The sequence below is a fragment of the Thalassospira sp. CH_XMU1420-2 genome, from assembly GCF_037029325.1.
GTDB lineage: Bacteria > Pseudomonadota > Alphaproteobacteria > Rhodospirillales > Thalassospiraceae > Thalassospira > Thalassospira povalilytica.
Genome location: NZ_JAYMEG010000003.1, coordinates 402313 through 517655, shown reverse-complemented (window position 1 = coordinate 517655; position 115343 = coordinate 402313). Strand labels below are relative to the sequence as shown.

The following is a 115343-nucleotide window of genomic DNA, read 5'->3' as shown; positions in this document are numbered from 1 at the left end:
CGCGTCGCCTGACGCAACCGCTTAAACAGATGGAAACCCATTTCAACGCGATTGAAGCCAACGACACCAGCTATGTCATCAACATGCCAAAGGTGACGGACTTCAAACCGGCGATTCAACAGCTTCGTGGCCTTCATGCAAGGCTCTGCTATGCGAAACTCGAACGTGAAGAAAACGAAGCAAAGGCGAATTCCCAACGTGTTGGCGCCCTGCGCGGGTTGGCGGAAACGGTCGAACAGGAACTTCAGAAAGTCGTTCAGTCTATCATTGACCAGACGCATCGCCTGAATTCGGCAGCCGGTGAGATGGCCGGATCCTCCGAACGCGTTTCCGAAAACTCGGAAAGTGTGGCCGCAGCCGCACACGAGGCTCTGGCCAACGCCGAAACCGTGTCGGGCGCATCCGAGGAACTGGCCGCATCGATCCGCGAAATCACCCGTCAGATCGAAGAAGCCACGACACTGACCGCCGAAGCCAACCAGGCCGGTGAAAGTGCTGAACACACGGTTAATTCGCTTCAGGACAGTGTCAGCAAGATTGGCGAGGTCGCCGAACTTATCAGCGATATCGCAGCCCAGACCAACCTGCTGGCTTTGAACGCGACGATCGAAGCCGCACGTGCCGGTGACGCAGGCAAAGGCTTTGCCGTGGTTGCACAGGAAGTCAAAAACCTTGCAAACCAGACATCCAAATCGACCGAGGAAATCTCGCGCCAGCTTGGTGAAATCCAGAATGTCACCAGCTCTGTCGTCTCGACAGTTCAGCAAATGACAGCAAGCATCCGCCGCGTGGACGAAGTTGCATCCAACGTTGCCGTCAATGTCCGCCAGCAGGATGACGCAACCCAGGAAATTGCCCGAAACGTCGTTCAGACTGCCGAGGCCTCAAACGAGGTGACCGAAAAAATCGGTCATGTCGCATCCGAGGCACAAGACAACCTCGAACGTGCAGCACAGATGAACAAAATCGCCGAGGAAGTCGACGAAAGCATCGCCGAACTCCGCGCCAGCCTTGTTCGAATCGTTCGTACAGCCACCCCGGAAGTCAACCGTCGCAAAGATCCGCGATATGATGTCCAGTTGGCTGTCACGGTCAAAATCGGCGGCAAATCGGTCCGCGGACAGACCATCGACCTTTCGGTCGGCGGGGTGAAAGTATCGCTCGCAGAACCGATCCCGGAAGGTGCAAGCGGTGAAATCATGATCGAAGGTCCGAATGCGACCTTGCCGTTCAAGGTCGAACACGTCCTTGATACGATTGCCAACCTTGATTTTGCTCCCAGCAAGATCCGCGAAGAAAAAATCGCCCCGTGGATTGAACGCAAATTTGGCAAGAAGACCGCCGAATAACGTGCCCTTTCAAGGTATGTCGCCTACGAATATCGAACCGCCCGGGATCATTTCTCGGGCGGTTCGTCTACTTTCAGGCGGATAATCAAGCCGCTGTTTAAAAAATGTAAAATTGGGTGCTTGACGGGTCGTATTCTATGAGGCTATACACCGCTCCAGCCAACGCGAAGGCGCGATGGCGGAGTGGTTACGCAGAGGACTGCAAATCCTTGCACGCCGGTTCGATTCCGGCTCGCGCCTCCACTGATCCGGCATAGCTCAGTTGGTAGAGCAAATGACTGTTAATCATTGGGTCGCAGGTTCGAGTCCTGCTGCCGGAGCCATAAACCCCTGGAACTCTGTTCCGGGGGTTTTTGCTTTGTACCCTTCCCGATCTTCCTGCACCGTGGCACCTGCCAATTGCGACCGTCGGTCACCCAGCGCCTTTTGACTATCCATGGATGATGGATGCGGTTTCCTGTTCCGTATTGATGTGAAATTCCACATATTCAGCCACCGCCTTTTGTGACCGCGCACCAACCTTTTTGCGATTAACTTCGCATGGTGGTTAACCCACAGTCGCACAACGGCATTCCAATGCCAAAAAGACGAAATTTTGGTCTTTTTTTCGTAAAAAAGGTCTTGCGGCGTTCGGGCCGTTTGATTATACACCCTCCACGCGCTTCGGACGGAGCGCAACGCCTGATCCGGCATAGCTCAGTTGGTAGAGCAAATGACTGTTAATCATTGGGTCGCAGGTTCGAGTCCTGCTGCCGGAGCCAATTAAAAAGGGACCGAACATTATGTTCGGTCCCTTTTGTTTTTGATACGTCGCAGATTGAGGCACCGCATCATGAAAACCGTCAAAATTGAATTGCGCGAAGTAAAGCTGGCCACTCTTTCCGGCGAAACACGCGGCTGGCTGATCACCGGTGAAAATGAAGTCATTCACGGCATGGTGCACCCGATTGACGGCGATCTTTTCACCATTTCATCGACCACGGACCCCCGCATTCAGGCATTTGGCTGGTGCCCGATGTTCGATAGCCTGGCCCATGTCCAGAATGATCTGGAAATTGCGCTGGCAATGACATCGGCTGGCGAAGTCGAACAATGGATCGAAGATTCCGAACGCTATGACGATGACGATCACCACGGTCATCTTCATTAATATCAGGCCCCGTCCGGCGCCGATTTGCCGTAATTGAACCGATGCTGGAAAAGCGCGCCACGCTTGCCATAAAAACTTCGTGGCCTCAGTGCTTTATTGATGCACAGCAAATCAATATAATCAGTGCTGACTTAACATCGCGCAACTTCATGCGTGGCTATTGACTGCCCTGCCCGCACGGCAATGTGCGGACCGATGACGCTGCCACCATACAAGCCCACATCAAAACGCGGGAATCCGGCGATGAGCACAATTAATCTGGATCATCTGTTCAAACCCAAATCGGTCGCCGTGATTGGTGCATCCAACCGCCCCCATTCGGTTGGCCATGTTCTGATGCGAAACCTGCTTGCAGGGGGATTTGACGGGCCGATCATGCCGGTCAATCCGCGCAGCCAGTCGATCGGTGGCGTACTTGCCTATCCTGACGTCAACAGCCTTCCGGTTGTGCCCGAACTGGCCGTGATCTGTGTTCCACCCAAGGCGGTTGTTCCGGTCATGGAATGCCTTGCGGAAAAAGGCTGCCTGGCGGCCATTGTTCTGACCGCGGGCCTTGGCGCCGAACAGTACGATGACAAACGCACAGTCAAACAGGCGATGCTCGATATCGCCGCCCAACGCAAGATGCGCCTTCTTGGACCGAACTGTCTTGGATTGATGGTACCGGGCATCGGATTGAATGCCAGTTTCAGCCACCAGAATATCGGCAGTGGCAAAATTGCCTTTGTCTCGCAATCCGGCGCGTTATGTACGGCGGTTCTCGACTGGGCCGCGGCACGCGGAATCGGGTTCTCGCACTTTATATCGCTTGGCGAATGTGATGATGTCGATTTCGGGGATGTGATCGACTATCTCGGGTCTGATCCCAACACCCGCGCGATCATGCTTTATATCGAATCCATCCATGAACGCCGTAGCTTTATTTCGGCTGCCCGCGCAGCATCGCGTAACAAGCCGATCCTGTGCATCAAGTCCGGCCGCTTTGCCGAGGGTGCGGCTGCTGCGGCATCGCATACCGGTGCGCTGGCCGGCGCCGATGATGTATTTGATGCCGCTATCAAACGGGCTGGCGTGCTGCGCGTTTATACCGTTAGCGAAATGTTTTCGGCGGCGGAAACCCTGTCGCGCATGCGTCCGTTCCGTGGTGACAAGCTTGGCATCGTCACCAATGGCGGCGGTATCGGCGTTCTTGCCGTTGATGCCCTGATCGAACGACAGGGACATCTGGCCCAGCTTGACGACAGCACAATCGCCGAACTCGACAAGGTCCTGCCCCCGACATGGTCACGCGCCAACCCGGTGGACATTATCGGTGATGCCCCCGGTGAACGTTATGCCAAGGCCATCGAAGCAGTTCTGACCGACAGCAATATCGACAGCTTGCTTGTCATGCACGCACCAACCGCCATTACCGATCCGGTCGAAGTCGCGCGCGGCGTGATTGACAAGATCAAGGACAGCAAAAAGAACATCCTGACCAACTGGGTCGGCGAAGCCACCGTCGCAGAAGCCCGGAACATGTTCTATGCAGCGGGCATTCCAACCTATCGCACGCCGGAAAATGCGGTCGCTGCATTTCAGCATATGGTCAATTATCGCAAATTGCAGGACCTGCTGATGGAAACACCGCCATCCGTTCCGCGCGATTACACGCCCCAAACCGACAAGGCACGCAGCATCATTCATAGCGCCATTCACGCCGGGCGTGACATGCTGACCGAACCGGAAGCAAAAGCCGTTCTGGAATGCTATGGGATCAATACGGTCAAAACGATTGCGGCAAGTGACGTCGAAGAAGCCGTTCGTACCGCCGACGATATCGGCTATCCGATCGCTCTTAAGATTCTGTCTGATGATATCAGCCACAAGTCAGACGTTGGCGGCGTTGTCCTTAATCTTGACAGCAGTGACGAGGTTCGTGCCGCTGCGACCAAGATGCAGCGCACCATCGCCCAAAAGTTCCCAAAGGCGCGCCTACGCGGCTTTACCATTCAGGAAATGGTCACCCGTGCCGGGGCACGCGAACTGATTGTCGGCATGACCACCGATCCGATTTTCGGTCCGGTCATCCTGTTTGGTCATGGCGGTGTCGAGGTCGAAGTGGTCCGTGACCGCGCCATGGCCCTGCCCCCGCTGAACATGAAGCTCGCCCGCGAACTGGTCGAAGGCACCCGCATCTACAAGCTTCTAAAAGGTTATCGGGACGTCCCGCCGGTCAATCTGGAAGACCTTTACATGACGCTGGTGCGGCTGTCGCAATTGGTGGTGCATCTTGGCGAAGTGGTTGAGCTTGATATGAACCCGCTTCTTGCCGATCAGCACGGTGTCATTGCCCTTGATGCCCGCATCAAGGTAACCCCGAAAGTCGTAAGCGATGACAAACGCCTTGCCATTCATCCTTATCCAAGGCACCTGAAACAGGAACTGGTGATGGATGATGGCACGACCTATCTTCTGCGCCCGATCAAACCTGAAGACGAGCCAGCCCATTACGAGTTCATGTCGCGCCTGACCCCGGAAGATATCCATTTCCGGTTCTTTGGCTCTGTGCGTGAACTTCCCCATTCCGAAATGGCCCGTCAGACCCAGCTTGATTACGACCGGGACATGGCCTTCCTTGCCGTGGTGCCCGATGGACCTGAACAGGGGCAAATACATGGCATCGTTCAGGTCGTGATCGACCCGAATAATGAACATGCCGAATATGCCATTATGGTCCGCTCCGATATCAAGGGGCGCGGACTGGGTCGGGTTCTGATGGAACAAATGATCGCCTATTGCCGACGCAAAGGAACCGAAACCTTTATCGGCCAGGTTCTGCCAAGCAACCGGCGCATGCTGACACTTTGTGAAAAGCTTGGATTTAGCCGCAAATACATCCCTGATGAGGATGTATTTGAAGTCACCCTGCCGCTTCAGCGTGATGCGGAATGATGATCTGACCACAAACAAAAAAGCCCGGCATCTATAGCCGGGCTTTTTTTTTCATCTGTCACCGGATTTGTCAGGCGCCCTCGGCAACCAGTTTGGCCTTGATGTCTGCGACCGCCTTTTCCGGATCAATACCCTTTTCACGCAGGCTTTCGACAGCCTCGCCTTCGATTTTACGAAGCTCTGCAAGCGTGGTCTGAACATCTTCAAGTTGCTGTTCGAGTTCGGCAATCCTGCGCCGCCCGACAAGCATCAAATGTGCAAGTTGCTCGGTCCGGGTGCGATCCGCATCATAGAGATCAATATATTCCTTGATATCTTCCAACGAGAATCCAAGACGTTTGCCGCGAAGGACAAGCATCAGCCGCGCCCGGTCACGATAATTATAGACACGCGTCGCCCCGGCCCGTTGCGGTGCGAGCAGGTTCTTGGTTTCGTAAAACCTGATGGCGCGTGGCGTAATGTCGAACTCTTCGGCCAGTTCAGTAATGCTGTAAAGCTTGTCGTTCATGGTTTTTCTTGTTTGTTGACTGCAATATGCCAACATCGCAACATTCCGACATTCCAGTCAACATATTTACGCATACGTAAACTCGAAACATGCCATTCCAATGATAACGATGACGTCGTGCGTTATCCCGGGATCGGCAAGGATCGAACATATTCAAGATCCACCGGCACATATTCCGGCCCGAATATCACACGCCCGTTTGTAATCGCTCCGGGCCAATACGCGCGCGGACTATGCCACGTAGTCCCATCCGGCAACGGGATTTCCAACCCGCAGGAATACGGAACCCGATGACACTCGGCCAAATCGAATTGCCCCGCCAAGCTGTTTTCAAATAACGGGCCTTCGGCTGGTCTTGGATCATGAAGCACCCCGTCATAGGGATCGAATACTGCTGGATAGGTCGGATGGTTGGCCAGATCACCTTCGAACCGAACCGGCAATGGTGGACTTGCCGACAATTGAAGATCTTCCTGCTTACCCAGAAAGGACTGATCAAGCGGCATCATCTGATCGGGCAAGGCGGTTGGGTCCGCATGGTCAATCGCGTTGCGCGCATTGATCAAGCCACGTGTGGTGCCCTTTTTGATGTATTTCTGTCGCAGGAAGAAACTGTTGTGCAGACAGGCCGAAACATAGTCGGGCTGCGGTACGCTTCCACCTTTGCCCAGCTTGAAAACTGCACCGCCGTTATATTCGTCCCCCTCGGGTCCCGGGCGGCTGTCAAACCAGCAAATATTGCCAAAGTAATACCAGAAACCACCCCTGACCCCGTCCTGGGAAAACAGCTTGTGGCAATTAAAGAACCGGTTTCGGCCAATCCACCACCCGACGGCGATCGCTTCGGGCTCCACGGGATTATCACGTATATAGCTAAACCGGTTATCGAGAATGCGAACATCGCGATTAAACGTGCCGACAGGCGCACCAACATTGTCCGCCGACACATCCATCCTGATGCCGTTATAACAGTCGCGAATGTCGTTATTTGAAATCTCGACATCGCCTGCAATATCATCCGATCCGAAAAATGCACCGTTAAGATACCGATACGGCACCTTGATCAAATTGCCGTCTTCATCTTTGCCGTCATGGATTTCGTCCCAGCGAATGGTGCGCCAGATCGCAACATCCTGAACCCATCGACAGGCCCGGATACGGATACGTTCGGTGCGCGGACCATTGGCATAAAACGCATAGGTCCCATCGGAAATATCAAGTCCGGTAAATGAAAGGTCACAGCTGTTTTCAATATAAACGGCTGATGGCCACGCACGCCGGATCACAATTTCTTCGATGCGGATATGATCAACATTGATCAGTTGGAAGACTGCAAACCGCGACGCGCCCGGATTGGTCGCCGAAACGGTCGCATCCGGGCCCCTGTTGCCATCCAGTACCACACCACTATCGCCACGAATAACAATCGGCTGGTCAGCTGTACCACTACGCGGCAAACGCAATGGCTGACTTATATTGTATGTCCCGGCAATCAACCGGATAAGGTGTCCGGGCTGGCTTTGACTGATGGCGACCTCAAGCGTTTTGGTTTCTCGCTGCTTTGCATCAATCCAGTGCGTCCCGCCATCGTGCGATACGTAGATAACTTCCATGCGTTTGCCCCTGTTTTTTTGTTGTGTCGCTCAACGATACATCAAAAGCGTATTTGTCCAAGTATCTGTTTTGGATCGATGAATTGACGGGGAACCGGGCTGTTCGTGACGCTGGTTCGGCGCCGCGATCTGCGATGCAGGCCTGATGGCGGCAAATAAAACGTCATACGTTTTTGCAATTTCGTATGAAATATTCTAAATCAGTGCATCGCCATGCGTCAGATTGACGACGATATTGATTTTTCCAACAAAGGACTTTGCAATGTCCCTCGCCTCCCGATTGCTTTCAAAGGCATCATTGTCACTGCTTCTCACATCAATCGTCGCATCATCTGCATCGGCACATTTCCAAAAGATGGTTCCGTCAACCAATGTGGTCGATCAGGATACCGGCCGCACAGTAAAGTTTGATCTGACATTTACCCATCCGATGACCAATGGTCCGGCAATGGAAATGGCACCACCAGTTCAGTTTGGCATGCAATACAACGACCAAAAGATCGATTTGCGCCAAAGTCTTGAAGCCAAAACAGTGGATGGAAAATCGGCTTTCAACGCCGAAGTCACCTTGAAGGCACCGGGTGGATATGCCTTCTATCTTGAACCGGTGCCGTATTTTGAACCGGCCGAAGGCAAGTTCATCATCCAGTACACCAAAACCATCATTGACGCCTATGATTCCGGTGAAGACTGGGACCAAATGGTCGGGTTCCCGGTGGAAATAGAACCCCTTACCCGCCCGTACGGCATCTGGACCGGCAATATCTTTTCCGGAATGGTCCGCCACAATGGCGATCCTGTCCCCTTTGCCGAAGTTGAAGTTGAATATGCCAATGACGGCAGCATCACCCTTCCCAACCCGACTTTTGCCACACAGGTCATCAAGGCTGATGCCAATGGCATCTTCCATTATGCAATGCCCAAGGAAGGTTGGTGGGTGTTTGCAGCCTTGATCGAAGACGGCACAATGACCGCACCTGACAGCGGCATCCAGATCCCGGTCGAACGCGGCGGCGTTCTGTGGGTCAAAACCGATCAGATGAACTGAACCCAACAGGCAAGTGGTCCGGTCCACTTACCCGTTCGTAAGTTCTGCTATTGAAATTGCATTCATCCTTAATCGATTGGCCTGCCCCCATGACAAGTCGTTCGCGCAGCTTTGGTTTTTTCATTTTGCTTTTCTGTGCTTTTGGCGTTTCTGCCGCACAGGCCCACAACCTTAATGTCTTTGCTATAAGCACCGGCGACACGATTGAAGGATATGTCTATTTCACTGGCGGAACGCGCGCCCGTGCTGCTGAAATTGAACTTCATGCCGATGATGGCGCGGTTGTGGCGGCGGCCCGCACTGACCAAAACGGTGCCTTTGCTATCCGCGTCAGCCACCGGACGCCCTACGTGGTTCAGGCCAATACCGGCGATGGTCATATCGCCGCATTCACCCTGACCGAAGACGAGTTTTCCGAAAACCTTCCACCCGCGAAAAATGCATCGGACATTACGGCACGCTTTGTGAACGACAACACCCCCGATGCCGCGGTCGCCCCGACCATGACCACGCCTTCATCTTCGGCAACCGCCCCCATCGGGCTAAAGGCCCTGACGCGCGACGAATTGACCAGCTTGATCAATCATGCCGTCGCACGACAGATCGGCCCGCTTCGCGAGGAAGTAAACGCCTATCGCAATGATGTTCGTATGTCCGATATCATGGGCGGCATCGGTGTGATTATTGGTATTTTCGGAATCTTGGCGTGGGTCCGCGCCCGTAAACAGACATCTGTCTAGCAACCGCAATCAGACCATTTCACCGCTTTCCACCGGCCAACGGGTATGGTGGCTGTCAATCACGAAACGATGTTTGTGGCTGACCGGCGGATGATAATGGCGGTGCCGGTGTATTGACCGGTCTTCTTCTGCGTGCTGATGACCGTCATCATGATGCTTTGCACGGTTCGATGACATCCTCGATGACGTCGCGGCTGCTTCGGCGAGATGGACATGTCCATGGTGTTCATCGGCATGATCGTGGGGATGTTCATGCCAGAAACCGGGATGGCTGTGCTGAAGTTCAAGCTGGTCTTGTTTGGGCCAAAGAACGCGCGCCATCACAGCACCGCAAAATGCAAGCCCGCCCGACACCCAGAACGCCACAGAAATATCGGCCAGACTGCCAATCCATCCGATTACCCCATATGCAATCAACCATCCACCGTGGGACAGTGCAAAATTGGCGGCAAAAAATGCGGAACGATCCCCCGCACCGGCTGACCGTTGCACCAACCGACCACCGGGCGTCTGCGCAAATGTGGTTCCGGCCCCGGCAAACACCCAAAGCAATGCAAAGGCGGCAACATCGCGAATGCCCGCCCCCATGATCACGGCACCTGCCACCATTGCCAGGGATGCGGCAACAATTCCGGCCATCATCAATCGACGCTCCCCCACTGTATCAATGATCTTGGGCATGACGAATGCCGCAATCATTGATCCACCACCGGCACAGGCAAGAAACACCGTGGTCAGGATTTCAGACCCACCAAGGATCGACCGCGTCAAAACAACCGTATTGACGATGATCATCGCCCCGACACAGGAAACTGCAAAATGAACGGCCAGAAGTCCGCGTAGCCTTGGTGTTTTAAGATATGCCACCACCCCAAACCGCGTATTGGCGTAAATGCCGCCTTCGCGATCCGTTGCGGCGGCGCGCGGCACTGTTGTTGTCACAATCAGAGTGGCCGAAAGTGCAAATGTCAGGCTATTGACGATAAACAGGCTGTCAAACGACCAGACGAACAACAAGGCGGCTGCAAGTGCCGGACTGATCAGGTTTTCCAGATCATAGGCCAACCGGGCATAGGAAAGGCCCTTGGTATAGGATTTCTCGTCTTCGAGAATTTCCGGGATAATGGCCTGAAAGACCGGTGTGAATGCGGCGGACGCGGCATTGACCACAAAGACCAGAACAAAAATCTGCCAGATCTGATCGACAAAGGGCAAACACAGAACAATTGCCGCACGCAAAATATCAAGCCCGACAAGCCATGTTCGCCGTGGCAACAAATGCGCCATCCCACCGGCAATCGGGGCGATCACCAGATACGCGACCATCTTCAAAACCAGAACGGATCCCAATACCCGTCCCGCATCCGCCCCGGCCAGATCGAACGCCAGAAGTGACAGGGCCACCGTGGTTAATCCGGTCCCGATCAGGGACGTGATCTGGGCAGCAAAAAGATGTCGAAAGGCCGAAATGGAAAATGGCGACATGTTGGGGCATCCGGGCTGTGTGTCGCCTTACACCCTATCTTAAACCGTCAAAGGGTTTCAAACGAATGATCATCGGCCTTGGCATTTTGCCGGGCACGATCGGATGCGGTACATTTTTTGGGTGCAAGTTCCTTGGCCTGCGACATTTTCCCGGCGCGCAACTCCAACGTCCGGGTGGCCAGTTTCCGGCGAAAATGCGGGTCATGCGACACCAGAATCATGGCTTGCGGCAGTTCCAGCAATATCTCCTCAAGCCGGTGAAGGTTTTCTTCGTCCAGCGCGTTCGTCGGCTCATCAAGCAAAAGAACATCAGGCTTCATGGCTAGAACCGCCGCCACAGAAACCAGCCGCTTTTCCCCGCCTGAAAGCTCGTGGGTGATGCGTTCGCGCAAATGTCTGAGATGAAGTTGATCAAGAACCTCGTCAACAATCGCCAGTGCATCTTCGCGGCTGGCCCCAAGATTAAGCGGGCCAAAGGCGATATCTTCGACCACTGTCGGACAAAACAGCTGATCATCGGGGTCCTGGACAATAAACCCGACCCGACAACGCAGATCATGGAAATCCTTATCCGTTACACGCGGCGTTCCAAACGCCCTGATTTCGCCGCCAAACGGTTTGATAAGACCGACCAGAATGCGCAACAGCGTGCTTTTGCCAGCCCCATTCGGACCGGTAATGAACAATCGTTCATTGGCCTCAAGCGACAGACTGACCCGGTCCAAAACATTTTGCCCGGCGCGGTATCCGTATGAAATATCGTTTAGTTCAATAAGCGACGACATAAAAACGATCCAGAATAACAAGCGCGGAAACCAGCATCAGAACCCCAGCCCCGAAAAAGGCATCACGTTGCCGGAACACAAGATGATCAATCATCGGGAAATGGCCACTAAATCCGCGGCATTTCATGGCCTCAAGAACCCGTTCGGCACGTTCAAGAGACCTGACAAGCAACATCCCGAAAAGATACCCCAGCGACCGATAGGTATGGATGCTGTTGCGCGCCTTGAAGCCACGCAATTTCATGGCCATGCGCAATCGATGATATTCATCGTGAAGAACCGAAATATAGCGCACCGTAAACATCATCAGATGCACCAGGGCTGCTGGGCAACGTAGCCGGTATAATGTATGCCCAAGTCCCACCGGCGTTAACCCGGCAAGCAGGCTAAGCATCATCAAAACAACCGCATTGGCGCGAATGCCGATCAGGACCGCATGTTGCAATCCTTCCTTGCTGGCCTCGGCACCCAGGACGGTAAACATGGCGGTTCCCGGTGTTGTGAATGGCAACATCACCAGCATCACGATGATGAACCCGTCCATCGCTGCCATACGTTTCAGGGTCAGACGCAAAGGCAAATCAGTCATGAACATTGTCGCCACTGCCACAAAAAAGGCAGCAAGCGCGAATTCGATCTGATGCAGGGAAACGACCATCACCGAAAACAGACCGGCCGCCACCACCCGAACACGCGGATCAAACGATCCGACAAAGGAAGACGGTCGTTGCCCGCCTCCCTGAACGCTTAATGGTTGGTCATGCCCGAAAAGATGGCTCATGATTTGGTTGCTTTGGCTCTCAAACGTCTTGCTGCCAGATAATAGGCAATCCCGAAGAACCCGAATATATAACCTATACCGCCCAGAATCGATTGAAGATCGTTCTTTTCCTTATAGGCGGTAATTTCCCGACGCAATGGGCGCAATTCATCGCGAACGATCGCGGCAATAACTTCTTCCTGTTCGCGGGTAATTGCAGTTTTGGTTGCATTATCCGCGACAACTGCCCCATCCACAGTGATGTTAGCGCTATCATCCGAAGAAACTGCGGCAATGCTGCCTGCCCCTGCAATTCCCGTCAGGTCGGTAATATCAAAACTGGCTTCTGCAACATGCCCTGCCCCCAGATCGGCCCGAAAGACAAGGTCAACTTTCCGGCTTGGCGTATAGACAAAGAAACCGTCAGAATCCGTTCTGATTTCATCGATCTTGTTTCCCTGCTGGTCAAAAACTTCAACCAGCGTGTCCGCAGCCATATCGCCATTGGAAAACCCGATTTCTCCTTCGACAGCTGTGCCGCTTGGAAAAACCGATGCAATCACCTTATGGGCCTGGGCGGCCTGCATTCCGAACAGAAGGCCTGCCAGAAACACCCCCGTTGCAAGCTTAGCCATTGTTGGCCTCGTTCACCTGTTCGGCCAGGATCGCGGGGTTTTGTGCGTCATATCGGCTGATCTGGGCATCGGCCATCAGCAAGGCCGGTTTGACCTTCACGATCAGATAAACCGCTGCTGCAGACACCAGACCTTCGACCGCCATGATTGGAATATGGGCAAAGAAAACAAGCTTGGCCGCCGGTACAAACCCTTCCCCGCTCAGGCCAAGGGAAATGGCCACGAACAAGGTGGTCAGCGCAATTGAAAGCGCACCGGCACATCCCCCCCAGATTGCCGCAAAGGTTGGATTGCTTCGCGACACCAATCCGCGAAACAGGAAACCGGCAATCACCGCCGGAAACGCAATATTGACGGTATTGACCCCCAATACAGTCAAACCGCCAAATCCGAAAAAGATGGCCTGCAACAAAAGCCCGACAAAAAGTGCCGGGAATGCGGTCCAGCCAAGCACAAGCCCGGCCAGACCACTCATGATCAAATGCACGCTCGACGGACCGACCGGCACGTGGATCAGGGAGGCGACGAAGAACGTCGCCGATAACACCCCCGTCGCCGGAATTTTATCGATTGGCAGTTTGCGCAATCCAAGGCCAAGCCCCGCGACTACAAGCACGCCACCGCCAATCAGCACCTCTGGGGCCAGTGCCCCGTCAACAATATGCATCTACTTTGTCCCCAAGCCTATTGCACATCATAGGCGCGAACCCACAGGACTGCATCCTGTGAAAGCTCTTTTCCCTGAAATTCTTTGTCCGGCCCACTACCAAGGGCCGCAAACCCCCAAAATCCGGCCTTGGGGATCCCGAACGTGAAATACCCGTTGGCATCGGTAATCGCGACAATTGCCCCACCAGGCATCGGTCCTGCTGTCGGTTCCTTGGGCGCGTTACGGTCCATATCGGGTTCGGCTGCCATATATTCGATTTCAACTTCGACCCCGGATACCGGTTCACCGTTGCTCAGCACCCGACCGGTAAAGGTCGAACCTGCGACAATGTTGGTCGGCCGGTTTAACGGCAGAATTTCGGTCACAAGTCCCTGTGCCTCCATCCAGTCGGTCGGGATTTCGTTGCGGTTCACATAGGACTTGGTGATCTGCTGAATGAAGATATCTTCGCTTTCTTCGTAATAGGGTTCGGGCACCACCACCATCACGTAATCGCCACTGCGCTTAAGGGTCAAAGTACCGTCATACGCCTTGGCTGCATTCTCCTTCCCTGTGAAGGTCACCTCAGAAAGCGTTGAAGATAAATCAATTTTATCACCGCGATGGATTGCGTAAAACGCCACCGGCTTTTTCATATCCATGACATGTCCGTTTTCGAACGGATGCCAGAATATCAGTTTCACCGGCAGTTCGCCGGGGGCGGTCACATTGACTTCCGGTGTATAGGCCAATTGAAAATGGGCATGCGCACTTTGTGACGCAAACGCGAAACAGGCACTTGCAATCGCAAGCTTGCCAAGAGTTTTAAACATGTAATCGTCTCTTTTCACGAACGATGCGCGTCAGAAAAGTTTCCCGACGCACAGAGTTAGGATCAAGAACGATAGGATGGCTGGAAGCAAGATACCGGTTTCACGACGAGACCGCCTTTTCCCTGCAACCTGACGCTCACCCCGGCGTCCAACAGTTCAGTACCGGACAAGCCGTGTCCGGCAGTCAAAGGCAGGTCTCCTGGCTCATGGTTTCAAAAGCATTACGCCTTCCCGGTTTATCACCAGTGGCATAGGTAATGCTCGGACCACTTACAGTTGCGGGGGCAGCCGTGGCATTGTCGTAACGCACCACGTTCCCTTTTAAGCCGATCCAATGGATCAACACCCAAGACGCGTTCATATTCCATGGGCGGCAAACACCTGTCAACTCTTTGCCCGCATCCGAACGGATTATCTTTTCGCGCCATTGCTTGACCTTCGCCCTTCCCCCGGCAAAGATCAGCAAACACATCGCACAATATTGCGATTGGCCTTACATGGGATGGGGTGGAAATGATGGCTGCTGAAACAGTCCTGGACTTCTGGTTCAAGGAACTTGAACAAAAGCAATGGTTTATCAAGGATACTGCACTTGACACCCACATTGCCGAACGATTTTCCGACATTCATGCCGCGGCCCTTGCCGGTGAACTTTTCACCTGGCGCAACACCGCATCGGGGCGCCTTGCCGAAATCATCGTTCTGGATCAGTTTTCGCGGAACATGTATCGCGACACGCCGCAATCATTTGCTGCCGATCCGATCGCGCTTGTTCTCGCACAGGAAGCCGTATCCTTGGGCAAGGACAAGGAACTTGGATCACCAGAACAGCGGGCGTTTCTGTATATGCCCTATATGCATTCAGAATCCGAATTGATCCATGAAATTGCCATGACCCTGTTTGATCAGCCCGGGCTTGAACACAATTACGGCTTTGAAATCAAACACAAGACAATCATCGACCGGTTCGGGCGTTATCCGCATCGCAATGACATTCTTGGCCGGACATCCACACCAGAAGAAATCGCGTTTCTCAAAGAACCCGGCTCATCATTCTAGAACGAAAAGCGGGACGGCAATCCGTCCCGCTTTCATAAAATCATTCAATGCGAAAACGCGATATCAACCGATATCGCGATCGCGATTATCCCACCATCCCTGCACCAGGGATTCGGCTTCGTCCATATAATCGGCTTTGCCCGCAAGGAATGCCGCCATCGCTGCACTGCCCTTGATCCTGGCTTCGGCGGGGGCATCCTCGACCTCGCCCCGCCAAACGGCAAGGAAGTGTTTGAGGGTCACCGGGCTTTGATCGTCGATTTCTTTTTCGGTTTTTGGCAAAAGTGCCGGCCACCGGACGTCGCAAAGCTCGCCGTTATCAAGCATCCGAAGATCAACATGTTTGAATGGTGTGCGTTCTGCTTCGCCGCCCCCGCCCTTGATCACGCCAATTCGCGGCAGCTCAAGAAGCTTTCCGGTTTCGCGATGCACATCCAGAAATGCCGGATGAAACACCCCCAGGAACGCGGCCCGTGCCTGTAACGGGTTTAGCAACCGCAACAGGGTATTCACCGGGCTGCGCAGCCCCAAAAGCGACCGCAACCCGATCAGCTCCTGCAATTTCGGATGCATATGGCGCAGCGGCAAATAAGCAAACCCCTTTGCGGCAATATCCGAACGGGCTTCTTCGGCTGACATCGCGATCGGCAGCTTAAGCGCCTTGATCGCGGCCTCGGCTCCAAGACCATTGACCAGATGCGAGTTATAGCCGTGCATCAGAACCGGAACACCGTTCTGCGATATCAAATGTGCCGACAATACAAACCACGGCAGACCACGGGTTCGACCAGCCGCATATGACGGCCAGTCAAGCATCGGGCGGCCCACCGGGTTGGTGTCCTGTCCATCATCCGCATCAAGCCTTGCGGCTTTGCGCACGGCTTCGATCATGCCTGCGAGTTCTTCCGGCGTTTCCGCCCGATAGCGCAGCATAAGCAAAAACGCGCCAAGCTGGATCGGCTCGACCTCATCGCGCAGGATCATTGAAAAGGCATCAAATGCCTCTTCGCGCGTCAGGCTGCGTGAACGGCCCGGCCCCCGAAAGAACGTTCTCAAATACCCGGAAAACGGATGAGATTCGGGTAAATGATTTTCTTCCTCGAGCTGTTCAAGATGCTCGTCGGTCATACGTACTCACCGAAAAAGTTGTCGTTACTGGTCATGGACGCGGGTAAAGACCCACTCCGTCTCGTTTGACAGGTCATCCTGGTAGCAATAACCGTCAACATTGAATTTCTTAAGGTCTTGCGGGTTTTCCAGTCGATTGTCGATCATGTAACGCGCCATCATGCCACGCGCACGCTTCGCTGAGAAGCCGACAACCTTGGCAGCCCCGCCTTTGACTTCCTTGAAGACCGGTGTGATGACCGGTCCATCAAGCAGCTTGGTCTTGACCGACTTGAAATATTCGTTGGATGCCAGATTGATCAGGCTGCGGTCCTTGTGGCCTTCGGTAAGCTTGTTGATCTCCTTGGCGATCTTGTCACCCCAGAACGCATAAAGGTCCTTGCCACGCGGATTTTCAAGCCGTGTGCCCATTTCAAGGCGATAAGGCTGCATCAGATCACGCGGCTTCAACAGACCATAAAGCCCCGACAGCATCCGAAAATGGTCTTCGGCCCAGTCGATATCGGCATCCTTCATGGTGTCGGCATCAAGACCAACATAGGTATCACCACGAAAGGCAAAGATCGCTGGTTTCGCGTTGCTGCGATCAAAAGGCCGTGAAAAATGCTGGAAGCGCTGATAATTCAGATCCGCAAGGTTTTCACTGATCCCCATCAGCTTCATCAAATCGCCACGGCTTTTTTTCCGTGCAACTTCAATCAATTCTTCCGTGTCATCGAGAAACGCCGGTTGGGAAACGGCCATTTCCGGCACGTCCGTTTCGAAATCCAGCTTCTTGGCCGGGGACACAACAGCAAGCATCAATCTGCCTCTTCTCTTTCATCTCGGTTCAATTTGTCGTAACAAGCCACAAGGCATGGACAATGTCTAGGGCCCAAGCCCATGTACAGGTGTATACGACTGTGCATGGATTTGGACCCTTGGCTTTATCCATAAACTTCTAATCTTGCAGAAAATCCGTCTGGCGCAAGCCTTGGCGGAAGAAAGGACCAGTTATGAGTGAACAAGTTCGCGCGTCGCACATTCTTCTGATGTATGCCGGTTCGGCACGTTCGACCGCCACCCGCACCAAAGAAGAAGCATTGAACGAAATCAATGCCCTTAAAGACCAGATCGCAAACGGTTCCGATTTTGCAGAACTGGCAAAAGCTAATTCCGATTGCCCGTCCGGCCAGCAGGGCGGCGATCTTGGCTTCTTTGGCCGTGGCATGATGGTTCCGGAATTCGATGCAGCTGCATTCAGCATGGATGTCGGTGCGACCTCTGACGTGGTTGAAACCGATTTCGGTTACCACCTGCTTCAGCGCACCGCCTGATCCCGCGCTGCGATCAGAACAAAGGCTGGCACATTGTTGCCAGCCTTTTTCTTTTGGTGAATCGGTATTGTGGCAAACCTTTACCGGGACTGACGATCCGTCGCTCTAATAATCAACGACGGGTGCATCAAGTTCGTATTGGCCTTTATGGTCTTCGATTTCGAGAACCCAGACATCGCGGTCAAAGTCGATCTGCTTGCGCCAATAGGTATCACAGGCAAATTCGGTTTCACGCCCGCCATCTGGACCGCCTGCAACCAGCATCCAGCCAAGATCGCCGTCCAGTGTCGTAACCCGGGAATAGACGAAACATCCGGCATCGAACCGATTCAGCTTCAGGAGAACCGCCCCCGCATCCTCATTGCCCTTATGGAGCACCATGGCCGTAATCAGGTTTGACTGGCAAATGGCAATCTGGCCACGAACCCAAAGTCCTGCTTTCAAACGTGGCTGCATCTATTTTCCATCCCGGCTGGCGACAACATTTTCAGGCATCTGCAACATCAGGTTCGGGTCCGGGCAAATGCTTGTCCAGATATCCCATTCCGATGGTTTTGCCGCCCCGAAATAGTCCCCTTCCCGCCCCAGCATGTCAAAAATGATCTGAAAATGCAGATGCGGAATCCAGTCACCATTGATCGGAAAATCGCCAAACCGGCAGAACAGCTCGCCGGCGCGGATTTCCTTGCCTTTATAAAGTCCTTCAAGGGACGGTCTGCTCAGATGACCATACAGGGTGTAAAAGCGCACACCATCCGCCGGTTCATGTTGCAAAATGATGGTCGGCCCGTAATCAAGATGCAAATTGTTGTCTGCAAAGCTGTGCACGACGCCATCAAGCGGGGCAAAGACCGGCGTATAGGCGGCCGCAAACAGATCAATTCCCAGATGCTGGCTTCGGGCTTCACCGTCGTTTTTGAACTGTTCGGATTGATAACAGACACGGTCTTCGCGATATCGACCGATCCCGACCGGCGCGTCTGCCGCGGCCAGTTGTTGCCACATGATTTCTGTCTGACGTGCCGGGTCGCTCGTGCCGCCGATCACCACATCACCGTTTGCTGAAAAATCATAAACGATCTTCGGGCAACGTTTCAGATCGCATTCCACAACAGAATGAAACTGGTCGCCATGACCGGAAATCCAGTCGCGCAACAATGCGGCATCTTCAAAGGGTTCTAGCCCGCGCGCATGACGGTCGTGATAGGTCTGCAATCGCTTGGTCGCATTGATCGGCATGGTGGCAGGCACAATGATGGCTCCATAAAAGAAAAAGGCAGGGTTGGTTCCCCGCCTTTTGCCTACATGATTATCTGCCTGATCGGCAAGTACCAGCTTACCAGTTGGTCACTTCATACTCGCACGACACATCATCATCGTCGGTATCGGTCAGCGCAACCGTCAGGCGACGCATTTGCGGATTGAACCGTTTGATGAAGTTCAACAGAAGAAGTGCTTCTTCGGAAAGCTCGCCGGCGTCTTCGTCATCTTCATCAAGTTCACAAAGCTCAACCAGTTCCAGGAACAAGGCACCCAGTGCACGTTTGACGTCTTCGCCGCCTTTAAGGCCGCCGGTCAACTCGCCCAGCGGTGACAGATCGATATCAAGCTTGCGCAGGTTCTCGCTCATCTGGTCGATGGCGTCTTCGTCCAGAACCATTTCAGCCGCAATCATATGCGTGCCGACTTCATTGATATTCATAAAGCCGACAAATTCGAACAGATCGTCTTTGGTACGACCTTCTTCCAGCAATTTTTCGGTGTGGGCTTCGAATTCTTCGAAGTCGATATCTTCGCCAAGATCGTTTTCAAGATCGCTCATGTCGGTCTCCAATGAAAATTTGCGCTGCTGATACTCTGGATTGATGGAAAACTCAACCCGCGCTGGCGACAAGATGATCAGCTATGCAGGATCCACATTTCGACGATATAGGGCCATGGAAAGAGGATTGCGAAGAATAACGCAATGTCAGTAGGATATAAAACAATTCCAAACCCGCCTGAACCTTCGGCATAACACGCATGGACCATTCAATGCCCGCATTCAACGTCATCGATATCGTCGCAATTTGCTGGGCTCTTTCATGGTGGATCGGTTACACGATCTTTGCCGATTCCGGTCCGCGTCGACGCAATTCCATATCTGCCCATATGGCGCGCAATCGCCATCGCTGGATGGAACAGATGCTCAAACGCAATATCCGGATGGTTGACACATCGATCGCCGGCAACCTGATTACCGGTATCAGTTTCTTTTCATCAACCACCATTCTGGTGCTGATCGGTCTTGTCGCGTTACTTGGCTATACTGACAAGGCCATCGAAACGGTCGCTGCCCTGCCCTTTGCCGCGATTACCACGCCTGGCGTCTGGGAATGCAAGGTGGTGTTGCTGATCGTGATTTTCATCTATGCCTTTTTCAAGTTCACCTGGGCATTCCGACTGTCGAACTATTGTTCGATCCTGATCGGTGCCGCCCCGGACCCAAGCGAACCGGATGCTGCGCGTGCAGCCGCGCGTGCATCACGCATGAGCATGATGTCTGCCCACAACTTCAACCGTGGCATCCGCGCATACTTTTTCGCCCTGTCGGCCCTGGCGTGGTTTTATCATCCGGTTGCTTTCATCATTTGTGCGACCTGGGTGACGCTGGTTCTTTACAATCGCGAATTCCGCTCGCATGCGCTGGAAATTCTGACCGGACATCATTGAGACCCGCCAAAATCGCCGCACAAAACCCGTGACGAAAAAGGGCCGCAATCGCGGCCCTTTTGTCATTGATCGGTGCATCACGCCGTCTGGGTTTTGCGCCGGATGGCATATCCGGCAACAATCACCAATACCAGTCCAACGGGTACTGCTGCACTGTATAGCAGCGTCACCCAGCCAGATCCTGCATAGATCGATCCGGCTGACAGGGAAGCCACAGCAACCGTGCCAAACACTGCGAATTCATTGATTGCCTGAACCCGCGCCTGCTCGGAGGGGCGATAATTTTCGGTCAGGAAGGTCGTTGCCCCGACAAACATGAAGTTCCAGGCAATCCCCAACAGAACCAGCGACACCCAGAAATTCCCCATCAGGTCCTGACCCGACAAACCGACCGCCAGACAGGCAAAGTTCAGAAGTGCGCCCACCTGAATGATTTTCAACGCCCCGAACCGCTTGATCAGATTGCCTGTAAAGAATCCCGGCGCGTACATCCCGACCACGTGCCATTGAATGATGAATGCCGCATCCCCGAACGCATAATCACAATCAAGGATCGCCAGTGGCGTTGCTGTCATCACAAAGCTCATGACGGCATAGCCAAGCGCGCCTGCAAAAATCGCCACCATTACGGCGGGCTGCCCCAAAACGGTTTTCAGCGGCCGGGCCGGTTCATCATGAACACGGCCGCGCATATCGGGGAGACGAAGCTGTCCGATCGCAATCACCAACAGGATTTGCAAACCAATCAGCGCAACGAACGTTCCGAGAAAAGGTAAAGTTTCAAACCAGTTACGCGCGAAACTTGCCAAATTCGGTCCGATAAATGCCGATGCAAGCCCACCCAGCATGGTATAGGAAATGGCGCGCGCACGGAATTCTGCCGGTGCTGATTCGGCGGCGGCGAACCGGTATTGCATGGCGATCGCATTGCCTGCCCCGATACAGGCACAGGCCACACATAGCAGCCAGAAATTGCCGTAATAAACGGCCCCCATGCCGGAAACCGCGCCCATCATTGCAATCCCGGCCCCCATCCAGAAGCCGAACCGGCGTCCGAATTTCGCCATCACCATGGCCGATGGTGCTGTCATCGCCATCATGGCGATCATCATGAAGGCCACCGGCAAGGTCGAAAGTGACTTGTCTGTCGCCAGCGAATACCCGATCACCGCGGCAACAGTGAAGATCAGCGACATCGCACTGGCAGAAAGTGCGACGCATAAACTAAGGAACATGATGTTCCGGCGGACTTCCGGGTTGGACATGTGGGGCTCCCGATTTTGGCGATGGTGGCGCCATTATTTTCTAAATTGCGACAAGGCACCCAGATCACTGCAATGAAGTCCGGAATATCGGCCATTGTCATGTGGTTGAGCCTTGCCCTTAAGGTCTCAACTGTTATATTGGCTCTTCACGCAACGGGATAGTATCAATGCACGGCATGGCCGAGAAAAACTTGATCACCAACACAATCTCCGGACACCATCATGGTGACACGGTGATTTGTGCTGTCCCGAAAGTCGCTTTTTTCAAAGAGCGAACTTGACCTCATCCTGAAATTCCTTTTCTTGTGCCTTTACCCCGCGTAAACATGCGGGTCGTATATGTGCATTACTGAATTATGCCCGCAGATAAAGCAGAGTTGAGCCAACCATGATTGCCCTGACCCTTCCCGATGGCGCCGTACGCGAATTTGACGGCCCTGTATCGGGTTTTGATGTCGCAAAAAGCATCAGTTCTTCGCTGGCAAAGAAATCCTTTGCCATCATCGTTAACGGTGAAGTACGCGACCTTTCGCGCGAGATTGACACTGACGCGACTATCGAAATCGTGACCAAGGGCCATGACGAAGTTCTGCCGCTGATCCGTCACGACTGCGCCCATGTGATGGCCGAAGCTGTCCAGGAACTTTATCCTGACACGCAGGTCACCATCGGCCCGTCCATCGAAAACGGTTTCTATTACGACTTTGCACGCGCGACCCCGTTCACGCCCGACGATCTGGTCAAGATCGAAAAGCAGATGCACAAGATCATCGAACGGAACGAACCGATTGTTCGCGAAGTCTGGGATCGTAACGAGGCGATCAAGTTCTTCCTTGATAAGGGTGAAAAGTACAAAGCCGAGATCATCCGTGATCTTCCGGAAACCGAGACGATCACCTGCTATCGCCAGGGTGACTTCATTGATCTGTGCCGTGGTCCGCACGCACCGTCGACCGGCAAAATCGGCAAAGCCTTCAAACTGATGAAGGTTGCCGGTGCCTATTGGCGCGGCAACTCGGATAACGAGATGCTTCAGCGCATCTATGGCACTTGCTGGGAAAGCAAGGAAGACCTTGATGCGTATCTGCACATGCTTGAAGAAGCCGAAAAGCGTGATCACCGTCGCCTTGGCCGCGAAATGGACCTGTTCCACATGCAGGAAGAGGCCCAAGGGTCAGTCTTCTGGCATGACAAGGGGCTGAAGCTTTATCGCAAGGTCGAAAACTATATCCGTGATCGTCTTGACGATGCAGGATATCAGGAAGTGCGCACGCCGCAGCTTGTCGACCGTGTGCTTTGGGAAAAATCCGGCCACTGGGAAAAGTTCCGCGAGAACATGTTCACCACCACCCCGGATGAAGATGATCCCGAAAAAGTTCTGGCCCTTAAGCCGATGAACTGCCCGTGCCATGTTCAGATTTTCCGTCTGGGCAGCAAGTCTTATCGTGACTTGCCGCTGCGTATGGCAGAATTCGGTTGCTGTCACCGGAACGAGCCGTCCGGCGGCCTGCATGGCATCATGCGTGTACGCCAGTTCATTCAGGATGACGCGCATATCTTCTGTACCGAAGATCAGATTGTCTCGGAAACCAAGATTTTCTGTGACCTTCTGAAGTCCGTTTACAAGGATTTCGGCTTCACCGACATTCTTGTCAAATTCTCGGACCGTCCGGAAGTTCGTGCCGGTTCCGATGAAATCTGGGACAAGGCAGAAGCCGCCCTTCGCGAAGCGGCCGAAGAAGCCGGTCTTGCGCTTGAAATCAACCCGGGCGAAGGCGCGTTCTATGGGCCGAAGCTTGAATTTGTTCTGCGTGATGCCATCGGTCGTGACTGGCAGTGCGGCACGCTTCAGGCCGACTTTGTTCTGCCGGAACGTCTTGATGCGTCCTATATGGGTGAAGACGGCGAAAAGCATCGCCCGGTCATGCTGCACCGTGCAATCCTTGGATCCCTTGAACGCTTCATCGGCATTCTGATCGAAAACTATGCCGGTCGCCTGCCGCTGTGGCTGTCACCGGTTCATGCAGTGATCTGTTCGATCACCAACGAAGCCGACGATTACGCCCACGAGGTCAAAGCCGCACTTGAAGCCAAGGGCCTGAATGTTGAACTTGATCTTCGTAACGAGAAGATCAACTACAAGGTCCGCGAACACAGTCACGCCAAGGTTCCGATGATCCTGGCGCTTGGCAAACGCGAAGCAGAAGAAAAAACTGCTTCTGTGCGCCGCATCGGCTTCAAACACCAGAAGACCTTTGGCATTGAAGAACTTGCCAACGCGATGGCAACTGAAATCCGTGATCGCGTGATCGAGGCAGAGTTCTAGGAACGGTTTCTGCCCGAACGACCAAATAAAAAGCCCGCAGGCATATGCTTGCGGGCTTTTTTGGTTCCGATGGTGATGACGTGCGCTTTATTGTGGTGGCAATTTCGGGTCGTTCTTGGGCAGCTGGGTGTTTTCCCGGGTGCCGGACAAACTGATTTTGCCGAACTGTCCACTGTTTGCACCGCCATGATGAGCTCGTGCCTGCCCGTATGCGGCGGCCGGATGGCGCGCATTGCCAAATACGTCGCCAATGAAACGCCAGATTTTTGGCACCAGCCAGATCAACAGCAATACAAAAACCGCCAGCAACACAAAGAACACAACCGGATGGAACACCACGGTGTAAAGGGCGCCGAACACGGCAATATCTTCGGTCACAGACGCCACACTGTTGGTCACCGGTTCAGGTGATGTATTGATCGCCGCACGGCTTCCGGCCTTTGTGAAATGGCTTCCGGCTGCGATGGTTCCACCAACAAGAAGGCTGACAACGGTTTGGGCTTCATCCCCCAGTCCAAGATCAAGTCCGCTTACGGCACCGGCGGCCAGCAAGGCACCGGCCGGAATACGGATAAAGGTGTGCAGGGCGTCCCAAAGACTGTCAACAACAGGAATTTTGTCGGCAACGAATTCGATCAGATACAGGAAGATCGCAATTGCCAGCACCCACCAGCTGGCCAAAATCTGTAAATCGGGTGGAAGATCGATAAAGCCGAAATTATCCATCATCCCCAGAACAACCACTGTCCCGTACAGATTGACGCCGCTGGCCCAAGCACCGCCCATGCTTAGAGCAAGTGTTTCAACAATTCCCAATGACACGCCCTTTCATTGACATATTCTTCACCAACAAGTGATTACGACAACCCGGTGATTGTGATAAATCACAAGTTGACGCGTCCCAACGCACCTGTTGATGCCATATGTTGATCAATGAAAGGTATGACGATGAACCGCAAGGGTAAAACACCTAAAATCATCTCGTCATGTGCGATGTTTGTGTTTTTGACCGGGGCGACAACCACAAGCGCCCTTGCCATGGGAAGCTCAAACACCTGGACGTCTGACGGCACCGATTTGTCTGCCGTTTCCGAACTGGTCGATACCGGCATGTATGATATGGCCGTCGACAAGATCGAAACCATGCTCAAAGACGATCCGGATAATGCCGATCTGTATAATTACCTTGCCTATAGCCAGCGCAATCTGGGCGACTATGACAGCGCCGGGCAAAATTATGAACGCGCGCTTATGATCAACCCGGAACATGTAGGTGCGCTGGAATATCAGGGCGAGCTATTCCTTAAAACCGGCAAACCGGAACTCGCACAGGAAAACCTGGCGCGACTTGAACAGATTTGCGGAACAGATTGCCCAGAATACAAGGAACTGGCAGGCAAAATCGCCAACTGATCGGATTTCTGCGCCGCCATTTCAACCATCATTCGGAAAAATAGCCCGCCCTATTCGTTAGGATATCTTTTTATTTACGCCTGAAGAGGTCATATGTCGCCGCAAGGCTGACGTTTGAAGAGTGATTAAAGATATGTCTGACGCAATTATGCGCAAAAGCTACACCGTCGTTTGCGTCCGTGCGACCGGGCAGCAGATGGATTTGCAGACGGTTTCCGATTATGGGGCGGCGCTTAATTCGGCAAAAGAAGCTCTGACAAACAAGAACAATACCGAAGTACGGATTGTCGAAAGCAAATACGACCAGGCCAGCCGCAAGGACAAAAAACAGGTTATCAAAATCCTGACTGCGGAAAGTGCATCTGGCAGTTCCGGGGGATCGGGCGCGCGTGCGCGCAAGGCCAATCCCGGCATATCGCGCGAAACAGCAAACCAGGCTTCCAAAAGCGTAATCAACATCGTTATCGCGATTACCGTGCTTGTCCTTTTGATCGGCATCATGGTCCCGCTGATTTCCCGATAGAACCACGGCAGGCAGATCAGCCCAATCTTACAGATGGGGCGCCATATCCTTCTGATTTTTCTGGATGCTTGACAGCACCGGGGCGGCTTGTAACAGTTGCTCCGGGTCTTCCTGCTGGCTATAACTTACGTTGATAATATGATCATCAGGTGAAGCGTGAAAATCAGAGCTGCGACAAGAAAAAAGAACGCCCCGCTTAAAAAGGGCTGGTTTGCCGCCGCAGCACTATTGCCGCTTCTTGGTGCCTGCAGCACCGATGATTTTTCCGGGCTGTGGTTTGGAACTTCATCAAGCGATGTCTCAGCAATACAGCCATCATCGGTTGACAGCCCTGCGACAGACAATTCGCAAACCGGCAATGACTTGAGCCGGGCAGCATGCGGATTGTTTTTCGGCAAGACCACGCCCGCCGAAGTATCGCATATCGCTGCTACCGAGATTTCGCTTACGCGCACCCCGCAAGAAAACCTGATGCAGGCCATTGCCTATGACATCAATGGAAATTACGAAAATGCGCGTAAATTGTATGTCTGGCTGACAGCATCCCCGCCTGAAAACAAAATCAATCTTGATTGTGGTCAGGGCATCAAGCTGACCGGCAATGTCAACGCCCTCGCCCAGCGTCGATTGGTTGCACTTGATGAGATTGCCCCGCAATTTGCCCGTTCAAGCGAAATTGAATCGGTCGTGGCGGCAGCAACCGTCGCACCGGGCCCTGATCTTCCCGATCCGCCCAAGGTGGAGCGTGATCGTCGTTTCTATGAAACCGGTGGCGTTGTAACCGCCGAACCCGAAGACAGCACCAAGCCGATCGAACGCATGGACATGCCGGTCAGTGAAAACACGGCCCAGCTCACCCGGGTTGAACGCCGCGTATCACAACCGCAAACCACATCAACGCCATCGGCCGCCATGACAAGTCCGGGCACCGTGGCGGCACCGGCAACAGCGGCTTCGCAGCCAACGATTATACCGGTCATCCCCGCGCAACCGGCACCTGCTAAGGAACAGATGCCTGCGGCAAGCCCAAAAACAGTCAAAACCCCGGTGACCGAGGCCCCGACAATTGCCGGAACCGCGGCCGATGTCGACCATCAGGGTGCAGTTGTTGCCACCAATTCCCGGCCGGTTGAGCAAGGGGAACTCGAAATCATTGATCGCGAACCATCAAGCACGATGATCGAGCTGCCGATGGCATCGCAATCCACGCCGGCGTCGGCGCCCGCGCCGCGCAGCACACCAAGTGTTGCGGAAAAAACCGCACCTGCTCCCGCTTCGACATCTGCACCGGCGGCCTCGTCTGAAACCCGGTCAGCCCCCTATTATGCTGTTCAGTTGGCAGCATACCGGTCGCGCGGTCGTGCCGAAGATGCTTGGCCGAAATTTCAGGATTCATCTCGGGGAATGCTGACAAACGCCGATCATGAGGTCGTCAGTATCGCAATTGAGGGCAAGGGTTTGCTTTTCCGTCTTCTGACCGGAACATATCCGCGTCAGTCAGAGGCCGCCCAAGCCTGTAACCAGCTTAAATCAGTCGGCGTTGATTGCCTGATCCGCCGTGTGGAACGCTGATATCCCGCGCCCGCTTTGACGCCATGGTTGAGATAGTCGCCCGCTTTGCAATCACCGGCGCAACCTTGCCTAACGCTTTTTATTGAGTCGCACCAGCACATCTGGCCGCGTCTTGTGGCCGTGACGGCGCAAAAAGCCCGGCAAGCGCGCCAGCAGATATTCGATTTTTGCATTATGTCGATAATACCGCCATCGCAGATGCTGGATCAGGCGGCGGGTTCGTTTTGAACCGGCCGCCAGCAATGGCAGACCCAGGGCAATGAACACCATGCCGAAAAATGGCGGCGGCAATGGCAAAAACACCAATCCGATCAACAAACAAAGCCCCCCGATCAGGATCAAAACCATTGATTTCAAATTCGACAGTCTTCGCACGACGAAACCTTGTTTCCCGACAACCGCTTTGTTGCGCGCATTATCTATGGCCTGTAGTGCCCCACCAAAAGAATGTTCAAAGACATTTGATCAACAGGGGAATTGCTATTGTCGTGCACTGGGTTAAATTGCAGTCAGAAATTCCAAACTCATCAGGTGAAAGACATGCTTTCCGCCCTTAAAACAGACAAGGCACAAATGCCATCCGCAGATACCGCATTGCCCGGTCGCGACGATGCCATTGCCGTCGCAGAACGTAACGTTGTGACCGGAAACCCGATGGTGGGTCCCTTCCCCGACAATCTCGAAGTTGCTGTCTTTGGCATGGGATGTTTTTGGGGGGCCGAGCGCCTGTTCTGGAAAGCGGACGGCGTCTGGACCACCACTGTTGGCTATGCCGGCGGCTATACCCGCAATCCGACATACCGCGAAGTTTGCAGCGGCATGACCGGCCATGCCGAAGTTGTGATGGTTGTTTTCGACCCGGCTGTGATTTCCTATCAGAAACTGCTGAAGCTGTTTTGGGAAAATCATGACCCGACCCAGGGCATGCGTCAGGGCAATGACATCGGCACACAGTATCGTTCAGTGATCTACACGACCAACCCCGATCAAAAAGCAGCGGCAATTGCATCGCGCGATGCATATCACGCGGCCCTTGATACCGCTGGTCAGGGCGGGATCACCACCGAAATTTCCGATGCGCCGACCTTCTATTACGCCGAAGATTTCCATCAGCAGTATCTGCACAAAAATCCCGATGGATATTGCGGACTGGGCGGCACCGGGGTTTCCTGCCCCGGTATGTAAAAGCCGAATTTGACCTGTCTTCAAAAACGGACCGCATCGCGTCGTCTATCGACAAACCAGATGCTTGTCATATTTCATGACCGGTATATTCTTTGGCTTGATTGGTAGGCAAAGGATATACAAAGAGATATGCCGGGTCCGTTTTTGAAAGACCGATACTTTATCGGCCTGCATATATCCTGGTGGCTACTGGGACTTTGGTTATGCGGCGGCATTGAATATGCCCTTGCCCTGACCGATAGTGACGCGACATTTCCCCCGCTTTCGACATCACTTGTCTTTTTCCTGTCCGTCGCCGGATTGCTTGCGATCGTGCATTTCATGGTGCGCCGAAACGCCAAATCACGACAGCGGTTCTTTGCCCGCCTGCCCGGGCTGGTGTTCCGCATTGATGAATTCGGCAAGATCGAATTTGCATCGGACCAGGGTCTTGACTGGGCCGGTGCATCAATTACGGACAGCCTACGCAACCAGATTTTTGATCATGAAGCCCTGATGAACCTTCGCCAGGCGGCAATCGAGGCCAAAGGCGAAATTCAAACAACCGAAATGTCTGTAAAAACCAATCACGGTGAACAACGCTGGGTGCGTATTCAAATGCGTGCCTTACCGCCAATCACCCCGGATTGTCAGATCGATTGCATCATCTGGGACATCACCGAACTGGTCGAAGAACGCAACCGCCGCCAGGAAAGCGAAGAACGGCTCAAGATCCTTGAAACCCTGAGCAACGAAGCAATCTTTCTGCATGACGGCGGGAAATGCATCGATACCAATAATGCCGCCGAACGCATGTTCGGTTATGATCGGTCCGAACTTCTGTTGCTGAGTGCAGCGGACATTATCTCAAGCGAAACCTTGCCGCTTGTCATGGCCAATATCCGCTCGGGATATGACAAGCCATACGAGGCGATTGCTGTTTGCAAGGATGGCAGCAAGTTTCCCTGTGAAATCAATGGCAGAAACGTCTTTGTCCAAGGCCAGACTTTGCGGCTGACCAGCTTTACCAATATCTCGGACCGCAAATTCACAGAGGAACAAATTCGTTTCCAGGCCAATCATGATGCGCTGACATCCCTTCCGAACCGCTATTTGTTCATGGACCGGCTGAACTTTGCGATCAAACTGTCAAAGCGACGGCGCGAATGCTTTGCCCTGATGTTCATCGATATTGACGAATTCAAGTCGCTGAATGATACCGGCGGTCATTCCACAGGCGACAAGGCACTTGATGAAATTGCCAAGCGACTGACCGGCACATTGCGCAATGTCGATACCGTTGCTCGCATCGGCGGTGATGAATTCACCATTATTCTGCCCGGCACCGAGACGCCCGAAGACGCCGAACTTGTTGCGCGCAAACTGCAAACCGCCCTATCGGGCAGCGCCATTGAATTTGGTGATGACCTGTCGCCCTATACGGTGACAGCATCCATTGGCATCGCGCTTTATCCCGATCACGGCGAGACCGTCGATGAATTGATTGCCGCGGCGGATGATGCAATGTATGCCGCGAAAAAAAGCGGAAGGAACACCTTCCGCTTTGCGACAAACAATCGTTCACGTACCGAATAGTTGAATATTCGGCGGGGTGTGCCGGTTTATACCGGTTTCCCGCCATATTCACGGCTGAGATCAGCACAAACACGCCGAACCTTAAGACCAAGTTGTTCGATGTGATCGTTTGGAATACGTGCAGCCGGCCCTGACAGGGAAAGCGCTGCGATCGGACTTCCGGTTTCATCGCGAACCACCCCTGCGACACATCGCAGGCCAACGGCATGTTCCTCGTCATCAAGGGCATAACCGCGCTGGCGGGCACGTTCCAGATCCTTTTCAAGTGCACCGGTCGAAACCAGTGTCCGTTCCGTGATTTTTGGCAATCCATGCTTGGCAACGACGGATTTCAGTTCGGATTCCGGCAGGAACGCCAACAGCGCCTTGCCAACACCGGAACAATGCATCAATGCGCGGCGTCCCGGCGTGACCAGTGCGCGCATCATTTTGCGGCATTCGACCTGTGACAGGAAAATGACCTCCCCACCGTCGGCCACGGCCAGATTAACTGTTTCACCGCTATCTTCCATCAATGCCCGCATATAGGGACGGGCAATCTGGCTCAGATTGCGGTTTTTCGTGAATGCATTCCCCACACTGAAGGCCTGAACACCGACAAACCACAATGTCCGTTCGCCATCAAACGACACATAGCGTTCGTGTTGCATGGTCGTCAGCAACCTGTGGGCGGTTGATGGAGGCAACTTCACCTGTTGCGCAATTTCGGTCAGCGTCATGCCATCATCGCTTTCTGCAAGCGCATTAAGGATGCTTAACGCCCTGACCAGTGATTGAACCTGCTGCATGCAGATACGTCTCCCTGAACTGGTCCGTTTAACGGACCGCTATTTCACCATTGCCAGTGATATTATGGGATCATTCTAATGGGCGCACGGACTTTTGCTTCATCCAAACGAAAGTGGAATATGCAACGAGGTAAACCGTTGCTGCTGCAAACGAAACCAGCGTCCCGACATTCAGCCCAAGCACAGGATAGCTCAGCGATACGGCCAGGATATATGTCCAAAGTGCCCCCATGCCGCGCGGGAAATTCCGCACCAGCGTATGAACAGGTGCCGCCCCGTAACTGAAATGCAAAATGATCATTGTCGGATAAAGCGCAACCGGAAAACCCGAAAGCAACCCTGACCACCGTGGGCCAATCCACGCTGCAAGACCACTGATAATCAGCACGATCACCGACGCCAGTCCGGCCCGGAACAGGATAACGCGTTTGGTGACCCGCACCCGGTTGAGAATTTTGACATTCTCGATTTTCCGAAACAGGACGAGAGCGGCAAAAATCGCAAACAGCAAAATGATCGCAGCCTGCGTCAGGGTCATTGATGTCAATTGGAACAACCACGACACCGCAAGATACACAGCAAACGCCGCAAGCGAACTTAGCACAATCTGCGGGATCACGGGCAAACGCACCAAGCGACATGATGCGTGAAAATAGCCATACAGAAATGCCAGCGTGGCAATCAGCCCCGGCATCGCATAAACGGCACTTTCACTGGCGAAGGCAATGCCCTGCTCTACTGCGATGAAATAAAGCAAAATTGCTGTCCCCAACGGATAACCCGACAGGATACCTGCGGCACGCGGCCCTGCGCGTTCTGCCAGAAAGGACAGACCAAGAACCATTCCAACCGAGACACTCAGTTTGGCCAGTATCAGTTCCACGTTCGGGCACCTCGCGCACAAAAGTCACTTAATGACAATTTATCAACAAATTGACTGTATCGCTATATGGTTTGCCGAACGCGGGCAAGCATGAACCACTTTGCAATGGTCCGCCCATTAAAAATGCGGACATCGCAATCGATGCCCGCAAAATTTCAGTTCAGACATCGGTGATTGGTACATCACGCCGAAAACAGAACGACCGCATCCCAAAGCAGCTTGATCCCGGTCAGGAACAGCAATGCGTAGCAAACCCTGTAAAACAGGACGACATTCACCTTGTCATGCGCCCACAGCCCCACCCAGGTGCCGAACAATGCAACAGGTATCAGCACGGCTGACGTTCCAAGGTTTGCACTGCTGAACTGGCCCAGGAACCAGTACGGTACGAGTTTGACGTAATTGACGACGATGAAAAACATCACCGTGGTGCCGACAAAAATCGACTTGTCCATCCGCTGCGGCAGCAAAAAGACCGAAACCGGCGGCCCGCCCGCGTGGGCGACAAAGCTTGTGAACCCCGCAAGGCTCCCCAGGACCGATCCTTTTCCCCAGGTTGCTTCTTTTGGTGTGTCGCCTGCTTTCTTTCCACGCAGCCAGTGATCAAGGGTAAAGACAATGGCAATCAGTGCGATGATCAGTTTGACAGCCGCCACACTCAGATAGCTGAAGGTCAAGACACCAACCAGTATCCCGACAAGTGCTGCGGGCACCAGAATAAGCATGTTGCGCCGGTCCCACCGATTGCGATAGGCCCAGACATTGGCAACATCCATCAAACACAGGATCGGCAACATGATTGCTGCTGCGGCTTGTGGCGATACGGCCAATGCCATCAATGGCACGGCAACCACCCCCAACCCGCCACCAAATCCGCTTTTTGAGACCCCGGCAATCAGAACAGCCGGCACTGCGACCGCATAAAAGAACGGATCTGTGATGAAATCCATGGAATTTCCCTAAGACAGGTTAGGTCAGTGATGAAAAGAAATCCAAGGGCCGTTAAGCAGCCCCTTTGGCGCGATCTTCAACGTTCGGTAAGACGCGGCATCAATTCGACGAAATTGCAGGGGCGATGACGAATATCGAGTTGATAGGTCAGGATTTCATCCCACGCATCCTTGCAAGCACCGGTCGAGCCCGGCAGCGCGAACATATAGGTGCCCTTGCACACCCCGGCTGTTGCCCGGGATTGCACGGTTGATGTCCCGATCTTCTGGAACGAAATCCAGCGGAACAGTTCCCCAAAACCCGGGATTTCCTTTTCGTAAAGGGCACGATGGGCTTCGACCGTAACGTCACGCCCGGTGACACCCGTGCCACCCGTCGTGATGATCACATCAATTTCCGGGTTCTCGCACCAGTTTGCCAATTGGTCGCGCAATGCGCCCTGATCATCTGGCAAGATTTTCCGATCAAACACGCGATGACCGTTTTCTTCGATGCGACTGACAAGAACATCACCCGATGTGTCATTCGCGGCCGTTCGCGTATCACTGACCGTTAAAACGGCAATGTTGATCGATACGAACGGCTTGCTTTCATCTATCCCGGCCAAACTGACCTCCCGACTTTTTTTGTGGCCAGATCAAACTAGTACGCCGCATTTGATGTGCAAGCCTTTTCACAATAACCGTCATTTTGATTACGTGCGCCGAATCATGATCGACCAAAATCACATTGATTTTTGTCATTTAATTAGCAAACCGCGCAAATAATCACCAATCCCGACAAAGATTTTTTACTTCTAATGATTTCCACGAAAATCAATATTTATCAAACCATTATCAACATCTCCCAATCTTATACTGTAGGATTTTTGACATAATTGGTATTACCAATATTGGACATCGCCGTTACTCTGCTTGCCGCCCGACATTTTTCACCGTAGAAAAACGGTATGAAGATACCAAATTAGCGCCCCATTTGGACGCTATCAAACAATCACAAACAGGCAGGAAACAGAGGCCCCATCATGAGCGACGTGCTTTGGAAACCGACGACGGAACGCGTTGAAAACGCAAATGTCACCAGCTTTCGCCGCTGGGTTAACGATAAACACGGTCTGAATCTCCAAAGCTTCACGGCGCTTTATGACTGGTCTGTGGACCAGGCTGAAAAGTTCTGGCCTGCCCTGATTGAATATACTGATCTTAAAGCTGAAACCTGGGGTGAGCGCGTCCTGATTGACGGCAACAAAATGCCCGGCGCACAGTTTTTCCCCGATGCACGCCTGAATTTTGCGGAAAACCTTCTGGTTCGCGATGACAATACCGATGCCCTGGTTTTCTGGGGCGAGGACAAGGTAAAAACACGTTTGTCATGGGCGGACCTCAATATCGCCGTATCGCGCTTTTCACAGGCCCTTCGCGCCGAAGGTGTCGGCAAAGGCGATCGCGTCTGCGGCTATATGCCCAATATGGGCGAAACCGTAATCGCGCTGCTTGCAACGGCCGCCATCGGGGCAACCTGGTCTTCCGCCTCCCCCGACTTTGGCGTTCAGGGCGTTGTTGATCGCTTCGGCCAGATCGAACCGACTGTGATGATCACGGTCGATGGATACCATTATAATGGCAAACAGCATGACATCCGCGAAAAGGTCCGCGATGTTGTTGACCGGATCGACAGCCTGAAAAAGGTCGTCATCGTCAAATATGCCTTTGATGGCACTGACAGCACCGGCATTCGCAACGCGGTTACGTATGATGATTTCATCGCTCCGTTCGAAGGCGCAAAGATCACCTTTGAACAGGTTGAATTCAATCATCCGCTTTATGTCATGTTCTCGTCGGGAACAACGGGCAAACCGAAATGCATTGTCCATGGCACCGGCGGGACCTTGTTGAAACAGGTCTCCGAACATGTCCTGCATTGTGACGTGGCACCGGGCGATCGGGTATTCTATTTCACCACCTGCGGCTGGATGATGTGGAACTGGCTGATGGCCGGTCTGGCTGCCGGGGCAACGCTGCTGCTGTATGATGGATCGCCCTTCTATCCCAGCGGCAACATCCTGTTTGACTATGCCGATGCAGAAGGCATGACCCTGTTCGGGACATCTGCCAAATATATTGATGCCTTGGCCAAGGCGGAACTCAAACCGAGTGCGACCCACGATCTGTCAACCGTACGTGCGATGACATCGACAGGCTCGCCGCTGGCACCTGAAAGCTTTGATTACGTTTACCGCGACATCAAGGAAGACATTCATCTGGCGTCAATTTCGGGGGGCACCGACATCCTTGGCTGTTTCGTGCTGGCATCACCGGTTCTGCCAGTCAAACGCGGCGTCATCCAGACCCGTGCCCTTGGGGTTGCTGTGGACGTCTTTAACGATGACGGCAAAGCCGTTCGCAACGAGAAAGGCGAACTGGTCTGCACCAAACCCTTCCCGTCCATGCCGGTCGGCTTCTGGAACGATCCGGACGGATCACGCTATCACGCCGCTTATTTTGACCGGTTCGAGAATATCTGGTGCCACGGCGATTATGTCGAACTCGACGACGAAGGCGGCATGGTTATCTATGGCCGCTCGGACGCGACGCTAAATCCGGGCGGTGTGCGTATCGGTACAGCGGAAATCTATCGCCAGGTCGAAAAGCTTCCTGAGATTCAGGAATCGATTGTCATCGGTCAGGACTGGGATAATGACGTAAGGGTCATTCTGTTTGTTGTGCTGCGCGATAATTACGAATTGGATGCAGCTCTGATCGACAAGATCAAAAAGCAGATCCGCAACAACTGTACCCCGCGCCATGTTCCGGCAAAGGTGATTGCCGTTGCCGATATTCCGCGCACCAAATCGGGCAAGATCACCGAACTTGCGGTGCGTGATGTGGTTCACGGGCGCCCGGTCAAAAATCAGGAAGCTCTAGCAAATCCCACAGCGCTCGAGCTGTTCTCCAATCTTGGTGAACTCAAGAAATAATCGCGCAACACCTCCTGATCATCCGGTCAGGAGGTGTTTTTCTTTTGCGGCGTCACGCGGCCCCGGCGGAAAGAAGCCGGAGTCATTCCCGTCCGATTCCGCACCGCGAAGTGCATCATTTTTACACAGGGTGAAATATTGACCTTTTTTTGAACAGTTGTTCATTCTGCGCGAAAAAAGTTCGTGCAATCTGCAAAAGCATCCCCTTGCACTGTCAATTCATCCGTTAAATTACTGATATAACAGATAATTCTCAATTCGCCATTTATAGAAGTTCAAACATTCATACCGCGACCAACAGCCAAAAACCGGCGATTTTCCGACCAAATCGGCTTTGGCCCGACCAGTATAAAATTTTTCGCACTTGACACATAGCGGCCTAAAATTTCTTAATTTGGCAATCCAATCTATTTGGATAGATGGATATGCTACATCGCGTATCCAGGGTGGTACAAAAGCTAAAAACAATGCTTTGCTAATAAGGGAGCTCATCTATGAAAATCAAAACGATCCTTGCCGCAGGCGCAATGACCGTTGCAGCCGTTGCCGCGCAGAATGCACAGGCTGGTGCCGTGCTTGACGGCATTAAGGCCAAAGGTTTCGTTCAGTGTGGCGTGAACACCGGTCTTCCGGGTTTCTCCGCTGCCAATGCCGAAGGTAAGTGGGAAGGCATTGACGTTGATGTTTGCCGTGCAATTGCAGCAGCAGTTCTCGGTGACGCAAACAGCGTTCAGTACACCCCGCTGACCGCCGCACAGCGTTTCACCGCTCTGCAGTCTGGTGAAATCGACATTCTGTCGCGTAACACCACGGCAACCACCACTCGTGACGCGAAACTGGGTCTGACCTTTGTCGGCATCAACTACTATGACGGTCAGGGCTTCCTGATCCCGAAAGCTCTTGGCGTTAAAAGCGCGACCGAGCTTGACGGCGCAACCGTCTGCGTTGAGCCGGGCACCACGACCGAGCTGAACCTGGCTGATTACTTCCGCGCGAAAGGCATGAGCTTCGAGCCGGTCGTTATCGAAAACATCAACGAAGCAACCGCAGCCTTCTTCTCGGGCCGTTGCGACGTTTACACCACGGATGCTTCGGGTCTTGCTTCGATCCGCACCACCATGGCGGAAAACCCGGATGATTACATGATCCTTCCGGAAATCATCTCCAAAGAGCCGCTTGGCCCGGTTGTCGCCCAGGGTGACGAACAGTGGTCGGACGTAGCTCGTTGGGCGCTGACCGCAATGGTCGAAGCAGAAGAACTTGGCGTCACCATGGAAAATGTTGACGACATGAAAGCAAACAGCACCAACCCGGGCATCCAGCGTCTGCTGGGCGTATCGCCGGGCATGGGCGAAGCTCTTGGTCTTGACGAAGAGTGGGCTTACCGCATCATCAAGAACGTTGGTAACTACGGCGAAAGCTACGAGAAAAACGTTACCGCCAAGCTTGGCCTCGAGCGTGGTCTGAACGCTCTGTGGACCGATGGTGGCCTGCAGTACGCATGGCCGGTTCGCTAATACGATAGCAACCGTACGCTAAAACCTACGAAGCTCCGCCCCACTGCCTGAACGCATGGGCGGAGCTTTTCGTTAGGTGGCTACTGATTTTGGATACAATCTACACCTGAGGGTCATATGAGTAAGCCTCAAAATGCCCAGGGGGATGTTCGCTCCAAGAGCCTCGTCGATTACCTGAATGACGAGAACGTTCGCGCCGTGCTTTACCAGATCGTCGCGATCGGTCTTATCATTCTGGCTGGTTGGTACCTGGTGTCGAACACCCTGTACAACCTCGCTCAGCAGAACATCTCTACCGGCTACGGGTTCCTTGATCTTGAAGCATCCTTCGAGATCAGCGAGACCATGATTGATTACAGTGCCAAAAGCAATTACGCGACAGCACTGGTCGTCGGTCTTCTCAACACCGTAAAGGTCTCGGTGCTTGGCATCGTTCTTTGCACGATCATTGGGACGATTTTTGGCGTCGCACGCCTGTCGTCAAACTGGATCGTACGGAAACTGGCAACGGTTTACGTTGAAACCTTCCGTAACATCCCGGTCCTGCTTCAGCTGTTCTTCTGGTACGCGCTGATCCCCGGGGCGTTCCCCCACCCGCGTGATGCCCTGGAACCTCTTCCGGGTGTGCTTTTCACGTCGCGCGGCATGTATATGCCGGTTCCGGTGGCTGATACGGCCTATACCCTGATGGGAATTGCCGCGATCATCGCACTTGTTGCGATCTTCTTCATCAAACGCTGGGCGAAGAAACGTCAGGACGCAACCGGGCAACCATTCCCGATGTTCCTGACCGGTCTTGGCATTTTTGTCGGTCTTGTCTTGCTTGCCTATCTGGCAGGTGGTGCACCGACCGAAATGAGCATGCCGGAACTCAAAGGCTTCAACATTCGTGGCGGTTATAACATTTCGCCGGAATTCCTGGCGGTTCTGATCGGCCTGACTGTCTATACCTCGACCTATGTTGCCGAGGTTGTCCGTTCCGGTATCCAGGCTGTTCCGAGTGGCCAGTGGGAAGCGGCCGACAGCCTTGGCATCAAGCGTTCTGTCGCCCTTCGCAAAGTGATCCTGCCGCAATCCATGCGCGTTGCGATCCCGCCGCTCACCAACCAGTATCTGAACCTGACCAAAAACAGCTCGCTTGCGGTTGCGGTTGGTTATCCGGATCTGGTTTCTGTTTCCAACACGACCATGAACCAGACAGGTCAGGCGATCGAGGCCATCTCGATCTTCATGTCGATCTATCTTGGTTTGTCCTTGTTGACCTCGCTCTTTATGAACTGGTTCAACAAGAAAATGGCACTGGTGGAGAGGTAATATGTCCGATAACGCAAAATCACCTCCTCTTCCTACCGGCACCTTTGCCGAACGTGCCGTTTCCTGGTCGAAGAAGAACCTGTTTGACGGCTGGTTCAATTCAATCCTGACGATTGGCGCGATCGCCTTTCTGCTGTGGTTGATCCCGCCGATCATTGAATGGGGCATTGTCAACGCAACTCTGGAACCAACCATCGAGGGCTGCAAAGAAGTCAGCGGTGCCTGCTGGGGCTTTGTGAATGCCAACTTGCGGCTGATCCTGTTTGGCACCTACCCGTATGATGAACAGTGGCGCCCGCTGCTGGCCATGATCATTTTGATGGGCATCATCTGCGGCAGCCTTGGCGCGGTTAAGTATCCCGGCCTGCGCAAGGCGATCATCCCGATGTGGGTAATCGGTGTACCGATCATTGCCATTCTGATGTGGGGCGGTGTTCTGGGTCTTACCTATGTCCAGAACAGCTATTGGGGCGGCCTGCCGCTGACCCTGATCCTGTCATCGATCGGCGTGATCTTTGCCTTTCCGTTCGGTTTGCTTCTTGCACTGGGTCGCCAGTCGCACATGCCGGCCATCAAAACCATGTCCGTGGTCTATATCGAAGTCATTCGTGGTGTGCCGCTGATTACGGTTCTGTTCATGGCATCGGTCATGTTCCCGCTGTTCCTGCCCGATGGGGTTACCATCGACAAGTTGCTGCGTGCACAGATCGGTATCATCCTGTTTACCGCCGCCTACCTTGCCGAGGTATTCCGTGGTGGTTTGCAGGCCGTTCCGCGTGGCCAGTTTGAAGCAGGTGACAGCCTTGCACTGTCCTATTGGCAGTCCATGCGCCTGATCATCCTGCCGCAGGCACTGCGTCTGGTTATTCCGCCAACCGTGAACAGCTTTATTTCGATGTTCAAGGATACCACGCTGGTCGTGATTATCGGCCTGTTTGACTTCCTTGGCACCGTGAAGCTGGCACTGCGCAGTGACCCGGCCTGGACCAAGTATTACGTCGAAGGTTATGCCTTCGCCGCGGCAATTTTCTTCCTGATCTGTTTCTCGATGGCGAAATATTCCGCCTATCTTGAAAAAGAGCTTCGCAAAGGCGAACGCAGGTAAGGAGTGAGGAAAGAACAATGACTGTAGCAACTGAAACCACTACCGGCGCTGTGCCTTCTCCGAGCGAGGAAGATGTCATCGTCGTCAACAAGATGAACAAATGGTACGGCAATTTCCACGTTCTGCGGGATATTGACCTTACCGTTCGCAAGGGTGAGCGTATCGTTATCTGTGGCCCGTCGGGTTCGGGTAAATCGACACTGATCCGCACGATGAACCGTCTGGAAACCTATCAGACCGGCGAAATCACCGTGGATGGCATCCTTCTGGGTGACGATGTCAAAAACATCGAAGCCGTTCGTCGCGAAGTATGCATGGTGTTCCAGCACTTCAACCTGTTCCCGCACATGACTGTGCTTGAAAACCTGACACTGGCGCCGATCTGGGTTCGCAAGATGCCCAAGAAAGAAGCCAATGATCTGGCCATGCACTATCTTGAGCGTGTCCGCATCGCCGAGCAGGCCCACAAATATCCGGGTCAGCTTTCCGGTGGCCAGCAGCAGCGTGTGGCCATTGCCCGTTCGCTCTGCATGCAGCCGAAAATCATGCTGTTTGATGAGCCGACCTCGGCCCTTGACCCGGAAATGGTCAAGGAAGTTCTCGACGTTATGGTCGAACTTGCGAAAGAAGGCATGACCATGCTGTGCGTGACCCACGAAATGGGCTTTGCCAAAGAGGTCGCCGATCGCGTGATCTTTATGGATGCCGGCCAGATCATTGAAATGGCTGGTCCGCATGAATTCTTCGACAATCCGAAAAGCGAACGTACCAAGCTGTTCCTCAGCCAGATTCTTTCGCACTAAGCGGATTTTCAGACTTCACGACCTTATGCAAAACGGCCCCGATCGGGGCCGTTTTCATTTTTGTGAAATTGATGCTTGCCCCCTGCCCGCCAATTGCCGAAACTCTGCGCAAACTGGATCACAACCGGAATTTCAATGACCCAAGCTGCATCTTCTCATTCGGACAGCACGGCCTTCGTTGCCGTTGAAAAACTTACCAAACGCTTCGGGTCTGTGGTTGCCGTCAACAATGTCGATCTGACCCTTTCGCGGGGCGAAACACTGGCGATTATCGGGCCGTCCGCGGCCGGGAAAAGTGTTTTGATGAAATGCCTCGTGGGCATATATGGTGCCGATGAAGGTGCCATTTACCTTGATCAGGATGATGTCAGCGATACCAACGCCCCCGAGCGACCGAAATGGGCAGCAAAGATTGGCATGCTGTTTCAACAAAACGCCCTGTTTGACAGCCTGACGGTCTGGGAAAATATCTGTTTTCGTCAGATTGAACTGGGCACACTCAGCCGCAAGGCCGCCAAAGAACGGGCTGTCGAGTTGCTTGGACTTGTCGGGCTGGCCGAAGAAAGTGCGGAACTGACGCCAAGCGATCTGTCGGGTGGCATGCAAAAGCGCGTCGGAATTGCGCGCGCAATCTCAACCGATCCGGAACTTCTGTTGCTTGATAATCCGACTGCGGGGCTTGATCCGGTTTTGTCGAACCATATCGAACTGATGATTTCAAAGATCGCGACACAGCGCGGCACCACCGTCATTTCGATCACCAACGATATGCAAATCGCCCGCACCCGGTATCAAAACCTGATGATGATGCATGATGGCAAAGTCTATTGGTCCGGCAAGACGGACGATATTGACGATGCCCACAACGCCCATCTGACCCAAATGCTTGATGGTTCATCGCAAGGCCCGATCACCATGCGGACTGGCAAACGCGAAGACGGCATCTTCGCCTGATCCCGTCCCTGCCACACACCAATTCACGCACCGCTCAGACCGGACGTCAATTCAGGCTGTTGATCAGTTTGCGGTATAGACCGACACATCGGCTTCACGGATCACATCCGACCAGATTGGCCCGGGATGGCGATCGGTAAACAGGGCATCAATTTCGGACAGGTGCCCCAAACGCACCATGGCGCGCCGCCCGAATTTCGATGCATCGGTACACAGGAATGTCTGACGCGCATTGGAAATGATCGCGCGGGCAACCCGCACTTCCCGATAATCGAAATCCATCAAACTGCCGTCTTCATCCACACCGGAAATGCCGATAATCGCGTAATCGACCTTGAACTGGTTGATGAAGTCTATCGTTGCCTCACCGATCACGCCAAAGTCACGCTGGCGCACAACACCGCCGGCAATGATCACCTCAAACCCCTGATTGGCGGCGCAAATTTCCGCGACATGCAGATTGTTGGTGATGATTTTAAGGCTTTTGTGACCCGAAAGCGCATGGGCCACTTCCTCGTTGGTGGTGCCGATATTGATAAAGAGCGATGCACCTTCGGGAATATGTTCGGCAACCAGTTTCGCAATTTCGCGTTTACTGCCAAGATTGAGAACCTGACGGTCCTGATAGGCTGTATTCTCGGTCGTGGACACGCTTGCCGCGCCGCCGTGATAACGCGCAATCAGCCCCTCTTCGGCCATCTCGTTGATGTCTCGACGGATGGTTTGCGGGGTTACGGAAAAATGTTCAGCAAGGGAATCAATCGTCATAAAGCTGTTGGACGCCACAAGTTCGAGTATCTCACGACGCCGCCGATCCAGTTTTCCCATGCCGTTCTCTCCTGATATTTTCTGATTTTCATATTGGCGGGCAAATTTTCGTTACCGATCAAAATGCGGTGAATTTTCCTGTCTTGCAAGCGCAGTTGTGCAAATTCAGTCGCAATTTTTCAAGTCCAGGGCATTCGGTTACACAAATTGGCTAGGGAAACCGGCAAACCAGTCATTCGATTTTGCTGTTTCAGCCCGAATAAAATCGATGAGTGGTCGAATACGCGCCGCGTCAATTACGTCATTGTGACACACCAGAAAATAGTCACGATGGATTGGAATGCTGTGGGGCATCACCGCAACAAGGTCATCAAACATGTTGCCCATATAATATGGCAGGACACATAACCCGTAACCCGCACGACATGCCTTGGCCTGAGCAAACACGCTTGACGTCTGATAGGATGGCCGCAATCCGGGGACGATCTCACCCAAATAGTTCAGTTCGGGTGTAAAGATCATGTCTTCGATATAGCCAATAAAAGGATGCTTCGCCAAATCCGATCTTCGTTCGATTTTGCCGTGCTGTTTCAGGTAATCCTTGGATGCGTAGATATAGAGTATATAGCTGCAGATCTTTTCAAAATAGTATGCCCCCGCCTTTGGCGTATTAAGCGAAATCGAAATGTCCGCTTCGCGCCGGGACAGAGAAACAATTTGCTGAATATTGACCATTTCAATGGTCAGGTTCGGATGTTGCGACGCGAAGTGCGGAAGCCTGTCTGCTATGAAGAAACTCCCGAATCCTTCCGGAACACTTAGCCGGATTACCCCGCTTAGCGGTATTGTACCCTCGCCGACGACACCAAGCATCTTGTCGGCTTCAATCGACATCGCCCGGGCCGGCTCCATCAGCTTTTCCCCCATGAAAGTCAGGGTATAGCCCGTTCCGCTTCGTTGAAACAATTTGGCGCCGATGCCTTCTTCAAGGCGGTCAATGCGCCGGGCAACCGTTACGTGGCTGGTGCGCAACCGGCGTGCCGCCGCAGACAGCTTGCCCTCTTGTGCAACTGCGAGAAAATACTGCAAATCATCCCAGGAGAATTGACGCATCCACCGACCTGTTCATTTTTGTACAATCATTGTCCAAAATTATATATTTGAAGGTGTTTTGGTCAATGTTATCGTAATTCAAAGTTCTGAATAACCAAATCAAACTAACAAAAAATACCAATAATTCAGATACTTGACTGACACATTTCACTTGCGCCCACCCATAACAAAAATGTGCAGTCAAACAACGTCCTACAGTCCGTTGTCTCATTCTTGACGACGGATACTTCATTCCATCAGGGAGGAATCTAGATGAAGAAGTTCACGATTGCATCGGTTGCAATTATGGCAGCAGCCGCTGCACTGCCCGCCCATGCCGAGATTTCAGATGACGTCGTCAAAATCGGCATTCTCAATGATCAGTCGGGCGTCTATGCCGACTTCGGCGGTGTCTGGTCATTCGAAGCAGCCAAAATGGCCGTTGAAGATTTCGGCGGCACCGTTCAGGGAAAGCCGGTTGAAGTCATTACAGCTGACCATCAGAACAAGCCTGATGTCGCGGCCAACATTGCACGTCAATGGTATGATCAGGACCAAGTTGATGCCATCATGGAATTGACGACGTCTTCGGTCGCACTTGCCGTGCAAGGCATTTCAAAAGAAAAGAAAAAGATCGATATCGTTACCGGTGCTGCAACAACGGCACTGACAGGCGAACAATGTTCCCCATACGGTTTCCACTGGGCATATGACACGCACGCACTTGCTGTTGGCACCGGCGGCGCACTGGTCAATAACGGTGGAGACAGCTGGTTCTTTCTTACTGCCGATTACGCGTTTGGCTATTCACTCGAAGAACAGACCGGTAACTTTGTAAAGGAAAGCGGCGGTACCGTATCGGGTTCAGTCCGTCATCCTCTTGGAACGAACGACTATTCTTCCTTCCTGCTTCAGGCACAGGCATCCGGGGCAAAAGTTATTGGCCTTGCCAATGCCGGTCTTGATACCGCCAACGCGATCAAACAGGCATCGGAATTCGGTATTGTACAGAGCGGCCAGCGACTGGCTGCCTTGCTCTTTACGCTTGCAGAAGTCCATGGTCTGGGCGCCAAGGCATCCCAGGGGCTGACCCTGACCGAGGGTTTCTATTGGGATCGTAATGACGAAACCCGCGAATTTGGCAAACGCTTCTTTGACCGCACGGGTCGTATGCCAAACATGATTCAGGCTGGCACCTATTCGGCAGTTCTTCAGTATCTCAAGGCCATTGATAAAACCGGCACTGACGAAACCGAAGCTGTCGCCAAGGCCCTGCATGAAATGCCGGTCAATGACGTTTTTGCCAACAATGGCAAGGTCGGCGCCAACGGCCGCATGATTTACGACATGTATCTGATGGAAGTAAAATCGCCAGACCAAATGACGGGTGACTGGGACTACTACAACATCCTTGATACCGTTCCTGGCAACAAGGCCTTCATCGATCCGGCCGAAAGCGGTTGCAGCCTGGCATCGAAATAAGACCATGACGGCAACCGAATTTCACACGAAACCCGGTAGCCAGCAAAACGAGACAAAGTCACGAGTGGTTCTTTCCGCTCGTGACCTTCGTCGCGATTTTGGCGGCTTTACTGCGGTCAACAACGTCAATATCGACGTTCATCACGCCAAAGTGCATGCGCTGATTGGACCAAATGGCGCAGGCAAAACCACCGTATTCAATCTTCTGACAAAATTCCTGCAGCCTACCAGCGGCAAGATCACCCTGCTTGGTCAGGACATTACCAAGACCGCGCCTGCGCGCGTAGCGCGCATGGGATTGGTGCGATCTTTCCAGATTTCGGCAATTTTCCCTCATTTGACGGTACTGGAAAATATACGCGTCGCCCTTCAGCGCCCGGGTAATTTGTCGACACAGTTCTGGCTGCCTTTGTCCAAACTCGATGTTCTAAATGATCGGGCGATGGAACTTCTGACCTCGGTCGGTTTGCAAAATCAGTGCAACAGTCTTGCCGCGGACCTGTCCTATGGACGCAAGCGTGTGCTTGAAATCGCGACCACGCTGGCACTTGATCCGAAGGTTCTCCTTCTTGACGAACCAATGGCCGGTATGGGCGGCGAAGATGTCGGAATGGTCGCAGAACTCATAAGAGAAGTTGCAAAAACGCGGGCCGTCCTGATGGTCGAGCATAACCTGAATGTTGTGTCTGACCTGTGTGACCACATCACCGTCCTGCAACGCGGTGAAATTCTGGCAGAGGGCGACTACGCCACCGTAAGCAATGACGAGCAAGTCAAGATCGCCTACATGGGGACGGACCATGACTGATAAAACTCTTCTCTCCGTTCGGGATCTCAATGCCTGGTACGATGAAAGTCACATCCTGCATGGTGTAAATCTGGAAGTCCGTGAAGGCGAAACCGTCACGATACTTGGGCGCAACGGCATGGGTAAGACAACCACCTTGCGTTCAATCGTCGGCATTCTGCGCAAACGTACCGGCACCATCAGCTTTGACGGTACCGACCTTATGAACCGCCCGCTTCATCATACTGCACGGGTGGGTATTGGCTTTGTCCCGGAAGAACGGGGAATTTTCTCGACTCTCAGTGTTGAGGAAAATCTTATGCTGCCCCCTGTCGTTTCGAATACCGGAATGACGGTCGAGGAAATCTATCAGCTTTTCCCGAACCTTAAGGAAAGACGTAACAGTCAGGGAACCAAGCTTTCCGGTGGTGAACAACAGATGCTTGCCATGGCACGCATGCTGCGTACTGGCGTCAAGATGCTGTTGCTTGATGAACCGACCGAAGGTCTCGCACCGGTAATCGTTCAACGCATCGGAGAAGTGCTGCAAACCCTAAAAGCGCGTGGCATGACCATTTTGCTCGTTGAACAGAACTTCCGTTTTGCAAGCAAGATTGCCGACCGCTTCTACGTTATGGATCACGGGAAAGTGACAGACGGTTTTGATTTGGCGGAACTGCCCGCGAAAATGGAAACCCTGCACGAAGTTCTGGGAGTATGACGCCGTGATTATGATTTTTGGTATTCCAATTCAGGCGTTTCTCGGTCAGCTTCTGATCGGCCTGATCAATGGTTCGTTCTATGCCATGCTCAGTCTTGGGCTGGCGATTATTTTTGGCCTTTTGCGTGTCATCAATTTCGCGCATGGCGCACAATACATGATGGGCGCTTTCGCAGGTTTTCTTCTGCTGTCATGGGTCGGCGTCAATTACTGGTTTGCCCTTTTGCTGGCGCCGGTGATTGTTGGCTTGACCGGGATCGTCATTGAACGGTTTGCTTTGCGGCGTCTCTACAACCTGGATCATTTGTACGGCCTGCTGTTTACATTTGGCCTTGCGCTCGTGATAGAAGGCAGCTTCCGCTATTTCTATGGAACATCCGGCCAACCCTACGAGACACCCGAATTGCTGTCGGGCGGGGTAAATCTTGGCTTCATGTATTTGCCGATTTACCGCGGTTGGGTTGTTGTTGCTTCGCTGATCGTTTGTATCGGTACCTGGCTGCTAATTGAGAAGACAAAGCTTGGTTCCTATTTGCGTGCCGCAACCGAGAACCCGACGCTTGTGCAATCTTTCGGCATCAATGTCCCGTTCCTGCTGACGCTGACCTACGGGCTTGGCGCCGGGCTGGCGGCACTTGCAGGCATCATGGCGGCACCGATCTATCAGGTCAGCCCGCTGATGGGTTCAAACCTTATTATTGTGGTTTTTGCCATCGTTGTTGTCGGCGGCATGGGATCGATTATGGGGGCGATTGTTACGGGCTATATGCTCGGCATTCTGGAAGGCCTGACCAAAGTATTCTATCCGGAAGCCTCCAACATCGTGATCTTCGTGATCATGGCCATTGTACTGTTGATCCGGCCTGCGGGTCTGTTTGGTCGGGATGCTTGATATGACTGAAATTAGTATGACCTCCGAAACACGCAATCAGACTGCAAACCGCGTCCAGATTGCGCTTATCATCGCGCTGCTGATCGCGCTGATATTTGCGCCCTTCGTGTTGTATCCGGTTTTCCTGATGAAGGTGTTGTGCTTTGCACTGTTTGCCAGCGCCTTTAACCTTCTGCTGGGCTTTACGGGGCTTCTTTCCTTTGGCCATGCCGCCTTCTTTGGTGGTGCCGCCTATTTCTCCGCCCATGCTGTCAAGGAATGGGGATTTTCACCGGAAGCCGGAATTCTGCTTGGTGTGGCCGGTGCCGCTGTCATGGGTCTGGTGATTGGATTCTTCGCCATTCGCCGCCAAGGTATCTATTTCGCCATGATCACCCTGGCATTGTCGCAAATGTTCTTCTTCTTCTGCCTTCAGGCTGAATTCACCAAAGGTGAGGACGGGCTTCAAGGGGTTCCGCGCGGACATCTTCTTGGTTTCATCGATCTTAACGAGCCTTTGAACATGTATTTCTTTGTTCTTGGCGTCTTCGTTCTTGGTGTTTTTGCCGTCTGGCGGATCGTTCATTCCCCGTTTGGCATGATACTTCGGTCCATTCGGGAAAATGAAAATCGTGCAATTTCGCTTGGTTATTCGGTCAATCTTTACAAACTGGGTGCCTTTGTAATGTCTGCTGCACTTGCCGGTCTGGCTGGTGGTCTTAAGGCATTGGTTTTCCAGTTTGCCACCCTGACCGATGTTGCCTGGCAGATGTCGGGTGAAGTGATCCTTATGACATTGCTGGGTGGAATTGGTACCATATTTGGCCCGATTTTTGGCGCGGCCTTTGTGGTAACAGTCCAAAACTACCTCTCGACCACTGGCTTCCCGGTCACCGTTCTGACCGGCCTTATTTTCATCGTCTGCGTATTATTGTTCCGTCGCGGGATTGTCGGCGAATTTAATGCGTCAAACCTGGCTGTAAAGCTGGGCCTGAAATCCCCCAAATAGAGTATCAGGCGCATGGAGCAAAAATTCGACTACATCATTATCGGTGCGGGATCGGCCGGGTGCACATTGGCAAACCGTCTTTCGGAGATGGCTGATGCAAGCATCCTGTTGCTTGAAGCTGGCGGCAAGGATCGCAATCCCTGGATTCACATCCCGGTCGGTTACCTTTACTGCATTGGCAACCCGAACGTGGACTGGTGTTTCAACACCGTCCGCGAACCGGGGCTGAATGGCCGATCACTTGGCTATCCGCGCGGCAAGGTTCTGGGCGGCTGTTCATCGATCAATGGCATGATCTATATGCGTGGTCAGGCCAATGATTATGACCAGTGGCGCCAATCGGGTTGTTCAAATTGGGGCTGGGACGATGTACTGCCCTTTTTCAAGAAATCCGAAGATTATTACCGCGGTGCTGATGAATTGCACGGCGAAGGCGGCGAATGGCGGGTCGAACAGGCCCGCGTGCGCTGGGAAATCCTCGAAGCCTTTCAGGATGCCGCCGAACAGGCCGGCATTCCCAAGGTTGCCGACTTCAATCGTGGCACCAACGAAGGATCATCCTATTTCGATGTGAACCAGAAACGCGGTATTCGCTGGAACACATCAAAGGCGTTTTTGCGCCCTGCCCTTGATCGTAAAAATCTTGAAGTCCGCACCAACGCCCATGTCCGTCGGCTGATCATTGCTGATGGACGTGTCACCGGTGTTGAATATGAACGCGGCGGCAACATCGAAACGGTCTATTCCAATCGCGAAACCGTTCTGTCTGCCGGCTCTGTCGGATCCCCGCAAATTCTTGAACTTTCCGGGATCGGGCGTGGTGACATTCTTCAGCAACATGGCATTGAACAGGCTGTCGACAGCCCGCAGGTCGGTGAAAACCTTCAGGATCACCTGCAACTGCGCTGTGCATTCAAGGTAAGCGGCATTCGAACCCTGAATGAAAAGGCCAGCAACCTGTTTGGCAAGGCAAGCATCGCGCTGGAATATCTGTTCAACCAGTCCGGCCCGATGTCGATGGCACCAAGCCAGCTGGGCATTTTTACGAGGTCTGACGCCTCGTTTGAAACGCCCAATTTGCAATATCATGTGCAGCCGCTGTCGCTTGAGAAATTCGGCGAACCGGTTCACCCGTTCCCGGCCTTTACTGCCAGTGTCTGCAATCTTCGCCCGCAAAGCCGGGGCAGCATCCATATCACCAGCCCGGATCACACCGAGCAACCTGCCATAGCGCCAAATTACCTGTCCGCGGATGCCGATAAAAAGGTTGCCGCAGATTCCATCCGCCTGACGCGCAAAATTGCAAGCCAGCCGGCACTGGCACCCTATGCCCCCGAAGAATTCAAACCCGGCCCCGCCTATGATAGCGAAGAAGACCTGATACGTGCCGCCGGTGATATCGGCACGACCATTTTCCATCCGGTGGGGACATGTCGGATGGGGGCGGATCCGGCATCGGTTGTTGATCCGGAATTGCGACTGCGCGGTCTTGACGGTTTGCGCATTGCCGATGCGTCCATCATGCCGACCATTGTGTCAGGCAACACAAATTCGCCAACCATCATGATCGCCGAAAAGGCCGCCGCCATGATCAGGGCATCTGCAACACAATAAAAAAAAGCCGGGGCAGTCCCGGCTTTCCTTTTTCACAGATCATGCGCTGATGTTTTAGCCCTTAAGGCTGGCCACAATGCGTTCGCGCACCGCGGGTTCCGACCCGGTCGGGGCAACGTCACCATCGCCAATCACGATGGCTTCACGCAGCAATGCGGTCGCCTCGTCCAGTTGCGCCTGATCACGGGTATGCGCGACACACAGGGGGGTTTCTGCTGAAACCGGCTGGCCGACCTTGATGAAATCGGTAAAGCCGACGGCGAAATCAATCTTCTGATCGGCACGTGTCCGCCCGCCCTTAAGTGCGACAAGTGCCAGGCCAACCTTGCGGGCATCCATCGACAGGACACGACCGGTCTTGGCCGCGTTGATGGCATTGGTCATCGGGGCTGCTTCAAGATAGTTGGCATGTTTTTCGACAAAGTCGTTCGGACCGCCCAGGCTGGCAACCATTTTGCCAAAGACCTCGGCCGCCTTGCCGCTTTCAAGCGCGTCTGTCGCCTGACGCAGACCTTCGGACACATCGGTGGCAACACCACTGACCGCCAGCATTTCGGCTGCCAGCGCCATGGTCACATCATAGACACGCTGTTCCTGATGCTTGCCGGTCAGGAAATCGATCGCCTCAACCATTTCAAGCGCATTGCCGACCGTATCGCCCAACACCTGTTCCATATCAGTCAACAGGGCGACTGTCGGAACGCCATTGCGGGTGGCGACTTCGGTGATGCTTTGTGCCAGTTCACGCGCGCGATCATATTCATTCATGAACGCACCCGACCCGAATTTCACATCCATCACCAGGGAATCAAGCCCGGCGGCCAGTTTCTTTGACAGGATGGATGCCGTAATCAGCGGAATGCTTTCGACCGTCGCCGTTACGTCGCGGATGCCATAAAAACGTTTATCGGCCGGCGCAAGGTCCGACGTCTGACCAATGATCGCACACCCGACCTCACGGGTCACTTTGGCGAATTCTTCAAGGGTCGGCGTGGTGCGGTATCCGGGGATGGAATCAAATTTATCAAGTGTTCCACCCGTGTGACCAAGTCCACGGCCCGAAATCATCGGAACAAATGCACCACATGCCCCGACAATCGGTCCCAGCATCAGGCTGACCTTGTCACCGACCCCACCGGTCGAATGTTTGTCAACCACCGGTCCGTCAAGTCCGAGCGCCTTCCAGTCAAGGACGGTGCCACTGTCACGCATGTTGCGGGTAAGTGCGGCACGTTCGTCCATGGTCATGCCATTGAAAAACACAGCCATGGCAAGGGCAGCAACCTGACCCTCGCTAATGCTGTCATCGGTGATGCCTTTGACGAAAAAGGCAATTTCTGCGTCTGTAAGAACTTCGCCTTCGCGTTTGCGGCGAATAATTTCCTGCGGCAGCATCAGCTGTCTCCTGCGCGCTTGTCGTTACTGTCTCAGACCGTTTTCCGGTCTTGGCCGCGCTTAGGCAGCACCTGAAAAATACTGAAGCAAGATCTTGATAAGATTGGCAGATCCTGTTTTGGACATTTCAAGTGTCTGCTCGTGGCTCAGCGGTGTTGCGCTCATGCCCGCGGCAAGGTTTGTGATATTTGAAATTGCCGCCACCTTGAAGCCAAGGCGACGCGCAAGAATGTTTTCCGGAACGGTCGACATCCCGACCGCATCCGCCCCAAGGGTCTTGAGCGCACGGATTTCAGCCGGGGTTTCAAAGCTTGGCCCCGTGCACCAGCAATAGGTCCCTTCAAACAGCTTGATCCCCAGTTTGGCCGCCGTGTCATGAAGACCCGAACCGATTTCCGGATCATAAGGCACATCCATACCGACAAAGCGGTCATTCCCGTGATAGCCAATCAGCGGGTTCGGCCCAAACAGGCTGATATGATCGGTAATCAGCATCAGACTGCCCGGAACGGCTTCGGGCAGCAACGATCCGGCAGCATTGGTCAGAATAAGGCGCTCGGCCCCCAGTTCCCGCATGGTTTCAAGCGGTTCTGCCATCAAATCGGAACGACCATGTTCGTAATAATGCGCCCGTCCCTGCATCACCGCGACCGAAACACCACCAATCCGGCCAAGCACCAGCGTCCCGCCATGTCCGACAACGGTCGGGCGCGGAAAACCGGGCAAATCTTCATAGGAAATACGGATTGCTTCGCTGACGGCATCAACAACCCCGCCAAGACCACTTCCAAGTACCAGTGCCACCTCGGCCTTGAAGCCGGGTGCCTTTGCGGCGATCACGTCCAATGCAGCTTTTAGGTTGCTCATTTGAGGTTCTCCGGACCAAAGGAATGTGGAATCAGTTCTTCACGCGACAAGGTCAAAAGCGTTTCACCGGCATCATTGATGATAAAGATCGTTGCATCAGAACCGGTAAATTCGCGAATTTTCTGACGGCAGCCACCACAAGGTGTGCAGGCAACATCACCAAGACCGACAACCACGATTTCGTCGAATTTGGTTTCGCCCGCCAAGACCATTGCCGAAATCGCCCCTGCTTCGGCACAGACGCCTTCGGGATAGGCTGCATTTTCAACATTGCAGCCGGCAATGACTTTGCCCTCGGCTGTACGCAATGCGGCACCGACATGAAATTTTGAATAAGGCGCATAGGCCTTGTCGCGCGCCGCCAATGCAGCGTCAATCAGATCGCGCGGTGCCTTTTTCATCTCGCCCATTTACGTAATCCTGTTTGAAATTCCACACCGCCCCGAACGGGACAGCATCGGTTGACATGTAGTCATGATTAAAATTCTTGCAGCGGAAATCGCAAGAAAGTCCGATCCGACGGCCTATCTTGCGCAACCGGACCGGATCAGACTTAGCGTTCCTTTACATACGGACGGCCAAGCGCCTTGGGCGGAATGGCCCGTCCGATAAAGCCGGCCAGCAAAATCACCGTCAGCACATAGGGCAACGCCTGCACAAGCTGAACCGGGACTTCGCCAATCACCGGAAGAACAACACCCTGCAAGCGGGTTGCTGCCGCATCAAGGAAACCAAACAGCAAACAGGCCGCAAGTGCCGGGAACGGTCGCCACTTGCCAAACACCATGGCAGCAAGCGCGATATAGCCTTTGCCTGCTGTCATGTCCTGAAGGAATGATGCCCCCTGCGCGGTCGAAAGATACGCCCCCGACATGCCAACAAGCACACCACTGCAAATCACTGCGCGATAGCGCATGGCCACCACGCCGATACCTGCTGTATCAACCGCACCCGGGTTTTCCCCGACTGCCCGCAGGCGCAGACCAAATCGCGTGCGATACATCACCCACCATGCTGCCGGCACGGCAAGAAACGCGATATAGACCAGAATGTTATGCCCGCTCAGAAGCTCGAAATAGATCGGTCCGATGATCGGAACATCCTTGACGGCCTCGGCACCGGGCAAGGTGATCGGCTGGAAACGGGCTGCTTTGTCAAGTGCCGGCGTTTTGCCGCCTTGTGCAAACAGGGCAATCCCGACCAGTGCCGTCAAACCCGACATCAGAATATTGATCGCCATGCCTGATACGACCTGGTTGCCCTTATGGGTGATACAGGCAAATCCATGAAGCAATGACAACCCGATCGTCGTGGCAATTGCGGCCAGAAGACCGATCCACGGATCATCCATGTAAAAGGCCACAGCCGCCGCCGAGAACGCCCCGCCAAGCATCATGCCTTCAAGGGCCAGATTGATGGTGCCCGAACGTTCGGAAAACATGCCGGCAAGTGCCGCAAGGATAAGGGGTGTTGATGTACGAAGCGTCGCATCAAGCAACAGAATGACGAGTTCGAAATTTTCCATCACACGGCCTCCTGGGCGTCACGGCGTAAGCGCCACGCGGTGTACATCTTGGTCACGCGCGGACGGAACATATGTTCCATCGCCCCGGTAAACAGGATCACCAAGCCCTGAATAACCACCACCATGTCATTGGAAATGGTTGGAATTTCAAACGAAAGCTCTGCCCCGCCCTGATACAGCATGCCAAACAACAACGCGGCCAGGAAAATACCGAACGGATGGTTGCGGCCCATAAGCGCCACAGCAATCCCGACAAAACCGTAACCGGCGGTAAAGTCGATCAGCAAACGGTGCTGAACCCCCATGATCTCGTTTAGCGCCATAAAGGATGCAAGTGCGCCTGAAATCATCATCGCAATAATGATAAACCGGCCCGGCTCAATCCCGGCATAGGTCGCGGCAACCGCATTGGCACCAACCGTTCTGATCGCATATCCCCACCGGGTATGCCAGATGAACAGCCAGACCATCACACTGGCCAAAATCGCATAGACAAAGGACAGGTTAAGCGGGCTTGACGCCATCTCGATGCCGAGCGCGCCTGCAATGTCATGGATGAAGGGCAAACGCAGATTTTCGGCGATCTGTTCGCTTTCCGGGGTCATTGATCCTTCGGGACGCAACACATTCACCAGCAAATACACCATCAGCGATGATGCAATGAAGTTGAACATGATCGTGGTGATCACGATGTGCGATCCGCGGCGGGCCTGCAAATAGGCCGGGATATAGGCCCAGGCGGCACCAAAGATCATCGCTGCAAGCATTCCGACCACAAGCATGATCGGAAAAGGCAGGAAATCAAGATACAGCGCGGCAAGCGTCACCCCAAGACCACCGACATAGGCCTGGCCTTCGGCACCGATATTGAACAGCCCGCAATGGAATGCGACCGCAAAGGCAAGCCCGGTAAAGATAAAGTTCGTGGTGTAATAAAGGGTGTAACCCCATGCTTCTTCATAGCCGAACGCGCCATAAAGCAGGATTTCCACCACTTCTGCCGGGTTCTCGCCAATCGCAAGAACCACAAGACCCGAAACAACAAGCGCCAGCAAAAGGTTGAGGAGCGGCAATGCCCCCACATCAATCCAACGCGGCAACTGGACGGTCGTACTCATGACTGTCCCTCCACGGCTTTGGCTTCACTCGGATCAACACCGGCCATCATCAGACCAAGCACCCGTTCATTCGCATCAGATGCAGCAACTTCGCCGATGATCACGCCATCGCACATCACCAGAATACGGTCGGCAAGCGACATGATTTCGTCAAGCTCCACGGACACCAGCAGGACGGCTTTGCCCGCGTCCCGCATGGCGACAATTCGTTTATGGATGAATTCGATGGCCCCGATATCGACACCACGGGTCGGCTGCCCGACCAAAAGCAATTCCGGGTCGCGCATGATTTCGCGCGCCAGAACAAGCTTCTGCTGGTTACCACCGGAAAAATTGGCAGCCTTGAGGTCCGGATTATCCGGGCGCACGTCAAATTCCGACATCATTTTTGCGGTCGCATCGGAAATCGCATGCCAGTCAAGGAACACACCCTTCTGATAGGCCGGATCATCCTCGTAGCCCAGAATGGCTGCTTCTTTGGCGGAAAATGCGGTTACCATTGCCATGCGATGGCGGTCTTCGGGTACATGTGCCACACCGCGACGACGCAACTCGGCGGCATCAACCCCCTTGCCCGGCGTAACATCCTGACCGTTAAGTTCAACAACACCTTCGCTGGCCGCACGAATGCCGCCAAGTGCTTCAAGCAGCTCGCTCTGACCGTTGCCGGAAACCCCGGCAATGCCGACGATTTCACCCGCACGAATGTCAAAGCTGGCATTCTTTACCTTGCGCACGCCCTGGGCATTGTCCACGCAAAGGTTTTCGACCTTAAGAACGGTATCTTTGGGCTGTGCCTGTTCTTTTTCCAGACGCAGCAACACCTTGCGACCGACCATCAATTCGGAAAGTTCTTCCGGACTGGTATCGGCGGTTTTGCGATGGGCAACCATCGCCCCCTGGCGCATGACGGAAACATTGTCCGTTGCAGCCATGATTTCACGCAACTTGTGCGTAATCAGAACAACCGTCTTGCCCTGCTCTTTGAGGGTTTCAAGAATACGGAACAGATGATCTGCTTCTTGCGGGGTCAGAACCCCGGTCGGTTCGTCCAAAATCAGGATTTCGGCCCCGCGGAACAGGGCCTTGAGAATTTCAACACGCTGCTGAAGACCGACCGACAGATCGCCGACAATGGCGTCCGGGTCAATGTCTAGCGAATATTCACGCTCAAGACGTTGAAGTTCTTCGCGGGCACGGTCAACACCGTCGCGCAGAACTGCACCACCTTCAACACCGAGAATTACGTTTTCAAGAACCGAAAATGTCTCAACCAGCATGAAATGCTGGTGGACCATGCCAATCCCTGCGGCGATGGCATCTTCGGAACCTTTGATATCGCACAATTTGCCGTCGACATGGATGGTTCCCGCATCGGCTTGATAAAAGCCGTACAGAATGCTCATCAGGGTCGATTTGCCTGCGCCATTCTCACCCACGATACCGTGGATCGTTCCCTTATCGACCTTAAGATCGATTTCCTTGTTCGCGTGTACCGCTCCGAACCGCTTGTCAATGCCACGCAGTTCAATAGCGGGTTGCACGGCACCGGTTTCCCCGGTGCCGTGCATTTGATGCATCGTATCCGACACTACAAATCCCCGGTTTGCTTCAAGACTGCCTTATTGCGGGCAGGCGCTGTCGCTCATGTAGTCATGAACTTCAAGGCTGCCGGAAGTGATTGCTTCCTTCGCCTTGGCAACGGCATCTTTCATTTCAGCGGTAATGAGCTTCTCGTTGTTTTCATCAAGAGCCCAGTCAACACCGCCCTCGGCCAGACCCAGAATGGTCAGACCCGGCTGCCAGTTGTCACCGGCCGCAGCAGCGAATGCTTCGTAAACAGCAACGTCAACGCGCTTGAGCATCGATGTCAGAACCGAACCCGGATGCAGGGCATTCTGGTTGGAGTCAACGCCAATACCCAGTTTGCCGGCATCGGCAGCCGCCTGAAGAACACCAACGCCCGTACCACCGGCAGCGTGGTAAACAACATCAGCGCCACGGTCAAACTGCGACTTGGCAAGTTCGCCACCCTTTACCGGGTCGTTCCAGGCCGCACCGGTGGTGCCGGTCATGTTCTGGAAAACTTCTGCGCTCGGATCTGCGTATTTGACGCCCTGAACATAACCGCAGGCAAATTTGCGGATCAGCGGAATGTCCATACCGCCAACAAAGCCGACCTTGTGGGTTTCAGATGCCATTGCGGCAAGAACACCAACCAGGAACGAACCTTCATGTTCCTTGAACACAACGGACTGAACGTTCGGAAGATCGACAACCATGTCAACGATGGTGAACTTGGTGTCCGGGAATTCTTTGGCAACTTTTTCAAGCGCGGATGCCTGCGAGAAACCAATAGCAACGATCGGGTTCATGCCACGACGTGCAAAGTTCCGCATTGCCTGTTCGCGCTGGGAATCGTTCTGGATTTCGAAGTCACGATACTCGGTACCGGTGTCTTCTTTGTATTTTTCTGCGCCGTTATATGCGCCCTGGTTAAACGAACGGTCAAAACGGCCACCCAGGTCATAGACCACTGCCGGTTTGATTTCTGCAGCCGAAGCGACACCCGCATAGCAGGCGACAGCCGCGACCACCGAGGTCAGAAGCTTTTTCATTCCGATGCCCTTCATTGCTTGAATTCTGATTATTCTTCCCGCCGGTGCCCTTAACCGGGGGAACTCCCTCATCGAAAACACATGATCACACCATATCGGGACGACTACGGTCCCTCAACCTTAGCTGTCCGCATGTTTATGGTGCGAACGCGTATGGTAACTACAAAATATAGTGCCCTGTAAATAGCAGACCATGCAAGGGAAAGACAAAAGCTGTCCAGCCGGTCAAAATTCGGCGGAACCAAATCAACCCCTCAATCCGGTTTCTGCGGGGTTTCCCTTAGTTTTATGATCCAACCGCCAATTCGTCTGGCGAATTTCTGTGCAATATATTTTCTTGCCAGTCTTAATAATCCCGACTGTGAATTTGTTGCAAAATCGCCTTCCCCTACCCGATTTGCAGTCTGCCCGATTCTACAAAACGGTGATATTTGGTGCCATTCACATTGCGCGATGATCAAACTTTCACAGCGCCGTAATCAACCGGGCATACCGTCCCTATGAATTTGATGCTACCATCCCGTGTTGGGGAACGCTTTACTCCCGATATCTTTGATCTGTCGTAGCACCCTTTCCCGTGAGGGACAGGAAAGGTGCCTATTTGCTGGAGAATAGTAATGAAATACAAGATTGCAGGGTTGCTGTCGGCCTGCACCATGCTGACCCTTGGTGCAGGAAGCGCGTTGGCGGATTACGACTTGCGCATTCTTCACACCAACGACGTCCATGATCGCGTTGAATCGGTAACCAAATACAACAATACCTGTAAGGCCGAAGACGATGCCGAAGGCAAATGCTTTGGCGGATATGCCCGTCTTGCCACGGCCATCCGCGATGCCAAGGCCCAGGGCGGCAATGTGCTGGCCCTTGATGGCGGCGACCAGTTCCAGGGATCACTTTACTATTCGACCTACAAAGGCAAACTGACCGCACAACTGATGGAAATGGCCGGCTATGACGCCATGACCATCGGCAACCACGAATTTGATGACGGCCCCGAAGTTCTCGAAGCCTTCATCAAAGCCAGCAAAATTCCGGTGCTGTCTGCCAACGTCCACCCGACAGCGGCATCCAGCCTCAAAGATGAAATCGCACCCGATACCATTATCGAACTTGGCGGCGAAAAAATCGGCCTGATCGGCATCACGACCGAAGAAACACCGGATATATCAAGCCCGGGTGACAAGGTCGCCATCACAGATTCCGAAATGGCCCTGCGCTATTCCGTTGCGCGTCTGCGTCTTAAAGGTGTCAATAAAATCATCGTCATGAGCCATTCGGGATCCTACAAGGATTTTGAACTCGCACGCGCTGTCAGTGGCATTGACGTCATTGTTGGCGGTCACGACAACCAGCTGTTTTCAAACACCGATGAAAAGGCCAATTACCCCTACCCGGTTGTTGAAACCGCACCGGATGGCAAACCTGTTCTGGTCGTGCAGGCCTATGCCTATAGCCGCTATCTTGGCGAGTTGAATGTAACCTTTGACGATAACGGTGTTGCGACCGCCTGGTCCGGCAATCCGATCGCCCTTGATGCCAGCGTCAAACCCGCCGAAGACGTTCTGGCAGTCATTGCCGAGGCCAGCCAGAAAGTCGATGCCGTTCGCAACATCGAAGTCGGCAGCTTTACCACGGCTGCGGACGGATCGCGTGAAACATGCCGCCATATGGAATGTTCAATGGGCTCCCTTGTGGCGGACGCCATGCTTTGGAAGGCCGGTGACGGTTATCAGATCGCCATTCAGAATGGGGGCGGTATCCGCGCCAGCATCGATGAAGGCACTGTCACCATGGGCGAAGTGCTGACCGTTTTGCCGTTCCAGAATGCGCTGGCAACATTCAAGCTGTCGGGCAAGGACGTTGTTGCATCCCTTGAACACGGCGTTTCCAAAGTTGACGAGGATAAAGGCCAGTTCCCGCAGGTGGCCGGCCTTAAATTTGATCTCGACCTGTCGCAGCCAGTCGGGTCGCGTGTTTCAAATGTCATGGTCGCCGAAGGCGACACCTTCGTTCCGATTGATATGAACAAGACATACGGCGTTGTTTCCAATGACTTCATGCGCAATGGCGGCGATGGTTATGCCCTGTTCCGTGACAATGCCACCGATGTTTATGACTTCGGTCCGAACCTTGAACAGGCTGTTGCCGACTATATCGGGATGAATTCGCCAATGACCCCGATGCCCAAAGACCGCATCATCATGAAGTAAACTGCTTCATCTGATCGGGAATACACATCGTGAATGCAAAGGGCGGCCCACACGGGTCGCCCTTTTTGTTTTTCTTGCCTTGGCAACCTGTCGCAGCTTATGACAGTCACCAATCGTGACATGCCCACACAAAGAGCGACATAACGTGATCACTCCGACTGCCAATATCCTTTGCTTTGGCGCGGCTCATTTTGACCGTACCCTGCAATGTACCGGCCATTATATTCCGGCTGCGTCGAACCCGGTTCGCACCCTGCATCGCAAGCCCGGTGGCGTTGCCCGCAACATCGCCGTTCATTTGCGCTTGCTTGGCAACAATGTTGCGATGCTTGGCGCGGTTGGTGATGACGGTGATGGCGAACAGGTTATCGCAGCCCTTGCCGATCTTGGCATCGATACGCGACGGATGATCAAGCTCGAAGGCAAGCATACAGCGGGCTACACCGCGGTTCTGGATGAAACCGGTGAACTCGCGATGGGCATGATGGATGCCGAGGTGTATGACCTTCTGACGATTGATCGTCTGGCATCGCATCTTTCGAATTTTCAGGCATGGCCATGGTGGTTGATTGATGCCAACCTGCCTGCGCAAACCATTGCCTGGCTGGCTGAAAACAAGGGCACGGCAAAGATGTGTGCTGCCACTGTTTCCCCAAGCAAGGCGGTGCGTTTCAAGGATGTGCTGGGCAAGCTTGATCTGTTGATTACCAACCGCGCCGAAGCACAAATTCTGACCGGCATTGAAATCAACGACAAAAGCCAGGCCAAAACCGCCATTGAACTTTTGCGGGGCAAAGGTGTCCCCGATGTTATTATCACTCTTGGCGCGACCGGCGTTGTTTCATCAACCGGACTTGAAACGTCTTTCTGGTCCCCGCTTCCGACCCGGGTGCGTGATGTAAATGGTGCGGGTGATGCCTTCTATTCCGGGTTTCTGGCATCCTATGCCAAACCGGGCACCAGCTTTGATGCCGCGATTGCGTCGGGCCTTGCCATGGCAAGCCTGACTGCGGAAACCGACGGCACGACGGTCTGGAACCTGACACAGGACGCGGTTTCAAGCCGGGCTGCGCAGGCACGCAAAACATCTCTTTAGGGGCTGTCCGTTTCGAGGACGCCCGCGTGATCGCTGCTAGGTGATTGCAAGGTCGGTCCAAGCCGGGTAGCTTGTCTGAAATTCAAATTCAAACTGGAGCCGTTCCGATGCATCCGTTCTTCATTTTCGTAAAATGTGAACTTGGCAAAGCCTATGACGTGGCCGCAGACCTTGTGGAAGAAGTCGAAGGTGTGTCGGAAGTCTATTCGATCTCCGGCCCGTTTGAACTTCTGGTCAAGGTCTATGTCGAAGACGAACAGGATATCGGGCGCTATGTGAATGAACAGATCCACAAGCTGCCCAACATCAAGGACACCCAGACCATCATTACCTTCAATGCCTTTACCTGATTGATCTGATCGCGGATCAACAAGGCCAAAACGACATGCGCGGCGATATTATTCGCCGCGTTTTTTTTTCTGATTTGACGACCTACCGGTTACGTGCCACGTCGCGGATAATATCAAGAATAAGGTTGGTTCCCCGCTCAATCAGAACCACGTCATCACCGATACTCTGGCGGACTGCGCCATCCGTGCGATTTGGCAGCTTTGATGCAAGGTTCGCTGGCAAATCACGCTTTGCAATGCCCGGCGGCAACGTACCGCCCCGCTCAAGCTTCATCGCAATGCCTGGCGGAAGGCCCTTGTTGCCTTTTCCTTTATCGCCTTTGCCACCTTTGGAACCATTGTTGCGATCACTGTCTTCGCCTGTTGCGATATCAAGCACTTCGCGAATGATCTGACGTTCTTCGTCCGAGAAAACGCCACCACCCTGTGCGATTTCGACAGGTTCATGCTGATGCAGACCGGCTGCCGTATGTGATTGGGCCATCGAAACCGGCAAAAGGATCGCAGTCATTGCAAGCAATACAATCGTGGAAAATACCGGGATATGGCGCTGTTCAGACATTTCACCCTCAATCACTGTGGCACTTCGTTTATCAAAACATATTGATTGCGGACCCGTTTACGAGATCCGCACAACAGAATAACGATTTTGATTGGGGTTTTCTGCCATCGGGAAAAAGAAAAAAGCACCCTTTTGGGGTGCTTTGATCAATGGCGGGCAAAGAGGGATTCGAACCCTCGATAGGGCTTGTCACCCTATACTCCCTTAGCAGGGGAGCGCCTTCAGCCACTCGGCCATTTGCCCTGTATGTCTTTGGTGTTCCCTGCGGAACGACGCCTTTCTTAAACACCGTCATGGCGCATGTCAATGCCCGAAACCGGCCTTGATGACGTTTTATTTTTAACAGGCCTTCCAAATAAAACCAGCAGCTTTTTGACCGCCCTGCCCATGAAATTTTCTGGTTGATGGGCAAAACTGTCTTCAAACCATCATAAAGCTGTCATCGGCTGGAAAAAAACAGCTGTCATAAAGCCTTGGTCGATTGGTCTCACACTGTCACCCGACACAAATGCTGGTTGGAGAAAGATGCGCACCATCTATCAAAGCACCGATGATTTCGGGCATACCCTCCGCGCCCTGAAATTGATCAAGGAAGGTCATAACGATCCGGTCTATATGGGCCTGGTCATTCAGGATCGCGAAGTGCTGTTCCGTACCCGTGAAAACAGCTCTCGCGAATTTGTTTTGCAGAAGATCAAGGAATTCGTTGCCGGCAACGCCGCATCGTTTGAATCACAACCGGCCTGATGGCCGGTTTTTTATTGGCCGGACAGCATCGTTGCATAACGTGATCCGGCGCGGAACGATTGAGTTTTTCAGTCGCGCCGGGGCGAAACTCCCCGTTTGCCCCGCAACTTCACCGCCGGTCGTCATGACCGGCGGTTCCTTTTATCTTTTTCATGCCCCGGCCTGTGCGGCTGATCGCTGTGCGACCAGTCCGCGCCACATCAAAATCATCGCAACCAAAAGAACGGGCACCACGCCGTAATTCACCGGAATCCACCCTGCCCCGGCGATCAGGGCGCCACTGGCGATCGAGGCCGCAGTTGCCGTGATGCTGTTGCCAAGTTCCATCAGGCTTTGCGCATGTCCTCGTTCGGATGGATCATGTCCCGCACCAAGCATGGTCGTCCCTGCCAGCAACATCATGTTCCAACCAATCCCAAGCAGGAATGAACTAATCAGAAACGCTTCAACTGATATGTCCGTCACAGCAAAACCGACACTGATCAGCAAGATGCCAACCCCAAGGGATGCCACCCGATGCGCGCCGAACCGGTCAATCATCGGGCCTGCGACAAAGGCTGGCAGGAACATGCCAATCAGATGCCAACGGATGACGTTGGCCGATACATCAATATCAAACCCGCAATATTTCATCGCAAGTGGCGTTGCCGTCATGACAAGGATCATGATCCCGTGTCCGGCCGCACTGACGGCAATGGACCCGCGGATTACCGGTCGCCGCAAAAGTGTGGCCATTACGGTCCAGCTTGAACCGGATCGCGCCGGAATGCCGCCATCGGGCAACATGATCGTTATGATCGCTGCCATCGCTGCCAAACCGGCCAGTGCGACATAGGCACCGGCAAACGGTACTGGCAGGAAATCACGGCTGAACCCGGCGATTTCCGGCGCAACAAGTGCGGCCAGAACACCACCCCCGACAACCAGTGCCGACGCACGGCCACTTTGCGTTTTATCGACGGCCTCGATCGCGGCATAGCGATAATACATGGCCGATGCCTGATAGGTGCCAATCAACAAGGGTGCCAATGCCACCAACCAGAACTGCCCGATATAAATACCGGCCGCCAGAAGCAACCCGCCCGCCACACCACAAAGCGCGCCAAGAAAAAGGCCGACACGCCGGCCGCGCCGTTGCATCACCATGGCAAGCGGATGAACCGATATGAGATTGCCAAGCATCAAAACACCAAGCGGCAATGTCGCAAGCCCGGCACTTGGCGCAAGCGACACCCCGACAAGCGCGGTCAGGGTAATTCCGATCAACGAACAGGACCAGTAAAGGGCCTGTGCAATAAACAGCAGACGCACCGCGCCGTTGGTCAGTAACAACATGTTGCCAACTCCGAAAAAATCAAACTGTGTTGAATTGATCAGGCAATCTGCCTGATGCCGGTACCGTGCGGGCTAGATTGCGCCCGCATACGGTTTTCGGGCGAACCGTTCGGCATATTCCTGCGGGCTGACCGACAGATGCCGCTGAAAGGCCCGGCGCAAGGTTTCCGGATGCCTGAAACCGCACAATTCGGCGACCCGCGATACTGTAATCCCGTCATCTTGCAGCAAGGCACGTGCGGCTTCGACCCGGATACGTTCGACATAGCGTGCCGGGCTCATTCCGAGGTCACGGCTAAAGACCCGTGAAAAGGTTCGCGGTGTCATACCCGCCCGACCGGCCAGCGTTTCAAGCGACAAATCTTCGGCCAGATTTCCCGGCAACCATTCCAGCAACCCGGCCAAGCGGGTGGTCGCCCCGCCTTCCGGCGTCAGATAGGCACTGAATTGTGCCTGCCCGCCCGGCCGTTTCAGAAACATCACAAGCCGCCGCGCAACCGATAACGCCAGCGCCCGACCGTAATCGGCCTCGACAATTGCAAGGGCAAGATCAATGCCCGCCGTCACCCCGGCCGATGTAAAGACATGCGGGTCACCGTCATATCCGGTCGGATCATAACTGTGCAGTCGATCGGCCATCAGATGAATGGCCGGATAATCACGGATCATCTGATCACAGCGCGACCAGTGCGTTGTCGCCATGCGCCCGTCCAGAAGCCCGGCCTCGGCCAGGATCAGTGCGCCTGAACAAACAGATCCAAGGCGCGGAATGACTTTTTCCGCAGTACAGAGCCATTCAAGAAAATCATGATCATCAAAAAAACGCGCAACCCCGTCCCCACCGGGCACCAACAACGTATCAACTGTCGAAAGATCAAGATCCTGCCAGCCACAATCGGCATAAAGCTGCACCCCGCAGGACGTCCTGACCGGACCTGACCGGGTGGCTGTGACAAGCACGTCATATCCTGCTGCCCGCCCGGTTCGGGTCAATTCGTCATTGGCGGAACCAAAAACCTGAAGTGGCCCGACGACATCGAGGCTCATCACCCGATCATAGGCATGGCAGACGATCAATCGTCTTGGGGTTTCTGATTTTGCGGCTGTTTTGGATACTGACATGCGGACACCTCGCTGGATTGATCCAAGCATGCCGCAAACAGGCTTTGGCAACAATGACAAACACCCCACGAATTTTGCCAAATGGCATCGCGGGGTGTTTGCAATCAGATCAGGAACGCAGTGGGCTGGCGGTCAGAACCCGCTTCTTTGCAGCAATGCATAAAAATCGCGGATTGTGCCTTCCTTAGCGGTCATATCCTTGATGTCATCAACCAGCTTGTCGGTAAAGTTGGGCTGTTTCAGATATCCAACCACCCTTTTGCGGGCCATTGCCGCCGATTTACCTTCGATCAGGACACCGCTGGAACAGAATTGCACAAGCATATAGGCACGCTTACGCAGGTGCAGAGACGGATTATCAATCCGCTCGATCACCTTTTCACGCACCAGATATTCTGCCAGTCCATCATCAAGCTTGGCACCAATCTGGGTTTTCTGTTCCTCGGGCAGATTGCTTTCGCTGAGCAGGTCATTCATATGCTTGACCGTTGCCATCTTGTCGCGCGGCTTGGATTCCGGATCACAGAAGGCCCGCAAGGCCCGCATATCCTTTACCGCGTCCTGCATCATGACATACAGCTCGTCTGCGAAATCTTCGACGATGCCGCTATTGGCCACCGCAATCAGCCAGGTCAGCTTGCGATAGTTGGGGATCAGGCGGCCGTTGATTTCGGCAACACCTTCGATCAGGGCGCGTGGACCCCCAACATTGCGCAGCCGCGCACCGCGTTCTGCGATGGCTTCGACCATCGGAGTGCCATAAACAACGCCGCGCTCCGTGATCAGACGATCAAGAATACCAATCAGCGGATCGGGATCACTTTCATGGCGGGTCAGGTTGTTGGCACTGCGCAATTCGCGTACGACGTAATCAAACATCGCTTCCTGACTGGTCGACAGCAGCCCGGATCCGAATAACGGGTTCAAGAGTTCAAGAATATCGTCCGCTGCCCCGCGATTGCCTTTTGCACGACCAAGAGCCAGATCGATATGAAGCGTCACCGCCTCGCCAAAGCTGCGTGAACTTCCCAGCAATTCCTTAAGCGCGACCGGTGATCCGAGAATATCGGCAATCACGTCATCAAGCATCTTGCGGGCGGCTTCGTCTTTTTCGTCGCCCTTGACCTTCAGGGCAAGATCAAGCTTCCCGACCCAGTTGCGGGTTGATGACAGAACGCGTGTTAGCGCTACCATCGTCAGGAAATCAGTATCTTCGGCCAGGTTAAGACGACGGATTTCGTCGCGCACTTCCGAGATGGTGGCGTCTTCGAATGCCGGCAGATCAACCTTTTCAACTTCGCGGGCGCGCGCAGACAATTGTTCGATCGCGCCATGAAGGTTATTCATCGCCTCGATATGGTCGCCATCGGTCGCCTTGGCATGCAAACCGGCAACCTTGTCGACAGCCGTCGGCATCAAGGTGTCATGGAACATCAACTTGCGGAGGTTCTGGTAATTATACATTACCTCGCAAGGAGTCAGAATTTCCTGTTCGAAATATTTGCGCAGCAACCGGTTGATGGTTGCGCGGCTTTCTTTCTGCAAAAGGTCGTTGTCGGTCTCGCAAAGCGGCGCTTCATCGATCGAAGAAACACGGACGTCTTCTTCTTCGCTGTCACCTGCACCTTCTTTTTCCAGAAGAACCTTTTCAACATGACGACCATCGCCGCGTTCCCAGTTACGGACCACGCGTACGGCAGACACTTTGGTTTTCAGAACCTTTTCCGCTTCTGAAACCGCTTCTTTTTCGACGTCAAATGTCGAGTGGATGATCCAGCGATCCCCCCGCTGAACCAATACTTCAAATGTCGTATCCGACATGATGCGCTCTGGCTCCCTAACTTCCTGTTTGGGCGGCATTTACTTGCCGGTAATCAGTCAGGCGCGTGTCCCGTTTTTTATATTTGTATCTTCTTTATAAGTCCATTCGGGGTATGAAAACAATAGGTTGATCAACAACTTTTACAATAACTGCGCTTTCCGTTGCCCTTCAATGCCTTAACGGCCCTGAAATCCACGGCATCGTCCCGTTATGCCGGGATGCGAATTCACACGCATAACGTGCGCATAACCCATTGTATAGATTAGGGAATATGACTTGCGATCTCGCCGGTCATGTCTGAAAGCAACGTGCTCATGGCCACAACGGTGCTTTCGATTGTGGTGTCGGCCGGTTTGCTGATCTTGTTATATTTTGCCGACTGCACAATGGCGCCGTCTTCGAAATGCACCAGTTTCCAGCGTGCCACCAGAACAACATTGCCATCGGCCTGGCGTTCGAACCGGTCAATATCAAGAACGATCTGCCACACCACACCGTCACGGGATGTCCAGGGGAATGTTTCAAGCCGCGACGCGCGCCCGGTTCGATCAAGATTGTCCATCAGAACCCGGTTGATGTTTTCATCAAGCGGTTCAGCCCAGCGATGACCGGCATTGACTTCCAGCCGGTTGGCACTGCTGCGTGTGACAATCGTTGACCGGTCCAGGTGGCTTGGAATGGTCACCGGCCCGACACCGACAACCGGTGCCTGCGCGGAACGATCAGCCGTTTGCTGCATCATTGAAGACAGCAGATAATAGCGATCTGTTCCCGATTGCGATGCGCAAGCAACAAGCAGCGGTGCGACAAGCAACAACAGATATCTACGCGTCTGCATCCGGATTATCTGTCGCATCATTCATCCTCCTTCGGGCCACTTTTTCCAAGGATCAGCGCACTTGGGTTCTGTTCAAGGAACTCGGTCAGATCCCGCAATGACCGTGCTGTGGCACTCAGTTCCTTAAGCGCCTGTTCCAGATTGTATCGCACGGGCGATGTCGGGGCCGTCACATCGCGCACCCCGCCCAATGCCTCGCGCGCGGTATCAAGGGCGGTCTGGGTTGCCGGCAGAACACTGGTATCAAGGTTGTTGACCAGACTGCTCACACCTGCCGCTGCCTGTTTAAGGTTGGTCATCGCATCACTTAGTGCTGGCGAAGTGACGATATTTTCCATGCCTTCAACCGTCCCCAAAAGGCGAATGCCGATTTCCTCGATCGGGAAGGTTTCGACCTTTTCAAGCAAGCTGGTCAGCGAATTGGCGATTTCGTCAAGTTTTTGCGGCAAGGTCGGCAATTCCGGATACGGCCCCTGCCCGTCGCCGAGATAACGGGCGGGCGAAACCGGGTTCATTGCCAGATCAACAAACAGTTGCCCTGTGATAAAGCTTCCGGTTTTAAGACGGGCGCGCAAACCATTGGCGACAAGCGTTTCAATTGTTGCCTGCGGATCACGGGTGCCAAGATCACCACCAACCAGTCGCACGCGTTCTGGCTCAATCGTAACCAGAACCGGAACCCGGAAAATATTGCGGTTCACAACATATTCCAGATCGACACTTTCGACCGTTCCGACCCGGATACCATTGAATTCAACCGGCGCCCCGCGCGACAGGCCACGCACCGAAGAATCGAAATAAAGGATATATTCCTGACTGTATCCCTGGGCCAGCAGTTCGGCCTTTTCCAAACTTGGATGCAGGCGAAAGACCGTATCAGCAGACGCCATATCATCATTCGTGCTGTCATTTGGCGTATAGAAATTGATCCCGCCGGCCAGAACAGAACGCACCGACTGCGCACGAACCGACAAGCCCCCGGAATTGAGATCAAGCGCAATACCACTTGAATCCCAGAAACGTGTATCGCGCTTGACCAGGGCATCAAACGGTTTGCGTACAAAGATCGGGATGGTCACACCGCTTGCATCCTCGGTCAGTTCAGTATCAAGAACTTCACCGACTTCTATACCGCGCAGCAGAACCGGCGTACCGGTCCCCAATGAGCCAAGCTCGTCAGCCTTGAGCACAAAGCGCGTTCCGTCTTCTTCGTCATGAATGATCTGTGGTTCTTCCTCGCCAACGAAATCGCGTTGTTTTTTGCCGGTCTTGTCGGGGACGACTTCGATATAGGCCCCCGACACAATGGTATCGAGACCGGTAATCCCGCGCACGGTCACCCGCGGTCGAACCACCCAGAAACGCGTTTTGTCGGTCAGATAGTCACCAAGGTCGGCATCCATGCGAATGGTCAGACGCACGTGATCAAGGTCTTCGGCAAGATCGATTTCGACCACCTGCCCGACATCAACATCGCGGTAGCGAACGGCAGTCTTTCCTGCGGCGATGCCTTCGGCCGATTCAAAGGTAACGGTGATTTCCGGCCCCTTTGACATGACATCGCGCCACAACAGCCAGCCCCCGATGATCAACGCCACCAACGGCACAAGCCAGACGATGGAAAAACGCCCCCATCCCTTTTTGACATCCGGCGATCCGGGTCGCGGATCTGATGAAGTCGAATGTTCGTCAATCATGACGGCGTCCCCTGTTTTTCAACTTGGTTCCGTTCAAAACCTGTATCGGATCGCGATTTCAGCGCCTTCAATTCCGCACGATCCCAAATCAGCCGCGGATCGAAGGCCATTGCTGATAACATGGTCAAAATAACCACACCACAAAATGCAACGGCGCCAAATCCGGGATGAACCGATGCGATATTGCCCAGCTTCACAAGCGCGGCCAAGATCGAAACCATAAATACATCAACCATCGACCATCGCCCGACCAGCTCTGTCACCCGGTAAATAAGGGTGCGTTCACGAAGCGGTCCGGCAAGACCAAGATAGGTTGCCAAATACACCCATCCCAGAAGCACGATCTTGACGATCGGCACCAGAATACTGGCGGTAAAGACCACAATGGCGATTGGCCATTCCCCGGCTGCTGTCAATGCCGCGACACCAGACAGAATGGTATCGGCTTCGGACCGGCCAAGATAGGTCACCTGCATGATCGGAAACACATTTGCCGGCACATAAAGGATCACCGCCGCCAGCAAAAGCGCCCAGGCACGTGACAGGCTTCTTGCCTTGCGCTGATGCACAACATCGCCGCAACGCGGGCATTTCGTTGGCCCATTTTCCTGTTCGATGACCACCATCGCGCAGGTATGGCAACTCAGCAACCCGTGCTTTCGCGCAACCGCCCCCGACATTGGCATGGTGCTTTCGCGCAAATCATCCTGATCGAGATAGCGCAATGACGACGGGGCAATGCGCCGCCAGACCGCACGCGTATCAAGCGTCACATTCATCAACAGAACGGTCGGGATCAGACAGCAAATCGCAAAAAAGGCCGGGCCAGCAATCACCTGGGCAAAGTCGGTCAGCTTGGTCAATGCCACCAGCAACCCGATCAGAAAAACATCAAGCATCGACCATGGACGTACCACGGCAAGAACACGCCATACCCGTTTCATCCCGGGCCAACTGGTTCCTCGCCAGATCGGCAACAACACATAAATATGCGCCGCAATCAAAAGCAACGGTGCGATGATTGATGTCACGGCCACCATAAAGGCAAGGAACGGAAACCCTTCCTGCCAGAATGTTACCACCCCGCTTGCCAGTGTATTGGTTTCAACCCGGCCTTCCATGCCAAACGTCAAAACCGGAAAGGTGTTGGCGATTGCAAAAAGAATGAGTGCCGTCACCGCCAATGCCAGGGGTTTGTCGAACCGGTTTTGTTCCGCGGAATAAAGCGGTGAGCCACAACGCACACAACACGCCACACTGCCTGCCGGGATGTCTTCCTCGACATGGAGATAGTCGCAATGCTCACACGCAATCAATCGACGCGACATGGTTTTCCTGTTGAAACAAACCGTTATCCATGATGGCTCGTCCATCAAAGTAAGCGACACTTTTGACATGAAGTCAAACCGCATCGGTGTCGCCACGATCACATGATCCGTGAACAGACGTACCGAACACTATCCGCTATCTTGTTGTTATGTCGTAATTTTGGGCAAAAAACGGCGGGCTTGTGAAAGCACGATCTCATTGACCTGATCAAGCAAACGGCTTTGGATGGTTTTGTGGTGCCAATATAGCGGCCGGTCAATTTCAAACGGGCATGGACGGATCAGACGACCGGTTCGCAATGCTTCCTCTGCCTGATGTTGTTCAACAACGGCATAGGCAATACCCTGTTCCGCGACCGTGACAAAGCCTTGTGAACTCGGAATGGTGTGGGCCGGGAATTCACCGGGATTCAAGCCGAAATATTGCTTAAGAAACTGGTTTTGCAGTTCGTCATGTTCGGAAAAATTGACGGCCGGACAGGATCGCAATGCATCTGCCGTCACGCCATTTGCAAAATGGCGCGCATTGAATTCCGGCGAAACGACCATGACATAGCGCATCATCCCCAGCGGACGTACCCGGCATCCCTGGATCGGTGTTGAACGCATATCAACCGCGCCAAGCACGGTGCCATCCTGAAGCGCGCTGTGATTAAGCGATTCATCCCCCACCTTCAAATGCACAAGAAGCCCAAGCTGATCAAACAGATATTTAGGGACATCGACAAACCAGGTTGCCAGACTGTCGGCATTGACCGCGAGCGCGACCTGACCATAGCCGCCATCACTTTGAATGTCGGGCATTTCATCAAGCAGTTCCTGTTCAAGCAACCGAACACTTTGATAATGCTGAAGCAATCTTTGCCCTGCGGCCGTGGCGGCAATCGGCTTTGCCCGAATGATGACCGGCTGCCCCAAACGTTCCTCAAGAAGTTTGACGCGCTGAGACACAGCAGATTGTGTCAGCCCAAGATCACGGGCGGCCTTTTCAAAGCTGCCATGGCGGATGACTTCGGCGCTGGCCTGCAACAGTTTGTAATCAAGCATGCCTGACCCATAATTTTTTCTAATGGCACTTAATCATAATTCGATTTTCTTATTTTGTGAAATTGATATCAGTGGGCCATCACTTCAAACAGGAACACCGACATGCTTTTGACTTACGCAACCGGATTTGGCCTTGGCGGCGGATTGATTATCGCGATTGGTGCCCAGAACGCATTTGTTTTGGGACAGGGATTGCGGCGCAACCATCCGTTGATGGTTGCGCTGGTCTGTGCGCTGTGTGATGCGATGCTGATTGCGGCGGGCGTGGCCGGGTTGGGAACACTTATTGCGGCCTACCCGCTCCTGACCAAAATTGCGGCCTGGGGCGGCGGTGCCTTTTTGATCTGGTACGGTATCGGCGCGTTTCGGCGGTTGTTTGAAACCGAAACGCTGTCAGATGACACCAGATCAAAGAAGGGCTGGAAGGCAGTACTTTCAACGACACTCGCCGTGACGCTTCTTAACCCGCATGTGTATCTTGATACTGTGGTGATGCTGGGCGGGATCGGCGGCCAATATCCGGCGGATGAACGGCTTGGCTTTGCCCTTGGCGCCATGAGTGCCAGTTTCGTCTGGTTCTTTTCGATCGCGCTTGGGGCTGCGTGGCTTGCCCCCTATGTCGCGCGTCCAATCACCTGGAAAATTGTCGACGCAATCACCTGTGCGGTGATGTGGCTTGTTGCCTATAGCCTGCTTGCACCGGAAATCAGCGCCATCCTTGCGTAAGCGCGTGCCACTGGACCAGAAACCATTATTCTGGCCTCACTGGCCCATGGCGTCCTTGAAATGGCGGCGGCATACCGGGACATATCGGTCATTGCCGCCGATTTCGACCTGCGCCCCTTCACGGACCGGGTCGCCATTTTCATCAACACGCAACACCATGCCGGCTTTACGACCGCAATGGCAGATGGTTTTGAGCTCATTAAGCTTGTCCGCCCAGGCCAGCAACCATTTGGAGCCTTCGAACAACTGCCCCTGGAAGTCGGTGCGAATGCCATAGCAAAGTACCGGAACACCATGCTTGTCCGCGATATCGGAAAGTTGCCACACCTGTTCCTTGCTCAGGAACTGGGCCTCGTCAATCAGGACGCAATCGACCTTGCCCTTTTTCATTTCCCCAAGGATCAGCGCACACATGTCGGTTTGGCCATCAAACAGAAGTGCCGGGGCTTCCAGACCGATGCGTGACGCAATCTTGCCCTCGCCAAAACGGTCGTCAAAGGCAACCGTCAGCAACAGCGTTTCCATACCCCGTTCGCGGTAATTGAAGCTTGCCTGAAGCAGCGTGGTCGATTTGCCCGCATTCATGGACGAGTAATAGAAAAACAGATTGGCCATGGATCCCCCCGAAAGTCGTCAATGGGACATAGCCGATCAGGCACAATTGATCAATATGGCGATGATTGCTGCGTCATCCATTCCGTGAAATATCGATGTCACGCAATTCACGGCGCATGAATTCCAGCAATGCCTGTACTTTGGCGCTGCGCGTTACACCGGCCGGATAAACGGCATAAACCTGCAAATCCGGCAGAATACAGTCAGGAAGAATTCGGACCAGATCACCGCGCTCAATATCATCCTGAACATCACATTGCGGTACAACAGCCATGCCGTGCCCGCCCCGAAGGAACTGTAACCGCGCCGTGGCATTATCAACGCGGACATGACCGTTGACCCGGACTTTCTGTTCTGTACCGTTGCAAGTCATGGTCAGGGTTTCCGGGATGCGGCTATACATCACCCAATCATGCAGGGCGAGATCGTCAATCTTTTCCGGATGCCCCGCGCGATCAAGATAGTCCGGACTGGCGCAGACAATGCGACGTGTTTGATAAAGCTTGAAGCTTTTGAGATCGGAACTTTTCAGCGGTCCTGACCTGATGCCGATATCCATACCCATTCCAATCAAATCAACAACATCGTCACTCAGATGCACATCAATTGCGACGCTGGGATATGTCCGGCGGAACCGGTTCAAAATCGGAACGATCCGCAAATTGCCAAGATGTACCGAAGACGTGATTGAAATCTTGCCAACAGGTTCATCACGCAATTCCTCGACCCGTTTGCGGGCCGCTTCGGCCTCCAACATGATGGTGCGACAACTGTCGTAATACCGTTCACCGGCATCCGTGATGCTGAATGTGCGAGTACTTCGGCGCAGCAACGGCACGCCAAGTTTGGCTTCAAGCTGGCGGATCTGATGTGAAATGGCCGCGCGACTAAGCCCCATCTTGCGCGCAGCGGCGGAAAACCCGCCCTCCTCGACCACGCGGGCAAAGATCATCATTGCTCTGACTTCATCAAGTGCCGACATTTTATATGCTCAATTAATTTGACAATCTGTCCAATAATTCACGCTTACGCAAATTTTGTCAGCCAGTTACGATCAAGGCAAATGAAATCAGCGCATGGAGGATTTGATGCGTATTTTGATGATTACGACGTCGCACGACCGCATGGGTGATACGGGCCACAAGACCGGTATCTGGCTAGAAGAACTTGCAGCCCCCTATTTCCGTTTTCTCGATGCCGGTGCGGAAATCACTCTGGCATCGCCCAAAGGCGGCAAACCGCCACTTGACCCCAACAGTCTGGTACCCGATGCCCTGACCGAGGCGACCGAACGCTTTGAAAAAGATGCGGCCGCCAAACAGGCCTTTGAAAACACTGTCACGCTTGACGGCCTTAAGGCAGATGATTTTGATGCATTGTTCTATCCGGGTGGGCATGGTCCGCTTTGGGATCTTGCAACCGATGCAAAATCAATTGCCCTGATCGAAGCATTTGTCGCACAGAACAAACCGGTCGCCGCTGTTTGCCACGGCCCTGCTGCGTTGGTGAATGCCAAAACAGCTGATGGCAAGCCGCTTGTTGCGGGCAAACGTGTCACCGGCTTTACCAATGACGAAGAAAAGGCTGTCGGCCTTGAAAAGGTGGTTCCGCTGTCGATTGAAGACGAATTCAAGAAGCATGGCGGCACCTATGAACGTGGTGAAATGTGGGCGCCATTTGCTGTGGTTGACGGCAAACTTGTGACCGGACAGAACCCGGCATCAAGCGACGCAACCGCAGACGAAGTTATCAAACTTTTGTCCGCATAAAACTGCTTGACCTTCCATCTACTGGAACCTTCATACTGCAGGCATAGATACCGGTTTTATGGAGTATTCAAATGGTAAAACTGAAGGTCGAAAAAATGAGCTGTGGCCACTGCGCCAATGCAGTGACCGCAGCCGCCACCAAGGTCAGTGGCGTTGAAAGCGCAAAGGTTGATCTGGAATCTGGTGAACTTGCCGTTTCCGGCACCGCGGATGTTAACGCCCTGATCGCAGCGATCACCGATGCAGGTTATCCCGCGTCCGTGACCAGCTGATCATACCATCAACGTTCGTGTCTCCCCCCACCCGAACGTCAAGGCCGCCTGTATAATCATGATACAGGCGGCTTTTTTATTTACTCATCGCCAACCGGCCCGATCACCGCGGGTATGAATGATGCAGCATGTTGCTGGACGGACCAATACGCGCCCCTGGCAGCATTATCACCATGAGCGCACCGCGACAGGCCCCGGCATTCCTCATACAAAAAAAGCCGCCCGATCAGGGCGGCTTTTTCAATGGTCTGATGATTAATCAGCCAAGGATCTTGTCACGCAGCAGCTTGTTGACCATGCCCGGGTTGGCTTTGCCGCCGGTGGCCTTCATGACCTGACCAACGAACCAGCCCAGCATGCGGTCTTTGCCATCACGGATTTCCTGTACCTTGTCGGGGTTGGCTGCGATGACTTCGTCAATCGCCCCTTCGATGGCACCGGTATCGGTGATCTGCTTAAGACCTTTTTCCTCGACGATCTTTTCAGGATCATCACCGGTTTCGATCATGATTTCAAAGACATCCTTGGCGATACGGCCCGAAATGGTGTCATTGGAAATCAGATCGATCAGCTTGCCGAGGTTTTCAGCCGAAACCGGGCTGTCCGCGATGCCGACTTCTGCCTTGTTCAGCGCGCCAAACAGGTTGGTGATCACCCAGTTCGCAGCCAGTTTGCCGTCACGGCCCTTGGCGACGATTTCGTAGTAATCAGCCTTTTCTTTTTCCGCAACGAGAACACCGGCATCATATGCCGACAGGCCGTTTTCACGCATGAAGCGGGCTTTTTTCTCGTCCGGGAGTTCCGGGAGCTCTTTTTCGATTTCCGAGATGAAAGCATCATCGAAGACAAGCGGCAGCAGATCCGGATCCGGGAAATAGCGATAATCATGTGCCATTTCCTTGGAACGCATCGAACGGGTTTCACCCAGACGCTGATCATACAGGCGGGTTTCCTGAACGATTTCACCGCCGGCTTCCAGAACTTCGACCTGGCGTTTTGCTTCGATCTCGATCGCCTGCATCACGAAACGGATGGAGTTGACGTTTTTGATCTCGCAACGGGTGCCGAACGGCTCGCCCGGACGACGGACCGAAACGTTGGCATCGCAACGCATCGAACCTTCGTTCATGTTGCCGTCACAGGTACCAAGATAACGCACAATCGCACGCAGCTTGGTCAGGTATGCACCGGCTTCTTCCGGGGTCCGGATATCTGGCATGGACACGATTTCCATCAGCGCCACGCCCGAACGGTTAAGATCGATATGCGAATATTTCGGGTCCTGATCATGCATTGACTTGCCGGCATCCTGTTCAAGATGCAGACGTTCGATGCCAACCGACTTGGTCGAACCATCGGGCATATCAAGAATGATCGTGCCTTCGCCGACAATCGGTTTGTCAAACTGCGAAATTTGATAGCCCTGCGGCAGATCGGCATAGAAATAGTTTTTGCGGGCAAAAACGCTTTCCTTGTTGATCTTGGCCTTAAGACCCAGACCGGTTTTAACAGCCTGACGCACGCACTGGGCATTTACAACCGGAAGCATCCCCGGCATCGCCGCATCAACAAGGCTGACATTGGTGTTCGGTTCGTTCCCGAACTTGGTCGATGCACCGGAAAACAGTTTGGACTCGGAAATCACCTGACAGTGAACTTCCAGACCGACAACGATTTCCCACGGGCCGGTCGAACCTTCAATCACATAGCTCATGGATTAACCCTCCAGCCCGGACGGTTTTGCGGTGAAGTTGGCGGCACTTTCAAGCACACCACCGACACGCAGAACGGTTTCTTCATCAAACGGCTTGCCAATCAGCTGCAGGCCAAGCGGAAGTCCTTCGGACGACAGACCGGTCGGAAGCGACAGGCCCGGAAGACCTGCAAGGCTTGCCGGAACGGTGAAGACGTCGTTCAGATACATCTTGACCGGATCGCCTTCATTTTCACCGATGGCGAACGCGGCCGACGGTGCGGTCGGCGCCAGAATGGTGTCAACCGTGCCAAAGGCATTGGCGAAGTCTTCGTAAATGCGCCGACGGACTTTGAGCGCCTTGTTGTAATAGGCGTCATAGTAGCCAGCCGACAGCACATAGGTGCCGATCATGATGCGGCGCTGGACTTCCTTGCCGAAACCGGCGGCGCGCGACTTCATATACATGTCATCAAGGCTGTCGCCTTCATCCATGACACGCTGGCCATAACGCAGACCGTCATAACGTGCGAGGTTCGAAGATGCTTCTGCCGGGGCGACGATATAATAGGTGCCAAGCGCATATTTGGTGTGCGGCAGGGTCACATCGACCACTTCTGCACCCGCATCGCGCAGCATGGCAACACCATCGTCCCACAGCTTGCTGATTTCTTCGGGCATGCCATCAACACGGTATTCTTTCGGAATACCGATTTTCATGCCGCGAATGTCACCCGTCAGGGCAGCTTCGAAATCAGGAACCGCCATTGGCGCAGACGTGCTGTCCTTGGCATCGTGACCGGCCATCGAACCCAGCATGATTGCCGCGTCGCGAACGGTTTTGGTCATCGGGCCGGCCTGATCAAGCGAACTTGCAAAGGCAACAATACCCCAGCGCGAGCAACGGCCATAAGTCGGCTTCAAGCCGACAATACCGCAATAGGATGCCGGCTGGCGGATCGAACCACCGGTATCGGTACCGGTTGCCGCAAGCGCCATGTTGGCAGCAACAGCAGCCGCAGAACCGCCCGACGAACCACCGGGAACCAGGTCCTTGCCGTCCTTGCCCTTCCACGGGTTGATTGCATTGCCGTAATAGGAAGACGTATTTGACGACCCCATGGCAAATTCATCAAGGTTGGCCTTGCCCAGCATCACCGCGCCGTTTTCAAACAGCTTGCTGGTGACCGTGGATTCATATTCCGGTTTGAACCCTTCGAGGATATGCGACGCCGCCGTGGTCTGGACACCTTCGGTGCAGAACAGATCCTTGACCGCAATCGGCAGGCCTTCCATTTTTCCAGCTTCGCCCTTGGCGCGCTTGGCATCGGATGCCTTGGCCATTTCGATGGCCTTTTCCGGGGTTTCGGTGATGTAAGCGTTCAGATTGCGATGTGCTTCCATCGATTTCAGGTGCGCTTCGGTCAGTTCGACCGAGGTATATTCACCCTTTGCAAGCCCGTCGCGGGCTTCTGCAAGTGTCAGCTTTGTCAGATCAGTCATTATTCAACCACCTTGGGCACAACAAAACAGCCAGCATCGGTCATCGGTGCATTCGACAGCACTTTTTGCTGGATGTTGCCATCGGTGACTTCATCCTTGCGCAGCGGCAGGGTAAGATCGGCAACCGAGGTCAGCGGTTCGCAACCCTCGACATCAACTTCTTGCAGTTCCTCGACGAAATCGAGGATACGGGTCAAATCTCCCGCCAGTTCGGACAGGCCTTCTTCGGACACGTTGATACGTGACAGATAGGCAATACGGCGAACTGTTTCCTTATCCAAAGACGACATGGATGAAAGTCTCTCTTAAGGAATGACAAAAAACCCGGCAGATACGAAATCTGCCAGAACTTGAATTACAGCGCGGAAACTAGCACCCCGCCGCCCCTATCGCAAGGGCCGCAAATGCCCTAAATGCGCGACATCGGCGATCATTGTTCATCCGGGCGCGATCTGGCGATAAAAATGCCCGCAAGCAGCACCAAATGACGTTACAATAAGGCATGTCTGAATTGCATTGCCATCGCGGCAATTCGGCTGGTGTTTTCCAATCAACACGCCTATAAGGTCGCCATGATTTGCAATGATACTCAGGAATTGCTGCGGTTCTTACCACCAGCAGCGCGCGTTTTGGGCCTGGACCTTGGCACCAAAACCATTGGCGTGGCCCTTTCAGATGTCGGGCTGCAGATCGCTTCACCTTATGAGCTGATCTCGCGGAAGAAATTCACCCGCGATATCGCACAGCTGTCATCGATCATCGACAAACAGAATGTCGGCGGCATCATCATCGGCTTCCCGCGTGAACTTGACGGTTCGATCGGCAAGGCATGCCACCGTGTGTATGCCTTTGTCGACGAGATGGAAAAATACATCGATCTTCCGGTTCTGATGTGGGACGAACGTCTTTCGACCAATGCGGTTGAACGTATCCTGATTGAAGAAGTCGACATGACCCGCAAACGTCGCGCGGAAGTCGTCGATAAAACGGCGGCGGCCTATATTCTTCAGGGCGCGCTGGACCATCTTAACCGTCACACCGACCCCGGCGAAAATGCCGAACCCGACGAAGACGCGTTCGATGAAGACGAAGACTGATTTAAGATCGGTCACACAACAAGATCAAAAAGCTGCCAGGTTCGCCCGGCAGCTTTTTTTTTCTACGTCATTTCGACTTGATGACGACCATCACGCCAAAGAACTTCGATGGCGGCAGGATAATCTGGCCTTTTTTCTGAACCGCGCCAAGTGACAGTACAGCTTCGGAAATTCGGGACAGATCATCGACAATCAATTCGAACCCGGCAAAACCGTCCGTCGGAAAATCGGCATCATCAAAACCGTATTTGGCAATTAGCTCGTCACTGTGAAGGGCGTCGACCAGATGATCGATCCCGATGGCCTCGTAAAAATCGCGCACGGCGTCCGCCGCCCAGTGACTAAGCACGACCTTGCCGATCGCCTTGGCACCGTTGGGATGGGATTGATATTCCGGGAAATAGAAATTCTGTGGCGGATGGCGATGCTGGCAAACAAACGACACCGCATGGCGGAGCAACGGGTGGTTGGCAAAGGCCAGTGAAAAGGCAACGCCCACCGTATCGCCCGACGGGGTTAACGCATCGCGTTCAAAATGAAATACCGACGGAACAGCTGCCCCGGCCGCAATGAATTCCTCACGATCCTTTTCGGCATCGCGCGACTGAAGGGCAAGCATCGACATGCCCTGGCGATGGCGCAGATAATCCCGGTTATAGATCGGAAATGAAAACGGCACAGACAGATCGGTTTCGGTAATCTTGTCCGGATCAACAACAGCAAGCAATTCGATATACATGCCGTCAAGCTGGATCAGCGCATTGCCCGTTCCAAACGGATGGGTTGCACGCGGCGTTACTTTAAATCCAAGCTGGGAATAAGCAGCAATTGCCGCTTCAAGATCATTCACACACAGAACAAGATGATCAATCGCGCGCGACATGGCGTCCCCTCGTGGCATTGGTGGCGGTCCGGACAGCTTTAGATTGAATTCAGTTTATCGCTGCCGCACTCTTATAGATGTGCTGACTATCACATTATGCTTTGGCAACAAAGAACAACTCCCATTTAGCTGAATTAAAGTCAGCTGGCGCACGGCACAATTCAATCGCTTGCAGTGATTACATTTTTGTCCGACAACATACGGGGTCACCCGGCGCATTGCGCCAAAGCATGACCTGTGCTTTTCGTTCAAAAGGTCCGTTCATGATCGCCATTCTTTCCGCCCTGCTGCCGACATTCGCCCTGATTGTTCTGGGCTATGGCCTGCGCCAACGTCAGTTCCTGCCTGACGCATTCTGGCCCGGCGCGGAAAAGCTGACCTATTTCGTGACGTTCCCGGCCCTGCTGTTTTCCAACACTGCCAAGGCAGATCTCGGCAGTTTGCCGTTACTGGGGATTGCCAGTGCGATGCTGGGAACTGTTGCGATTTGCTCCATCCTGATCATGGTTCTGAAACCGGTTCTGAAGGTCAGTCCCGCGGCATTTTCATCCCTGGTTCAGGGGGCGATCCGCCCCAACACCTATATCGGGCTTGCTGTTGCAGCCGCCCTTTTGGGAACGGCTGGACTGACGGTAACCGCACTTTGTGTCGCGCTGGTTGTTCCGACGGTCAATGTCATATCGGTTCTGGCCTGTGCCCATTGGGGGGAAAATGACCGCAAACCGGGTTTGCTGTCGCTGCTTCGTGATGTTGCAAAGAACCCGCTTCTGGTCGCCTGCGTTCTGGGCAGTCTGTTTAATGTCGCCGGAATTGGCCTGCCCCCGGTGATTGGCCCGTTTCTTGAAGTTCTTGGCCGCTCGGCCCTGCCCATCGGGTTGCTTGCTGTCGGGGCCGGCCTTGATCTTAAGGCCGCACGCAATGCCGGTTTTCCGGTCGGCATTTCAACCATTGGCAAACTGGTTGCCAGCCCGGCCATTGCAGCCGGACTTTGTCTGGCGCTCGGGTTGCCGGGGATCGAAAGTGCGGCTGTGGTGTTTTATGCCGCCCTTCCCTGTTCAGCCAGTGCCTATGTCCTGGCGCGCCTGATGGGCGGTGATGCACAGATGATGGCCAGTATCATCACAGTCCACACCCTTGCCGCGATCATCACCATGCCGATCATTGCGGTTCTGATGCATGTGGTTTGATCCAGCGACCATGAAAATCTCCCGGAAAACCTGACCGGACAGTCAGGTTTTCCGCATGAAATCACACCATTCTTTGGAATATTTACCTTTTCGTCACACGGGCAATTCGTTATGCTCCGCGCGAAATTTTTTCCAGACCATCCAAGGGAAATGTGCAACGCCATGAGCGTCATGGGACCAGCGGCGGATCACTATCCGCACCCACACCTCCTCGGTATAGAGGGTCTCACCCCCGGGGAAATCACCCTTATTCTTGATCGGGCACAGCATTACGCGGAAAAGAACCGCTCTGCTGACAAGACCAGCAATATTCTGGCCGGTGCCACGATTGTAAATCTGTTTTACGAAAACTCCACCCGTACATTGACGTCATTCGAACTTGCCGCCAAACGGCTTGGTGCGGATGTCATCAACATGACGGTGGGCACCAGTTCGGTCAAAAAGGGTGAAACCCTGATTGACACCGCCATGACGCTCAATGCGATGAACCCGGATGCCCTTGTGGTTCGCCATGCCGATAGTGGCGCGGTCAAGTTGCTGAGTGAAAAGGTCAATTGTGCGGTTCTCAATGCCGGGGATGGTCGCCATGAACACCCGACACAGGCCCTGCTTGATGCCCTGACCATCCGCCGTCATAAGGGACGCTTGCACCGTCTGAATGTTGCGATCTGCGGCGATATCGCCCATTCGCGTGTTGCCCGGTCAAACATCCTGCTTCTCAATACCATGGGGTCGCGGGTACGGCTTGTAGCCCCGCCGACCCTGATACCGTCAAAGATCGATCGCATGGGCGTCGAGATTTTCCACGACATGGAAGAAGGTTTGAAAGACTGCGACATCGTCATGATGCTGCGCCTTCAGCTTGAACGCATGGAAGGAAGCTTTATCCCGTCCGTCCGCGAATATTTCCATTTCCATGGCCTTGATCGCGCCAAGCTTGCCAATGCCAAACCCGACGCCCTGATCATGCATCCCGGCCCGATGAACCGTGGCGTGGAAATCGACAGCGAAGTCGCCGATGACGTTGAACGATCGGTCATTCGTGAACAGGTCGAAATGGGTGTTGCCGTTCGCATGGCTGCGCTGGAATTGCTTGTCCAGAACCACAGAAAGATGGGAGGTCAGGCATGAGCCCCGCCATTCGCGCCAAAGGCGCAGGTAAAAAGGCCTTTATCAATGCCCGTCTGATCGACCCGGTCGCACAGACTGATGGCATGGGCGGCCTACTGATCCAGGATGACACGATTGCCAAATCCGGCGCGGAAGTCACCAAGGACACCGTTCCTGAAGGATTTGAAATCATTGACCTTGGCGGTGCTTGCCTTGCCCCGGGTCTGGTGGACATGCGTGCCCAGCTGCGTGAACCGGGTTTCGAGCATCAGGAAACGATTGAAACGGCTGGCAAATCTGCGGCCATTGGCGGGGTGACCACCATCATCGCCCTGCCCAATACCGATCCGGTCATTGATGATGTTGCCGGTGTCGAATTCATTGCACGACGCGCGCGCAAGGTCGGCCTGGCCAAGGTGTTTGTCTATGGTGCGGTTTCCAAAGGCATCGAAGGCAAGGAAATCACCGAAATGGGCCTTCTGCATCAGGCAGGTGCGGTCGCGTTCTGTGATGGTGTCAAAACAATCGCCAGTACCCGCCTGCTGCGCCAGGCACTTTCATATTCCACCTTCTTTGACGGCATGATCGTCCAGCATCCGGAAGAGCCGGAATTGTCCAAGGGCGCATCAATGAACAGTGGCGAACTTGCCACCCGTCTGGGTCTTTCAGGGGTTTCACCGCTGGCCGAAGTCATGCAGATCGAACGTGATTTGCGTTTGGCGGAAATGACTGGCGGGCGGCTTCATTTTGCCCATATCTCGACCGGGGAGTCGGTTGAGGTCATTCGCAAGGCCAAGAAACGCGGCCTGAAAGTAACCTGCGATACGGCACCGCCCTATTTCGCGTTGAACGAGAATTCGGTGTCCGATTACCGGACATTTGCCAAATTGTCCCCGCCCCTGCGATCAGAAGATGACCGTCAGGCGATCGTGGCCGGTCTGGCAGATGGCACCATTGACGCCATTGCATCCGATCACAATCCGCAAGATGCGGACTCAAAGCGCCTGCCTTTCGCACAGGCGGCGGCGGGTGCAGTTGGTTTTGAAACGCTTCTGCCCATTTCGCTTGAACTTTATCACAACGGCCATATGTCGTTGCTTGATGTCATCACCAAACTGACACGCGTTCCGGCGGATCTTGTCCGCATCAAGGGTGCCGGAACCCTTGCCGAGGGAACGGCGGCGGATCTGGTGGTGTTTGATCCGGATCGTCCGTGGAAAATCGATCCGTATCAGTTCCATTCGAAATCAAAGAACTCACCTTTTGACGGTCGCCTGACACAGGGCCGCGTTTTGCGGACCCTGATTGATGGCCGCGAAGTTTTCACGGAAGGCTCCTGATATGGAACAGGCACTCGATGAAGGCTACAAAGCCATGTTGATGTCCCTGCAAATTGCGACGGTTTGCGGCTATTTGCTTGGCTCGATCCCGTTCGGTCTGGTTTTGACCCGGATGGCCGGCCTTGGTGATATCCGCAAGATCGGTTCGGGCAATATCGGTGCAACCAACGTGCTTCGCACCGGGCGCAAGGGACTGGCGTTCCTGACCCTGATCGGGGATGCGGGCAAAGGCGCGTTTGCCGCCCTGCTCTTTACCCATCTTTCGGGCGTTGAACAGGGTATCTTTGCCGGCGGTGCTGCGGTTATCGGCCACATGTTCCCGGTCTGGCTGCGCTTCAAGGGCGGTAAAGGCGTTGCAACGACGCTTGGCACCCTTGCGGCTGTTAACTGGATAATGGGTCTGTGTGCTGCTTTGACGTGGCTTGTCATGGCGCTGATTTTCCGCATTTCGTCCCTGTCGGCATTGATTGCAATGATCGCCGCCCCGCTTGCCGCCTTCTTCATCGCCAATGATCAGGGTGCCGGATGGCTTGGGGTATTTCTGGCTGTGATTGTCTGGGCTGCGCATCACGCCAATATCGGTCGTCTGCTTCGGGGTGAAGAACCCAAGATTGGCCAGAAAAAGAAAGAAGCAGAACAAGATAGCCAGACGGTCTGATCCCGTTCCTTTCTTTTGAATAACTTGACGAAACAACGCCCGGATGATCACAATCCGGGCGTTATGCATTTTAGCGATCAACAACCGGCACGATTGGCACAATCCGAACGCCTTGCCCGTATGCGGCTTGCGCGCAGCACCAATATTGGCCCGGTGACATTTCGCAAATTGCTTGACCGGTTCGGGTCTGCACGCAATGCCATCGACGCACTGCCCGACATTGGCCGTCATTCGGGTACTGTTCGCAAAATCACCCTTGCCAGTCGCGATGACACGGTTGCCGAAATCGAACTGGCAAAACAAAGTCACGCAAAACCGGTGATTTTTGGCGACCCGGAATATCCCGCCCTTTTGGCCCGCATTGAAGATGCCCCGCCCTATTTTTATGCCATCGGTCGCCTGGAACTTTTGGCGCAATCTGCGATCGGGATTGTTGGTGCGCGCAATGCATCTGCCAATGGGTGCGGTTTTGCACGCAAAATAAGTCACGAACTGGTATCGGCCGGATATGTCGTGGCATCGGGAATGGCACGCGGCATTGACGGGGCCGCACACGAGGCCGCACTCAATGCCGCCCGAACCACGGGTGGCAAAACGGGCGGCGGTACAATTGCGGTCCTTGGCGGGGGTGTTGATGTCATTTATCCGCGCGAACATCGCGCGCTTTATGAACAGCTTTGTCAGGATGGTCTGGTGATATCGGAAATGCCGCCGGGCCTTAAACCGCAAGCACGCCATTTCCCGCGGCGCAACCGGATCATATCGGGCCTTGCACACGGCACCGTCGTCATAGAGGCCGGGCGCAATTCCGGGTCGCTGATTACCGCGCGCTTTGCCGCCGATCAGGGGCGCGATGTTTTTGCTGTTCCCGGTTCACCGACCGACCCGCGGGCGGCCGGACCAAACAGTCTGATCCGGGATGGTGCAATTTTATGCGACTCTGCGGATGTGATTCTTGATGCCGTGAGGTCGGCAGAAAAAAACACACAGCTTTTTGAAAGTTTTCATCAATTCAACACAGACGGTCGCAACAGTGAGCCCGATCACATACAGGGCACTTATGATGACATTATCAGATCCCTTGAACATGACGCCGAATTTTCCGGCGCAAAACAGGGGCATCAGGACATTGCAAACGCGCAGGAAACCGCGACGCATGCCAATGACGGAACCGATATTGATGACAATGACAAAGTGATTGATTTGCTGTCGACTTCGCCCCTTCTGATTGACGAACTTATCCGCACGTCAAAGCTGTCGGCAAACCGAGTTTCAACAATTTTGATTGAACTCGAACTTGCAGGAAGGGTTGAACGTCACCCCGGAAATAGGGTATCGCGTATCGCCAAATGAGAGTCGCGTCGGATTTCGGCGTGACAAATATTGTTGTGATTTGCCGCAATTTGCGCAATCTGATTTGAAATACAGACACACTATATATATGTGCGTCTCGCATTCGGGTTAATTGAAGCACAACATAAATATCGCCTTCGGGCGCAAGAACCGGACACGAAAAACGTAATGAATCTTGTCATCGTCGAATCCCCGGCCAAAGCCAAGACGATCAACAAATATCTCGGTGATGATTATAAGGTGCTGGCCTCTTTCGGTCACATCCGCGATCTGCCGTCCAAGGACGGATCAGTCGATACCGATAATGATTTTTCGATGGTCTGGGAAACGGATGGACGATCGGAAAAACAGATCCGCGAGATTGCCGCAGCGGCCCGTGACTCCGACACCATCTATCTCGCGACTGACCCGGATCGCGAAGGGGAAGCGATTTCGTGGCATATTCTTGAAGTTCTCGAGCAGAAAAAATTGCTCCGCGGGCGTGATGTGCACCGCGTCGTGTTTCACGAGATCACCAAGAAGGCCGTCACGGACGCCATCGCCAATCCGCGTGAACTCAATCAGGAACTGGTTGATGCCTATCTGGCGCGTCGTGCACTTGATTATCTTGTGGGCTTCAACCTGTCGCCGGTTCTGTGGCGCAAACTTCCGGGTTCGCGTTCGGCTGGTCGTGTGCAATCGGTTGCCCTGCGTCTGATTTGCGAACGTGAAATCGAGATCGAGGCCTTCAAGCCCGACGAATACTGGTCGCTTGAAGCCGGATTTGCTGTTCCGGAAGGCAACTTTACCGCGCGCCTGACGCATCTGAACGGCGAAAAGCTTGATAAACTGGCGCTTGGCAACGAAGACGCCGCCAAGATCGCCAAGGAAAAGGTCGAAAGCAGAAGCTACGCGGTCTCCAAGGTCGAGCGCAAGGACGTCAAACGTCGTCCGCAGCCGCCTTTCACCACATCGACCCTGCAACAGGAAGCATCGCGCAAGCTTGGCTTTGGGGCAAAACGCACCATGCAGCTCGCCCAGCGCCTGTATGAAGGGGTTGATATCGGCGGTGAAACTGTTGGTCTGATCACCTATATGCGTACCGATGCCGTGGTTCTTTCGCAGGAAGCATTGGCTGCTGCACGCCGCCTTATTGGCAAGGATTACGGGGATGCCTACCTTCCGGCCAGTGCGCGCAGCTTTGCCAACAAGGCAAAGAACGCACAGGAAGCCCACGAAGCGGTACGTCCGACCGATCTGTTCCGTCGCCCCGATCAGGTGGCACGCCACCTTGATAAGGACCAGCTGGCACTTTACACCCTGATCTGGAAACGTACCGTTGCCTGCCAGATGGAAGACGCCCGCTTTGATCAGGTTGCAGTCGACCTGTCATCGAATGACAATCATGTTGTTCTGCGCGCCAACGGCTCGGTTGTGAAATTTGACGGCTTCCTGAAACTGTATCAGGAAGGCAAGGATGACGAGGCCGAGGACGAAAATGATCGTCGTCTGCCGCCGCTCAAGGAAGGTCAGAAACCCAACCTTGGCAAAGTCAGCATCGACCAGCACTTCACCCAGCCCCCGCCCCGATATACCGAGGCGAGCCTGGTCAAGAAGATGGAAGAACTTGGCATCGGCCGTCCGTCGACCTATGCATCGATCATTTCGGTTCTTCAGGATCGCAACTATGTATTGCTTGAACGGCGCCGCTTTGTCGCACAGGACCGTGGTCGCCTTGTCACCGCGTTTCTGTCGAAGTTCTTTGAACGCTATGTTCAGTACAACTTCACCGCGGATCTTGAAAACCAGCTTGATGAAATCTCGACCGGCAACCTTGCCTGGAAAGAAGTGCTTCGTGACTTCTGGAAATCGTTCAAGGGCAATGTCGACGAGGCCAAGGAACTGAAAATCACCGATGTGCTTGATGCGCTTCAGGTGATGCTTGAAAATTATCTGTTCCCGCCGCGTGAAGACGGCACCGATCCGCATAAATGCCCAAAATGTTCTGATGGCACTCTGAGCTTGAAGCTGGGCAAGTTCGGCGCATTCCTGGGATGTTCGAACTATCCGGACTGCAACTTCACCCGGCCGCTGGTTGCCAATGAAAATGGCAATGATTCCGAACTTGATGCCGGACCCAAGGTTCTGGGCATCGACAAGGAAACCGGCAAGGAAATCACCCTGCGCAAAGGCCCGTACGGGGTTTATGTTCAGCTTGGTGAAGAAGAAGAAGTCGAAGGCAAGAACGGCAAACCCAAAAAGGTCAAACCGAAACGTACCTCCCTTCCCAAGGGACTGGAACCATCGGTCGTTGACCTGACCAAGGCCGAAGAGCTTCTGACACTTCCGCGCGTGGTCGGGATTTACCCCGATACCGGCGAGGAAATGAAAGCCAATATCGGACGTTTTGGTCCCTATGTTCAGGCCGGCAGCATCTTTGCGTCTCTTAAGGCCGATGATGACGTGCTGACCATTGGTGAAAACCGGGCCATCGCCCTGATTGCGGACAAGCGCGAAAAAGCCGGCAAGGAAATCGGCAAACATCCCGATGACAACGAACCGATCTTTGTCGCAGTTGGTCGTTGGGGTCCGTTTGTGAAACACAAAAAGACCATCGCCAATATCCGCGATGTTGAACGCGATGACATCACCCTTGAGATGGCGATAAAGGCCATCAAGGAAAAGGAAGCCAAGTCGGGCAAAACATCAAAAGCCGCGACCAAGAAAACGGCAACCAAAACCGCGACGGCAAAGAAAAAAGCCCCCGCGAAAAAGAAAACGGCTGCGAAGAAAACCGCAGCAAAGAAGACAACCACGAAAAAGGCGGCGGCAGATTAATCTGCCGCTTTCCTTTTCAGTGGAAATTAAGTGAAAGGACGCCGCGAAGTTGGCGAACGATACAGAAGACAAAAAACACTTCCCGACCCGGGAAGAAATCATCGAATTCATCGATATGAGCCCCACCCCGGTGGGCAAGCGCGAAATTGCGCGCGCCTTTAACATCAAGGGTGCAGCGAAGATCGAGCTTAAAAAGATCCTAAAGGAACTGAAAATCGGTGGCGATGTCGTCAAGGGACGCAGACGGTTTGACAAACCCGACCGCCTGCCCCCGGTCGAGGTGCTTGAAATCACCGGCATCGACGATGATGGCGAGGTTCTGGCCAAGCCGAATGTCTGGAAACATGACTACGAACCGCCCCAGATTGTCGTCAAATCGATCCGCCGTGGCGGGCCAAGTGCGCCTGGCATCGGTGACAAGATCCTGGCCAAGCTGCGCTATACCGGCAAGCAAACCTACGAAGCCAGCATCATGCGGGTCCTTGGAAGCGGCCCACAGCGCGTTTTGGGACTTTACCGCCCCAATGAACGCGAAGGCCGCGTTGTGCCCACGGATCGCAAGGATAGCGGCGAAATCGCGGTACCGCTTGATGATCATCCCGATCTTGAAGCCGGATCGCTGGTTTTGACGGAAATCCTGCCGGGCAAGCATTTCGGATTGCGCAAGGGCCGGATCACCGAGGTTCTTGGCAATATCAACGAACCGAAATCGATCAGCCTTGTGTCGATCCATGCGCGTGGCATTCCGTTTGAATTCCCGCCGGAAGTCGAACTTCAGGCACGGGAATCAAAGGCCACGCCGCTTGGCAAACGTACCGACCTTCGCGATATCCCGCTGGTGACCATTGATGGTGCCGACGCGCGTGATTTTGATGATGCCGTCTGGGCCGAAGCCGACCCCGATCCCGCCAATGAAGGCGGCTGGCACATCATGGTCGCGATTGCCGACGTGTCCTGGTATGTGCGCCCGGGCGACGCGCTTGACCGCGAAGCGGTGAAACGCGGCAACAGTTGCTATTTCCCGGACCGTGTCGTCCCGATGTTGCCGTTTGAGCTGTCAAATGGCTGGTGTTCGCTGGTTCCCCATGAAGATCGCGGCTGTATGGCGGTCGAGATGTGGCTCGACAAGCACGGGCACAAGCTGCGTCACAAGTTCTGTCGCGGCATGATGCGTTCTGCGGCGCGCCTGACCTATGATCAGGTGCAGCGCGCCATGGATGGTCAGCCCGATGACACCACAGGGCCGCTGGTCGACACGATCATCAAGCCGCTTTATGGCGCTTTCCACGCTTTCCTTGAAGCGCGTAAAAAACGTGGTGTTCTGGAACTTGATGTTCCCGAACGCAAGATTGAGCTGAATGATCAGGGCCAGATCGTCGCAATTGCCCCGCGTGCGCGCTTTGACAGCCACAAGCTGATCGAAGAATTCATGATTGCTGCCAACGTTTGTGCAGCCGAGGAACTTGAACGCATCAAGCAGCCTTGCATGTATCGTATCCACGATGCCCCGAGCGAGGAAAAGCTTGAAGCCCTGCGCGAATTCCTTGAAGGGGCCGGGTATCAGTTGAACAAGGCATCGGTTCTGCGTCCGCGGGACTTTAACCGCATTCTGGAACTGGCCAAGGACACGCCCGAGGCAGAGCTGATCAACACGGTCGTTCTGCGCAGCCAGTCACAGGCGATGTATAGCCCCGATAATATCGGGCACTTTGGCCTGGCATTGAAGAAATATGCCCATTTCACATCACCGATCCGCCGTTATGCCGACCTTCTGGTCCATCGCGCGCTGATTGCCGGTTTGAAGCTGGGTGAAGGCGGCCTTCCGCCCGAAGATGGTGAACGGTTCGAGCAGATCGGCGAAGACATTTCCGGCACGGAACGCCGGGCGGCAATGGCCGAACGCGATGCGGTCGACCGGTATGTCGCGGCCTATATGTCTGACAAGGTTGGTGCCGAATTCCCGGGCAAGATTTCCGGGGTCACGCATTTTGGTCTGTTCATTTCGCTCAATGAAACCGGGGCAGACGGCTTGGTGCCGATTTCCACCCTGCCCGATGACTATTACATCCATGATGCCGCAAGCCACGCACTGGTCGGGCAAAATCGCGGCAAGAAGTTCCAGTTGGGTGATAGCGTTGTGGTCCGCATCGCCGATGCCGATGCCGCAACCGGGTCTTTGGCATTGCGACTGGCCGAACATGCCGACATCACCGCCCGCGATCTGGTCGAACGGCCACGTGGGCGCAAAGGCCAGGGCAAACGTCGGGGCAGCAGCCCCGGGGACCGCAGCCACCGTCATGGCAGCAAACCCGGCTTCCGTTCCGGCCCGCGCGATGGCAAGGGCCCTGGTGGCACGTCTGCGACCAAGTCAAAGGGCAAAAAGAAAACGACGCCCAAAAAGCAACGCAAGCTGGTCGCGTCAAACCGCGTCACCCGCAACACTGCCAAACGCGACGACAAGTCGTAATAAAAACCCCCGTGAACAAACACGCAAACAAACAAAGGGCGGCCATCTGGCCGCCCTTTGTGCAATAAAAACAATAAATTACGCCAGTTACATCATGGTCGCGATGAATTTCGCCAGATGCTCGGATGTCTGTTTGCCACGATTATTGATGATCGCGACATTGCCCGGCAACCCGTCCAGATCAGGATGCGATGCATCAAAACTTGTCAGAAGGCCCAGTTTTTTATCCGCCAACGTCTTCATCGCTGCCAAGGCACGGATCAGTTCAATGCCACTCAGCCCGTCAAGAACAGCCGCGGTGATGATCGCATCGGGATGGGACTGAACAACTGTTTCAAAGGCCTCGACAGCGGTGCGCGCGGTGATGGTGCGGAACCCCTGTTCGCGCAATTCGCGCTGAAGAAAATGGGCCTGAACAGCCGTTGCGGTCACAAGCAGGATTTCCTTGTCCTGCGCCGATCCGTTGTGGGATTTTTCGGCCTTTTCATCACTTTTTACCGTGCGGGTCGGCAAAGAACGCAGGATGCGAGTTTCTTCCTCGGCCTGCGGATTGGTGCCGCTTTCGATGATTTCGCGAATCCAGCTGGTGAAATCGACAAGGGATGCGGCTTCCAGATCATCGATCTTGGTCAGCTCGGCGATGTAATCTTCCATGCGATGGGCAATTGCGCCAACAAGTGGAAACCCGAATGATCCGGCCAAACCCTTGACGGTATGGGCTTCGCGGCGAATTTCCGCGATGCCCGGCCCCGCTTCATCCATCCCGCCGGCGATACGATCAATCGTTGTTTCAATCCGGTCAACACGTTCAATTGTGTCCTCAATGAAGTCCTGTTTCAGACTGGCAACGATATCGTCCGCATTTCCCATTGGGCACTCCTTTAGCAGGTATTCAATTATGCTTTACAATCGCAAAGTCGCCCATAGGGTGATTAGAACGGGTCGATTTTACTTGCTTGCGCTATTGAACATCATGATGATGGCATACCGTTTCAATGCCCCTTTTTGCCCTTTGGATCAAGTGCGGGCAGAAAAGAAACAGGAGTTAAGCGCCCCATGACGATGCCCCACAACGATCAGAACGATCCCCTTCGCGATATGACGCCCCCGCCCCATACCGAAGATAGCCTTTCCGGCCCGACCGATAGCGGCAAGCGGTTGCTGCTTGGTCTTCGGCGCGGGTTCCGGCGCAAGTGCCCCAATTGCGGCCACGGGCTTGCATTTGGCGGATACCTCAAGCTGCGACCGGCATGTGATGTTTGCAGTCACCCGATTGGTGAATATCGCTGTGACGATGCACCGCCCTATTTCACCATCTTTCTGGTCGGACATATCGTTGTGCCCGGCGTTCTGATGATGGAGCAAACAATCAAGCCGTCGCTTTGGATGCAAATGTCGATCTGGCTGCCGGCGACCGTGTTGCTGTGCCTTGGTTTCCTGCCCTTTATCAAAGGCGCGGTACTTGGCACCCAGTGGGCCATGCGCATCAAAGGATAGTCATTGGCTATCAGGCACATTTTCCTTTAGAATAAGCAACTTGGATTTCCAAAATTAGTCGGATGTTTCCCTTGGTCACGATTGGCCGCCCCAGCATTGAAGACCTTTGTCTTAAGACCAGCTTGCGCCATTGGCGGCGTATCGGGGCTACGCTTGGGCTTTGCCTTTTACAGGCGGCTTGTGGCACCCCGCAGGTTGCCGGGATTACCGCCCCGGATGATCCGCAAACCCGCGAACTGGTTACCCAGACAATCGATCTTGTCGCTACCCGGTATATTGATCCGATCAGCCGCGATCAGATTCTGGTCAACACCCTTGATGGCCTGTCTGAAATCGATGACAACATCCGGGTCGATATCACCCCGGATGACCTGGTCTTGCAATATGACGGCAAGACGGTACAAACCATCGCCCTTCCGCAGACCAACTACGATCAGACAAGTGTCGAAGGCAACCAGATCTGGTCTGAAATCACCCTGCGCGGGCTTGGCACCTATCGGGCCTATTCACCGGTGCTGCGTAATAGCGATACCCTTGATGTTCAGGCCGCCTTGGTCAGTGGCGCCATTCGCAACCTAGACCGTTACAGCCGCTATGAAGGCCCCAAACAGGCCGAAACGGCGCGCAACCGGCGTGACGGATATATCGGCATCGGCATTCGCGTTATCGGCGGTGACGGCTATCCGGTGGTGAAACTGGTGCATCCTGAAAGCCCGGCGGCCAAGGCCGGACTGCATCCCGGGGATCAGATTGTCGCGGTCAATGGCGAAGACATGTATGGCAAGACCAGCACCTATACCGCCGATCTTCTTCATGGCGAAGAAGGCACACGGGTAACCATCGACATCAACAAGGCCGACAATCGGGCAATTGTCCCGGTTGAAATCATGCGCGAACGTGTCATTGACCGGACTGTTTTTGCCGAAACCCGCGACAATATCCTGATTGCCCGCATCACCAGCTTCAACAGTGCAACCGCAAGCACATTGGGCGACAACATCCTTAAGGCGCAACTTTATGATGGCGGACTTAAGGGGGTTATCCTTGATTTGCGGGGCAATCGTGGCGGTTTACTGCAACAGGGGGTCGCTGTGGCCGACCTGTTCCTTGAAAACGGCCCGATAGGCAACACATTTTCGCGCGTCATGGCCGCCCGCCATACGTTCCGGGCCGGCAATAGCGACCTGACCAGGGGGGCACCGCTGATTGTCCTCATTGACGGGCGTACCGCATCATCGGCCGAACTGGTTGCCGCGGCCCTGCAGGATCGCAATCGTGCTGTGCTTGTCGGATCCACCAGCTTTGGCAAAGGATCGGTTCAGGCAATCAATGATTTGCCCAACCATGGCACCTTGACCTTTACCTGGTCGCGGATGACGGCCCCGTCGGGCTATACATTTGACAGAATCGGACTGTTCCCGGCGATCTGCACGCAATCGAATGATAATGATACCCCGGTTCACCGGGTTTCAACCGCCCTGTCACAGCGTGATCAGACGGCCAGCATGCTGACCAAATGGCGCACCCTTGATTATCGGGATGAAAAAAGCCGCCGGGAACTTCGAAGCGTCTGCCCGGCCCACAGCAACAATGACGAATTTGACATCAAAGTTGCATTGGAATTGCTGAAAAACAGCCCTGATTACAAGAATCTCGCCTTTGTCGGACAACAGGAAATCGCCGATACTTTCGATGCGCATTAAAAATGCATTCTTTTTTGCCAAAATGGCTTGACACTCTGGCGATAACCTTTATGTTCCGCCGCCTGAGATACACCTGAACACAGGATGCAGAGACATGGCGAAGCCCGCTTCGATCCTCGTAAAGTTGGTAAGCACCGCAGACACCGGTTACTTCTATGTTGTTAAGAAGAACCCGCGGAATACCACCGAGAAATTCCAGTTTCGCAAGTACGACCCGGTCGTGCGTAAGCACGTCGTGTTCAAAGAAGCGAAAATGAAGTAATCAGGTTCTTCGGAACCGGAGTACTTGGACGATTTAAAAAAGACGTGCCCTTCGGGTCACGTCTTTTTTTTTATTTCCAGGCTTCAGACCAAAACGCCAGCCCGACGGATCGGGCATGGCATCCCCGCCCTGGCTATGCAAACCGGCGATACCCCGCCGCCGCAAGCGCAAGCCAGCCTGCAATGAACGATACACCGCCAATCAGTGCAATTGCCCCAAACGCGGAAATGCCGCTAAAGGCGATGACATAAAGCGATCCGCAGAAAAACAGGATGCCAGCCAGCATCGCATAAGCCGCAATACGCAAAAGTTTTTCGTCAGGGACATGATGCACAAGGCCTGCAATCGCAGCCAGCGCAACCCCATGAACAAGCTGATAATGCGCGCCCTTATCAACCAGGCTTCGCGCATATTCCATATCCGTCCCTGCCATCCCGTGGGCCGCAAAGGCACCAAGGGCAACCGCCATCGCCCCGTTTAGCCCCGCCATCACAACCGATAACCGCATTCCTGCCATCCTTTTGCGTTAATGATGCTGAATAATCGCGTCAGATTACAAAGGCATCCGCACCATCGCCATGCGAAAACGCAAAAAAAATGGCCGTACTAAAAAGTACGGCCAGTAAACTCTCTTGGGGGAGATGTGCCGGACCATCGAAATGCCCGTCACAAGATTATTACTACCTGCGCATACTCGCTATTTCTGTGACAGCCATCACAACTGATCGAAAAATCGTTCATTTTGTGACATTTCCGAGCAGAAACAGCGTTTTTGGCAATTTTACCGACGATCCATAAGACGATCAGTGAATGGACTCGCTCAGGAATTCTTCAAGGCGACGGACATCTGGAACATGCAATCCGCTGTCAATCTTGTTGACCAGCCCCTTGCGGCCAAGACTTCCCATCACGCGCGCAACGGTTTCGCGCGACGTGCTTACACGACCGGCCACCTCGGAATGCACCGGCACTGGCGACAAGGTTGCCGCCCCCTTGTCATCGCAAACCTGCTGCGCCCGGCGCAGGATTTCGGCAATGACCCGTTCGTTTGCACCAAGCGTGCTGACATCGACAATCCGTCGTGTTGATGTGCGTACAATCCGCGCCAGTTCGCTGATCACATTCCAGGCCACAGACGGATGACTTTTGACAACTTTTTCAAAGTTCGCGGGGCTCAAAATCCCGACATCCGTATCATCCACGGCAAAAACACAGGCAGATCTGGGTTCCCCGTCAATCGCGGATAATTGACCGACACAACCGCCAGCACCGATTTCCTCAAGCGTGATTTCACGCCCCGACAGGGAATAATTCACGATCCGTACACGGCCCGACAAAATCAGATAGACGTCTGAACTGTCTGCTTCGGGCTCGATGATCTGGGCACCGGCTGCATATGTTTTGCGATTGATGTGACGTTCAACGTCCCCAAGTGCGTCTTCGTCGAGGTTAGCAAAAATGCCAACGACAGATAATTTGGTCATGAACCCATGCTTTATGTTGCGCTGTTGTTGTTATTCGAATTGGCAACTGTGACGCTGCCCCTCTTGATACTTCCACTGTCCCGTACACAATCATAAGCAAACAACCAGGCACTGACAATCTATTGCAACAAGATGTAAATCAGCACATCCCGATAGACATGACCATGCTGCATGTGCGAACATGTTTGCAGAATTTCCCATACGACTTCATCACATATTGGTCCTGTTTCCTTTAGGAGACCCAGCATGAGTCCAGAACTGGAAATTTTCCGCCGCAGTCCGACGGGCAAACCCAAAAGCAAACACCCGCTTGTCTTCGTGCACGGGGCCTTCACCGGTGCCTGGTGCTGGAACGAGCATTTCCTGAACTGGTTTGCCGACAAGGGATTTGAAACCGTATCCTTTTCACTCAGAGGTCACGGTGGCAGTGGCGGACGACAATTGCGCAGTCTTGCCTCGATTGATGATTATGTCGAGGATCTGGAAGAAGTTGTCGACACACTGGGACAGACGCCGGTTCTGATCGGCCATTCAATGGGTGGCTATATCATTCAGAAATATCTGGAACAGCACACTGCCGAAGCTGCCATTCTGATGGCATCGGTCCCGCCCGAAGGCCTTCTGGCCAGTAATGCCATGATGGCGATGGCCCAGCCCGATCTTTATTTTCAGATGGCCTGGCTTCAGGCAATCGGCCCGCACACATTTTTGCGCGAACGACTGGGTCGCGCCATGTTGTCGCCCGACATCGCCGAAGACGAAGGCATGATCTATTTCGGGCGTCTGGAAACGGAAAGTCAGCGCGCACTTCTTGATATGATGGGCGCCAATCCGATTTTCCTGACCGCCGACTACGCACCGGCAATGCTGGTGATCGGGGCCCATGATGATGAAATCATTCAAAGCGAACTGATCCACCACACTGCCAGGAAATATCACGCCGACTATGCGCTGGTTGATGATATTCACCACGCCATGATGCTTGATAAAAACTGGGAAAAGGTTGCCGAGACGATGCTTGAATGGCTTCAGGTCAAGCTGGTGACCCAGCAGCGCACCAAGGGCAACAAAAGCGCAGCATGATCATCGATCATTTGTGGTTGAACTTTTGATCTGCTGCAAAACGATGGCTTTAAATCACAGACATTTTCTGGGAGCATGTTCACCTTAGCCAGAACAAAGGTTGGTGACATGCCCCACATGAACAGTCTTTTCCCATTGATCCGGATCCTTCCCGTCATTGCAATGGCGGGGATCGCAGGCACGATCAGCACATCGGCAACAGCCCAACAGGCCACCGATGCCGTTGCCCCGGAAAACGGTACCGCCACATCCGCCCCGCGCACAGACATTCACGCCCGACACTGGATGGTTTCGGCAGCCAATCCGCATGCCGCAAAGGCTGGTGCAGATATTCTGCAACAGGGCGGCAATGCCATTGATGCCATGGTTGCTGTCCAAACGATGCTGGGCCTTGTTGAACCACAGTCGTCCGGCCTTGGTGGCGGGGCGTTTCTTGTTTACTTCGACGCGCAAAGCGGCACCCTCACCACCCTTGATGGCCGTGAAACCGCCCCGCTTGATGCGACCCCCACCCTGTTTCAGGATGACAATGGCGAACCGCTTAAATTCTATGACGCGGTTGTCGGTGGCCGGTCCGTTGGAACACCGGGCACCCCGGCATTACTGAAAACGGCCCATGAAAAATGGGGGCAACTTGACTGGCCGGTCGTCCTGTCGCCAGCCATCGCACGTGCGGATGCCGGATTTGCGGTTTCCGAACGCCTGGCGTCATTGATCGCGGCAGATCAGGAAAAATTGTCGCGCGACCCGACGGCACGGAATTATTTCTTTAGCAGCAATGGCACCCCGATTGCGGCCGGGACGACCCTGCGCAATCCGGATTATGCGGCCACATTGCGCGATCTAGCCCAACATGGCACTGAAAACTTCTATTACGGGTCCATCGCACGGGACATTGTTGCCAAAATCAAAGGTGCGACCTGGAACCCCGGCGTTTTATCCATGCGCGACTTTGCCAATTACCAGGTCAAGGAACGTCAACCGGTCTGTGCCGAATATCGCGGCTATGACGTTTGTGGCATGGGCCCGCCATCGTCAGGCGCACTTACGGTCGGACAAATCCTTGGCCTGATCGAGCCATATGACATCGCAACGCTTGGCCCGAATGCGGCTGAAAGCTGGCGCCTGATCGGGGATGCATCGCGGCTGGCCTTTGCCGATCGCGGCCGGTATATGGCCGATATCGATTTTGTCCCGATGCCGTTAAGCGGATTGCTGGGTAAGGACTATCTTGGTGAACGGTCCAAATTGCTTACCGGCACACGTGCCCTTGATAACGTCGAAGCCGGTTTTCCATCCTTTAACCATGCGATGAAGCTTGCCGATGATGAGGCCATCGAGTTCCCGAGTACCAGCCATTTTTCGATTGTGGACAGCTATGGCAATGTCGTTTCGATGACAACAACCATCGAAAATGGCTTTGGTTCGCGGCTTATGGTGAACGGCTTCATGCTCAATAACGAGTTGACCGATTTTTCATTCCGCACGCACAAGGACGGCGTTCCCATCGCCAACCGGCTAGAACCGGGCAAACGCCCGCGATCGTCCATGGCCCCGACCATCGTGATGAAAGATGACAAACCGTTCATTGCCGTCGGCTCCCCAGGCGGGTCGCGCATTATCGGGTATGTCGCCCAGTCACTCATCGCAATGATTGATTGGAACATGTCCCCGCAAGAAGCCATCAACATGCCCCATCTGGTCAACCGGTTTGGCACATTTGATGTCGAGGCGGGCACACCCGCCATATCACTTGCCCCCGAGTTGGAGTCAATGGGCTTTAAGACCAGTATCCAGGACCTTAATTCCGGCATTCACGCCATCATGATCACCGAAGATACATTGATCGGCGGCGCCGATCCGCGCCGCGAAGGACTGGTTATCGGGAATTAGACCAAACACGCGTAGCAAAACACCATGCAACAAAAAGGGCGGAACAGCCGTGACGCTGTTCCGCCCTTTTATCTTTGCCGTGATCGGCGGTTATTCAGGCTGCTGTGATCCAGCTTTCAAACAGGCTGTGCAAATCCTTGTGATCATTGGCAATGAAATGCGCACCGGCATCACGCAGATACTGTGCCGGTGTGATGTCAACCAACCCGACGGTTGTTGCCCCCGATGCCACGCCTGCCCGGACCCCGTTCTGGCTGTCATCAACGACCACGCAGTCCGTGATCGGGAGTCCCATTCTTTCCGCCGCCAGCAAATAGACGTCCGGATGCGGTTTGGCATTTTTGACGTCATGGGCCGAACAGATCCGATCCCCGAAGCGATCCTTGATCCCGACCTTGCCCAATGAAACATCCATCTTGTTATGGGGGCCGTTGCTGCCAACCGCCATGGGAATGCCGTGGTGATCAAGAAGATCAAGGATCGGTCCCAGATCGGCAAACGGTTCGAGATCATTGCGAAACGCCACAAAGGTCCGTTCATAACATTCCGCAAGCCAGTCTTCTGGCAAGGTGATGTCAAACAGTTCCTTCATTTTCGGGGGCACCATCGCAAGCGTCCCGCCGATGAAAAGATCATGGGTCTTTGTCATGTCCATATCGCAGCCATATTCACACAGCTGTTCGGTCAGAACACGACAGGCAAGTGTTTCCGTGTCCACAAGAACACCGTCGCAATCAAAGATCACGCCACGAATAACCGGCTTTGTCATGTCAGACACCCTTAAAGGCCCGCCAGTTCCGTCCAGCGTTTTTCATCATAGGCGACCGAACGGGTCGCGCCGAAATCAACGACCGGTCGCTTGATCACAGTCGGGTTGGCAGCAAGAATTTCTGCGGCCTTTGCCCCGCCCTGCTCCAGCGTTGCCTTATCGGCATCAGACAGATTGCGATAACTTGGCCCGCGTTTATTGATCAGCACCGCGCCACCGACTTCATCAAGCCATCCTTCGATGGTTTTGGCATCAATGCCGTCCGCACGGAAATCATGCAATTTGTTTTCAACACCTTGTGCATCGAACCATTTCAGGGTTTTGCGGACAGTATCGCAATTCTTGATGCCGTAAATCGTGACCATATCTATTCCTGTTAATTTTCAAACTCGGGATGCAGCCATGCATCGCTCAATCGGTTTTGACCCTTAATCCCTGAACCTATATAAAGACGGCGCTTGGAATACGGCAACCCCATTCACCCGCTTTGAACACAAACGGTAGGCATATGACTGTTAATCGACGTATTTCCGTCGCCCCGATGATGGACTGGACGGATCGGCATGATCGCTATTTCTTGCGCCAGATCAGTCGTCATACGTTGCTTTACACCGAAATGGTCACAACAGGCGCGATCATTCATGGCGGCGTTGACCGGCATCTGCGCTATAACGCGGCGGAACACCCGGTTGCGCTTCAGCTTGGCGGCAGCGATCCGGATGATCTGGCACGTGCCTGTGACATTGCCAATCAATATGCCTATGACGAGATTAATCTGAATTGCGGCTGCCCGTCTGATCGGGTGCAAAATGGTGCGTTCGGGGCTTGCCTGATGGGGACACCCGATATTGTGGCCGACTGCGTCAAATCAATGATCGCTGCCAGTGACGCGCCGGTTACCGTCAAAAACCGGATCGGCATTGATGATCAGGAAGACTATCCATCGCTTAAACGGTTCACCGAAACCGTTGCCAATGCCGGGTGTAAAACATTCATCGTCCATGCCCGCAAGGCCTGGCTCAAAGGTCTGTCACCCAAAGAAAACCGCGAAGTCCCGCCCCTGAAATACGAGTTGGTCTATCAGCTTAAACAGGAATTCCCGGAACTCGAAATTCTGATCAATGGCGGCATCAAGACGCTTGATGAAACCGAAGAGCACCTTAAACATGTTGATGGTGTGATGATCGGACGCGAAGCCTATCAGAACCCTTATATTCTGGCCGATGTCGACCGTCGCTTTTATGGCGATGATGCCAAACCGCTGACCCGTCATCAGGTGGTCGAAGCCATGTTGCCCTATATCGAGCAACATCTGACCGAAGAAAATGCCACCATTGGTCATGTCACCCGTCACATGCTTGGCCTGTTCCAGCAAATGCGTGGTGCCAAGCAATGGCGTCGTTATCTCAGCGAAAATGCCCATCGCAAAGGTGCCGGAACCGAAGTCGTGCGCGAAGCACTGGCACTGGTGCCCGAACGTGATGACGAGGCCCTGTCTGCATGACAGCACGGGACGATGACGCCATCGGGGAAAATGACGCCCCTGCCAAAGCCGGCGCGATAACCTGGCGCGATGGCGATGTCCCGTTTTCCCCGCATTTTGGCGATGTTTATTACAATCCCAAAGACGGGCTTGCTGAAACACATTATGTATTCGTCGATGGCAACAATTTGCCGACGGCCTGGCAAGGCAAAGACAATTTTACCATTGGTGAAACGGGATTTGGCACCGGGCTGAATTTTCTGGCGGCGTGGCAATGCTGGGCACAGGATCCGGATCGGTCCAAACGCCTGCACTTTGTTTCGGTCGAAAAATACCCGTTATCGCGCGATGACATGATCCGCGCGCATCGAAGCTGGCCGGAACTGGCAGACTTGTCAGAACAACTTGGCGAAGTCTGGCCCCATGAAACGATGCTGCCCGGTATTCACCGATTTATCCTTGCTGATGGCGCCATCTCCCTGACGCTTTTGATCGGGGATGCGATCGACTGCTGGTCGGGATATTCCGGGGCAATTGATTGCTGGTTTCTTGACGGCTTTGCGCCGTCGCGCAATCCCGATATGTGGCAACCATCCCTGTTTTCGGCGCTGGCAGCGGCATCTAACCCGGCCGGAGCGACACTTGCGACCTTTACGGCCGCCCGTATTGCCCGTGACGGGCTGGAAGGTTCCGGTTTCGAGGTCAGCAAACGCAAAGGCTTTGCCTATAAGCGCGACATGATCACGGCAAACCTTCCGGCCCGCCAACCGGAACTTGCCGATGATGAGGCCCGCTATGAAATTGCCGATGATCCGTGGTTTCACCTGCCCGGTGTGACCAAAACCAAAGCAAAAGCCGTTGCCGTTATTGGCGGCGGCATGGCCGGGGCCGCCTGCGCGAATGCCCTGCATCAGCGTGACTGCAAGGTGGTTCTGTTCGAACAGCATCGCGACCTTGCCCAAGCCGCATCGGGTAATCCGATCGGGATGCTCGAACCATATCTGACGGTTGATCATGCGATCATGGGCCGTTTCTACGAGGCCGGATATCGGTTCAGTCATCGCATGGTCAAACGCCTGGCTGACCAGGGCAAGGTCGAGGCCGATTTTTGCGGGGTGCTGGACCTTGCCACCAGTCCGCGCAAACGTGAACGTCTTGACGGCCTGATCGCCCGCTTGCATGACAAACCCGATCTCGTTCGGGCCATGACTAGCGATGAAGCCAGCAAGATGTTGGGCATTCCGGTTCCGATGGACGGGGTGTTCTATCCTTCTGCCGGATGGGTCCATCCGCCATCTTTTGTCCGCGCCCTGACAGCAGATATCGAATGTCAGCTTGCGACCTGTATTTCCGAAATCATTGATAGCCCGGATGGCAAGCGACTGCGCAGCAAGGATGGCCGCGAATTTGGTCCGTTTGATACGGTAGTGATCGCCGGTGCCCTCGAAACCGCAAACCTTGCCCAGACCAGCTGGCTTTCCGATCACCTTAACCCGGTCCGCGGACAGATTACCTATTGCCCGGCCGACGCATTGGCCGAAACGTATGTTAGCGCTAACATGCGTTGTGTTCTAAGCTATAAGGGATATATCACTCCCCAACGTGACGGCATGCACGTGATCGGGGCAACGTTTGGGCGCGATGATGCCAAAACAGACATCCGCGAAAGAGATCACGCATTTAATATTAATCAGTTATCGAAAATCCTTCCAGCACTGTCTGAACATTTGTCGGACAAGACACTTGACGGTCGGGCGGCGGTCCGCACCACCACAGCCGATCACTTGCCGCTGATCGGGCCTGCACCGGATTTTGACCGCTATCTTTCGTGCTATCACGATATAGATAAAGGGAAAAAAGGCGCGCGATATATCCGTGCGCCTTACCACAAAGACGTGTATATCTGTACCGGGTTCGGGGCGCGTGGACTGATTGGTGCCCCGCTTGCCGCCGAAATTCTTGCCAGCGAGATTTGCGCCATGCCGTTGCCTTTGGAAAAATCCCTGATGGATGCCATACATCCGGCACGCTTTGTCATTCGCGGGCTGAAACGTCGCCAGATCACAACATGAATGACCAAGCCACCACAATGAACGCCGCCCCGCAAAAAGACCCGGATCGCATGAAAACAGCGACCGTGCTTGCCCTGTTTTTTTCTGGCCTGTTTTTGATTCAGGGGGTGTTCCTGCCCTATTGGCCGGTATGGCTGAAGGCGCAGGGATTATCGGCCGGTGAAATCGGTATTCTTTTGTCCCTGCCCAACTGGGTGCGGGTATTTGCCGACCCGCTGATCGCACAGCGTGCCGATCGCACCGGCAATCGCAAAACGCCAATGCTGTGGCTGGCGGGCATTTATGTGCTGTCCATTCTGGCCTTCCCGGTATCAAGCAATTTCTGGTGGCTTGCCGCATTATCGGTGGTGATCGGTTTTACCTTTTCGCCGCTATTGCCGCTTGGCACGACCATTACCGTGCATGAATGCAAGGCACGGGAACTTGATTACGGGCGTGTCCGCCTGTGGGGGTCACTTGCCTTCATTGTGGCGTCATATGGTGCCGGCTGGGTTCTGGACGGGACATCGACGCAATGGATCGTCTGGATGCTGTTCATTGCCGGCATTGTCAATTTTGTCATCACCACCCGTATGCCCGATCCCCAGACCGATCGTCCGTTGCGTTCGGGATCTTCCCTAATCTATTTGCTACGCAAACCGGTATTTCTGGTTTATCTGGGCTGCATCGGCTTTGCACAGGGGGCACATGGGACCTATTACAGTTTTGCCTCTGTCCATTGGGAATCGGTCGGTTATTCGCATGAAATGATCGGCATGTTCTGGTCAATCGGCGTGGTTGCCGAGATTGTCCTGTTTGCGGTTGCAGGCAGGTTTGTTCGCGGACGCCATCCGGGCATTCTGTTTTCGCTTGGTGCGATGGCCGGTATCCTGCGCTGGACGGTTTTGGGGTCCAGCGACAATGTCTGGATGATCGTGCTTGTTCAGCCGCTTCATGCCATGACATTTGGCATCACCCATCTGGCAGCGGTCAGCTTTATTGCGCGTGCCATCCCGCAACAGCTTGCCACATCGGCACAAAGCCTGATGGCGACATTGTCGATGGGTGTTTTTCTGGGCAGCAGCATCTGGGCATCCGGGCCGCTTTATGAGCAATTTGGTTCACATGCCTATTACTTCATGGCTGGTCTTTCGGGGATTGCGCTGGTATTCGCCTTCTGGCTTGTGCGAAGCTGGCGTGGTGAAGACAAAACGTTTTGCGATTAATGTCTTGCGCACCACATAACAGCACAATCCCTATTCAAACCGTTTGACCATAAGGACTGCCAATATGACGTCGATGCCGTTCTCACGCAGAATGCGCCGTTGGAAACTCGGTTTGAAGACGCTTTTCGGATCCGAACCGGCGGGATATTTCATCCCTTATCGCTATGCCGCGGAAACTCATAAAGCGGTCGGACGGCCGACATATCCGGCGATTGAAGCCATGATGGAACAGGCCGCCCCGACCATGAAAGCCTGGCTGACCAAGGCTGCGCTTTATCAGGATGCCTTTGCCAGCTTTGGCAATGCCTCCCCGCCTGAACCACGCTGGCAGCAAAGCTGGTTTCCGCGCCTTGACGGAATGATGGCCTATGTCTTTACCCGCGAATTTCGTCCCAACCGGATCATAGAAATCGGATCAGGTCATTCGACACGGTTTTATTACCGGGCCATCAAGGATGGCGATCTTCCGACACAGTTTCACGCGATTGACCCCGCCCCGCGCGCCGACATCGCCAAACTACCGATCACGATCGAACGCAGCATTGTCCAGAAAGCCGACCAGACCGTGTTTAACGATCTTGTCGGATCGGATTTCCTGTCGATTGATTCCAGCCATATCCTGATGCCCGGCACCGATGTTGATTTGCTGTTTTCATCGGTTATTCCGATCCTGCCCAGCGGAACGATCATTCACATCCATGACATCACCCTGCCCGATGACTATCCGGAAATCTGGCAATGGCGCGGCTATAACGAACAACAGGGCGTTGCTGCGTTGCTGGCGGGCGGTGCTTTTGAAATCATGTGGTCGAGCGCCTATGCCACGACCCGGCTTGATGATCTGGTCACAAATTCAATAGCCAATGGCATTCATCTGCCCGACGGCGCACATGAAACCAGCCTTTGGCTGCGCAAACGATAAACAGATATCACCGAACACATCAAAGGGCAGCCTGATCAGGCTGCCCTTTGATGTTATAAGTCGTTCCCGATTGTCGCGGTTTCCTAGTTCTTGTAGGGATCCGCGGCATCGCGCAGGCCATCGCCAAGGAAGTTGAAGGCCAGGACAACGATGACCACCGGGACCACGGGCAACATCAGCCACGGATAAACGGCAACGGCGTTGATGTTCTGGGCATCATTCAAAAGCACGCCCCAACTGGTTACCGGCGCACGCAGGCCAAGCCCCAGGAAGCTGAGGGCGGTTTCGCCAAGGATCATGTTGGGAATTGAAAGCGTCACGGATGCAATCAGGTGACTTGCAAAATTCGGCAACAGATGCCGGGCAATGATGCGTTTGGGCTTGGCCCCCATCAAGCGTGCGGCAAGGGCATAGTCTTCTTCACGCAGTGCCAGAAGTTTTGAACGTACCGCACGTGCAAGCCCGGTCCAGTCAATCAGTCCGAGAATGATGGTGATCCCGAAATAGATCAGGATCGGGCTCCAGGTTACGGGCAAGGCCGCTGACAACGCCATCCAAAGCGGGATTTCGGGCAATGATCGGATGACTTCAATGGCACGCTGTGCCGTGGCATCCACCCATCCCCCGTAATAGCCAGCCGCACCGCCAATCAGGATCCCCAGAAGGAAACTGACCGAAATCCCCACCAGTCCGATGGTCAACGACACGCGCGCGCCATACACCATGCGCGAAAACATGTCGCGTCCAAGCCGGTCCGTTCCAAAGATGAACAATGTCCCGTCTTCCGATGGACAGACGAAATGGAAATCCATATCCACCATGCCCCAGAATTCATATTCATCCCCCGAACAGAAGAACCTGACAGGATCAACACGGTCCATATTGGTCGTATAGGTCGGCTTCAGTGTTTCCATATTCACCGAGAAATCCGTGCCATAGGTAAATGGCCCGATAAACTCCCCGTCATGGAACAGGTGGATCGCCTGTGGCGGGTGATGGATGAATTCCGAATTGCGCGTTTCCTGCGCATAGGGGGCAATGAATTCCACGATGAACACCGAGGCATACATGATCGCCAGAATGATCAGCGAGAAATACGCCAAACGGTGACGTTTAAGACGCCACCACATCAATTGCCATTGCGATGCCAGATAGTATTTTTCCTGTTCCGGCGTCAGAGCTTCGCGGTCCCATGGATCAAAGGGCGCGGTATCAACAAAATGTTCGTTGCGCTTGTTGTCATCCGTCGTCATTTGGAGACACCTCCCTGCAAGCGAATGCGGGGATCAAGCCAGGCCAGCAATACGTCAGAAATGAACATGCCAACAACGGTCAGCAACGCCAGAAACATCAGGAACGACCCGGCCAGATACATGTCCTGACTTTGCAGCGCGGCAAGCAACATCGGCCCGGTGGTTGGTAATGACATCACCACCGATACAAGGACCGAGCCCGACACCACCTGTGGCAGGATATTGCCAATATCGGCAATGAACGGGTTAAGCGCCATGCGCAGCGGATATTTGAACAACACCTTGGTCGGTGAAAGGCCCTTTGCATGGGCGGTAACGACATATTGTTTGCCGAGTTCATCAAGCAGATTGGCACGCAACCGGCGGATCATCGATGCGGTTCCCGATGTGCCGATCACCACAACCGGCGCCCAAAGATGTTCGGCAACGGACATGATTTTGGCAAATGACCAGCCCTGATTGATGAATTCCGGATCCATCAGACCACCGATCGACGTCCCGAAGACCACATTGGCGTAATAAAGCAGGATCAGGGCAAACAGGAAGTTCGGCATTGCGAGGCCGAGGAAGCCCAAAAGGGTAAAACCATAATCGCCCCAGCTATATTGCCGGGTCGCGGAATAGATCCCGATCGGGAAGCTTACGATATAAATGAAAATGACCGTGCTGAAATTCAGCACCATCGACAACCACAACCGGTCGCCGACCACGTCACTTACCGGAAGGTTATATTCAAACGAGAAGCCGAGATCACCGTGCAACAAGCCCCACGCCCATTCGGCATATTGCACATAGATCGGTTGATCGAGCCCGTATTGCCGTTTGAGAAATTCGATCTTTGCCGGATCGACGGCCTCGCCCTGGGCCTGAAGTTCATTGAGATAGGTGCTCAGAAAATCCCCGGGCGGGAGCTGAATGATCACGAATACCAGCACACTGATCAGGATCAGTGTCGGTACCATTACAAAAAGCCGTCTTGCCAAAAAAGTCAGCATCGGCGAAATCGCTCCCCCGTGTCGTTTTGCGCCCTTCCCTCGTTGGCAACAAAACGTCTTGTTATCAGTATGTCAGGCTTATCTGTCCCACCAGAATGTGTCTGGACGATACATGCCAAAGAATGCACCCGGTTCCCAACTGTGAATGCCTTTTTCCGGTACGTTGCGCAGATCCTTGTCGACCACGACAGGCTGCGGCACGTTTCCGATCAGGCCGATTGAAAACATGTTTTCCGAATTGATATCCAGAATACCCTGCCAGGCTTCCTTGCGGCCCTTTTCATTGCTGGACTGCCATTTATTGTAAAGGTCCATCAATTCCCGAGCAGCCGGCATGTCAGGTGCTTCGCCGGCCTCGCCGTTGGTTTGATAGTACTGGCCCCATTTCGGCCATTGCAGGCTGTCTTGCTGTACCGGTACGAATTCGGACGGCACCGAGTTCGCGGTGGCAAGACCGTTATCAACACCGTTAAAGATCGACATGATCGTCTCGCCGCTATAGGCGCGGTTACGCAGGACTTCGCGTTGAAGTCCCTTGATATACATTTTAACGCCGATCTTGCGCCAGCTGTCACCGATCAGTTCAAGCATGTCATCATGTTCGGGATTTTCGCCGGTGGTTTCGACAATGATTTCCATCGGACGCCCATCAGGCAACAAGCGGATGCCATCACCGTCGCGCTTGTCCAGCCCCATTTCGTCCAGCAGGGCGTTTGCCGCCTTGACGTCGAATTTTATAAAGTTTTCGCGATATTCCGGTTTGAAAAGCGGGCTTTTGGGCAGAACTGTATTATTCGTCGGCTGTGCCAGACCAAAGAACAGAACGCGGTTGATTTCGGTCCGGTTGATGCCCAGCGAAAGCGCACGGCGGAACCGCACATCGCGAATGACATCGCGCCATACCGGGTCGCTGCATGTCAGGTTGGGATAAAGCGCGGCATAGGCCCCCGCCCCGACATCCCACAAACGCACCTGATAGTTCTGTTTGGCTTCGGACTGTTTAAGGAACGTATAGTCCTTAAGCGACAGAATGCGGCTTTGCAAATCGACTTCACCGGCACCGACCTTTGCCGGGACCAGTTTGGAATTGGAAATATTGAAGATCATCCGGTCGATATAGGGCAACTGGTTCCCTTCGGGATCGACACGATGATAATACGGGTTGCGCACAAAAACGAACCGGTCGGACGGTTCCTCGGTCGTGATCAACCACGGTTCGAGGGACGGACGGTCGATATTTGAAAGTTTGTAGGGACGGTCCATGTCGGTATGCAACACCGCCCAGCTGCGCAGACCACGTTCCTGCACCAATGCGTCCAGTTCTGCCGCATCCCGGTATTTTTCGTGAAACTGCTTAAGATAATGGGCCGGACGGTAGATGAATGGCGGACGGGTCGCTGCCAATTCGGTCAGGAAGAACGGGTTGGGCCGCGACCAGCTGTAACGCACCGTGTATTCATCAATGACTTCAAAACTTGCCGGTTCATCACCAACGAACAGGAAGCGCGGCGGGCCGACCGGGAACAATTCATCATTATTGACGATATCTTCCCAGTAATAGCGGAAATCTTCGGCCGTAAAGGGCGCACCATCAGACCATTTGTGACCCATGCGCAGATGAAGGGTGAAAACATTGCCCTCCTCGTTAACGTCAAGTGCCTCAAGAATATCGGGTTGCAGGTTCAGGTCCTGGTCATAGCCCACCAAGCGCGCATAGCCATAAACAACCGCCATGCGGATATCCTTGGACCGGCCCATGATGGTGACAAATTCACCGCCATATTTTCCGACTGTTTTGCCTTCGGCACCGAAATCAATGACATTGGGATGCTCAGGAAGCCGCTGCAACATTGGTGGCAAGGTGCCCTGGGCAACCGCGTCTTCGAAATACGGGACTTCTGCCTGTGCGCCGGTTGGCAACAAGCTGGTCCCGACAAGCCCCATCCCCATCATCAGACCACCGAACAGACGGCGGGCTGATACAGCTGAACTGGCACAAAGCTTGATCATATTGCGATCTCCGTGAAATCGGCACGTTCGGCACGCACAAAATGGTCTTCGGCAAATTGCATCATTTTGGGTGCACTGGTGTCATTGATCGTAAAGGGTGCAGGCCAGCGTGCCGGATCGGATGCCTTGCCATCAACGATTTTGTCGAAATCAAGCAAATGTTCCAGATCGGCAAACGGCACAGCATTGAGCAAGGCCTGCGTATAGGGATGCAACGGATTACGGAACAACTGTTCGCGCGGTGCGGATTCAACAATTCGCCCGGCACACATCACCGCAATCCGGTCCGCGATATAGTCGACAACTGCAAGGTTATGCGAAATAAACAGATATGTCAGATTAAGGTCGCGCTGCAAATCTTTCAAAAGATTAAGAATTTGCGCCTGAACCGATACATCAAGTGCGGATGTCGGTTCGTCAAAAATCAACAGATCGGGTTTAAGGCTCAGCGCGCGGGCAATGCCGATACGCTGGCGCTGTCCGCCGGAAAAACTGTGCGGATACCGACTTAGAAAGCGTGGATCAAGCCCGACCAGATCCATCAGTTCAAGGACCATATTCTTGCGATATTCCGCATCGCCTACCCCATGGATCAACATCGGTTCGGTAATGATATCCTGAACCGTCATGCGTGGATTAAGGGACCCGAACGGATCCTGAAACACGAATTGTATCCGTTTGCGATACGGGTTGAGCTGATCTTCATCAAGTCCGGTCAATTCGGTCATCTGGCCGCTTTCACCGCGGAAAAGAATGGACCCTTCGTCCGGGTCCATTGCCCGCATGATCAGCTTTGAAAGCGTTGTCTTCCCACAGCCGCTTTCACCGACCAGACCGACACATTCCCCGCGATTGACCGTCAGCGACACATCCGCAACAGCCGGGATCAGGTGTTGTTCGGACTTGATCCAGTTGCCCTTTCGCGTGGTAAAGCTTTTGCTGAGATGGCGGACCGACAGAACCGGTTCACTTGCCATCGCCGGATGCAGGGCCAGTGACGGCGGAACATCGGATGTATCACGCGCGCTTTCTTGCTGGCTGCTTTCGGCAAGAAGACTACCGGTTTTCGGTTTGATTTCACGAAGCGGACGCAACCGTTCATCCGGCCCCATATCAAAATGCGGAACAGCCGCCAGAAGCGATTGCGTATAGGCATGCCCCGGATTGATAAAGACATCATCGGTTTTGCCGGACTCAACAACGCGGCCGTCATAGACCACCACCATGCGGTCCGCCATGTTTGCCACAACGCCAAGATCATGGGTGATCAGCAAAACCGACATTTGCAGTTCTTTTTGCACATCCTTGATCAGTCGCAGAATTTGCGCCTGGATCGTGACATCAAGGGCGGTTGTCGGTTCATCGGCAACCAGAAGTGCGGGACGGCACACCATGGCCATGGCAATCATCGCGCGTTGGCGCAAACCACCCGACAGTTCGAACGGATATGTTTTCAAGGCCCGCTTGGGATGGGGAAAGCCGATCAGTGTCAGCATTTCAACAGCAAGTTCTTTGGCCTCTGCCCGGCCGACCTTGCGATGCAGGCGCACGGCCTCGCAGATCTGGTCACCGATGGTATGCAACGGTGACAGCGAACTCATCGGTTCCTGAAAAATCATGGAAATACGGCCACCGCGGATCGCGCGCATTTCTGCGCCCGAACGATCAAGCATGGCAAGATCAACCCGCGTCCCCGGCTTTTTCGGGTCGGCAAAGATGATTGATCCTTTGGTGATCTGCGCTGTTTTGGGCAGCAGTCCCATAATGGCCTGGGAGATCGTGCTTTTGCCCGAACCGGATTCCCCGACCAAAGCGACAGTTTCTTGCGCACCGATGCGAAAGCTAACGTTTTCGACGGCCTTGACGCGCATATGCGGCAAGACAAACTCAACTTTCAGATCCTTGATACGCAGAATGTCAGTCATGTTCGTTTGGCACCACCATTTGTACGCTCGGCTGCGGCGGCCTGAACCAGTGTTTCGGCCTCATCCATGCGCATCAGGTTTGTTCTTGTCACATCATCGACCAGAAGTTGGTTATCTTTCGCCCAATCCCGTGAAATTTCAAGCAGATCATCAAAACCGTCCAGTGTTGATTCTGCGACAATTATGGTTTCACCGGCATGAAGAGTCAGTTCAAACCAGCCTTTGTTGCCATCGCGTTTGGTGCTGAAATAACGCAGACGGAATTTCGAAAGTTCCGGCCAGGCAAAAGCGGTCCCGCCCCGAAGGCTTGAAAGACGAATGCCATATTCCGAAACAAACAGCTTTGACTGGAACCGGATCAATGTTCGCGCAAAATAGAACACAAACAACAATGCCAGCCCGGCCGCCGTCCACTGAATGATTTCAAGCATGTCAGGGATCAGCGCGATCACACCGCAAATCAGCAAACCGACAATCGATTTTGCCAGATCCGGTGCCATCAGTTTGGGCGGATAGGACATCATCTGAACGTCGCTGTCACCGACACCCGCCGGTTTGACAGGATCGACATTCGGGGCCGCTTCTGGCGCGTCCACCGGTTCCGCTTCGATATGATTTCTGGGCCTTATTGCCATGGAAATACTCCAGGAATTCTAAGCCAGCTCAATGCTGAATGTTCCATTGAAAACAAATTATCGAGAAACTTCGTGGTGGCGCGATCATGGACAAGATGGTGGGTCAGAATGCCGGTTGGCTCGGCCTTGTCGACCTGCCCTGTTCGCCGGGCCGCCAGATGCGACACCATGGCGCCAAGGGCGGCGTCTTCGCCGACAAATCCGCGCGACCCGCGCCAGTCAATGACATCGACATGGGTGTTTACCTGTATCAGGCCCTTGTCAGGTTCGGCTACTTTGCGCGGGTTAAAGGTGCTAAGCCCACAAAACCCAAGTGAATGCAGCACGGCCACAACATCATCTGCAATGCGGTTCCATGGCGGCACCATTACCGGCAGAAAACGGTTTCCGAACCGCGATTCCAGCACGTGAAACCCCTGTCGCAAGTCCGCAACCACCGCACCGATATCGCGAACATCATCAAGTTCCTGTTTCTTGCGACCTTCGGGCATGTGGTTCTGATGGGACCAGCCATGCTGCAAAACACGGGTATCAAGCGTTTCGGCCAGCCGTTCAACCAGATCATCCTGCAGGTTGGCGGGAATGACCGCCAGTGCCAAAGGCACCTTGTAATTCTGTTCAAACGAAAGAAGGGTTTCGAGTTCCGGGGTCACAGTCACGGCATCATCATCGCGCCACCAAGCCGTGGCAACACGCCCTGCGGCCTGCCACAGATCAAGCTCCGTGCGCAAATGATCCCAACTGCTCATACCTGCCCCTTAATCATCCCTGCGATAATTGCCGCAGTTTTTTGCGCGCCATCCAGGGCAATTTTGACATTTGCCGGTTGGCTGGCGCGATCTATGTATTTCGCCAATGATTGCGCAGACAGGCCATCAAGATCAAGCAGGGAAATAACCCCTTCTTTTGAAAGAATTTCTGCGCGCTCTGTCTGTTCGCTTTCACCGCCATCTGCAAACGGCACCATAACAGCCGGTGTCGCCGTCGACAGCACATCCATCAGCGTATTATATCCGGCTTGTGACACCGATACAGCGGCCTTTGCCATCCGTTCACGGAAATCTGGCAGAAACCGATGAAGTTCGACCCCGTCGGGTAACGTTGATGCAATCATGTCAAACCGGTCGGGCGGGAAATGCGGTCCGGCAACGATATCCCATTTCGCCTGCCCGTAGGCCCCGGAATACTGGCGGGCAGCAATGGCAAGTTCAATCAGCTCCGCGCCAACCGCACCACCGCCGGCAGATACCAGAACCCCCGACCGTAATGCAGTTGTTTTTATACCGGGATCGGCTGCGACGTATCCGGTATGGGTGATCAAATCGGCAATCTGGTCGGCACATTCAAAGCTGTGTGCGAAATCAAACACGTTCGGATCACCATGTACCAGCACCCTTGTCAGGTACTTTCTGGCGATGGTTGCCATCCACTGCGTTTTTGCCGGGTCCTTTTTGCGGACCAGAAGATCACGCACGGAACAGACAACCGGAATGCCCGCGGCCTTTGCGGCCTCGAATAACGGGATCAGTTCAAATCGAAATGCCCGGCGTCCAAACGGGAACATCTCGACCAATAGCAGCTTGGGTCTGGCATCGACAAACGCCGTCAGCAATTCGGCCTTGCGCGTTTCTTTCCAGTCATCGCCAAGACGATTGCCCTTGGGATCGACAAGGATTGAAAAGCTGCTGTCGGCTGCTTTGCAAGGCGATAGCTGCACAACCTGATCTGCTGCAAAATCAAGTCCGTCATCGGGAACCCCGCCACTTGCGACCATAACCGAAAGCCCGCGGTAACGGATCGCACGGTTGATCAGGGCCATCCGGCGAACATGACCAATCCCCAAAAGATGCTGCACATAGACAAAAACGTCCGCCATCAGGTTTCCTTTGTTCGCGCGACCAGGGGCACATTCAGATTGCAGATTGAAAACCCGTCACGATCCGACCAGTCAAAAACATGAAGGCAATCCCAATCGAGCTTGTCCGGGCATTTCCCCATCATGTTCCATGGTTTGGCCGCGGCATAAACCGCGCGAATAACCCCCTTGTGGGTCACAGCACCAAAGACCGTATCTGAACCGGATTTCAGGAAGTCTTCCACACGCCTGACGACGTCCCTCGGACTTTCGCCCCCTTCGGGCCGGAAGTCCCTGCCACGGTCTTCATTATCCCGCATGGCATCGCCCAGTTCGGTCCGCAAATCGGCAAGTTTGCGCCCTTCCCATGACCCCCAGTTCATTTCGATCAGCGACGGCGCGATATCGACCGTTTTGATGCCCAGTGCATCGGCCGTTTCACGCGTGCGTTTCAGTGGTGTGCAATACCATGGAACATTTTGCCATAACTCGGGTAAAGCTTTGTCGAGATAGGCTGCGACCGTTTCAGAGCGAAGCGATATGTCGGAATGGCCCTGAATACGTTTTTGGGCATTCCAGTCCGTAACCCCGTGACGCAGCAACGCGAACCGAACCGTTTTCATGCGCCGTCCTTTCCCGGGACCTGCGCTGCATGATCACCAACAATCGCGCGCAATGTCGTGCCCAGAATGTCCGATGCGGCTGAAACTGTGTGATGTTGTATTGCCTTTGATGCCCCGGCCGCCCCAAAGGACCGCAGGGCCGATATATCCGTGCCAAGACATTGCGCAAGCCGATCGGTAAAGGCATCCTCGTCCCCCACCGGAACCAGCCAGCCGGTCACACCATTGGAAACGATCCCCGAAACACCCCCGGCATCCCCGGCCAGCACAGGCAACCCTGCTGCTTGTGCTTCGAGCATCGCCAT

General features: G+C 54.0%; 107 protein-coding genes, 4 tRNA genes and 1 riboswitch (2 of these 112 only partly in view). Of the genes, 53 read left to right on the top strand and 58 right to left on the bottom strand.

What is annotated here, in order from left to right:
• From WA429_RS12070 to WA429_RS12045, 6 genes are all read left to right on the top strand, one after another.
• Positions 1–1349: the 3' portion of a methyl-accepting chemotaxis protein gene (locus tag WA429_RS12070; protein ID WP_101246165.1), read on the top strand. The gene continues 1087 nt to the left of window position 1, outside the view; 1349 of the gene's 2436 nt are visible here — the last part of the coding sequence; its start codon lies off the left edge, out of view; its stop codon occupies positions 1347–1349.
• Positions 1350–1518: 169 nt separating this feature from the next.
• A tRNA-Cys gene (locus WA429_RS12065) sits at positions 1519–1592 on the top strand.
• Positions 1593–1596: 4 nt separating this feature from the next.
• A tRNA-Asn gene (locus WA429_RS12060) sits at positions 1597–1672 on the top strand.
• Between the two features lie 362 nt (positions 1673–2034).
• Positions 2035–2110, top strand: a tRNA-Asn gene (locus WA429_RS12055).
• 71 nt (positions 2111–2181) lie between these two features.
• Positions 2182–2499 (top strand): hypothetical protein, encoded by a 318-nt coding sequence (locus tag WA429_RS12050; protein ID WP_068519144.1) that lies wholly within the window; start codon positions 2182–2184, stop codon positions 2497–2499.
• A 243-nt stretch (positions 2500–2742) separates the two neighbouring features.
• Positions 2743–5433, top strand: a complete 2691-nt coding sequence (locus WA429_RS12045) for a bifunctional acetate--CoA ligase family protein/GNAT family N-acetyltransferase (protein ID WP_228195408.1) — start codon at positions 2743–2745, stop codon at positions 5431–5433.
• A 70-nt stretch (positions 5434–5503) separates the two neighbouring features.
• On the opposite strand, the gene WA429_RS12040 is transcribed toward WA429_RS12045, so the two are convergent.
• Positions 5504–5941: a MerR family transcriptional regulator gene (locus WA429_RS12040; protein ID WP_068519147.1), complete on the bottom strand. Its 438-nt coding sequence runs from the start codon at positions 5939–5941 to the stop codon at positions 5504–5506.
• A gap of 122 nt (positions 5942–6063) precedes the next feature.
• Positions 6064–7554, bottom strand: coding sequence for a hypothetical protein (locus WA429_RS12035; RefSeq protein WP_287465106.1), 1491 nt, complete (start codon positions 7552–7554; stop codon positions 6064–6066).
• A 262-nt stretch (positions 7555–7816) separates the two neighbouring features.
• Between WA429_RS12035 and WA429_RS12030 the strand changes: the two genes are divergently transcribed.
• Together WA429_RS12030 and WA429_RS12025 are read left to right on the top strand one after the other, a co-directional pair.
• Complete coding sequence (locus tag WA429_RS12030; RefSeq protein ID WP_287465107.1) at positions 7817–8602, top strand: DUF4198 domain-containing protein; 786 nt, start codon at positions 7817–7819, stop codon at positions 8600–8602.
• Positions 8603–8691: 89 nt separating this feature from the next.
• Complete coding sequence (locus tag WA429_RS12025; protein ID WP_287465109.1) at positions 8692–9342, top strand: hypothetical protein; 651 nt, start codon at positions 8692–8694, stop codon at positions 9340–9342.
• Positions 9343–9351: 9 nt separating this feature from the next.
• Here WA429_RS12025 and WA429_RS12020 read toward each other — a convergent pair whose 3' ends face one another.
• From WA429_RS12020 to WA429_RS11995, 6 genes are read right to left on the bottom strand one after another with little or no spacing between them, the layout of a single operon-like run.
• On the bottom strand, positions 9352–10827 hold the full coding sequence (locus WA429_RS12020; protein WP_287465110.1) for an MFS transporter: 1476 nt from the start codon (positions 10825–10827) through the stop codon (positions 9352–9354).
• A gap of 47 nt (positions 10828–10874) precedes the next feature.
• Positions 10875–11612 carry an energy-coupling factor ABC transporter ATP-binding protein gene (locus WA429_RS12015; RefSeq protein ID WP_287465111.1) on the bottom strand — a complete coding sequence of 246 codons (738 nt, stop codon included), beginning with the start codon at positions 11610–11612 and terminating at the stop codon, positions 10875–10877.
• Positions 11596–12393, bottom strand: coding sequence for a cobalt ECF transporter T component CbiQ (gene cbiQ / locus WA429_RS12010; RefSeq protein WP_287465113.1), 798 nt, complete (start codon positions 12391–12393; stop codon positions 11596–11598). Before cbiQ ends, WA429_RS12015 begins: the two co-directional genes overlap by 17 nt.
• Positions 12390–13007, bottom strand: coding sequence for a cobalt ABC transporter permease (locus tag WA429_RS12005; RefSeq protein WP_287465114.1), 618 nt, complete (start codon positions 13005–13007; stop codon positions 12390–12392). The genes cbiQ and WA429_RS12005 overlap by 4 nt, the downstream gene beginning before the upstream one ends.
• Entirely contained in the window at positions 13000–13674 is a 675-nt protein-coding gene (gene cbiM, locus WA429_RS12000; protein WP_287465115.1) for a cobalt transporter CbiM, read from the bottom strand. Before cbiM ends, WA429_RS12005 begins: the two co-directional genes overlap by 8 nt.
• 17 nt (positions 13675–13691) lie before the next feature.
• On the bottom strand, positions 13692–14489 hold the full coding sequence (locus WA429_RS11995; protein WP_287465116.1) for a DUF4198 domain-containing protein: 798 nt from the start codon (positions 14487–14489) through the stop codon (positions 13692–13694).
• A 172-nt stretch (positions 14490–14661) separates the two neighbouring features.
• Positions 14662–14854, bottom strand: a riboswitch (cobalamin riboswitch).
• Between the two features lie 151 nt (positions 14855–15005).
• Here WA429_RS11995 and WA429_RS11990 point away from each other — a divergent pair.
• Positions 15006–15548, top strand: coding sequence for a DUF924 family protein (locus WA429_RS11990; RefSeq protein WP_287465117.1), 543 nt, complete (start codon positions 15006–15008; stop codon positions 15546–15548).
• A gap of 63 nt (positions 15549–15611) precedes the next feature.
• Here WA429_RS11990 and WA429_RS11985 read toward each other — a convergent pair whose 3' ends face one another.
• Positions 15612–16676: a glycosyl transferase family protein gene (locus WA429_RS11985; protein WP_287465119.1), complete on the bottom strand. Its 1065-nt coding sequence runs from the start codon at positions 16674–16676 to the stop codon at positions 15612–15614.
• A 24-nt stretch (positions 16677–16700) separates the two neighbouring features.
• On the bottom strand, positions 16701–17477 hold the full coding sequence (gene yaaA, locus WA429_RS11980; RefSeq protein ID WP_101246152.1) for a peroxide stress protein YaaA: 777 nt from the start codon (positions 17475–17477) through the stop codon (positions 16701–16703).
• A 194-nt stretch (positions 17478–17671) separates the two neighbouring features.
• Here yaaA and WA429_RS11975 point away from each other — a divergent pair, with 194 nt between their 5' ends.
• Entirely contained in the window at positions 17672–17992 is a 321-nt protein-coding gene (locus tag WA429_RS11975; protein ID WP_068519158.1) for a peptidylprolyl isomerase, read from the top strand.
• 105 nt (positions 17993–18097) lie between these two features.
• Here WA429_RS11975 and WA429_RS11970 read toward each other — a convergent pair whose 3' ends face one another.
• The 3 genes from WA429_RS11970 to WA429_RS11960 form a co-directional block, all read right to left on the bottom strand.
• Positions 18098–18448: a DUF1491 family protein gene (locus tag WA429_RS11970; protein WP_068519159.1), complete on the bottom strand. Its 351-nt coding sequence runs from the start codon at positions 18446–18448 to the stop codon at positions 18098–18100.
• Positions 18449–19243: a peptidoglycan DD-metalloendopeptidase family protein gene (locus WA429_RS11965; protein ID WP_231856744.1), complete on the bottom strand. Its 795-nt coding sequence runs from the start codon at positions 19241–19243 to the stop codon at positions 18449–18451.
• Between the two features lie 85 nt (positions 19244–19328).
• Positions 19329–19814 (bottom strand): hypothetical protein, encoded by a 486-nt coding sequence (locus WA429_RS11960; RefSeq protein ID WP_068519161.1) that lies wholly within the window; start codon positions 19812–19814, stop codon positions 19329–19331.
• 212 nt (positions 19815–20026) lie between these two features.
• Here WA429_RS11960 and WA429_RS11955 point away from each other — a divergent pair, with 212 nt between their 5' ends.
• Positions 20027–20704, top strand: coding sequence for a DUF599 domain-containing protein (locus tag WA429_RS11955; protein ID WP_287465121.1), 678 nt, complete (start codon positions 20027–20029; stop codon positions 20702–20704).
• 77 nt (positions 20705–20781) lie between these two features.
• On the opposite strand, the gene WA429_RS11950 is transcribed toward WA429_RS11955, so the two are convergent.
• A complete protein-coding gene (locus WA429_RS11950; RefSeq protein WP_287465122.1) occupies positions 20782–21969 on the bottom strand; it encodes an MFS transporter in 1188 nt (395 codons plus the stop codon).
• Between the two features lie 388 nt (positions 21970–22357).
• On the opposite strand from WA429_RS11950, the gene thrS reads away from it, so the two are divergent.
• Complete coding sequence (gene thrS / locus WA429_RS11945; RefSeq protein WP_068519164.1) at positions 22358–24295, top strand: threonine--tRNA ligase; 1938 nt, start codon at positions 22358–22360, stop codon at positions 24293–24295.
• Positions 24296–24382: 87 nt separating this feature from the next.
• Here the strand turns inward: thrS and WA429_RS11940 are convergent, their stop codons facing one another.
• Positions 24383–25117: a DUF4126 domain-containing protein gene (locus tag WA429_RS11940; RefSeq protein WP_287465123.1), complete on the bottom strand. Its 735-nt coding sequence runs from the start codon at positions 25115–25117 to the stop codon at positions 24383–24385.
• Between the two features lie 126 nt (positions 25118–25243).
• Here WA429_RS11940 and WA429_RS11935 point away from each other — a divergent pair, with 126 nt between their 5' ends.
• The 3 genes from WA429_RS11935 (at position 25244) to WA429_RS11925 (ending at position 27803) form a co-directional block, all read left to right on the top strand.
• Entirely contained in the window at positions 25244–25708 is a 465-nt protein-coding gene (locus WA429_RS11935; RefSeq protein WP_287465125.1) for a tetratricopeptide repeat protein, read from the top strand.
• 133 nt (positions 25709–25841) lie between these two features.
• Complete coding sequence (locus tag WA429_RS11930) at positions 25842–26231, top strand: hypothetical protein (RefSeq protein ID WP_114112410.1); 390 nt, start codon at positions 25842–25844, stop codon at positions 26229–26231.
• A gap of 156 nt (positions 26232–26387) precedes the next feature.
• Positions 26388–27803 (top strand): SPOR domain-containing protein, encoded by a 1416-nt coding sequence (locus WA429_RS11925; RefSeq protein WP_287465126.1) that lies wholly within the window; start codon positions 26388–26390, stop codon positions 27801–27803.
• A gap of 69 nt (positions 27804–27872) precedes the next feature.
• Here the strand turns inward: WA429_RS11925 and WA429_RS11920 are convergent, their stop codons facing one another.
• Positions 27873–28100 carry a hypothetical protein gene (locus WA429_RS11920; protein WP_220153931.1) on the bottom strand — a complete coding sequence of 76 codons (228 nt, stop codon included), beginning with the start codon at positions 28098–28100 and terminating at the stop codon, positions 27873–27875.
• Between the two features lie 243 nt (positions 28101–28343).
• On the opposite strand from WA429_RS11920, the gene msrA reads away from it, so the two are divergent.
• Both msrA and WA429_RS11910 read left to right on the top strand, forming a co-directional pair.
• A complete protein-coding gene (gene msrA, locus WA429_RS11915) occupies positions 28344–28988 on the top strand; it encodes a peptide-methionine (S)-S-oxide reductase MsrA (RefSeq protein ID WP_114112413.1) in 645 nt (214 codons plus the stop codon).
• Between the two features lie 129 nt (positions 28989–29117).
• Positions 29118–30563: a diguanylate cyclase domain-containing protein gene (locus WA429_RS11910; protein WP_287465127.1), complete on the top strand. Its 1446-nt coding sequence runs from the start codon at positions 29118–29120 to the stop codon at positions 30561–30563.
• A gap of 26 nt (positions 30564–30589) precedes the next feature.
• Here the strand turns inward: WA429_RS11910 and WA429_RS11905 are convergent, their stop codons facing one another.
• The 4 genes from WA429_RS11905 to moaB all read right to left on the bottom strand — a co-directional run bounded on the left by WA429_RS11905 (position 30590) and on the right by moaB (position 33792).
• Positions 30590–31351: an IclR family transcriptional regulator gene (locus tag WA429_RS11905; protein ID WP_250283420.1), complete on the bottom strand. Its 762-nt coding sequence runs from the start codon at positions 31349–31351 to the stop codon at positions 30590–30592.
• A 70-nt stretch (positions 31352–31421) separates the two neighbouring features.
• Positions 31422–32234: a hypothetical protein gene (locus tag WA429_RS11900; protein WP_287465128.1), complete on the bottom strand. Its 813-nt coding sequence runs from the start codon at positions 32232–32234 to the stop codon at positions 31422–31424.
• Between the two features lie 182 nt (positions 32235–32416).
• Complete coding sequence (locus WA429_RS11895; RefSeq protein ID WP_287465130.1) at positions 32417–33184, bottom strand: sulfite exporter TauE/SafE family protein; 768 nt, start codon at positions 33182–33184, stop codon at positions 32417–32419.
• A 77-nt stretch (positions 33185–33261) separates the two neighbouring features.
• Complete coding sequence (gene moaB / locus WA429_RS11890; protein WP_250283418.1) at positions 33262–33792, bottom strand: molybdenum cofactor biosynthesis protein B; 531 nt, start codon at positions 33790–33792, stop codon at positions 33262–33264.
• 417 nt (positions 33793–34209) lie between these two features.
• Between moaB and WA429_RS11885 the strand changes: the two genes are divergently transcribed.
• The 6 genes from WA429_RS11885 (at position 34210) to WA429_RS11860 (ending at position 41855) form a co-directional block, all read left to right on the top strand.
• Entirely contained in the window at positions 34210–36162 is a 1953-nt protein-coding gene (locus WA429_RS11885) for an acetoacetate--CoA ligase (protein WP_287465132.1), read from the top strand.
• Positions 36163–36656: 494 nt separating this feature from the next.
• The gene (locus tag WA429_RS11880; protein ID WP_068519176.1) at positions 36657–37679 is read left to right on the top strand and encodes an amino acid ABC transporter substrate-binding protein; all 1023 of its coding nucleotides are present in this window, start codon (positions 36657–36659) and stop codon (positions 37677–37679) included.
• A gap of 117 nt (positions 37680–37796) precedes the next feature.
• Entirely contained in the window at positions 37797–38993 is a 1197-nt protein-coding gene (locus tag WA429_RS11875) for an amino acid ABC transporter permease (RefSeq protein WP_068519177.1), read from the top strand.
• 1 nt (position 38994) lies between these two features.
• Positions 38995–40098, top strand: a complete 1104-nt coding sequence (locus WA429_RS11870) for an amino acid ABC transporter permease (protein WP_101246139.1) — start codon at positions 38995–38997, stop codon at positions 40096–40098.
• Positions 40099–40115: 17 nt separating this feature from the next.
• The gene (locus WA429_RS11865; protein WP_068519179.1) at positions 40116–40901 is read left to right on the top strand and encodes an amino acid ABC transporter ATP-binding protein; all 786 of its coding nucleotides are present in this window, start codon (positions 40116–40118) and stop codon (positions 40899–40901) included.
• 135 nt (positions 40902–41036) lie between these two features.
• On the top strand, positions 41037–41855 hold the full coding sequence (locus WA429_RS11860) for an ABC transporter ATP-binding protein (RefSeq protein ID WP_114112417.1): 819 nt from the start codon (positions 41037–41039) through the stop codon (positions 41853–41855).
• 63 nt (positions 41856–41918) lie between these two features.
• On the opposite strand, the gene WA429_RS11855 is transcribed toward WA429_RS11860, so the two are convergent.
• The gene (locus WA429_RS11855; protein WP_068519181.1) at positions 41919–42683 is read right to left on the bottom strand and encodes a DeoR/GlpR family DNA-binding transcription regulator; all 765 of its coding nucleotides are present in this window, start codon (positions 42681–42683) and stop codon (positions 41919–41921) included.
• Positions 42684–42821: 138 nt separating this feature from the next.
• Positions 42822–43736 (bottom strand): LysR family transcriptional regulator, encoded by a 915-nt coding sequence (locus WA429_RS11850; protein ID WP_287465135.1) that lies wholly within the window; start codon positions 43734–43736, stop codon positions 42822–42824.
• A gap of 252 nt (positions 43737–43988) precedes the next feature.
• Between WA429_RS11850 and WA429_RS11845 the strand changes: the two genes are divergently transcribed.
• The 6 genes from WA429_RS11845 (at position 43989) to WA429_RS11820 (ending at position 50199) form a co-directional block, all read left to right on the top strand.
• On the top strand, positions 43989–45197 hold the full coding sequence (locus WA429_RS11845) for an ABC transporter substrate-binding protein (RefSeq protein WP_068519183.1): 1209 nt from the start codon (positions 43989–43991) through the stop codon (positions 45195–45197).
• 64 nt (positions 45198–45261) lie between these two features.
• On the top strand, positions 45262–46005 hold the full coding sequence (locus tag WA429_RS11840; RefSeq protein ID WP_323133589.1) for an ABC transporter ATP-binding protein: 744 nt from the start codon (positions 45262–45264) through the stop codon (positions 46003–46005).
• Positions 45998–46705 (top strand): ABC transporter ATP-binding protein, encoded by a 708-nt coding sequence (locus tag WA429_RS11835; protein WP_068519185.1) that lies wholly within the window; start codon positions 45998–46000, stop codon positions 46703–46705. The genes WA429_RS11840 and WA429_RS11835 overlap by 8 nt, the downstream gene beginning before the upstream one ends.
• Before the next feature lie 10 nt (positions 46706–46715).
• Complete coding sequence (locus WA429_RS11830) at positions 46716–47597, top strand: branched-chain amino acid ABC transporter permease (RefSeq protein ID WP_197460836.1); 882 nt, start codon at positions 46716–46718, stop codon at positions 47595–47597.
• Between the two features lie 16 nt (positions 47598–47613).
• A complete protein-coding gene (locus WA429_RS11825; RefSeq protein ID WP_287465195.1) occupies positions 47614–48585 on the top strand; it encodes a branched-chain amino acid ABC transporter permease in 972 nt (323 codons plus the stop codon).
• Between the two features lie 12 nt (positions 48586–48597).
• Positions 48598–50199 (top strand): GMC family oxidoreductase, encoded by a 1602-nt coding sequence (locus WA429_RS11820; protein WP_287465136.1) that lies wholly within the window; start codon positions 48598–48600, stop codon positions 50197–50199.
• Positions 50200–50253: 54 nt separating this feature from the next.
• Here WA429_RS11820 and deoA read toward each other — a convergent pair whose 3' ends face one another.
• From deoA to WA429_RS11785, 7 genes are all read right to left on the bottom strand, one after another.
• Positions 50254–51594, bottom strand: a complete 1341-nt coding sequence (deoA, locus tag WA429_RS11815) for a thymidine phosphorylase (protein WP_287465138.1) — start codon at positions 51592–51594, stop codon at positions 50254–50256.
• A 60-nt stretch (positions 51595–51654) separates the two neighbouring features.
• Positions 51655–52461, bottom strand: a complete 807-nt coding sequence (locus WA429_RS11810; protein WP_287465139.1) for a purine-nucleoside phosphorylase — start codon at positions 52459–52461, stop codon at positions 51655–51657.
• On the bottom strand, positions 52458–52871 hold the full coding sequence (locus WA429_RS11805) for a cytidine deaminase (protein WP_101246130.1): 414 nt from the start codon (positions 52869–52871) through the stop codon (positions 52458–52460). The genes WA429_RS11810 and WA429_RS11805 overlap by 4 nt, the downstream gene beginning before the upstream one ends.
• 143 nt (positions 52872–53014) lie before the next feature.
• Positions 53015–53986, bottom strand: coding sequence for an ABC transporter permease (locus WA429_RS11800; protein WP_068519191.1), 972 nt, complete (start codon positions 53984–53986; stop codon positions 53015–53017).
• Positions 53986–55104 (bottom strand): ABC transporter permease, encoded by a 1119-nt coding sequence (locus WA429_RS11795; RefSeq protein WP_068519192.1) that lies wholly within the window; start codon positions 55102–55104, stop codon positions 53986–53988. The genes WA429_RS11800 and WA429_RS11795 overlap by 1 nt, the downstream gene beginning before the upstream one ends.
• A complete protein-coding gene (locus WA429_RS11790) occupies positions 55101–56684 on the bottom strand; it encodes an ABC transporter ATP-binding protein (protein ID WP_443082684.1) in 1584 nt (527 codons plus the stop codon). The genes WA429_RS11795 and WA429_RS11790 overlap by 4 nt, the downstream gene beginning before the upstream one ends.
• A 42-nt stretch (positions 56685–56726) precedes the next feature.
• On the bottom strand, positions 56727–57722 hold the full coding sequence (locus WA429_RS11785) for a BMP family lipoprotein (protein ID WP_068519222.1): 996 nt from the start codon (positions 57720–57722) through the stop codon (positions 56727–56729).
• Between the two features lie 617 nt (positions 57723–58339).
• Here WA429_RS11785 and WA429_RS11780 point away from each other — a divergent pair.
• The 3 genes from WA429_RS11780 to WA429_RS11770 all read left to right on the top strand — a co-directional run bounded on the left by WA429_RS11780 (position 58340) and on the right by WA429_RS11770 (position 61381).
• The gene (locus tag WA429_RS11780; RefSeq protein WP_287465141.1) at positions 58340–59935 is read left to right on the top strand and encodes a bifunctional metallophosphatase/5'-nucleotidase; all 1596 of its coding nucleotides are present in this window, start codon (positions 58340–58342) and stop codon (positions 59933–59935) included.
• 145 nt (positions 59936–60080) lie between these two features.
• Positions 60081–61031, top strand: coding sequence for a carbohydrate kinase family protein (locus WA429_RS11775; RefSeq protein ID WP_286889790.1), 951 nt, complete (start codon positions 60081–60083; stop codon positions 61029–61031).
• A gap of 107 nt (positions 61032–61138) precedes the next feature.
• Positions 61139–61381, top strand: coding sequence for an Lrp/AsnC ligand binding domain-containing protein (locus WA429_RS11770; protein ID WP_033069566.1), 243 nt, complete (start codon positions 61139–61141; stop codon positions 61379–61381).
• Between the two features lie 82 nt (positions 61382–61463).
• Here WA429_RS11770 and WA429_RS11765 read toward each other — a convergent pair whose 3' ends face one another.
• Entirely contained in the window at positions 61464–61943 is a 480-nt protein-coding gene (locus tag WA429_RS11765) for a hypothetical protein (protein ID WP_287465143.1), read from the bottom strand.
• Positions 61944–62093: 150 nt separating this feature from the next.
• A tRNA-Ser gene (locus WA429_RS11760) sits at positions 62094–62186 on the bottom strand.
• A 282-nt stretch (positions 62187–62468) separates the two neighbouring features.
• Between WA429_RS11760 and WA429_RS11755 the strand changes: the two genes are divergently transcribed.
• The gene (locus WA429_RS11755) at positions 62469–62690 is read left to right on the top strand and encodes a hypothetical protein (protein WP_068519195.1); all 222 of its coding nucleotides are present in this window, start codon (positions 62469–62471) and stop codon (positions 62688–62690) included.
• Positions 62691–62840: 150 nt separating this feature from the next.
• On the opposite strand, the gene WA429_RS11750 is transcribed toward WA429_RS11755, so the two are convergent.
• The 7 genes from WA429_RS11750 to WA429_RS11720 all read right to left on the bottom strand — a co-directional run bounded on the left by WA429_RS11750 (position 62841) and on the right by WA429_RS11720 (position 71879).
• Positions 62841–64025: an MFS transporter gene (locus WA429_RS11750; protein ID WP_287465144.1), complete on the bottom strand. Its 1185-nt coding sequence runs from the start codon at positions 64023–64025 to the stop codon at positions 62841–62843.
• A gap of 72 nt (positions 64026–64097) precedes the next feature.
• Positions 64098–65147, bottom strand: coding sequence for a GlxA family transcriptional regulator (locus WA429_RS11745; RefSeq protein ID WP_287465145.1), 1050 nt, complete (start codon positions 65145–65147; stop codon positions 64098–64100).
• A gap of 132 nt (positions 65148–65279) precedes the next feature.
• Positions 65280–66968 (bottom strand): hypothetical protein, encoded by a 1689-nt coding sequence (locus WA429_RS11740; protein ID WP_206927526.1) that lies wholly within the window; start codon positions 66966–66968, stop codon positions 65280–65282.
• A 263-nt stretch (positions 66969–67231) separates the two neighbouring features.
• Positions 67232–67807 carry a PqiC family protein gene (locus WA429_RS11735; protein ID WP_287465147.1) on the bottom strand — a complete coding sequence of 192 codons (576 nt, stop codon included), beginning with the start codon at positions 67805–67807 and terminating at the stop codon, positions 67232–67234.
• 17 nt (positions 67808–67824) lie between these two features.
• Positions 67825–69504, bottom strand: coding sequence for a PqiB family protein (locus WA429_RS11730; protein ID WP_250283395.1), 1680 nt, complete (start codon positions 69502–69504; stop codon positions 67825–67827).
• A complete protein-coding gene (locus WA429_RS11725) occupies positions 69501–70832 on the bottom strand; it encodes a paraquat-inducible protein A (protein WP_287465149.1) in 1332 nt (443 codons plus the stop codon). The genes WA429_RS11730 and WA429_RS11725 overlap by 4 nt, the downstream gene beginning before the upstream one ends.
• A 147-nt stretch (positions 70833–70979) precedes the next feature.
• On the bottom strand, positions 70980–71879 hold the full coding sequence (locus WA429_RS11720; protein WP_228195374.1) for a LysR family transcriptional regulator ArgP: 900 nt from the start codon (positions 71877–71879) through the stop codon (positions 70980–70982).
• Between the two features lie 102 nt (positions 71880–71981).
• Here WA429_RS11720 and WA429_RS11715 point away from each other — a divergent pair, with 102 nt between their 5' ends.
• Positions 71982–72605, top strand: a complete 624-nt coding sequence (locus tag WA429_RS11715) for a LysE/ArgO family amino acid transporter (protein ID WP_287465150.1) — start codon at positions 71982–71984, stop codon at positions 72603–72605.
• Positions 72606–72641: 36 nt separating this feature from the next.
• On the opposite strand, the gene WA429_RS11710 is transcribed toward WA429_RS11715, so the two are convergent.
• Positions 72642–73220 carry a thymidine kinase gene (locus tag WA429_RS11710; RefSeq protein WP_068519391.1) on the bottom strand — a complete coding sequence of 193 codons (579 nt, stop codon included), beginning with the start codon at positions 73218–73220 and terminating at the stop codon, positions 72642–72644.
• A 73-nt stretch (positions 73221–73293) separates the two neighbouring features.
• Positions 73294–74202, bottom strand: a complete 909-nt coding sequence (locus WA429_RS11705) for a LysR family transcriptional regulator (protein WP_287465151.1) — start codon at positions 74200–74202, stop codon at positions 73294–73296.
• Positions 74203–74308: 106 nt separating this feature from the next.
• Here WA429_RS11705 and WA429_RS11700 point away from each other — a divergent pair, with 106 nt between their 5' ends.
• Together WA429_RS11700 and WA429_RS11695 are read left to right on the top strand one after the other, a co-directional pair.
• Positions 74309–74989, top strand: coding sequence for a type 1 glutamine amidotransferase domain-containing protein (locus WA429_RS11700; protein WP_101246442.1), 681 nt, complete (start codon positions 74309–74311; stop codon positions 74987–74989).
• 71 nt (positions 74990–75060) lie between these two features.
• Complete coding sequence (locus WA429_RS11695; RefSeq protein WP_114112437.1) at positions 75061–75261, top strand: heavy-metal-associated domain-containing protein; 201 nt, start codon at positions 75061–75063, stop codon at positions 75259–75261.
• A 259-nt stretch (positions 75262–75520) separates the two neighbouring features.
• Here the strand turns inward: WA429_RS11695 and gatB are convergent, their stop codons facing one another.
• Genes gatB through gatC form a run of 3 tightly spaced genes read right to left on the bottom strand, consistent with a single transcriptional unit; the run spans position 75521 to position 78747 of the window.
• The gene (gatB, locus tag WA429_RS11690) at positions 75521–76975 is read right to left on the bottom strand and encodes an Asp-tRNA(Asn)/Glu-tRNA(Gln) amidotransferase subunit GatB (RefSeq protein WP_101246119.1); all 1455 of its coding nucleotides are present in this window, start codon (positions 76973–76975) and stop codon (positions 75521–75523) included.
• 3 nt (positions 76976–76978) lie between these two features.
• Positions 76979–78457 (bottom strand): Asp-tRNA(Asn)/Glu-tRNA(Gln) amidotransferase subunit GatA, encoded by a 1479-nt coding sequence (gene gatA, locus WA429_RS11685; RefSeq protein WP_068519387.1) that lies wholly within the window; start codon positions 78455–78457, stop codon positions 76979–76981.
• Positions 78457–78747 carry an Asp-tRNA(Asn)/Glu-tRNA(Gln) amidotransferase subunit GatC gene (gene gatC, locus WA429_RS11680; protein ID WP_008890773.1) on the bottom strand — a complete coding sequence of 97 codons (291 nt, stop codon included), beginning with the start codon at positions 78745–78747 and terminating at the stop codon, positions 78457–78459. The genes gatA and gatC overlap by 1 nt, the downstream gene beginning before the upstream one ends.
• Positions 78748–79029: 282 nt before the next feature.
• Here gatC and ruvX point away from each other — a divergent pair, with 282 nt between their 5' ends.
• Positions 79030–79554, top strand: a complete 525-nt coding sequence (ruvX, locus tag WA429_RS11675) for a Holliday junction resolvase RuvX (RefSeq protein ID WP_068519423.1) — start codon at positions 79030–79032, stop codon at positions 79552–79554.
• Between the two features lie 67 nt (positions 79555–79621).
• Here ruvX and WA429_RS11670 read toward each other — a convergent pair whose 3' ends face one another.
• Positions 79622–80437, bottom strand: coding sequence for a VOC family protein (locus WA429_RS11670; protein ID WP_287465152.1), 816 nt, complete (start codon positions 80435–80437; stop codon positions 79622–79624).
• A gap of 263 nt (positions 80438–80700) precedes the next feature.
• On the opposite strand from WA429_RS11670, the gene WA429_RS11665 reads away from it, so the two are divergent.
• The 7 genes from WA429_RS11665 (at position 80701) to rnr (ending at position 91369) form a co-directional block, all read left to right on the top strand.
• Complete coding sequence (locus WA429_RS11665; protein ID WP_287465154.1) at positions 80701–81624, top strand: AEC family transporter; 924 nt, start codon at positions 80701–80703, stop codon at positions 81622–81624.
• 171 nt (positions 81625–81795) lie between these two features.
• Positions 81796–82755 carry an aspartate carbamoyltransferase catalytic subunit gene (locus WA429_RS11660; RefSeq protein ID WP_287465198.1) on the top strand — a complete coding sequence of 320 codons (960 nt, stop codon included), beginning with the start codon at positions 81796–81798 and terminating at the stop codon, positions 82753–82755.
• Positions 82752–84074, top strand: a complete 1323-nt coding sequence (locus tag WA429_RS11655; protein WP_287465155.1) for a dihydroorotase — start codon at positions 82752–82754, stop codon at positions 84072–84074. Before WA429_RS11660 ends, WA429_RS11655 begins: the two co-directional genes overlap by 4 nt.
• A 1-nt stretch (position 84075) precedes the next feature.
• Positions 84076–84732 carry a glycerol-3-phosphate 1-O-acyltransferase PlsY gene (gene plsY / locus WA429_RS11650; protein WP_443082681.1) on the top strand — a complete coding sequence of 219 codons (657 nt, stop codon included), beginning with the start codon at positions 84076–84078 and terminating at the stop codon, positions 84730–84732.
• Positions 84733–84852: 120 nt separating this feature from the next.
• On the top strand, positions 84853–86085 hold the full coding sequence (gene dprA, locus WA429_RS11645; protein ID WP_443082683.1) for a DNA-processing protein DprA: 1233 nt from the start codon (positions 84853–84855) through the stop codon (positions 86083–86085).
• Between the two features lie 168 nt (positions 86086–86253).
• Positions 86254–88902, top strand: coding sequence for a type I DNA topoisomerase (gene topA, locus WA429_RS11640; RefSeq protein ID WP_068519382.1), 2649 nt, complete (start codon positions 86254–86256; stop codon positions 88900–88902).
• 49 nt (positions 88903–88951) lie between these two features.
• Positions 88952–91369 carry a ribonuclease R gene (gene rnr / locus WA429_RS11635; RefSeq protein ID WP_114112442.1) on the top strand — a complete coding sequence of 806 codons (2418 nt, stop codon included), beginning with the start codon at positions 88952–88954 and terminating at the stop codon, positions 91367–91369.
• An 87-nt stretch (positions 91370–91456) separates the two neighbouring features.
• On the opposite strand, the gene WA429_RS11630 is transcribed toward rnr, so the two are convergent.
• Positions 91457–92239, bottom strand: coding sequence for an Hpt domain-containing protein (locus tag WA429_RS11630; RefSeq protein WP_068519380.1), 783 nt, complete (start codon positions 92237–92239; stop codon positions 91457–91459).
• A 186-nt stretch (positions 92240–92425) separates the two neighbouring features.
• Between WA429_RS11630 and WA429_RS11625 the strand changes: the two genes are divergently transcribed.
• The 3 genes from WA429_RS11625 to rpmG all read left to right on the top strand — a co-directional run bounded on the left by WA429_RS11625 (position 92426) and on the right by rpmG (position 94831).
• Complete coding sequence (locus tag WA429_RS11625; protein WP_287465159.1) at positions 92426–92866, top strand: DUF983 domain-containing protein; 441 nt, start codon at positions 92426–92428, stop codon at positions 92864–92866.
• Positions 92867–92937: 71 nt separating this feature from the next.
• The gene (locus WA429_RS11620; protein ID WP_287465160.1) at positions 92938–94569 is read left to right on the top strand and encodes a S41 family peptidase; all 1632 of its coding nucleotides are present in this window, start codon (positions 92938–92940) and stop codon (positions 94567–94569) included.
• A 94-nt stretch (positions 94570–94663) separates the two neighbouring features.
• Positions 94664–94831, top strand: a complete 168-nt coding sequence (rpmG, locus tag WA429_RS11615) for a 50S ribosomal protein L33 (RefSeq protein ID WP_008890790.1) — start codon at positions 94664–94666, stop codon at positions 94829–94831.
• 133 nt (positions 94832–94964) lie between these two features.
• Here rpmG and WA429_RS11610 read toward each other — a convergent pair whose 3' ends face one another.
• Together WA429_RS11610 and WA429_RS11605 are read right to left on the bottom strand one after the other, a co-directional pair.
• Positions 94965–95339, bottom strand: coding sequence for a DUF423 domain-containing protein (locus tag WA429_RS11610; protein ID WP_287465161.1), 375 nt, complete (start codon positions 95337–95339; stop codon positions 94965–94967).
• Positions 95340–95634: 295 nt separating this feature from the next.
• Positions 95635–96315, bottom strand: a complete 681-nt coding sequence (locus WA429_RS11605; RefSeq protein WP_068519378.1) for a Crp/Fnr family transcriptional regulator — start codon at positions 96313–96315, stop codon at positions 95635–95637.
• 246 nt (positions 96316–96561) lie between these two features.
• On the opposite strand from WA429_RS11605, the gene WA429_RS11600 reads away from it, so the two are divergent.
• Entirely contained in the window at positions 96562–97398 is an 837-nt protein-coding gene (locus WA429_RS11600) for an alpha/beta hydrolase (protein ID WP_287465163.1), read from the top strand.
• A 117-nt stretch (positions 97399–97515) separates the two neighbouring features.
• Positions 97516–99291, top strand: a complete 1776-nt coding sequence (ggt, locus tag WA429_RS11595) for a gamma-glutamyltransferase (protein ID WP_287465164.1) — start codon at positions 97516–97518, stop codon at positions 99289–99291.
• 94 nt (positions 99292–99385) lie between these two features.
• Here the strand turns inward: ggt and WA429_RS11590 are convergent, their stop codons facing one another.
• Positions 99386–100060, bottom strand: coding sequence for an HAD family hydrolase (locus WA429_RS11590; RefSeq protein WP_206927512.1), 675 nt, complete (start codon positions 100058–100060; stop codon positions 99386–99388).
• Between the two features lie 11 nt (positions 100061–100071).
• Positions 100072–100425: an ArsC/Spx/MgsR family protein gene (locus WA429_RS11585; RefSeq protein WP_206927511.1), complete on the bottom strand. Its 354-nt coding sequence runs from the start codon at positions 100423–100425 to the stop codon at positions 100072–100074.
• Between the two features lie 143 nt (positions 100426–100568).
• Here WA429_RS11585 and dusA point away from each other — a divergent pair, with 143 nt between their 5' ends.
• From dusA to WA429_RS11565, 4 genes are all read left to right on the top strand, one after another.
• Positions 100569–101564, top strand: coding sequence for a tRNA dihydrouridine(20/20a) synthase DusA (gene dusA / locus WA429_RS11580; protein ID WP_228195365.1), 996 nt, complete (start codon positions 100569–100571; stop codon positions 101562–101564).
• The gene (gene mnmC, locus WA429_RS11575) at positions 101561–103615 is read left to right on the top strand and encodes a bifunctional tRNA (5-methylaminomethyl-2-thiouridine)(34)-methyltransferase MnmD/FAD-dependent 5-carboxymethylaminomethyl-2-thiouridine(34) oxidoreductase MnmC (protein ID WP_287465166.1); all 2055 of its coding nucleotides are present in this window, start codon (positions 101561–101563) and stop codon (positions 103613–103615) included. Before dusA ends, mnmC begins: the two co-directional genes overlap by 4 nt.
• Positions 103612–104820 (top strand): 3-phenylpropionate MFS transporter, encoded by a 1209-nt coding sequence (locus WA429_RS11570; protein ID WP_068519372.1) that lies wholly within the window; start codon positions 103612–103614, stop codon positions 104818–104820. The genes mnmC and WA429_RS11570 overlap by 4 nt, the downstream gene beginning before the upstream one ends.
• Before the next feature lie 112 nt (positions 104821–104932).
• The gene (locus WA429_RS11565; RefSeq protein ID WP_228195363.1) at positions 104933–105742 is read left to right on the top strand and encodes a class I SAM-dependent methyltransferase; all 810 of its coding nucleotides are present in this window, start codon (positions 104933–104935) and stop codon (positions 105740–105742) included.
• An 83-nt stretch (positions 105743–105825) separates the two neighbouring features.
• Here WA429_RS11565 and WA429_RS11560 read toward each other — a convergent pair whose 3' ends face one another.
• The 9 genes from WA429_RS11560 to WA429_RS11520 form a co-directional block, all read right to left on the bottom strand.
• Complete coding sequence (locus WA429_RS11560) at positions 105826–106995, bottom strand: ABC transporter permease (RefSeq protein ID WP_287465167.1); 1170 nt, start codon at positions 106993–106995, stop codon at positions 105826–105828.
• Positions 106992–107990: an ABC transporter permease gene (locus tag WA429_RS11555; protein ID WP_068519369.1), complete on the bottom strand. Its 999-nt coding sequence runs from the start codon at positions 107988–107990 to the stop codon at positions 106992–106994. Before WA429_RS11555 ends, WA429_RS11560 begins: the two co-directional genes overlap by 4 nt.
• 78 nt (positions 107991–108068) lie before the next feature.
• Positions 108069–110000 (bottom strand): ABC transporter substrate-binding protein, encoded by a 1932-nt coding sequence (locus tag WA429_RS11550; RefSeq protein ID WP_287465170.1) that lies wholly within the window; start codon positions 109998–110000, stop codon positions 108069–108071.
• A complete protein-coding gene (locus tag WA429_RS11545; protein WP_068519367.1) occupies positions 109997–111925 on the bottom strand; it encodes an ABC transporter ATP-binding protein in 1929 nt (642 codons plus the stop codon). Before WA429_RS11545 ends, WA429_RS11550 begins: the two co-directional genes overlap by 4 nt.
• Positions 111922–112560, bottom strand: coding sequence for a hypothetical protein (locus WA429_RS11540; RefSeq protein WP_287465171.1), 639 nt, complete (start codon positions 112558–112560; stop codon positions 111922–111924). Before WA429_RS11540 ends, WA429_RS11545 begins: the two co-directional genes overlap by 4 nt.
• Positions 112551–113309: a polysaccharide deacetylase family protein gene (locus WA429_RS11535; RefSeq protein WP_114112455.1), complete on the bottom strand. Its 759-nt coding sequence runs from the start codon at positions 113307–113309 to the stop codon at positions 112551–112553. The genes WA429_RS11540 and WA429_RS11535 overlap by 10 nt, the downstream gene beginning before the upstream one ends.
• Entirely contained in the window at positions 113306–114436 is a 1131-nt protein-coding gene (locus WA429_RS11530) for a glycosyltransferase family protein (protein ID WP_287465173.1), read from the bottom strand. The genes WA429_RS11535 and WA429_RS11530 overlap by 4 nt, the downstream gene beginning before the upstream one ends.
• The gene (locus WA429_RS11525; protein WP_287465174.1) at positions 114436–115038 is read right to left on the bottom strand and encodes a histidine phosphatase family protein; all 603 of its coding nucleotides are present in this window, start codon (positions 115036–115038) and stop codon (positions 114436–114438) included. Before WA429_RS11525 ends, WA429_RS11530 begins: the two co-directional genes overlap by 1 nt.
• On the bottom strand, positions 115035–115343 hold the final stretch of the coding sequence (locus WA429_RS11520) for a glycosyltransferase family 4 protein (RefSeq protein ID WP_287465175.1). The gene runs 846 nt beyond the window's last position; the window shows 309 of its 1155 coding nt (coding positions 847–1155); its start codon lies off the right edge, out of view; it ends in the stop codon at positions 115035–115037. Before WA429_RS11520 ends, WA429_RS11525 begins: the two co-directional genes overlap by 4 nt.

Bases quoted from the DNA above. Each gene is read 5' to 3' on its own strand.
- cbiM (WP_287465115.1), bottom strand. From the start codon at position 13,674: ATGCATATTGTTGACGGGGCACTGGCCCCAGAGGTGCTGATTGGCGGT.
- WA429_RS11710 (WP_068519391.1), bottom strand. From the start codon at position 73,220: ATGGCCAATCTGTTTTTCTATTACTCGTCCATGAATGCGGGCAAATCG.
- WA429_RS11855 (WP_068519181.1), bottom strand. From the start codon at position 42,683: ATGGGAAAACTGGATCGGCGGCGTCGTGAGATACTCGAACTTGTGGCG.
- WA429_RS12030 (WP_287465107.1), top strand. From the start codon at position 7,817: ATGTCCCTCGCCTCCCGATTGCTTTCAAAGGCATCATTGTCACTGCTT.
- WA429_RS12050 (WP_068519144.1), top strand. From the start codon at position 2,182: ATGAAAACCGTCAAAATTGAATTGCGCGAAGTAAAGCTGGCCACTCTT.
- WA429_RS11665 (WP_287465154.1), top strand. From the start codon at position 80,701: ATGATCGCCATTCTTTCCGCCCTGCTGCCGACATTCGCCCTGATTGTT.
- WA429_RS11845 (WP_068519183.1), top strand. From the start codon at position 43,989: ATGAAGAAGTTCACGATTGCATCGGTTGCAATTATGGCAGCAGCCGCT.
- cbiQ (WP_287465113.1), bottom strand. From the start codon at position 12,393: ATGAGCCATCTTTTCGGGCATGACCAACCATTAAGCGTTCAGGGAGGC.
- WA429_RS11870 (WP_101246139.1), top strand. From the start codon at position 38,995: ATGTCCGATAACGCAAAATCACCTCCTCTTCCTACCGGCACCTTTGCC.
- WA429_RS11995 (WP_287465116.1), bottom strand. From the start codon at position 14,489: ATGTTTAAAACTCTTGGCAAGCTTGCGATTGCAAGTGCCTGTTTCGCG.
- WA429_RS11935 (WP_287465125.1), top strand. From the start codon at position 25,244: ATGAACCGCAAGGGTAAAACACCTAAAATCATCTCGTCATGTGCGATG.
- WA429_RS11525 (WP_287465174.1), bottom strand. From the start codon at position 115,038: ATGAAAACGGTTCGGTTCGCGTTGCTGCGTCACGGGGTTACGGACTGG.
- WA429_RS11600 (WP_287465163.1), top strand. From the start codon at position 96,562: ATGAGTCCAGAACTGGAAATTTTCCGCCGCAGTCCGACGGGCAAACCC.
- WA429_RS11530 (WP_287465173.1), bottom strand. From the start codon at position 114,436: ATGGCGGACGTTTTTGTCTATGTGCAGCATCTTTTGGGGATTGGTCAT.
- ggt (WP_287465164.1), top strand. From the start codon at position 97,516: ATGAACAGTCTTTTCCCATTGATCCGGATCCTTCCCGTCATTGCAATG.
- WA429_RS12025 (WP_287465109.1), top strand. From the start codon at position 8,692: ATGACAAGTCGTTCGCGCAGCTTTGGTTTTTTCATTTTGCTTTTCTGT.
- WA429_RS11810 (WP_287465139.1), bottom strand. From the start codon at position 52,461: ATGAGCAACCTAAAAGCTGCATTGGACGTGATCGCCGCAAAGGCACCC.
- gatA (WP_068519387.1), bottom strand. From the start codon at position 78,457: ATGACTGATCTGACAAAGCTGACACTTGCAGAAGCCCGCGACGGGCTT.
- WA429_RS11825 (WP_287465195.1), top strand. From the start codon at position 47,614: ATGACCTCCGAAACACGCAATCAGACTGCAAACCGCGTCCAGATTGCG.
- WA429_RS11830 (WP_197460836.1), top strand. From the start codon at position 46,716: ATGATTTTTGGTATTCCAATTCAGGCGTTTCTCGGTCAGCTTCTGATC.
- WA429_RS11695 (WP_114112437.1), top strand. From the start codon at position 75,061: ATGGTAAAACTGAAGGTCGAAAAAATGAGCTGTGGCCACTGCGCCAAT.
- WA429_RS11590 (WP_206927512.1), bottom strand. From the start codon at position 100,060: ATGACAAAGCCGGTTATTCGTGGCGTGATCTTTGATTGCGACGGTGTT.
- WA429_RS11875 (WP_068519177.1), top strand. From the start codon at position 37,797: ATGAGTAAGCCTCAAAATGCCCAGGGGGATGTTCGCTCCAAGAGCCTC.
- WA429_RS11785 (WP_068519222.1), bottom strand. From the start codon at position 57,722: ATGAAAAAGCTTCTGACCTCGGTGGTCGCGGCTGTCGCCTGCTATGCG.
- WA429_RS11540 (WP_287465171.1), bottom strand. From the start codon at position 112,560: ATGGCAATAAGGCCCAGAAATCATATCGAAGCGGAACCGGTGGACGCG.
- WA429_RS11805 (WP_101246130.1), bottom strand. From the start codon at position 52,871: ATGGGCGAGATGAAAAAGGCACCGCGCGATCTGATTGACGCTGCATTG.
- WA429_RS11865 (WP_068519179.1), top strand. From the start codon at position 40,116: ATGACTGTAGCAACTGAAACCACTACCGGCGCTGTGCCTTCTCCGAGC.
- WA429_RS11960 (WP_068519161.1), bottom strand. From the start codon at position 19,814: ATGAGCGATCTTGAAAACGATCTTGGCGAAGATATCGACTTCGAAGAA.
- WA429_RS11555 (WP_068519369.1), bottom strand. From the start codon at position 107,990: ATGCTGACTTTTTTGGCAAGACGGCTTTTTGTAATGGTACCGACACTG.
- WA429_RS11985 (WP_287465119.1), bottom strand. From the start codon at position 16,676: ATGACCGACGAGCATCTTGAACAGCTCGAGGAAGAAAATCATTTACCC.
- gatB (WP_101246119.1), bottom strand. From the start codon at position 76,975: ATGAGCTATGTGATTGAAGGTTCGACCGGCCCGTGGGAAATCGTTGTC.
- WA429_RS12020 (WP_287465110.1), bottom strand. From the start codon at position 10,827: ATGTCGCCATTTTCCATTTCGGCCTTTCGACATCTTTTTGCTGCCCAG.
- dusA (WP_228195365.1), top strand. From the start codon at position 100,569: ATGACTGTTAATCGACGTATTTCCGTCGCCCCGATGATGGACTGGACG.
- gatC (WP_008890773.1), bottom strand. From the start codon at position 78,747: ATGTCGTCTTTGGATAAGGAAACAGTTCGCCGTATTGCCTATCTGTCA.
- WA429_RS11630 (WP_068519380.1), bottom strand. From the start codon at position 92,239: ATGGGAAATGCGGACGATATCGTTGCCAGTCTGAAACAGGACTTCATT.
- WA429_RS12040 (WP_068519147.1), bottom strand. From the start codon at position 5,941: ATGAACGACAAGCTTTACAGCATTACTGAACTGGCCGAAGAGTTCGAC.
- WA429_RS11715 (WP_287465150.1), top strand. From the start codon at position 71,982: ATGCTTTTGACTTACGCAACCGGATTTGGCCTTGGCGGCGGATTGATT.
- WA429_RS11700 (WP_101246442.1), top strand. From the start codon at position 74,309: ATGCGTATTTTGATGATTACGACGTCGCACGACCGCATGGGTGATACG.
- WA429_RS11955 (WP_287465121.1), top strand. From the start codon at position 20,027: ATGCCCGCATTCAACGTCATCGATATCGTCGCAATTTGCTGGGCTCTT.
- WA429_RS11795 (WP_068519192.1), bottom strand. From the start codon at position 55,104: ATGAGTACGACCGTCCAGTTGCCGCGTTGGATTGATGTGGGGGCATTG.
- WA429_RS11610 (WP_287465161.1), bottom strand. From the start codon at position 95,339: ATGCGGTTATCGGTTGTGATGGCGGGGCTAAACGGGGCGATGGCGGTT.
- WA429_RS11930 (WP_114112410.1), top strand. From the start codon at position 25,842: ATGTCTGACGCAATTATGCGCAAAAGCTACACCGTCGTTTGCGTCCGT.
- WA429_RS11545 (WP_068519367.1), bottom strand. From the start codon at position 111,925: ATGACTGACATTCTGCGTATCAAGGATCTGAAAGTTGAGTTTGTCTTG.
- WA429_RS11550 (WP_287465170.1), bottom strand. From the start codon at position 110,000: ATGATCAAGCTTTGTGCCAGTTCAGCTGTATCAGCCCGCCGTCTGTTC.
- WA429_RS11800 (WP_068519191.1), bottom strand. From the start codon at position 53,986: ATGGAAAATTTCGAACTCGTCATTCTGTTGCTTGATGCGACGCTTCGT.
- WA429_RS11835 (WP_068519185.1), top strand. From the start codon at position 45,998: ATGACTGATAAAACTCTTCTCTCCGTTCGGGATCTCAATGCCTGGTAC.
- rpmG (WP_008890790.1), top strand. From the start codon at position 94,664: ATGGCGAAGCCCGCTTCGATCCTCGTAAAGTTGGTAAGCACCGCAGAC.
- WA429_RS11770 (WP_033069566.1), top strand. From the start codon at position 61,139: ATGCATCCGTTCTTCATTTTCGTAAAATGTGAACTTGGCAAAGCCTAT.
- WA429_RS11740 (WP_206927526.1), bottom strand. From the start codon at position 66,968: ATGTCGGATACGACATTTGAAGTATTGGTTCAGCGGGGGGATCGCTGG.
- WA429_RS11670 (WP_287465152.1), bottom strand. From the start codon at position 80,437: ATGTCGCGCGCGATTGATCATCTTGTTCTGTGTGTGAATGATCTTGAA.
- WA429_RS12035 (WP_287465106.1), bottom strand. From the start codon at position 7,554: ATGGAAGTTATCTACGTATCGCACGATGGCGGGACGCACTGGATTGAT.
- WA429_RS11905 (WP_250283420.1), bottom strand. From the start codon at position 31,351: ATGCAGCAGGTTCAATCACTGGTCAGGGCGTTAAGCATCCTTAATGCG.
- plsY (WP_443082681.1), top strand. From the start codon at position 84,076: ATGGAACAGGCACTCGATGAAGGCTACAAAGCCATGTTGATGTCCCTG.
- WA429_RS11585 (WP_206927511.1), bottom strand. From the start codon at position 100,425: ATGGTCACGATTTACGGCATCAAGAATTGCGATACTGTCCGCAAAACC.
- WA429_RS11895 (WP_287465130.1), bottom strand. From the start codon at position 33,184: ATGGATTTCATCACAGATCCGTTCTTTTATGCGGTCGCAGTGCCGGCT.
- WA429_RS12015 (WP_287465111.1), bottom strand. From the start codon at position 11,612: ATGTCGTCGCTTATTGAACTAAACGATATTTCATACGGATACCGCGCC.
- WA429_RS11820 (WP_287465136.1), top strand. From the start codon at position 48,598: ATGGAGCAAAAATTCGACTACATCATTATCGGTGCGGGATCGGCCGGG.
- WA429_RS11730 (WP_250283395.1), bottom strand. From the start codon at position 69,504: ATGATTGACGAACATTCGACTTCATCAGATCCGCGACCCGGATCGCCG.
- WA429_RS11975 (WP_068519158.1), top strand. From the start codon at position 17,672: ATGAGTGAACAAGTTCGCGCGTCGCACATTCTTCTGATGTATGCCGGT.
- WA429_RS11660 (WP_287465198.1), top strand. From the start codon at position 81,796: ATGGGACCAGCGGCGGATCACTATCCGCACCCACACCTCCTCGGTATA.
- WA429_RS12045 (WP_228195408.1), top strand. From the start codon at position 2,743: ATGAGCACAATTAATCTGGATCATCTGTTCAAACCCAAATCGGTCGCC.
- WA429_RS11560 (WP_287465167.1), bottom strand. From the start codon at position 106,995: ATGACGACGGATGACAACAAGCGCAACGAACATTTTGTTGATACCGCG.
- WA429_RS11535 (WP_114112455.1), bottom strand. From the start codon at position 113,309: ATGAGCAGTTGGGATCATTTGCGCACGGAGCTTGATCTGTGGCAGGCC.
- WA429_RS12005 (WP_287465114.1), bottom strand. From the start codon at position 13,007: ATGGCTAAGCTTGCAACGGGGGTGTTTCTGGCAGGCCTTCTGTTCGGA.
- WA429_RS11880 (WP_068519176.1), top strand. From the start codon at position 36,657: ATGAAAATCAAAACGATCCTTGCCGCAGGCGCAATGACCGTTGCAGCC.
- WA429_RS11725 (WP_287465149.1), bottom strand. From the start codon at position 70,832: ATGTCGCGTCGATTGATTGCGTGTGAGCATTGCGACTATCTCCATGTC.
- WA429_RS11765 (WP_287465143.1), bottom strand. From the start codon at position 61,943: ATGTCTGAACAGCGCCATATCCCGGTATTTTCCACGATTGTATTGCTT.
- WA429_RS11860 (WP_114112417.1), top strand. From the start codon at position 41,037: ATGACCCAAGCTGCATCTTCTCATTCGGACAGCACGGCCTTCGTTGCC.
- WA429_RS11950 (WP_287465122.1), bottom strand. From the start codon at position 21,969: ATGTCCAACCCGGAAGTCCGCCGGAACATCATGTTCCTTAGTTTATGC.
- WA429_RS11910 (WP_287465127.1), top strand. From the start codon at position 29,118: ATGCCGGGTCCGTTTTTGAAAGACCGATACTTTATCGGCCTGCATATA.
- WA429_RS11705 (WP_287465151.1), bottom strand. From the start codon at position 74,202: ATGTCGGCACTTGATGAAGTCAGAGCAATGATGATCTTTGCCCGCGTG.
- topA (WP_068519382.1), top strand. From the start codon at position 86,254: ATGAATCTTGTCATCGTCGAATCCCCGGCCAAAGCCAAGACGATCAAC.
- WA429_RS11720 (WP_228195374.1), bottom strand. From the start codon at position 71,879: ATGCTTGATTACAAACTGTTGCAGGCCAGCGCCGAAGTCATCCGCCAT.
- WA429_RS11750 (WP_287465144.1), bottom strand. From the start codon at position 64,025: ATGTTGTTACTGACCAACGGCGCGGTGCGTCTGCTGTTTATTGCACAG.
- yaaA (WP_101246152.1), bottom strand. From the start codon at position 17,477: ATGCTTGCTGTTGTGTCCCCGGCCAAGAAGCTGGATTTCGAAACGGAC.
- WA429_RS11790 (WP_443082684.1), bottom strand. From the start codon at position 56,684: ATGCATCAAATGCACGGCACCGGGGAAACCGGTGCCGTGCAACCCGCT.
- ruvX (WP_068519423.1), top strand. From the start codon at position 79,030: ATGATTTGCAATGATACTCAGGAATTGCTGCGGTTCTTACCACCAGCA.
- WA429_RS11850 (WP_287465135.1), bottom strand. From the start codon at position 43,736: ATGCGTCAATTCTCCTGGGATGATTTGCAGTATTTTCTCGCAGTTGCA.
- WA429_RS11780 (WP_287465141.1), top strand. From the start codon at position 58,340: ATGAAATACAAGATTGCAGGGTTGCTGTCGGCCTGCACCATGCTGACC.
- WA429_RS11605 (WP_068519378.1), bottom strand. From the start codon at position 96,315: ATGACCAAATTATCTGTCGTTGGCATTTTTGCTAACCTCGACGAAGAC.
- dprA (WP_443082683.1), top strand. From the start codon at position 84,853: ATGCGGCTTGCGCGCAGCACCAATATTGGCCCGGTGACATTTCGCAAA.
- msrA (WP_114112413.1), top strand. From the start codon at position 28,344: ATGCTTTCCGCCCTTAAAACAGACAAGGCACAAATGCCATCCGCAGAT.
- WA429_RS11885 (WP_287465132.1), top strand. From the start codon at position 34,210: ATGAGCGACGTGCTTTGGAAACCGACGACGGAACGCGTTGAAAACGCA.
- WA429_RS11625 (WP_287465159.1), top strand. From the start codon at position 92,426: ATGACGATGCCCCACAACGATCAGAACGATCCCCTTCGCGATATGACG.
- WA429_RS11990 (WP_287465117.1), top strand. From the start codon at position 15,006: ATGGCTGCTGAAACAGTCCTGGACTTCTGGTTCAAGGAACTTGAACAA.
- thrS (WP_068519164.1), top strand. From the start codon at position 22,358: ATGATTGCCCTGACCCTTCCCGATGGCGCCGTACGCGAATTTGACGGC.
- WA429_RS11745 (WP_287465145.1), bottom strand. From the start codon at position 65,147: ATGTCAGTATCCAAAACAGCCGCAAAATCAGAAACCCCAAGACGATTG.
- mnmC (WP_287465166.1), top strand. From the start codon at position 101,561: ATGACAGCACGGGACGATGACGCCATCGGGGAAAATGACGCCCCTGCC.
- WA429_RS11570 (WP_068519372.1), top strand. From the start codon at position 103,612: ATGAATGACCAAGCCACCACAATGAACGCCGCCCCGCAAAAAGACCCG.
- WA429_RS11655 (WP_287465155.1), top strand. From the start codon at position 82,752: ATGAGCCCCGCCATTCGCGCCAAAGGCGCAGGTAAAAAGGCCTTTATC.
- deoA (WP_287465138.1), bottom strand. From the start codon at position 51,594: ATGCTGCCGCAGGAAATTATTCGCCGCAAACGCGAAGGCGAAGTTCTT.
- WA429_RS11735 (WP_287465147.1), bottom strand. From the start codon at position 67,807: ATGCAGACGCGTAGATATCTGTTGTTGCTTGTCGCACCGCTGCTTGTT.
- WA429_RS11755 (WP_068519195.1), top strand. From the start codon at position 62,469: ATGCGCACCATCTATCAAAGCACCGATGATTTCGGGCATACCCTCCGC.
- WA429_RS11970 (WP_068519159.1), bottom strand. From the start codon at position 18,448: ATGCAGCCACGTTTGAAAGCAGGACTTTGGGTTCGTGGCCAGATTGCC.